The following is a 114,891-nucleotide window of genomic DNA, read 5'->3' on the forward strand; positions in this document are numbered from 1 at the left end:
AACATAACAAACTGTTTAAGAGTGATTCGCAACGCGTGGCATTTTTACTATGCGTTGGTTTTAGTGTTTAAGGTGGTATGCGGCAGCTTTGGTATTGCGTTGCTCACACCTTAACAGGGCGTTATGTGCTTATGAGAAAAATTGACATGGAAGTGATAGAGGCCAACCTTGATTTGGCCCCATTATTAGCGAGTTATGCGAAAGAATGCCTAGAGTCGGGTATTCCAAAATATTCGGGTGTGGAGCAAGATCCGATAGCTTATTTGTCAGGTTTGATCGAACGTTCAAAGGCAATCTCCGAGTTACCCAAAGGATATTTACCTAGCACAACTTACTACTGTGTATCGAACTCCGAAATTTTAGGTGCAATCCGAGTTCGCAAAGGTACTAATGCCAACGTAGAAAATGTCATTGGTCATATTGGCTACGAAACTAGACCGTCAGCTCGTGGTAAGGGTGTAGCCTCATTTCTGCTTGCTTGGGTGCGAGACCATGTTGTCACTGATTCAGTTATTGTTACTTGCTCAATTGACAATCCCGCATCTCAAAAGGTCATCGAAAACTGTGGTGGTGAATACCTCGGTAACTACACAGATGAGAGTGAGGGTACGGTAAGGCGCTACCGTTTAGCACGCACATAACAAAGCATTCAAGAGTGATTCGCAACGCTTGGCAGTTTCGCTTCGCTCAAGTATAGCCAAGCGCCGCTCACACCTTAATGCGGCGTTAGGCGACGGGCAGGAAAGTTCTTTGTTCTCATCTTCTTAGTTCTCTTTGAGCATTCGTTTTTCTAAGCCGGTAATTAAACATTGTCGGCTCAAATTCTTGAATCTCTCTGGCCGTTAAACATGCCAAGGTTCGCGTGTTGCCTCATTGGTTTTCACAGTCGGTTGGTTGCGAATCTCACTTGCTCAAAGTGTGGAAAGGGCAAATTAATCGAGGCTTTCGTTCTTGCTTTAAGTTTGCAGCTTTACGTTTCGCTTCCTCAAAAGCAACTGGAACGCTGAAAGTCTGTATCTCGTGGTTGTCGAAATTTCGGCTGAAACATAGTGGGTTTTATGGTTCTTGAATCACAAAAAGTCAGTGGGTGTTTGGTTGCTTATTTTGTTTCGGGTAATCTGCTTTCAAAGCAACTTAAACACTGGTGGGAAACTTCGCCTAACAAGGCGTTTAAGGCGGATTCACAACGCGTGGCGATTTCAGTTCAAGTTAGCTTAAGTGTTTAACGTACAATGGTTTAGGTTTAGTGGTTGGCGTTGTTCACCACTTAACGCGGCGTTATGTATTTTAATCTGTGGGTTAGTGATAACTGGCTAATTAACGTTGGAGCTACTGTCAATGCAACTAGAAACGAGTAAAAGCATGATTCGTACTGTTAAGAGAATGTGTGGGTCATATTATGCGCCTGGAATTCTCATGGCCATTTTTATTATGTCGATATGTGTTGTAGAAAATAGAGTTATTGAGGGACCATACACTGATAATGATGTGTTATATCATAAAGCTGAGGTAACTGGTAAGCATGGTACAGCTGGTCGTGGATTATCTTATCAAATTCTTTTTGATAAAGAATACAAGCACGATATTAAAGTTCAATGGTATGACTTTAATTCAATAAATCACTACTATTCCCTAGGATATGGTTCGCGTAAAGATACAGAAAATCTAAGTGTTGGGCTAGTTAGAACGCATGTAGATAATATCTATTATACTGTTTATGTTAAGGCTGGAGATGAAGTTCTTCTTTCGAGTTCTGATGGTCTTCATAGGATAAATAAATTTAACGCCGAACAAGTTAGATGGAGCGCTTACTTAAGTCTTATTGCATTTATTTTACTTTCTCTAATCTTTAGGTTTCTAAGAAAGTGGTATTAAATTCTCTATAATAAAGTTTGCCATTAAATTTGTGCACCCAAAATACATAACAAACTGTTTAAGAGTGATTCGCAACGCTTGGCATTTTTGCTATGCGTTGCGTTTTGTGTTTAAGGTGGATTGCGGTAGCTTCGGTATTGCGTTGCTCACCCCTTAACAGGGCGTTAGTACGGGTTTGACATCAAAGGTCACAAGTTCTGGTGTTTATCTGTTTTGGCGCTCGAATTTACACCTTTCAGTTAGTGCCTTTCACGTTCTATCCGGTGGCACTATATGCGGAGTGTTCGCTTTGATTTCACCGTTTACGGTTTCTAACTCTTAACCTATTTCTTTGGTGCTTCTTCATTTTCGTGGTGGCTTTTGAGAGAACCTTGTTTGTAATTGATGCTGTCGTCAGAGTACTAGGACCGAATCCTTTTCTAATTTGAAGCCAGTAAAAGTAGGGCAGTTCAGTGCGTTTTTTTTCAAGCCAGCTCTCGTCCCTCAATGGCGGTAAAGTTTTGTAGCTGCCCGTCTCACTTCAGTGTTCAAAGCCTTTCATATCATGCCACTTTTCAATATCTTGGAGCGCACAAATAGAAGTAGCGCATGTACTAACAAATTGCTTAAGAGTGATTCGTAACGCGTGGCATTTTTACTTTGCGGTGGCTTATGGGATTAAGGCACTGTGCGGTAGCTTTTGTATTGCGTTACTCACACCTTAGCAAGGCGTTAGCTGTTTGAGAAACAAATGAAAATAATCGATAAGCCGTTATTTTGGCTATATGTTAAAACGCGAGACTCAGTCTTTTCATCATTTAAAGGTTTTTTCTCTCTATTCTTAGTCATCATTATTGCGGCTATAGTTTCAGGTAACAAATCTCCCGAAAACACCTTCATGTCTTACATGTTGTATCTGTTGATGCTTAGTGTACCTACCTCAATGGGTCTTATGCTTTTGAAGCTTAAGTTTCGAAAAGTTGCAGGCTCCATTCCTAGGGCAGAGTTAGCGTACTTTTTACAGAATAATAAAGGTATCGAACTGGAAAATGCTGTAAAAGGGATATTTTCGCTTTACCTATCATTGATGATTTATCTTTGGTTTTTGATGATGGTTGTTGCAGTTTTGGGGCCTTTGATTTTAATGCTAGTGTTGTAGTACACAGCTAACAATCTGTTCAAGAGGGATTCCCAACGCTCGGCATTTTCGGTTTGATTCAGCTTAAGTGTTTACGGCACAATGGTTTAAGTAAGGTAGTATGCGTTGCTCACCACTTAACGCGGCGTTATACGCCAGAGTACTCCTCGTGCTAGATAAAATATAAATTGAGTAATAAATGACGACACAACAATACCCGCCAATCAACTACGATGGCGCCCGAAAAGTATACAAAGAGCAACCAGGAAATATTGCAGCTTTAACAGATATCATTACAACTGAGTTGGCAGAAAGTGAGGGGTGGAATTATGTCAATCCAGGAGATTTGGGGTTTGCGATTTACACTAGATCACTATATTTAAAACTTGCGGACATTGACAGTGCATTGCACTCTCTTGTCGCTTGGCAATATTTTGAATCAAAAAGTATTGAATATGCCTTACTGGAGGATGGCGAAAAGATTACCATTTCGTTACCAAATAAAGAGGTGTCATTTGGTTTTCACACTGACAGGGATTATCGGAGGATTCAAGGTGGTGATCTCTATGGTTTAACGTGGTTCTCTCTGTTGTGTGAAGATTTTGATAGCGCAAGACGCTTCGTCAAAACCGTGGATCACCCGCAAATTAAATGGCTAGGTCAATCTGGTAAAGTTTTACTGAGGTTGATCGGGTGCGTTTTCGGTTTGAGTGATGGTGAGCCCATGGATTTGATTCAGGAGTACGTCAACCTTAGTGCTTCTGAGCCGGTGAATCACGGTGAGCCTGATGCTGTCACCTACCTTCATTTACCAATGATCGATGTGATGATGAAAGTATTTGGTGGAGCTGATGAAAAAACCTACCAAAAGGCAATGTTCTCGGCAGTTCAAAATCACCAAGAATATTGGAGCCAGCCACGTTTGAATGATTCAAAACACGGCTATTTCTCCATGCAACTGACCACCCTGGCCAAAGTCGCCTTTGCAAGGTATGGTTACCGCATTGGTTTTGAGACTGACTATGTACCAGAGGCGTTCTATACCCGACCACTACCGACGTTGAGCTATGATTTTTTAAACAAATACACAGCACAAGAACACGACTAAACGGTATTGCCTCTTCTGATTTACGTATAACAAACTGTTTAAGAGTGATTCGCAACGCGTGGCATTTTTACTATGCGTTGGTCTAAGTGATTAAGGTGGTATGCGGCGGCTTTTGTATCGCGTTGCTCACACCTTAACAGGGCGTTAGTCGCCAGAAAAAGCTAGCAATCAAAATCATGTTTCTAAGCTCAATATTTGGCAACTGTTTGTCCGGTTCACAGGTTCATCGACGTTGGTCCAAACTCATTTTCAGCTGTTTTAAGTCCAAGTTTTGCAATTGTCCTAGCGTTTTTTGTTCTTTGGTGCTGACAGAGCAGGGCAATCGAGAGTCTGTTTTTGGTTGCAACTCCGCTCGGTGAGTTTGTTGGGTACAAAAGCCGATTTACTCGCTGAAATGACGTTTTCTCTGGTGTTGTAAGTTCCACGTGGTTTCAGTGACTTTGTTGAAAGTCCGCACTGTGAGATTGGCTTTCCAAAAGCGCTTTTTGGTGTTGTCAGTCCGTTTTCTGCGGCGTTGTTTGTTCCAAGTGGTTTCATTGACTAGCCGCTTTGAGACTACGCCTGACTTAAGTGTATCAAAGCACATAAAGTTTGTTGTTCGCAAAGTTTAGTTCGGCTTAAAACTGTCGCTCGGTGCCTCGCGACTAACAAACTGCTCAAGAGGGATTCGCAACGCGTGGCATTTTTACTGTGCGTTGATTTTAGTGATTAAGGTGGTTTGCAGCGGCTTCGGTATTGCGTTGCTCACCCCTTAGCAGGGCGTTATGTGTTTAGGCAAATTTAGGCAATAATTAACTTTTAAATCCGTATGTTAAAGTGGAGCTCTTTATGGCGCGTAGTAAATCTGACATCTCAAATAGTGCAATTCGCATTTTTCTTCAGGAAGTCGGAAGGTTCTATGATGAAGCTCGAGGTTATGAGCCTTTTGGGCCTAAGGTTGCTCAAAAAGACGAACTCTTAGAGTTTTTCGATTACCAATGTTGTTTTTGCGGTGTTGAAATTAACCGCAAGTCTATGTCACAAGATCACTTAATCCCAATGAACAAGACTGAGTTAGGTTTGCATGCGTGGGGAAATGTAGTGCCATGTTGCTCTCCTTGTAATAATCAAAAGCAGCAAAAACCATGGAAAGAGTTTATGCTCGTTAAGGCAGGCCCAGGTGCCAATGCGAGAATTTCCCAAGTAGAGAGCTTTGTTCAAGCCAAGAAATATGATCCCACGCTAAACCTCCATGAATATGCAGATAACCTTTACGAAGATGTAGGGCAAGTTGCGATGACTTTAATTAACCTAAGGTATAAACAAGCTCAAAACGGCATTAAGAAATTACTTGAATAAACACATAACAAAGCGTTTAAGGCAGATTCGCAACGCGTGGCATTTTTGGTTCTATTCAGCTTAAGTGTTTATGGCACAATAGTTTAGGTTCAGTGGTACCGTTGCTCACTACTTAACGCGGCGTTATGGCTTTTAACACACTCTAAATTCTCGTCAACGACATTTGCGAATTGTGAGCTTGGATGCGTATGGGTTATTGACTGTTTTTGGTGTTTCTATAACCTTATTATCTATATGTAATAATAAGGAAAAACGATGTCAGATCAGCGTAGAAAGTGTTTAGTAAAGTTAAATAGCTATGACCAACCATCTCAAGGATATTTTGAAACGTTTGGAAATCAAGAACGACGAGATGAAGCTAACAATCCATATGTAATAACAGTTGCTATTGTTGAATTAGATGACGGTAGAGTTGTGTCAGTCGAACCTACTAACATTAAATATATCAATGAATAAATAGTTTTCTGGTTTTGGTTCGTACCTGAAAAACAGCCATAACAATCTGTTTAAGAGTGATTCGCAACGCGTGGCATTTTTACTATGCGTAATGCCCGAGGAAGATAGTTGGTATGAAGGACTTTTTGACAATGGTAGAGATGACTGCTGGTTCAATCAAACGAACAGAAAAACACTAATACGTGAAGGGCTTGCAAACATACAACTGCCTAATAGCGATAAGAACCTTATTCTTTTCCATTCAGGGGGGGGGGGAGATGGTTTCTATCCGGTAATTGGCGGCTACGACTCGAATAATAATTTAGTCGCAGTTCATACAGATTTCTTTGTTGTCGACATATCTGAAAATAAAGTTGAATCAGCGTCCATAACTTTGTTGAGATCTTGGTAAAAGTATTACCTAACAAAGCGTTTAAGAGGGACTTGGCACACGTGGCATTTTCAATTTGTTAGGGTGTTATGTGGTCACTTCTGTATCGTGTGCCAGCGTCCCTTAACGCGGCGTTAGCTGTCTACACTAAAGTTGGTGTAAAAAACTTAATGCTCAATTTCATTTAAGTTAGCGATGTCTCTATTAATGATGAAACGGATCTGTTGTAACAATACTCTTCTGTTAATTTCATTGATTTGATAGCTAGGATAAGAGCAATGAAAAAACTAGATGAAGTTAAACTAAATCTAAAGCGAACAAATCAAATGGGAGAGACAACTTTAGGTAAGTTGACGATTGAGGGAGTAAGTAAAAGTTGGTTTGTATTGGAGCCCGCAGGACCAGACTCGATAACTGAAGGATCCGATAAAAGGATCAAGGCAGGGGCTTACAAATTATTGCCTTATAGCTCACCGAAGTATCCTAATGTATATGAATTACAAAATGTTCCAGGGAGAACGTTTATTCTAATCCATGCCGGAAATTATCACAAAGACACTCTTGGGTGTTTGATGCCTGGTAAAACGTGGGGGAGTGTGGCTAAATCTCATTACTATGTAGGTAATAGTAAATCGGCTCTGAAAGAAATTTTTGCTGAAATCGCGAGCTACAAAAAAATTACCATAAATATATCTAATCAGTTGGAGCAGCAATGATGATAAGGAATATGGCAATCTTAATTGTGTCTGTTTTTTGTTCAGGACTACTGTATGCTAAGACGCCAGAAGTAAGTCTCTTACATAACTGGATGATAGAAAACTACAAATCTATTGAATCAAACCTTGAAAAAAAAGGCGGTTCGAAAATAGTTCCTACGCTTTTTTCTTTGGTAGAAATTTGGAAACGTAGAGACGGAGCTATTTCGGGAGAAGTTTCTCCCTTATTGTTGGTTGCACTAAAAGTTGAGCCTCAGAATACTTTACTTTTACTATCTGAAAACCCGGAGTCTTTTGACAAATGGTTAAGTGAGCTAGAAGGGATGGTGTTCACAGACCATACAGGCAATGAGGCGAATCGGTTAGAAAAGTTAAGAGTTGATGTATTAGCAACAATGAAATCCTACTCTATAAAACAGCCGGATAAGTTAAAGTTAATGGCTGACGCACTTGTTGAAAGGTTGGAGGTTATAAAGGTGAGCGTGATAGATTAAGCCAGTGCTAGTAGCCAGCTAACAAAGCATTTTAGAGTGACTCCCAACGCTTGGCATTTTCAGTTCAAGGTTGGGTTTCGTGTTTAAGGCAAAATTGTTTTGTTTAGGTGGTAGCGTAGTTCGAGCCTTAACTGCGCGTTATGTGCTTTACGAATTGAAACATGGAGAGTGTCATGGTTGTATATGGAGATTTGCAGTCAGGTAACTGCTTAAAAGTAAAATTACTATTGTCATTCCTTGGCATTGAGCACCAATGGAAACACGTTAATATCTTAGATAACGAGACTAAAACAACAGAATTTTTAGCCCTAAATCCGAATGGTAAAATTCCGACAGTCGTTTTAGATGACGGTCGAGTACTCTGTGAGTCCAATGCAATATTGGGGTACTTTGCAGAAGATACACCTTATCTACCTAAGGACAGTTATCAAAAAGCAAAAATGTACGAATGGCTTTTCTTTGAGCAATACTCACATGAGCCTTACGTTTTATTCAGAAGTATCAAGGTATGCCGGAGCACCGTCTAGAAGAATATAAATCACTACAATCAGGCGGCCATAAAGCATTACAAATCATGGAACTACAGCTGTCAAAAACTAAGTTCTTAGTTGGTGATAATATTTCTATTGCTGATATCGCACTGTATGCTTATACCCATGTCGCAGATGAGGGTGGTTTTAACCTAGAAACTTACCCAAATATCGAGCGTTGGATTGGGGTAATTCGCAAGTTGGACGGTTATGTAGATATGTATTAACCACGCGCATAACATAGCGTTTAAGATAGGTTCGCTATGCGTGGCATTTTAACTATGCGTTGAGCTCAGTGATTAAGGCGGTATGCGGGAGTTTCGGTATTGTGTTGATCACCCTTTAACAGGTCATTAGCCCTCAAAGGTCAAATATGGATATTTACCCAGAAATCGAGTTATCTAAAGCGCAGCATAATGCAATTGAGGCTCTGAGAAACAAGTCGTTTCCTGAACATCAGGTTGCTCGTTCTTACTATAAGCAACTCCCGCATATGAGAGTTCTGAAGTACGAAGGTGACCAGTTAGTTGGTTATATGGGATTAGACTACAGAGCTGTTCGCGTTGGTGATGAAATTTATAAAGTATTAGGTGTGAGTGACTTTTGTGTCGAGAGCACACTTCAAAGGCAAGGTATTGGCACAACAATGTTGTCTCAACTCAGCGAGTATGCGTCAACTAAAGATGTCGACTTCATCATTTTAGTCTCCGATTTGGATCGTTTTTATGTGGCTAATGGTTATGTGCGCCTTAACTCTCTAAGTTCTTGGTTGCGAGTTCATGAACATAAAAATTACGGTGTTGCTATAGAGCAAGTCGATGATTTATATGTTAAACCTATCAGCGGCAAAACTTGGGCTGTTGGTCATATAGATTGGTTAGGGTATATGTACTAGTCTGTAGTGGGCTACTAAACTGTTTGAAAAGAAACGCCACACGTGGCATTTTTAATTCGCGTAGCTTATACCTTACGAGAGCGCTTTTCCACAAGGAGTAATATGTGATTGTAGTAGCAAGGTTTTCTTTTCCTCATGAAGCTCATATTGCGAGAGCAAGCCTAGATAGTGTCGGAATAGAAAGCCACATTGCTGACGAGCACACGGTGAATACTCAGTGGCTTTATTCAAATGCAATGGGCGGCGTTCGTCTGATGGTGGCCGAAAGTGATGCAGAAGACGCGAAACAAATACTTAGCAGTGATTTCTCAGAATCATTAGAAAGTGAACTTGCCGTTGATGAAGGAAAAGATGTTTGCCCTAACTGTGGTAGTAAAGAGCTATTTGCATTTACAAAAGGTAAGCGTCCAGCTTTCTTAGTCTTTATTTTACTGGGTTTTCCATTGTTCTTTTACAAGCATGGTTACAAGTGTAAGCAGTGTGGGGAATTCAGTGAAAGGCTTTAATTTAAGTCGTTAGATAATAAAGCGTTGAAGAGATAATTTGCACGCGTAGCATTTTTACTTTGCGTTAGGTTGAGTGGCTATGCAGAAGTCAGAGTTCTGCTTACTTCCAAGCAAAGCATTATACGATAGTGAAGGGACAACATTGAATGAGTGAAATTAAAACAATAGAGCAGTTAAAAGAAATTTACGCAGAGCCAAGTGCGAGAGCTAAAAATAAAGCGTTGCCTGCCCTGGATGTTCATGCGATTACATTAATTAATAATTGCCATTTTGCAGTTCTAAGTACCGCCGATACACAAGGCTATACCGATCTCTCTCCGAAAGGAGGGGAGCCTGGCTTCGTAAAAGTTTTAGATGAATCAACATTGTTGCTCCCTGATAGCTCGGGGAATAATCGTATAGATAGTCTAAAAAATATCATTAGTAACCCCAAAGTTGGGTTGTTATTGATGGTAAATGGTATTGATGAAGTACTCCGTATTAAAGGAATTGCAAGTATTCACACAGACTCCAAATTGATATCTGCTTGCCCCGATGGAAGTAAAGATCCTAAGGTTGTTATCAAAATAGTCATCGAGAGTATGTACTTTCATTGTGCGAAAGCTGTGATGAGAGGGAAACTTTGGTCTGATGACTATAAAGTCAATCGCTCAATTCTCCCTTCATTAGCTCAAATCTTTAAAGATCAACAAAAGTTAGAAAATAAAGCGCTTAATCAAGAAGAGATGTTGAAATATTACCAATCCAGCCTTTAGAGCGAGTGTAGTAAAGTATTTAAAAGGGAGAAAAATGCTTGGCTCTTTAGGTTTGACCTGCTTTACGGCACTATGGATTAGGTTTGGTGGGGATGTTATTCAACCCATAACGTTAGTCCACAAATAAACAATTGTTAGTCCAAATTTTAAAATGAAAAATGTAGAAAACTTTACTCTAGAAAATTACGTTTTGGCTAGTCCTGGAATAAGGTGTGTTGGACAAATGGTTGACTTTTTTGTCAGTTTTAGCATTTTTACACTCATTTTGTGGGGCGGCTTAGAAATCGGTATTGAAAAGGAACTTGTTCGCGCTACAGCAGTAACAGCGTCTGTATCGTATTACCTTTTTTCTGATAGTTTCCCAAATGGTCAAAGTGTGGGCAAAAAACTTTTGGGCATTGCAGTTATAAGTGCAAGAACGGGTAAAAGGTGCAATATTTTTCAGTCACTTTTTAGAAATATTATTACTCCATTCTTCGGTTTTATTGACTCAATTTTCATTCTTGGTAAAAAGAGGCAACGGCTCGGTGATAAGTTAGTGAGAACAGTGGTGGTAGTTCACTAGCTTGTTTAAAAATTGGCAGCGCTTGGGGCTTGGGTTCAAGTCGGGCTTTGTTTTCAGGGTGGAACAGCTTCGCTTAGGTGGTGGAGTTGCTCACACCTCTATTCGGTGTTAGGCAATCAGAATCAGTACGTAATTATGAATAAAGAGCATTCCGAAGCTTTCATTTTGGAGATTGATAAGGTTTTAGCCCCGAGCGGTTTCAAGTTTATCAAATCTAGACGAGTATGGGAGCGCTGGGAAGTGAATGGAGTAGTCTCAGATTCCGCAATTTATGGGTTGTTAGCTAAACCCCTGAACTGCGTTTAGTATCCGGCCTTAAAAGCATCTATATCCAGCCTTAAAAGCATCTAATAGATATAGCCTGCCAGCGCTCTATACGTAGCCTTACATTTGACGGTGAGGTTTCTTGAATTGACTTAGTGGTCACTGAATGTACCATCAAGGTTAGGACTTACTGCAAGGATAGCAGCATGAGCGAGAAATTATTTTGGGTTAATCCCTACCAAATAGAACTTAACTCAAGAGTGACCAATGTAGACGGAAATAAAGTTGAATTGGACCAGACTATCTTCTTTGCGGAGTCTGGAGGCCAAGAGAGTGATAAAGGAACGATTAATGGTATTCCGGTTTTGATTGCTCAAAAGTTAGGTGTTCGACTTATTTACACATTGGAATCCTCTCCAAATTTCACTCTTGGTGACACTGTAATCACGTGTGTTGATTGGAAGCGTAGATACGCCTTAATGAAGCTACATTTTGCTGCCGAAGTGGTGCTCGAGATGTTTTATCAGCGTCGGGAAGGCATTGTTAAGATAGGCGCGCATATTTCTGAAAATAAGAGTCGCATAGATTTCGAGTGGCCTGAAAATATTGGTCCGTTATTGAAAGAAATTGAAACTGATGTGCAAGATTTGATTAACTCTGATTCAGTTATTATTAGTGACTTTTCCGATCAAGAGAGTGAAAGAAGGTATTGGAGAGTGGATGGGTTTGCGCAAGTACCTTGCGGTGGCACTCATTTAAAGCGCACATCAGAAGTCGGCCAAATTCAACTAAAACGCAAGAACATCGGTAAAGGCAAAGAAAGGGTTGAGATAACCTTATGCTCGTAAGTCGATAGGGCACTCGAAATAGATTCCTAACACGTGGCATATTAGTTCATGGTGAGATTCACATTTGCGATATGATGATTGAGATTGAGGGCGCGTTGGCTACTTCTTAATGCTACGCTACACGATAGGGGTGGGAGGATGATATGTCGAAGGTAGCATTGAAAGGCTTTATTTTAGTTCCGGAAAAGGATTTAGAATTAGTAAAACATGAGTTAATAACTCACAAAAGGCTCACGCTAGAAGAGCCGGGCTGCCTTACTTTTCTTGTGACTCAAAACTCGACTAACCCTTTTCGTTTTGATGTCTATGAGGAGTTCGTCGACAAAGCCTCTTTTAAACAACATCAGGAAAGAGTTCAAGCCTCACATTGGGGAAAAGTAACAGCCAATGTTAAACGTCAATACCAAATCTTTGAATGTGTGCATGACTAATCGCCTCGGAGTGTTTTAGAGCGTTTACGCTTTGTTTTTCAGGTGCCTCTACGCTCTACTATGTTGCTTTATTCATCTATTAATCTGGCTTAGGGTGTTTGATATTTTGCCGTATTAAATCTAGAAATTTTATTGGAAGTGTTATGTTTAGAGTTGTGTATGAATGGCGTGTGCCAAGTGAAAAAATGGATGAGTTTCAAAATATATGGCGTTCAACGACAGGTTCAATTCATCAGTCAGTAGATGGGGCGTTTGGTAGTTTTATGCTTCGTTCTTATGATGTACCAGAAAAGGTTTTAACTATTGCCAAGTGGCGAACACGTGAAGACTGGGAGCGGTTTTGGGGAACTAGTAACCCAGAAAAAATGAAGAAGATGAGTGAAATTGCAGAGCGTATTTCAGTTGAACCATTTGATGAAATTGAAGATAGAACTAAGTAGGGCAATAGAAACGTTAAAGTGATGCCTAATGCACAGTTTGGCGGATAATATGAAAGACAACCTTAACCAAGGAATAGGGTTATGCAGATTTTAATCGTTGGAGGTAGTAAGGGGCTAGGAAGGTTCTTGGCTACGAACTTACAGGGTACAGAAATTTATACTATTTCTAGATCAAAGCTAGTTGAGGATGGAGTCGCTTCTGTTTGTATTGACGTTGATCCCGATAAAAAAACCAGATTACACGTGCTTCAAAGGTGTAAAGTTTGACATCATAGTTTATTTGGCGTCGATGTGGGGAGAGTCTTCAAAATTGACAACAAACGAACTGATTGAGTTTATGAATGTTGGCCCGATTGGGTATCTTAATTTAGTCAATGAGCTTAACGCTTTAGGTTCACTTAACGATAAATGCAATATTGTATCTATTGGATCTACAGCAGAGCTTTCAGAAAATAGTGAATACCCTGCATTCAGCCTCAGTAAAAGATTACTCAAAGATATTTCTAGCCAGCTTCAAAACGTTTATCGTGATTACCGCTTTACTCACTTTACAATAGGTGGGATCGGGCATGCAGAAGAGGAACGTATTGAGTATTCGAGCGTTTTGGAAATTATAAATACGCTAACTAAGCTAGATCCAAACACATACCTTTCAAATATGCATATAAAGTCCAAGCTAGGAATGTAGCTCTCAAGCTGTATTACGTACCTGCTTCTATGATTTGGCATCATGTGCATTCTTTTTATTGAGCTATGGTTATAACTCCAATGAAAGGAGTTTACTTATGTCATACATTGATGGGTTTGTCGCTGCAGTACCGACAGCGAATAAAGAAAAGTATATCGCACACGCAAAAATAGCAGCAGAAATGTTCAGGGAGTTTGGGGCCTTAAAGGTTATTGAGACGTGGGGAAGTGAAGTTCCAGATGGTGAGATCACATCGTTTCCCATGGCAGTTAAAGCTGAAAGCAACGAAACCGTTGTGTTTTCATGGGTAGTCTGGCCTTCAAAAGAAGTTCGAGACTCAGGGTGGCAGCGGATCATGGGTGATCCTCGAATGAGTCCTGAGAATAACCCAATGCCCTTTGATGGAAAGCGTCTCATTTATGGTGGATTTGATGTTATTTTGGAGCAGTAAAATACCAGAGAACTCAAGCTTGATTCGTGACACTTGGCGTTTTAATCAGGATTACGCTTCTGATGTACATTCAATAGAGTATTCCGCGATAAGCGTTGATAAAACTTCATGTGGAGGCTTAGAGTAAAAATGGAAGAGATAAATTATTCACTGATTGTCGTATCAGCTATCGCAGCCATCGCTAGCCCCGGCCCCGCGACTCTTACGACAGCAGGCACGTCAATGAGCCACGGTCGACGCTTTGGTAATCAAGGGAAACCTGGGCGTTGCATTACTTGTAGTTCGATGAGATGTTATCCCGCAAGAAGTTAATCTGGAGAAAAGAATGGATTCAAATTCACTATTACTATTTGTTGTCGCTTGTCTCGCGATCAACATGATTCCTGGGCCTGATGTAATTTATGTTGTTTCCAATACAATGAAAGGTAAGTTATCTGCTGGGCTGAAAGCGGCTTTGGGGCTTGGTGTTGGTTACTTTTTTCATACATTAGCGGCATGTTTAGGTTTGTCAGCAATAATTCTGAGTTCAGCTTTGGCTTTTAGCGTTGTTAAATGGTTAGGGGCTGCTTACCTGGTTTATTTAGGTGTTCAGTCGTTACTGTCCATGTGGCGTGGAGAAAGTAAAATCGTTGAAAACAAAAACGTTGATAATAATAAAAATGTGTTTGTTCAGGGTGTTATCGTCAGCGTCTTGAATCCAAAAGTAGCGTTATTCTTCCTATCATTTCTGCCTCAATTTATTGATACGTCTGCAAGCTCAACATCAATGCAATTATTAGTACTTGGCTTGCTGTTCAGCGCACTTGCGACGACATGTAACGTTTTGTACGCATCTGTGGGTAATTGGGTATTTAGTCGTCCACACTCTCAACGTTATTCAAGAACTCTTGAAGGTGTTTCAGGTATTCTACTTATCAGTCTAGCGAGTAAAGTGGCATTTAGTGATCGTTAGATACAGGGCATTTTATTCTCGTGATTATTATATGGCTAATGTTTGCTCAATCTATACGTTAAATGAGTGCTATTGCATAGGTTGAATCACAAATTTCAAAAATACCAATAAGTGAATGTATTTGTTTATAGTATGGTTGGCGCGATTTTATCGTAGCTAGGTTAATAACATGAAAAATAAAGTAATTCTTTGTTCCGCATTCCTTTTGGGTTTATCAGGTTGTGCTTCTGTACCTACTGTTGATTCGACAGTATCAAATCAAATGAAATCATTTGAAGCACCTCAAAAGGGGAACGCAGGGATTTACATTTATCGAGAAGATGCTTTTGTCGGAGCAGCGCTTAAAAAGTATGTTTACGTCGATGGGGAATGTATTGGTGAAACAGCTCCTGGTGTATTCTTCTACCATGAGGTCGAAGGCAATAAAGAACATCAAGTAAGTACAGAGTCTGAGTTTTCTGAAAATCACTTAACTATCTTAACGGAAGAGGGCCGTAATTATTTCGTTAATCAATACATTAAAATGGGTGTATTTGTTGGTGGTGCGGGCGTAGAACTCGTGGACGAAAGCAAAGGTAAAGCAGAAGTACTAAAAGTAGACATGGCAGAAAAAGGAAACTGTCCTTCGATCTAGTTTAACTGACTGATTTTACATTTAAAAGTACTTAAAAAAACACAACCCAGCGCTTGACATGAAAAGTTCAACGTTGGGTTGCGTTTTTATGGCCAACAGTTTTTACTTGGTGTTGTTATTGGTAATACATAAGCGTAAATCAGCAACAAGGATGTGTAATGAAAAATAAGATGTGGATCTTCGCAATTATCTTGCTCATTGGTGGGCCTTCACTATTGCCATTTAGTCTGGAAGTTATTTCTATCATCGAGTTATTTGGGCTGTTAGGGTTGTTGACGGTTTATTCATCCTATGCTGAATATTTGATCAAGCATCCTCGGCTCAAAAGAGGCGCATCTTTAGCTACATGTTGGGATCTTCAACCTCAAATATTATTCTCACTTCGTGATATTAAAGTATTCCCACTGCTGATATTTCATATGTTTCCTGTTCAAAGTGTGTTGGTTTGGTCTTTAATTTTTACCTTTTCGGGCAGTGTTATTTGCCATTACGTAATTTGATCTAACCCACTGTTCAAAGCATTTCCTTATTAAGTTTAATTACTTGTTTAAGCGGTTCCGCGGGGATGAAACAGGTCATTAAATAACTTGGCGATCATCAAAATGAGCATGATGTTTACCAGCATGAGTAAAGGTGTTTCGATACGATACTCCGGGGTCAAGTTAAGTGCGCCTGAGGTTAATACCACTAATAAATTGACGCCTAAGACCCTATGGATCATCAGCTGTGGTGTAGAAAATACCTCCCAAATCAAAATAATATTGATGAAATAAAATAACCCTAGTTGCCAGAGCTCAGTCATCATGGGCATCAAGAAGATGTATTGCAGCAGTATCACTGAACCTGTTCCCAAAACGCCAAAGAAGGCATCTTTAACAACGCTAGGAGGCATTGTAGGTACTATTGATGAAAAGACACCGGCCAACATAGGGAAGATAAACCCACCTGGTACAGGGAGATAAATCCAAACCAATAACGAGGTGATAAACATCGATAGGCCTTGCAAAACCTTTCTGCGGTCTTCTTTCAAGTGCTGTATGAAAGTCCGGTGTTCACGATGCCAAGATGTTTTCTGTTTCACTTGTTCTGTCAATAAGGTACGACCAATTAGATGCGTGGTTGGCTGAGCGATATTAAATAGCGTCAGGTTTTGAGCCACAGGTTTCCAGTCAATATCATCACAGTGGGGCTTTTCCACTTGTTCAAGTAATCGTTCTTGAATACGTTTCATCTCTTCGAGGCGCTGATGCCACAGCTTTCGATGTTCTTTGAGGTGGTAACTGCCCGTGAGCGGTAATCCCAGTAGTTGGCACATCTTCTCAATGTTTGCTGTGTTGGTTTCAAGGGCATCAATATCAATGTCATTTGGTTTGTCTATAGCTTTAAGCAACACCTCACGGCTGCTCTCAAAGCGTTGAATGAAATTCTCTTCAGTATTCACTGGCCAAACCAAACGATAAACAACGGAGAAGGTAATGATGCCAAGAATAGTTTCCTGCATTCGAAGTACTGCGAAATGGAACGTCACTTGACTATCAAACCCTCCCATACAAGCGATGATAGAGCACACCGCAAAGCCTATGGAGAACACATAACCGTACTTTTCGTCGCTCGACATGAAAATGCATACACCTAAAAATAGGGTAAAAAAAGTCAGGAACAAGAAGCGATCTTGAGAAAATGCTGTGATGAGGAAAAAGGCATAGCCAATGCCCAGTAGGGTTCCCACTAGGCGGTTATGACCTTTGTTTATCGAGTGAGCGAAGCTTTCATTTAATGCCATTACCGCGACGGCGATCGCTGCCCAATAGGGTTTCTCCCATTGAAACCATAAGGCGAGGCAGATTGCGATAACGATAGACAGCGCAGCTTTAATTGCTTCTTTGGTTGAGGCATTAAACATACATTTCACCGCACTTATTGTTTGATTATTTTGATGGATGCCGTCATACCGACGCGTAGTTGAAAATCTTTTGGTAAGTTGTCTAATTTCACTTTAATTGGAATGCGTTGAGCTAAGCGTATCCACTGAAAATTAGGATTCACATTAGGCAGAAGGTTGTTACCTGTACTACCGTCTTGCTTCGCGATGCCATAACCAATGCTCTTGATTTTACCTTCCAGCACCATTTCGTCGTGCATCATTAAGGTCACGTATGCTTTATCTCGTGGATCAACACCAACTAAATCCGTTTCTTTGAAATAGCCTTCGATCCAAAAGCTGTCTTCATCAATTAATGCTACAACTGGTGAGTTTGCGACAACTTGGGAGCCGGTGCGCAGATTAAAATTAGTGATGTAACCATTTGTTGGAGCGTACACCTTGGTGTAATCAAGGTTCAGTTTTGCTTCTTCGACGTTTGCTTTCGCCAGCTCCACGTTTGCGATTGCTGTCTCTACGGCGTTGTTCAAATTGTTCAACGTCAGCACAGATACCGCGCCAGGTGTACGCTTTTCTAGTTCCAGTGCACGTTGTTCTTCATTTTTGGCTTTCGCTAACAACGCAATGGCTTGCTTTTGAGCCGCCTGGGCTTTGTGGTAAGAGGCTTTATAAATGCTTGGGTCAATCTCAAACAGTAAGTCGCCCGCATTAACTTGGGAGTTGTCTTCAACATATACCTTGATGACTTGCCCGGTTACTCGGGGCGTTATAGACACAATGTACGCGCTGACATGACCATCTCTAGTCCAAGGATTGTTTGAGTATGATTGGTAGTAACTGAAAATCACAGTGCCAGCGGAACACAGTAATAAAAATGTGATTAGATAACGTTTTATCACGGAATTTGCCTCAAAAGATGGTTATGAATCGACCAATAACGCCAGTAAAAATCACAATTAGGCTCAGCTCAGCAAGTGCTGGAAACGCAACGTATTTGTGTACCCCTAATTTTGTTGCAACGGTTCCAACCAAAATGGTGAGAATGTAAGCCAATGCAATAACCAGCAACAAGGGTGGGAAGTAAACTTCACCCCACACAAGCTCATGTGGCATTGAGTTCATAGTGCTTTTCTCTATTTATTTGATGAATGCAAAGATAAGAGAAATCCTACAAATGTAATAATCGCTTTTGTAGGATCAAATCCATCAATGTATTTTTTTAGAGAGTTCGTAATGAGTTACGTCTGATGTCGAACGTGCTTTAAGGAGAGTGTGAGTGCGATAAGTTTTCGCATTTACGTGCGGAATAACTACGTATCTAGTGATGAGGATAAAAGCCTCGGGTCAACAGTCGCTCTTCCGAGCTAGCATTCTCAATAACTTGTGATAGTTTAGCCATGTAGCCCTAAGATATAAGAAAACCTATGAATTTTAGTCTTGAACAACTATTGGCATTCGTTGCTGTTTACGAGGAGCTTTCGTTTAGCAAGGCTGCTGTAAAATTGAATAAGCACAGAACAACCATCGGGCAGGTTATTACGAATTTAGAAGATTTACTTGCTGTGAGCTTGTTTAATCGGGTTGGCCGTTCCGTAGAACCCACTGAAGATGCTCGCCTTCTTTACCACTATGCAAAGCAAACAATTGAACAAGCCCGTACGTTCGACAAAGTTGCATTGAGCCTTGCTCATGGTGGCTTAGAGAGTGTCAGCATTGCCTATTCTAGTGCCATCCCACATCGTTTGCTGGTGTTACTTCGTGTTCAATTAGCGGCAGATTTTCCGATGATGCGAGTTAACTTTTTTGTTCGTAACCGTAACGAGATCAAAGAAGGTTTAGCGACTGGTGAGTACCAGTTCGGTATTGTCAATGTGCATGATAGCCGTGCAATACACAGTCTAGACTCGACGTTTTTAGGTCACTTCGAATTTGTTCCCTTTGTCCAGAAAGGTGGTGAACTGGCTTCTATGGCACCCGACCGAGTGTTAACTGCGTTGAGGAATAGCAAGCAATTTGTGTTGCGATCTTTCATTGAAGAAGGAATGGGTGAAAAAGTTATCGTCAGTTCGAATCATGAAGAAGTCGATCAGTTGGCTCTTGTTGTAAAAATGGTTGAAGCAGGGCTAGGGTGGGCAGTTCTTCCTAGAACGCTGGCTCATTCGGAATTTTCTAATAATGATATAGAGCCCGTTGAAGTCTGTGAATTACTAGAAGGCTTTAAGTTTGGTTTTGGCCTTTGGTGTCAACCCTCTAAGCAAATAGGGGATGTAAAAGACTCTATCATGAGGGTTGTTACGGCGTATCGGGAGAAGCTAATCCGCGATTTTAAAGCGACGCCATAACCGTATTCATCCAGACCACATTTATAAACAAGACTCAATTCGAGTCTTGTTTTTTACTTGAAAAATTCTTCTCTTCTGATTGGACGTTAATGTTTATTGGGAGGGAGTAATCTTCTGTATGTGATTATAAAATCGATGCTTTTTTACTTATTCAAGCTTCGTTCAATGAGAAAGCTCATATCGCTCAGCCGCTTTAGTTTAAGAAAGAGAGGCTGCAGTTATTTCACCTCTTGCTCTGATCTAAATAAATTGAGAACCAGTACCCCTAGAACTATAGCGATAGAAATAGAGACGAATCGAGTCATTTGAGCAGAAAATGATTCGATGCCCGTATTGTTAATAATCTGGTAAGTCAGCACAGTGAAGTTAGTAAAAAGCAATTGATAGATGGTTAAGTGTGTCTGTCGACGTATTGCAAAACACGCTAGTTGCAGGCCACAAAAGATGGTAACGCCAAGTACAACGTAAGTAGGTGCACCTGTGGCTACTGCAAGCATGCATGGAATAGTAAACAAGATCCCTAGGCTTGTAGTGATAATTCGATACCGCCCAAAGGAATGACTGTCTTGATTAACTGGGTGCTTAATCATGCTGCCAAATGTTATTGCGATCAATAGCGTTTGAGAGCTTCCAGATGATATTAGCGCGTACAAAACAACACACAATGCGGTTGCTTTAAAGACGATAAGCCCGATATGTTCGTTTGCGCCATCAAGAGTGGTTTGGTCTGGTTGTATATCTTTTTCGTCCCCAGGGAATAACCAAAAGCTAATATATGTGGCAACCAACGCAACAATGAAGCTAGTAAATAAGACCCATGGCAACCCCTCAAGCGACAACCCCATTTGTTGGCTTGTGACCACGATAATCAATACAACAATCAAAGTGAGTGTCGAAACGATGTCTTTGGGATCGCGATGACTTCGGTAATAACTCCAACAGAGAAGTGACCAAGTAAACAGTAAGAAGCCACTAGGAGAGCTCATGAGCGCTCCTGCTAAAGTTACGATGCCAAAGCTGAGAAGTGAGAGTATTACCAGCAATTTCAACATCATGTTGAACGGGGGCTTAGATGGCATCAGAGTTAGAAAAATCACAACGAATATTGGCGCGATAAAGGGAGTAGGCGCACCTGAATACTGTAAGTAAAACAGTAAAAGAATCGGAGTGAAAACCAATCTAATGATTGGGTTTGCTGAACTATGAAACATAAGTCCAGATACTCAACACTCTCATCCAGAAAGAGGCCAGCCACTCTCCAAAGGTGCTTTGCTCAGTTAAAAAAGCGACCGTTGCTTTCGAACCATAACGTACGTTTTCGGGAATATCTCCGCCTTCAAAAACAATATTTACAGGATAGCGCTGTGCGTTTAAGGAATTATTGTCTGCAACCAAAAAGCCAGTTGTCGGATCGACGTCGTTACTGCCACCAGTACCCCAACCAATGCTTTCTACTCGCCCTTCAAACACTCTGCCAGGTAAAGCATCCAACACAATCTTTGTTTTTTGTCCCGCACGAACATGCTCGAGTGAGTTTTCGCGAACAAGCGCTGATACCCACACGCCTCTCGGATCAATGAAAGTGACAAGAGGTGATCCAGTTGTCGCTTTTTGCCCAACAGTGAGTTGTAAGTTAGAAACGATCCCCTTTGATGGAGCAATCACTTTCGTCCGTTGTAAGTCGAGTTGCGCTTTTTCAAGATTTGCTATAGCTGCGAGAATCTGGGGATTATCTTGCCCTTCGGGGCCAAGATTATGCTTGGCTTGAGCTAAGGACGCTTCTGCTGCCTCTAATGTGGCTTGAGCTCGCGCTTTGGCTTCGATGGCGTTGTCTAGCTCAGATTTACTCAATACCCCTTTTGCGGCGAGCTCGGTTACGCGAGCTGCTTGTTCTCTTGCGTTGTCACGAGCTGCGAGTGATTCAATGACCTTAGCTTGTGCCACTTCAACAGCCGCTGTGTTGGCTCCAATGTTTTGGCCAGCAATGGCTAAGTTTGCTTCGGCTGAACGCAGATTAATTTGATAGTCTCTTGGATCAATTTCGAAGAGCACATCACCAGCATTGACGACTTGATTATTGCGAACATGGATTTCAGTTAGGTTCCCTGAAACCTCTGGAGTAATACGGACAAGATAAGAATGAATCCGAGCGGTGCCAGTGATTGGTGTTACTCGATCTGCCCACAAGCTATATAGCCAAACCACAAAAACGAGGCTAATAATAATAAAGCTTAACTTTCTGGAAGATGATTCCGCTTTAGACATCCAATTCTCTCTTGTTACAATACGTTAGGTAAGCAATGTTACAACATGTGACATAAACAATGCTTCAAAAAAATCAACTATTTGTCGATAAGGTTATAGGATTGTTCCGAAGGTGCCATTTAGAGAGGCTGAAGCATGCTAAACGAACTTTCCAATCACGTTGGCTAACATCGCCAATAAAAAAAAGGGGCGATATTTCGCCCCTCAGATCGTCCATCAGGTTTTTGATTTGTGATTATCTCTTTGAGCTGTAGAGAGAAATCAACTTAGACTTTCTGTTACAACTGGCTTGTTATTGCGCTTAGCAATCCAGTACCCAACGCTACCCCAAAGCACGGTGAGTGCCCAAAGTGCTGTCCAATGTGGAGCGACTTGTTGCCAGGTTGCCCCCATTTGGTTTAGCGCTAAGAAAGCTTTGATCGCCCATGTACTTGGACTTAAATCTGCAATCCATAGTAGGGGAGCAGGAATGGCTTCAATCGGCCAAATAAAACCCGCCAAGAAAATGAGAGGCATAGAGCTCACGAGGACGACTAAGGTGACAAGTTCACGCCGAGGTAATAAGTAACCCAGCCAGAAGCCTAGTCCGCAGCAACCTAAAAAGAACGGGAACAACATGGCCAGTAGTTCGCCCGCGTTGGCGATATGGTTTACGCTTAAACGTTCGAAGCTAAAACCAAAATAATAGGCGCCGAGTAAATAATAAATTGCCACAAATACTAACGTTCTCACAAGCAGTAGCGATCCCGTTGATACTTGAGACCAGTAGCCACGACCATGACGCTGTGTTCCCGTTTGTAATCCAACCGCCATGATCAACGTTTGTTGTAAAATCAGAACAAATACTGCTGGCACTACGTATTCGATGTAACCCATGGTTGGGTTGAACGTCGGTTTCATATTAAGCTTAATAGCAGAGTAATTATGGCTAGCCATACTCATGGGCACACCATCTATCACCATTTTACTGACTTTCACTTGGGCCCCTAATGTGCCTCCCGCTTGGGCCAATCCCTCTACCACGGTTCCGTACACGAGAAAATACGAGGCGTCCGCAGCGTAGGCTAGAGTCGGGCTTTTACCTAACATGAGGTCTTTGTAAAAGTGTTCTGGTATGACTAAAAAACCGGTGATCTCTCGTTGTAAAAATGCTTGTTTTGCATCGGCAATCGTATGAAGTCGAGTAACTACGTTGACTTGTGGAGTGGCATCAACCATACGTTCCAGCTTTAAACTCGTCTGACTACCATCTAAATTAACAATCGCGATTGGTTGTTCACGAGGCGTTTGTTGTGCATAAGGCAAAGGGTATAAAAACGAGTAAAATACGACACCACCAAAAACGGTCAACGTAACGACTGGATTGGTTAGAACGGCCTTAAGTTCCGCTTTAATCAGTTGCCACAATGTCATACCGCCTCCTTCGCTTGGCGTGTTGATGAAGCTGTTCGATGTTTACCCATCAAGGCTGCGGTAATGAGCAAGGGCAAAACGTAGCCAACCATAGGCCATAGCGAGCTTAAAGATTGTGCGGCCGATGCTCCATAGCTTGCTTGACTCACTTGCACTTCAATGTAATGGGTAATCGGCAATAATGAACGCCATGCATAAGCGAGCGTGTTCATGTCAGAAACTGGGAATGTAATTCCCATGAACGCGAAACTTGGAGCCGTAAACGCGCCAGCAAAACTCATCGCACGTGCAGGATCCATCGACAAGAAGAAGAACAACGCCCCCATAATGATACAGGCGATAACCGTCGCCAATTGTGCTAATAGCATAACCAAAAAACTGCCTTCCATTGGCCAATCAAGCACGGAATAAAACCAGTATAAGAACAATGCACCTTGCGCCATAAAGACCGGAATGTACTGACTTAATAGGGAAGTGAGCTTGGCGTATGGCTTTTCGCCCAAAAACGCAAAGCCATTCTTTCCACCATAAATGCGAAAGTGCGCGGTAAGAATCAAAATAGTGCTTACTACAATACATATTTGCCAAATGGCTGGCACGATAGCCGTTACCAAAAATTGTGCGTAGTTATTGTTACGGTTAAATAATGCGGTTATTTGTGTCGACACGGGTACAGCCTGCCCAGCCGCCGCTAGCGTTGTGGTGTTACCCTTAGCCAAGTTGCTCATTACTTCAACCTGAGCATCGAAATAGCCTTGTGCTTGCGCAACGGCAGAGTTGATCAGTTTCGCAACCAAAATGTACTGACTGTTGTAAAAGACAGAGAGTTGAGGTTGGCGGTGTTGGAGAATATCTTGGTCGAACTTAGATGGGATGATCGCGTAAGCGTAGATATCGCCTTCAATCATCGCATTTTTTGCTTCGTTTGCACTGGTGTAGTGATAATTAACAGCCAGACTCGACGACGCATCCAAAGATTGAATGAGCTTTCGAGAAAGTTGGGAATGTTGTAGATCAACCACACCGATTGGCAGATCCCGGGCAATGCCCGCAGAGAACACTCCCCAAATCATCATCGCGAGCAAAATCGGTATCCAAGTAAGGCACGAAAGTAACCACTTGTCTCGTCGTAAGATATGCCGCTGTGAAATCTTAATCGTCATAGCATTAACCTAGTGGTTGTGATTAAAGTTCAACGACAACACTCATTCCCATACGCAGTTCAGGTTCGGGTTGAGCTGGACGAGCTTCTACTTCAAAGGTACGAAGATCAAAACCTTGAGAAGCATCGGTTGCTCTCCACGTTGCAAAGTCACCCATAACGGCAACATGCGTTACTTTGAACTCAACATTTTTATTTAAGGCAGGCAAATAGGCATCAAAGGTTGCTCCTTTTTTAAAGTGTTGAAGGTAATCTTCACGCACATTAAGTGTCGCCCAGGCATCTTCTGTATCTATCACAGTAACAACCGGGAAGCCCTGAGGTGCTAATTCACCACTTTGAAGTAGAACTTGAGAGACTTCGCCGTCAAACCAGCTGTAGATCTGAGTATCTTTCGCATACGCTTCTACTTCGGCTACGGCACCTGATGCCATGCGCGCTTTTTCCGCCGCTGCCACTTTGGTTTCACTTCTCGCGCCTTCTTTTGCCATTTCGTACATTTGAAACGCGGCACTTTCGGTGTATTTCGCTGCTTGCCATTGCGTTAAAGCTTCATCGCGCTTTTGTTCTGCAACCACGCCATCGTTATAAAGGTTATTCACACGATTGTAGGTTTTTTCCATTAAATTCGCAGCGGCTTTGGCTTTCATCCACTGATCTTTTGCTGCTTGGATTTGTTGCTCACGTGCGCCTTTCTCAGCTTCTTGAGCTAAGGCGTCCGCCGCTTTTTCACCTGCTTTTGCTTGTTCTAACTTCGCTTCAATTTCAGGACTATGAAGGGTAAAAATAAGCTGGCCTTTCTCTACATCGTCGCCTTTACGGACCATGACCTCATCAATACGCCCTGGAACTTTTGAGGAAATGCTGTATTGCTGGGCTTCAATTAATCCCTGTAAGCGGATCGGTTCCGGTTGATAGGCTTGGTAAAATTGATAGCCAACCCAAGAGGCAACACCCAAAGCACAAAGTGAGAGTAAAACGGGTTTTAGTGATTTAGCTGCCATGATTTATTTCACCTCTTTGGATGTTGAAGCAGGGATATAAGCGGTATTTTGATATTGTTCGAAGCTGTTCATTTCACTGCTCAATGCGAGTAGCTTGGTTAAAGATATTAAATAGCGGAAACGCGCCGCTGAACGTTGTGTTTCTATACTCGCGACATAAAGTTGTGCATCCACAACATCCAGAGAAGACGACAGACCCTGAGTAAATGCTTTTTCACGCAAGCGCAGATTTTCGTTAGCGAGTTCAATGCTAGATGCGAGCCCTTGTACTTCATCAATGGCTTGCTGAGCCTCCAAGTATGTCTTTTGGACTAACAGCGATAAGTCTTGTTTGGCTTGGGACTTTAATGAGTCGACCTGCGAGACGACGCTTTGAGCGGCTTTGACTTTTTCGCTTCGCCCTGATGATTCAATCAGTGGAATGCTGACACCAACACCAACTAACCAGTCAGGCTTCATTTGGCTTGCGAGAGAATCGTCTTCATACAAGCTGTAGTCGCCGTAAAGGTAAACTTCAGGATAGTATTTCCCTTTTTCTGCTTTGATTAAGCTAGAGGCTTGTTTGTGTTTAGCGCTCAGAAGTTCTAACCCCGGATAGGTAAGCAACGTTTGATCGACAAAAGCGGTAAGAGGAGGAAGACTGTCGTTGATAAACAAAGATTCAGCGGGCTCTACGGCGTCATCTTGTGCGAGTAATTTACCTAATGCGGCCTGAGCGATACTCAAATCGCTAGCGGCTTTACGTGTTTCTACAGATGCTTTATCTAAAGAAGCTTCGGCTTGCAGGCGCTCAACGTGTGCGATTTGTCCTTGCTCTTCAAGCTTAATGGCAAAATCTCTATGCTTTTTTAGTCCAGCTTCAACCGCTTGCCGCGTTGCGAGTACTTCCTTTGCCAGCACGACAGAAAAGTAGTACTTCGACAAATCTTCAAAGCGCGCTTGTTGTTCCATTAGAAGCTGACTTTTCGCCTCATCCGTTTTGCCTTCTGCTGCTGATTGAGCCGCAGAAATACGACCACCAGTAAAAATTGGCCAAATGGCACGAATAGACGAAGAGAAAATATCGCGCTCGGTTATGGTCGAAGTGGTATTAGCTAAGGCACCAAAAATAGGTTGAAAAGCAGGAGGTACGTTAATGTGTGCTCCTGTGCTGTCTAGGATCTGTTTTCCTGACAGCGTGATATCGGTATCTAAACGCGTGTAATTCGCGCCAATGGTAACCTGAGGTAAGTTGAGATTGCTGGTGGCACTCTCTTGGTATTGGTAATTCTCGACGTTTGAGCGTTGAGCTTTAAGAGAATAGTTGTTTTCTAGCAATAGCTGCCATGCGGTATCAAAAGTGATCGGTGCCGCATGACAGGCAAGGGAAATCGAGCTGCTAAGTAAGCCCAGTATCCAAAACTTTCCTGTTTTTTTCATAATGGCTGCTTTGTCGTAGAGTATAAGCTCTAATATAAAGGATTCGTAACTTGGTGTTAAGTAGGAGGGGAAATTGGATAGTAGTATGCGCCCAGTTATGTTTGTGCTGGGCGCGGGAGATGTTACAAGTTTACTTCGTATATGGACAGTGAAACTCTGCTCTCCACTCAAGCTGACGAGAACCTCGCATCGTATTCAATAGGTCTTTTCCACTCATTTGAGGGAACGATAACAGGACCCTGAGATCAGAAGTACCGCCTCCGTTTTTTTCATAAGCCCTGACGTGTGTAAACGTTGAATACATATTCTCTGACAGCATGGCCTTATTCAGGCATATTCCAAAGGTATCGCGTTCCATGTTTGGTGTTCCTTCTAACTATAAATGCACCTCTGTTTATAGTTTTCCAGTTTTCAGATGGTGTCTAAGTGTTTGTCATATAGTCAGTATTTGTGTTTTGTTTTATTTTTTCCAAATCACTGACATCAATGTTGAGCTTTTAATAGACTTCCAGCTTCACTGCTTTCTAACCGAAACTCTCAATGGTTTCGTTGATTAAAAATTATACGTTGGAAAGTCTAAAAACGCCTCAAAAACCGCTAAAATCGATGTGATCACGATCATGTTTTAAAGGGCAATTTATGTATGGAATTGAGTATCAGAGAGGAATGCTGAATTTGGTGAATGGTTGTAATTTTATGTTTCAGCTCGTCGATTAATTAACCGTAAACTCTGCGGTTTGCTTGCCTTCCTCACAGATTTATCACCGCAACAAAGCCATGCTGTTAACTGAGTGTTAACGTAATCGCTTGGGAGTGAATCATAAGGATGTATCAATGAGTTGGAAAACGATCAGCTTTCGTAAGCGAATGCTCATTATTATGACGCTGTCGGGGTTGATAGAGCTTCTATTGCTTGTCGCTGCAGGATTCACTTATCTCAAAATCAATCAAGAGCAAGAAATGGGAGAAAAAGCACTGGGTGTTGCCCGTTTTTTAGCAGACTCCGCCGTTGTTCGCGAAATGGTCGCAGCCCAAAATCCTCAGCCATACCAACTTCGTTTCCGAGAATTAACCGAAGCCATCGGTGCTGCATTCATCGTTATTGGCGACCATAAGGGAGTGCGCTTAATTCACCCCGTTGATGAGCGGTTGGGTAAACCAATGAGAGGTGGTGACAATCGTCGAGCGCTAGAGCAGGGGTTGTCTTATGTCTCGACAGCTCAGGGGTCGTTAGGTTATTCAGTTCGTGGTAAAGCCGCGATTTTTGACGAGCAAGGGAACATCATTGGTGTGGTTTCGGTTGGCTATTTGCTCGACCGGCTGCAAGACCGCATCGAGCCATTTTTGGTTTTTTTGATCTTCATGGTCATCGTAGTTGTTGTCGCTAATGCCATTGTATCCAATTATGCGTCGAGAAAGTTTCAGCGCGCCATTTTGGGGTTCGAGCCTGAAGAGATAGGGCGGTTGTACGGCGAATTAGAAGTGACGATGAGTACCATTAAAGAGGGCGTGTTAAGTATTGATGCCCAAGGGATACTTCGCTCGATCAATCGTAGCGCCTGTCAGATTCTCGGTATTGATAGAGAGGCAGCCCTCAATAAACCGTTGACTGAGACGTTACGCGATAGTGACTTATATACGGTGCTAGAAACCGGACAGGAAGATCATGATATTGAGATATTCCTTAATCATAAACGTCTGATCGCAAACCGTTCGCCAATTTATGTGGATGGAAAAATAGTGGGGGCAGTATCGAGTTTCCGTTTAAGGGATGAAATCAATGACCTAACCGAGCAGTTATCACAAACCAAAGAATATGCAGATTTATTACGTTCGCAAACCCATGAGCATCGAAATAAGCTAAACACCATTAGCGGGTTAGTTCAGATGGGTGAGTTGGATGCCGTACAAAAGTTAATTGGGCAAGAAACCGCACACTATCAAGCGATGATCGAATTTTTAAGAGACACCGTTAAAGACCCGTTAATTGCTGGTATGTTGCTTGGAAAAACAGAACGTGCTCGCGAGTTAGGCTTACAGCTGGTGGTTGAAGAAGGCAGTCGTTTGGAGCCTCTGCCTGAGTGGCTAAATTCGGAAGACCTTGTCACCATTCTGGGCAACTTAATTGATAACGCTTTCGACGCAACGTTAACCTCGATTCGTGATGAATCGAATGTCGCATCGGAGCGCAGAAATATCGATGTGTCAGTGAGCGATTACGGAAATGAAGTGATACTTGAGGTGATAGATCAAGGCTGTGGTTTACCAAGCGATATAGAGCCGCAGGCGCTATTTAAAAAAGGGGTGTCGACGAAATCTCGTCAAAATCGGGGGGTAGGATTGCATCTTGTCAACCAGTTGGCTACTCGATATCACGGCCATGTTGAGATGATGCCCAACACAAATTATGGAACAAGAATAACGGTGTATTTACCCAAGGAAGAACAATTATGAGTATGGCGACTCGCGTAATGATCATTGAAGATGATCTGGCTATTGCTGAGCTGCACCACAAATACTTGAGCCAATTGGCAGGTTTGGAAGTGGTCGGCATTGCGACCACGAGAATAGAAGCGGAAATGCAACTCGATATTCTTAAGCCAGACCTCTTGTTGATGGATGTATATCTTCCTGATGGAACAGGGCTTGAGATACTCAATACATTACGTGCGAACAACCAAACGTGTGATGTCATTTTGATTACCGCGGCAAGGGATGTCGATACGCTACAACAGGCAATGAGAGGTGGCGTTGTCGATTACCTGTTAAAACCAGTGATGTTTCCACGCTTAGATGCCGCACTGAAAAAGTATGTGTCCCAACGCCAACAACTAGACATCGCAGAGAGTTTGGATCAGAACCTCGTTGATAAAATGCTGCAGTCTCACGCCAATCAAGACAACTTGCCGAACCGATTACCGAAAGGAATTGATGGTGTAACCTTAGATAAGATCAGAGAGTTGTTCCCAAATGGTAGTGTGCTGACCGCTGATGAGGCAGGCGAAAAGATTGGTGCGAGCCGAACAACGGCAAGGCGCTATTTGGAGTATCTGATCAGTACTGGCGAACTAGAGGCTGATTTAAACTATGGGTCGGTAGGTAGGCCTGAAAGGTGCTATAAAAAAGTGACGCGGTAGCGTTTATATTGATACTCTATGCAAAATAAAAAGCGATGGCTTATTGTAGAAACCATCGCTTTACAAATTACTGTTGTTCCGCTCTAAGAGGTTAGAAGTTGTATTCTAACTTCGCTTCAATAGAGCGCTCAGCGCCAAACCAACAGTTTTTTTTGTCGTAACAAGAATAGTATTCTTTATCGAATAGATTGCTTGCAGAAAGCGTGACGCTAGCCCCTTTCATTGATTCAGATACCGTTGAGAAATCGTAACTTGCTGCCAAATCAAACAAGGTGTAGTCCGGTACTTTTTGACTATTCTGTGCATCAATTTGTGCTTCTCCGACATAGCGAACGCCAGCACTGGTACGAAGGCCTGAAAGATTTCCTTCAAAGAAGTAATTGGCCCATAAAGAGGCCGTTTGCTCAGGTACCCAAACCGGCGTTTTACCTTCTTGGTTGTAATAACTGTCTTCGGTAATCTCCATATCGGTATACGTGTAGCCTAGAGTGAAATCAGCTTGTGCTGTGGCTTGCCACTTTGCCTCTAGTTCAACACCCTGTGATACCACTTCGCCCGCTTGATAGTTCGGTGCATAAGGATTATTCGGATCGGTCAAGATCGCGTTTTTCTTCGTAATATGGAAGAACGCTAAATTACCCGAAATATCGCCAGACAATGGCGCGTATTTAAAACCGAGTTCCCACTGATGCCCGGTTGATGGTTCAAACGCTTTGCCTGTGGCATCTGCACCCGCAATTGGCTCAAAACTCTCGGAGTAAGTAAGGTATGGGGATAAGCCGAAGTCGATCTCATACAAACCGCCGACTCGGAAAGATACGTTGGTGTCGTCTAACTCTTCCTTGCTGTTGGATATTGTTCCTAGATAATCGCTCACGGCGTCCGTATTTGAATCGTATTTATCCCAACGAAGACCCGCAATCATTATAAGTTGGTCGTAACGAACTTGATCTTGCAAATAAACGCCAATTTGCTTCGTTTTGATATCTAAGTTTTGTTTGTATTGGAAATTCAGTGCATTACGATCAATGCTGTTGTGGTCAGGATTGAAGATGTCCTGAGTTAGCGAATACCCAAGCGTATCTTTGTATTTTACATCCGAATCTAGATACTGATAATCAATTCCGAACAATAAGTTATGTTCAAAGTCTCCTGTTTTAACGTAGCCAGATAGTTGGTTGTCAATCACAAAGGATTTGGACTTTTCATCGGTTAAATAGGCATTTCGACCAACGGTACGGTTATCCGCTTCAAGTGCACCGTTATATGTGTTTTCCTGATAGGCATCGGCGGTCATGTAGCGGGCATTCTGTAGAAATTGCCAATTGTTGTTAAAGTCGTGTTGGACTTTGTAACCCATCATCAGAACTTCGCGTTCGTAAGTGTTCCAGTCCTCATCCCCCAAATAAGTGCTTGGTGACATCGAGCCAAGTGGGTTGTCAATCACTGAGCCAGACGCTGGCACGGTCGTGTAGATACCTGCTGATGGATCATTTTGATAGTAAACATTCACGTTGACTAAGGTGCTTTCTGTGGCTTGCCAATTGAAAGATGGAGCGAGGACATAACGTTCGTCTTCAGACGTGTCGGCTTGACCATCTCGCTGTTTTGCGAGGCCGATAATACGGTAATCAACATTAGAATCACCAATTTGTCCTGTGGTGTCGAACGTCAGTTCTTTTAGGCTGTTAGTCCCAGTACTAATCGAGACAGAGTGCGAAGGTGTTGACTGAGGCGCCTTGGCGATAATATTGACCATACCTCCTGGTGGAATATTGCCGTAAAGAACAGACGTTGGCCCTTTAAAAACCTCGATTTGTTCAAGGGCAACGGAATCGACCTGAGGTTGGAGGTTCCAGCCGTTGTACAGCAAAGGAAGACCATCATAAAAGTTGGTGTAGTTAATAAAACCACGAATATTGAATAGGTCAAGGCGAGAAACGGCACCGCCACGCAGCTCTGTATTTACGCCAGGCGCGTAACGCAATGCTTCGCTCACTGAGTTTACGCCGCGTAGGTCCATGTCATCTTTAGTGATTACCGTGATCGCTTGCGGCGTTTCTTCCGGTTCTAAAACGGTTTTAGTTGCGGTGTTTCGGTATGTTTCGCCAAGTACTGTGATAGTTTCGTGCTGAGAAGTGCTCTCAGTGGCACTGGCGTGACCAGCAATAAGCGCGGATACCACGACTGCAACCGCAGAACGATGAAATCGATTCGGACTTTCCATATTTATTAATTCCACTACTTTTATTTGTTGATAATGATTGTTGTTTGCATTCTATAGCGAAAGAAATAGGAAAAGTTAACAATTTGGTGCAAAGCCAGAACCTAAGTGCTTAGGCTTCTATCTAATGGGCATGGCTTCGTTCGGTTTGACAGGTATCCAGTAATGCATTTGGGCGTTCTCGCTCTCAACATCATAGTCTTCTGGATAAACTTCTAACTCGTAGCCATCAATACCGTGATAATTGGAATAGGGGAGCCAGTGCAAAATGAACCACTCAAGCGTCGCCGCTAGATTTAATGCTTTACCTATGTGCGTAATCACTGCGTAGGTTTGCTTAGGAACAACCAGAAGATCTGGTTCTTGCGTAGAGCCTTTGGATATTGAAGTTCTTGACGCAGAGTTGTACTCATAACCGGCCCAATACTCGAGTTGCTGGTTGCTTGAATACGCTTTTGTTACGTCAATCACACCAAGATATTTTCTTTCCAGATGAGTATGGTTTTCAGATGAATAGAGCTGTGACCACAGAGAGGGCACTTTGGATTGGAAGTTGGGCGTTGCGGAAAACAATCCATAAATAGGTTCATGATAACCAGCAAGCACAAAAGCAGGTTTTGTTTCTATTCGAACTTCGATAAAGCACTTATGTCTATTTTCGTCTTCTGGTGTCTCGCGCAACGTTAAAGGTTGCCTCAAGCCCGTTAGTTGCTGAGCTTTACGATAATCCCGAGGACTCTTTGAAAACATATTTTTGAACGCTCGACTAAATGCATGTTCAGACGCAAACCCCATTTCTATCGCAATATCTAACGAGCGATCTGATGTATGGATTAAGCGTTCAGCCGCAAGGCTTAGTTTTAGCTCTCTAATATAGTGAGCGACGGATACGCCAGTGTGTTGCTGGAAAACGCGTTGCAGTTGCCAACGTGACCAGCAGCTTGCTTTCGAGATTTCATCCACACTAAGTGCGATATCTAGATTGTTGTGAATGTAATCAAGCACAGAGTGTATTCGGTTTATCGGGTGCAGATTCTTTGTGCCTGGTTTCATGGCGTTCTACTTTCGCATTAATAGTATCCTCATTATCTTTAATTGAGTATCATTATCAATAGAGTGAGAGGATAAAATTCAGGCTACATAGATCACAATAAAATTGTAATGGATTGCAAGGGTGGGTAAGAATTGTCCATATTAGAGTTTTTGCTTAATTTTTGTCTTACGTTAGTGCAACTTTTTTTATCCATAAAATACAAATATTTATGATGTTTTGTGTAACTTATTTAAACGTTTGCACTGGCAAGTGTTGATGTAAATCAAATAGTCGTAGACAATACTGCACCGTGTCGGACTCTCCTCCAGCGAGTACAGTGTGTACTTTTGAGACATAAGTGACCTAAATGACCTTAATACGTCGTGTTTCCAACAGATTTGGGAGTGCTACTTCTTGAGGTTCTTTGGGCCTATAGACTTTACCTATCAACGTAATAGGTAAGACCAATTTTCTATTTTGAGGTGCCATTGATAGGGTTGGCTCATCCTTTAGCCGTATCCGGGCACACAATAAGTACCTCGTTTTTAAGGGAAAGATGATGGTAATACCAGAAAACAGCAGCATCGTTATTTTTGGTGCTTCAGGTGACCTTACATACCGTAAGCTCATTCCTGCTTTATACCACCTCTATGCGAACAAGCAGCTTCCAGAAAATTTTGCTATTCTGGGTGTAAGTCGCACTGAATACAGTGATGAGTCTTACCGCGCGAAGCTGAAAAAATCGCTTCAGGAAATGGAAAAGACTGAGCCAGAAACGCTTGATGCATTTATTAACCATCTGCACTACCAAGCTATCAATACTTCTGACACACAAGATTACAGTAAGCTATCTTCTCGTTTAGACCAACTTGCTGACGAATATCGTTTCGATCAGCGCAATACGCTTTTCTACTTAGCAACCCCACCAAGTTTATACAGTGTGATTCCTGCAAGTCTTGCAGCACACGGCCTAAACAAAGAAGAAGATGGTTGGAAACGCCTGATTATTGAGAAACCATTCGGTTATGACCTTGAATCAGCGCGTATTCTGGATAAAGAAATTCACGAGCACTTCCAAGAGCATCAAATCTACCGAATTGACCATTACTTAGGTAAAGAGACGGTACAAAACCTTCTTGTACTTCGTTTCTCAAACGCGATGTTTGAGCCGCTTTGGAACCGTAACTTCATTGATTATGTTGAAATCACGGGCGCAGAATTCCTCGGCGTAGAGGAGCGTGGTGGTTACTACGACAACTCGGGTGCCGTGCGCGATATGTTCCAAAACCACCTGCTACAAGTATTGGCGATGGTGGGTATGGAGCCACCTGCACAGATCAATGCAGATTCGATGCGTGATGAAGTCGTTAAAGTACTCCAGTGTCTAAAACCTTTGGACGAAAACGCTCTGCGTAACGATCTAGTATTAGGTCAATACACCGCTTCTGAAGTTCGTGGACAAAGCCTACGTGGCTATCGTGAAGAGCCGGGGGTTGCAGACGACTCACGTACCGAAACTTACATCGGTTTGAAAGCATACATTAACAACTGGCGTTGGAATGGCGTGCCATTCTACGTGCGTACTGGTAAGCGTCTTCCAACACGCGTGACTGAAGTGGTTATCCACTTTAAACAAACACCGCACCCAGTGTTTGGTCAAAACGCACCAGAAAACAAGCTGATCATTCGCATTCAGCCAGACGAAGGCATTCAAATGAGCTTTGGCTTGAAAGAGCCAGGCGCAGGTTTTGAAGCGAAAGAAGTGAAAATGAACTTCCATTACGCTGACCTACAAGAAACGCAAATGCTAACTGCGTATGAGCGTCTTCTACTTGATGCATTGAATGGTGATGCTACGCTATTTGCACGTAGTGATGCGGTGGAAGCGTGTTGGCAGTACGTACAGCCAATTTTAGACTTTAAACAAGATCCACAATCCCTCTTCGGGTACGCATGCGGCACATGGGGTCCTAAAGAGTCAGACGACCTGCTACAGCGTGATGGTCGCGCTTGGCGCTTCCCATGTAAAAACTTAACAGATACGGATTACTGTGAACTATGATCAACCATAAGATCTACCAAACAGCAGAGCAGGTAGTTGAAAGCCTAGCTAACGACATGAAAGCGTTCAGCGAAATGGGCCGACCTGTTCACATCTCTCTTTCTGGCGGCAGCACTCCTAAAATGCTGTTCAAACTGTTGGCTTCAGAGGCTTACGCAACCTCTATTCAGTGGCAAAATCTCCACTTCTGGTGGGGTGACGAACGTTGTGTCGCACCTGACGATGCGGAAAGCAACTACGGAGAAGCGAACGCGCTACTGTTTAGCCAAGTAAACATTCCAACAGAAAACATCCACCGTATACGCGGTGAAGATGACCCTAAAGTGGAAGCGGAACGCTTTGCGAAAGAGATGTCAGAGGTGATTCCGACTGAAAACGGAACCCCTGTGTTTGACTGGATCTTATTAGGTGTTGGTGCAGATGGTCACACAGCTTCTCTGTTCCCTGGCCAAACGAATTATGATGATGCGAACCTAGCTCTTGTGGCGTCTCACCCTGAGTCGGGCCAGCTTCGTGTGTCAAAAACGGCACGCGTTTTAGAAGCAGCAAAACGCATCAGTTACTTAGTGCTTGGTGCAGGAAAAGCGGACATCGTTGAAGAGATCAACAGTTCACCTGCACACGCACTGCCATACCCAGCGGCTAAGATTCAAGCGAAATCTGGTCTGACGGAATGGTATTTAGATTTGGACGCAGCAGCAAAAATTGCTTAAACGCTGCTCGTCAATGAAACAAAATTGGAGAGAAACAATGAAAGGTGATATCGGTGTAATTGGCCTAGCGGTAATGGGTCAAAACCTTATCCTAAACATGAACGATCACGGCTTCAAAGTGGTAGCTCACAACCGTACTGCTGCTAAAGTAGACGAGTTCCTGGAAGGTCCAGCGAAAGGCACGAACATCATCGGTGCATACTCTCTAGAAGAACTAGTAGAGAAGCTAGAAACGCCACGTAAAGTGATGCTAATGGTTCGCGCAGGTGACGTTGTCGATAAATTCATCGACGCTCTAGTCCCTCTACTAGACAAAGGCGACATCATCATCGACGGTGGTAACACGAACTACCCAGATACAAACCGTCGCGTTGCAGCACTACGCGAAAAAGGCATCCACTTCATCGGTACTGGCGTATCTGGTGGTGAAGAAGGTGCCCGTTTTGGCCCATCTATCATGCCTGGCGGCGCTCCAGAAGCTTGGGAAGCGGTTAAGCCAATCTTCCAAGGTATCTCTGCAAAAACTGATGCAGGTGAGCCTTGTTGTGACTGGGTTGGTAACGACGGTGCGGGCCACTTCGTTAAGATGGTACACAATGGCATCGAATACGGCGACATGCAGCTGATCACAGAAGCTTACCAGTTCATGAAAGACGGTCTTGGTATGTCTGCAGACGAGATGCAAGCGGTATTCGCTGAGTGGAACAACACTGAGCTAAACAGCTACCTTGTTGAAATTACGGCTGACATCCTTGGCTACAAAGACGAAGACGGTGAGCCTCTAGTTGAGAAAATCCTAGACACTGCTGGCCAAAAAGGTACAGGTAAATGGACGGGTATCAACGCTCTAGACCTTGGTATTCCTCTAACGCTAATCTCTGAGTCTGTATTCTCTCGCTGTCTATCTGCACTGAAAGATCAACGTGTTGAAGCTGAGAAACTGTTCGGTAAGACCATCAGGCCAGTAGAAGGTGACAAGCAAGAGTGGGTTAACGCACTACGTCAAGCGCTTCTAGCGTCTAAGATCATCTCTTACGCTCAAGGCTTCATGCTAATGCGCGAAGCGTCGAACGAAAATGGCTGGGATCTAAACTACGGTAACGTTGCTCTTATGTGGCGTGGTGGTTGTATCATCCGCAGCGCGTTCCTAGGCAACATCCGTGATGCATACGAAGCAAACCCAGAACTAGCATTCCTAGGCTCTGATGATTACTTCAAAGGTATCCTACAAAACAGCCTAGTAGCATGGCGCAAAGTTGCAGCTAAGTCTCTAGAAGCGGGCATCCCAATGCCATGTACGACTTCCGCACTAACGTTCCTAGACGGTTACACAACAGCTCGTCTACCTGCGAACCTACTGCAAGCTCAACGTGACTACTTCGGTGCTCACACTTACGAGCGTATCGACCGTGAGCGTGGTGAATTCTTCCACACTAACTGGACTGGTACAGGCGGTGACACAGCGTCTACAACTTACGACGTGTAATCGTTTTAAGTAAATCGACTAAGTATAAAAGGATGCCTAAGCATCCTTTTTTGTGTCTGGCTTTATGAAACTTAAAGAGCGCCTAGGCGCTCTTTTCAGTGGTCGTTTTCTTGTTTTGATAAAACCTGTCTTTGAGGTAGAGAATTGCGCTGACCACAAGAGCCACTACAGAAACAGTAAATAGGGCATACATGCTAAGAATCCATGCGAATGTAGCCGTCAAAAACGCAATGAAGGAAAACATTCTGCTGAAAGACATCACATGGCCAAGTTTGCTACTTTTCATAAACGCCTCCCAAAGCTGAGTGGGGATAGACAAGTGTGGTCATATACCACACTTTGATTGTCTGTTCTTTTTGGGCGTTTCACACAAAAAAGCGGCTAAAGATTTCTCAAAAAAGGTGAAATATTGAACTGGTAGACAAATCCATAAACGGATTTACAAATATATGAATGCATTTGTCTATCACTTCAAAGTTTTTGCTGTGCAGATTAAGACCTTTTAACGCTATTATTGCAGCCTTCGAGTTTACTAGGCGTAATTTCAAGTCAATAATTCCGGGAAGCTCATCCTCATTATCAGTCACGATGAAAATCACTTTTCTTTGCTTAACAATACTTTATTGAATATGTGTAATTGCATCAGTTTTGAGAATGAAACTAAGGTTGCAAGAAAGGCGAAAAAGAGTGCTAGGTAAGCCTTTGAACTACGCCTATAATTAGCGCCCACATGGAGGATGTTTAATAAATGAACATCCTCTATTTTTTGAAACCAGCAACAAGGATCCAGTAAAACGTATTTTTCTGGTGTTGTTTACGTTGACCAAGAAGGTGATTAACACAACAAATTGAGGTTCTAAGATGATTCTTAACAAGTACTTTGTTTTCATTCCGGCAGAATTGGATCAGGAAATACACAAGGACAACCAAGTGATCTCTGAGAAGGAAACTCAACGTCAGGCATTAGTAAAACAGGCGCAACAACAAGGCGGCCTGTAAGCTAGGTTTCAAATAGAAAGAGCACCGCCAAGGTGCTCTTTTTGTATCTGGTGAACGGCAATAGGCTTAACCCAATATGCCAAGGTTTTTCAGCTTTCTATAAATCGTATTTCGACTGACGCCAAGCATACGAGATGTTTTGCTGATGTTCCCCTGATTGGCTTGATATGTTTTGAGCAGTTTGTCTTCGACGGTTGCACGCAGTTCTAACGTGGGTTCGGCGGCGGTTGTTACGTCTTGAGCCTGGCTGAGTTTCTTACTCAAGTGAGTCGGTACGTGAGCGAGCTCCAACGTTTCTTCACCTTGCGCCATTAATGCGGATACTTTGATTAAACTATCGAGTTCACGCAAGTTTCCTGGCCAAGAGTAAGAAAGCAGCAGAGAAAGTAGATGAGGGCAAAGTTGTTGTTCAGATTCAGCATGACGTCGGTGGATATTTGCGATCAGTTGTTGCTTATCATCTCGTTCTTCAAAGCGAGGCAATTCGATGATCAAACCATTGAGGCGATAGTATAAATCTTGACGGAACAATCCTTCGCTAACCAAGTTCTCGAGATCTTTATGCGTGGCCGCGATGATTTGCGTATCGACTTGAACACTTTGGTTTGAACCAACGGGAAGCACGGTTTTATCTTGCAATACATGCAGCAAGCGGCTTTGAGCTTCCAAGGATAAATCTGCGATTTCATCCAGAAACAAAATCCCCTTGTGCGCTTGGCGAATTTTTCCCTGATAGCCTTTGCTGTTTGCGCCAGTAAATGCACCAGCTACGTAGCCAAACAATTCGGACTCAACCAAATCTTTCGGTAGTGCGCCACAGTTGACGGAAACCAACGGCCCCGTTTTTCTCTGGCTGTTTTTATGTAGCGCTTTCACAAACTCATTTTTACCAACCCCAGTTTCTCCGAGAATCAGTAAGCTGATGTCTTTATCGATAACGCGATTGGCTTGTTGCCAGCAATGTTCGACAGTAGAATCGCCGTAATGCAGATCATTGGAAGCGGTAACGGAACGAGACTTCACTTTTTTGTCGGTCAACGGCTTTGTTTTGAACACGAAAGGATGGTCGGCACTTGGGATAGAAAGAATGTCGTCGAGCGATTGCCCGATGACGTTTTGTTGCGCGAGGAGCTGAGAAGCAACTTGGTTGTGCGCGAGAATCTGTCCATCTTCATTAGCGATGATAATGCCTTGCCATCCACTGTTTAGTAAGCCTTTTTCACACGCCAAATCCACACGAATATGCCCTTGTGGAATCAAGTTAAGCAATTGATTTTCAACTTGCTGAACCATGTTCTGTACCAGCACTTGCGTTGAGAAATCATGTTTCTTTTGTTCGCTGGTGATATCTAGCACGCCAATCAAATGACCAAGATGATCGAAAATAGGATTGGCCGAGCAGCTAATAAAACGATGATGTTGGATGAAGTGTTGATCGCCGATGACTGAGACCGGTTTTGCTTCAACTATCGCAGTCCCAATCGCGTTGGTGCCTTTGACCTTTTCTTGCCAGCACGCACCAGAGCTTAGCGCAATTTCGGTCAACTTCTCGCGGAACTTAGGTTGTCCCCAACTGCCGATGATGACGCCGTCGGCATCCGTCAGAATTAAGCGGCTGTCACTATGAGCAAAAAGCTGATTAAACAGCGGGAGAGCAAACTGGGTGACGGTTTCCAATAAGAAGTTGAGTTGGTGACGCCTATCTTGAAGTGTCGCTGGTGTCACTCGAATATCTTCAGGGCGTCGACGCTGTTTTAAACCCGCCTGTTCACTTCGGATCCATGAAGTTGAAAGCCAATTGTTATCGCTAATGTGTTGAAGTTCCATGACTGTACCATTTTGTCACAGTGAGGGTGTGCCATTTTGGAACACTTGAACATTGGTGTTCACACCATACATCCGCTCAAACATCTCTCACTTGGTTTGTTATCGCTTGGTAATCATAGTTTTACATTTAATTAACAACAAGTGTGGTGTAGTTGGCGTGTGACTTGCGTAATGCTCTTTGTGAACAGTGCGATACGACACTGCAATAACACATTGAACGAGAAACAAAAGGAAGAGTTATGATCTATGCACAGCCAGGTAGTGAAAATGCCATTGTTAACTTTAAATCGCATTACGATAACTTTATCGGTGGGGAATGGGTAAAACCAACGGGTGGTGAGTACTTTGACAATATCTCACCAATCAACGGACAAGCGTATTGTAAAGTTGCTCGTTCTGGTGAAGCGGATATCAACTTAGCATTGGATGCGGCACACAACATCAGAACTAAATGGGCAAAAACCAGTGTGACTGAACGCTCGAACATCTTGCTGAAAATTGCTGATCGTATTGAGCAGCATTTAGAAGAGTTGGCAGTTGCCGAAACTTGGGAAAACGGCAAACCAGTTCGCGAAACCTTGGCGGCAGATTTACCTTTAGTGGTAGATCATTTCCGTTACTTTGCTGGCTGTATTCGCGCACAAGAAGGCAGTGCGGCGGAGCTGGATGAGCACACCGCAAGCTACCACTTCCCGGAGCCGATTGGCGTGGTTGGTCAAATTATCCCGTGGAACTTCCCAATGTTGATGGCGGCTTGGAAACTGGCACCGGCACTTGCGGCAGGTTGTTGCGTGGTATTGAAGCCAGCAGAACAAACGCCAACGTCGATTCTGGTTCTTATGGAAAAGATCGGTGATTTACTGCCACCGGGCGTCATCAACGTTGTTAATGGTTTTGGTTCAGAAGCAGGCCAAGCGTTAGCAACCAGCAACCGCATTGCGAAACTCGCATTTACGGGCTCAACACAAGTTGGCAATCACATTCTAAAATGTGCGGCGGACAACTTGATCCCTTCGACTGTTGAGTTGGGTGGTAAATCTCCAAACATCTACTTCTCAGATGTTTTCGATTACGAAGATGAGTACCTCGACAAGTGTATCGAAGGTACGCTACTTGGCTTCTTCAACCAAGGCGAAGTTTGTACCTGTCCATCTCGCGTGCTGGTTCATGAAGCGATTTACGATAAGTTTGTAGAAAAATTGACGGAACGTGCGCAGTTAATCAAGCAAGGTAACCCGCTCGATACCGATACTCAAGTTGGTGCTCAGGCTTCTCAAGAACAGTTTGATAAGATTTTAAGTTACCTCGAAATCGGCCGTGAAGAAGGCGCAAAAGTGGTCTTTGGTGGTGGCGTATCTGAACAGCCAGAGTCAATCAATCAGGGTTACTACATTCAGCCAACGATGTTGGAAGGCCACAATAAGATGCGTATTTTCCAAGAAGAGATCTTTGGCCCAGTGATTGCCATCACTAAGTTTAAAGATGAAGCGGAAGCTCTGGAAATCGCGAACGACACCGAATATGGCTTAGGCGCAGGCGTTTGGACTCGTGATGCGAACGTCGCATATCGTATGGGCCGTAATATCGAAGCTGGTCGAATCTGGATTAACTGTTACCACGCTTACCCTGCACACGCAGCGTTCGGTGGCTATAAAAAGTCAGGTATTGGACGTGAAACACATAAGATGATGCTGGATCACTACCAAAATACGAAAAACCTATTGATTAGCTACAGTGTTGATCCACTAGGCTTCTTCTAAATGAAGTAGTTAACAAAGAAAAAGCAGTACTAACCAAAACCCCGAGCCTTCGGGGTTTTTTATTGCATGGGCTTGCGGGTGGGAGGGTGTGTATACGTGAAATTTATATTTTGAACCCATCTATATTGCGTGTTCAGGAACGTTGAATTACGGCCACTTTTCGTTCAAGTAGTTTTTCGACCGCGGTGTTTTGCTTTTCAAGACTAAACTGCTGATCAAAATCCAAGACGCGATTACAAGACTCAAGACTCGCAAACTGGTTTAAACATTCGCTAAGTTCTCTTTTAGAGCTCATTCGAGCCAAACTGCTTTCTGATGAAGAGAGTAGGGTCACTTTGCGGCCATGAAACGTTCCTTGTGGCAGAGCATCACTTTGCTGCGCTTGCTTTACTTCATGAACCGGTAAGTTAGTGTATTTAGATTGGATGTCGTTGGACATAGAGACACCTAAACTCTTAAGTCTAAAGTTTGTGGCATCGGAGCTACCTCAGCAGTGGCGACATGAGCAGACAATAACGACTCCCACGACTCACTTTGCGTCAACAATTCCGCCAAAGCAGTTTCAAAATACTCATAATCCAGTCGCTTAATGTTAATGAGTCGGTTTAAACAGAGTACATGTCGATGATTATCTAAACTAAAGAATAATTGATGCTCAGGCCAGTGATAATTAAAGGCTAGGAAAGAACGATAGAGATCGGAATTAACGATTTGAAGACCAACAATCTCAGCTTCGAGCTGGAGGGTTGTCGATTCAGGATGAAAGATGATATGCACTCTTAGATTATCATCAAACGCTAAGCTTACTTCATTTTCCGTTAGATGCAGTGCAGGCAAGCCTATTTGATGAGCAAACTTTAGCAAAATCTCATCGATAGTTTGGCGTGCTGACATAGGAATAGTCCCTTTTGAAATTTTATCAAGGAAAATATTAGATGTATCTCTTCGTGTTTATCAATATTGGTCGGTTGTTATTATATTTTGGTTTTTAATTTCGGTGAGCTAAATAGAACAGCGATAACAAATGTGCTCTGATGCATATTGTGGTGCTTCTTAGATATTTAAATATCTTTGTTCTCTAATATACCCGCCTAATTGAAAGTGTATTAAGGTGCAGTCACGATGAGTTAAATTAAATCTAATGTTAAATATGTGTTGTTGAAGAATGCGATTTATTGTCCGCTTGTAGTATAAATATAAGTTGATCTTTTATATTTTTACATAAAGAATTGTGTGAAATTAAAATGAACTAAGTCTATAAAATAAGTTTATGGTGCCATAATGAACAATTCTATGTGGGCTGGTTTTGTCGGACTATTCCTACTAAGTGGGTGTAGTCAGTCTGTGCCGATTGTAAGGGAAGGTAGCTTTGACACAAAGAGTCAGGCGACACTCTATGGTTGGGTTTCTGTCGATGGATACTTTCCACCTTCGATTACATCTCTTGATGTGGAGATATGTAAAGTAATTGAAAATCAGTGCTTTAAGTCTGCATTTCAGCACTACCAAGGCGTTCATTTACCCGTACAGTATTCATTTTTAATTGCACCGATTCAAGCTGGTGACGGAAACATGAAGATAATTGGAAAGCTATACTCGAATGGGGAACTTGTAGCGGAAAAAGAAAAGAACTATTTATTTTCAGTGGAGGGAAAGCAGGAAAATTTGATGCTCGTGCCAAAAAAATAACCAGATGAAAAGTAATCGGTTACATTTAATTAGACCTTACTAAATTATTAAAAATAAAGATTTGCTCTTTCCTGTTGTGAAAGTTTTGTTGTTTTTACAAACATTAATCACATGGTTTAAGTCATCGGGTCAGTTGTTTTTTAGACTTATACTTGTTGCAAAAATAGCATTCTTTATGATTATATCTCGCTCCTTGAACACGTTGGCTTGGCGTTTTAGGCTATAAAATATACAATTTTAAGATTTTGGAAATTTCAGTTTGTTCGATAAACGATACCATAATCTATTTAATTTTATTCTAATGTATAACAAAAATCCTAAACTTTAATAACGAAATGATATTTAAGTTTTGGCTAATAATAAACGCTATCTGATAAAAATAATAAAGACGGACAGCAGAGTTTACTAAGATAAACTTTTACCTTTAGGTAAGGGTAATGCTTAGGATATTCGCTAATTATTCGGGGGGTATGGTAAGTGATATGAACTTCTATGCTCTTTTCTTTGCTTCTTTAATTGATATAGCAGTACTTAGAAATAACAACAATCAAAGTATTGCTTTGAAAGTTTCTCAACACTCGTACTGAGAAACTCAAAATAATGAAGGGTAGAAAATGGATGTGTCAGGCCAACTAAACACAGAAAAGGTCGGCTCGAGCTCGCGAAAAATTCGTAGTTTTTCCCGCTATGAAAAATCTGACGAAGTATTTCACTCAGACCAATCTCACATTGTTGTCGTTCACAATGGTCAGCTTCGAGTTCAAACAGGTGATTGCACAATCGATGTTGCGGCAGAAAACGGGGTGTTTCTATCCCAAGGGGATTACTTATTCGAGTACTCGCCCTTAGACGGGGCATACAAAGCGTCGATTATAACCTACGACAACGAACTCGTTAGCCAGCTATTACAAAAGCACAGTGATCTTTTGATGATGCTGCCCAAGGTAGATAAAGTTTGTTCTGGCTTGTTTACTTTTGGTTTGAACATACTCGTAGAGCAAGTGCTTTCCAGCATGCAGACGCTTGAGCAACAGGCGTATCCAGATGCGATCATGTGCCTAAAATATGAAGAGTTACTCATTCTTTTGCTGCACGGCAAAGGGGGAGAATCACTCTATGCGTTGCTTTCACAACAAACGAACCGAACATCGGAACGGTTACGTCGATTTATGGAACAACACTACCTCAAAGAGTGGAAGTTGACTGACTATGCGCAAGAGTTTGGTGCTAGCTTAACGACTTTTAAAGAGCTATTTAATGAGCACTATGGCATTTCTCCAAGAGCTTGGATCAGTGAGCGCCGATTGTTGCACGCTCATAAACTCCTGTTGACGAGCAAGATGAGCATCGTGGATGTGGCAATGGAGGCTGGGTTTTCTAGTCAGTCTTACTTTACGCAGAGTTACCGCCGTCGTTTTGGAACGACGCCAAGCCGTGTACGTTCGGGAGACGATCAAGTAGCTATCGCGAAATGAAATGACTTGGGACTAAAATTTTCTGACTAATTTTGAAAGTCACTCATCAGCGTAAATTCTATTATGCGTCATGTAACAACGAACGATTAAAAATTATTACACCTCTTTCTTTCTGGATCGTTCGAGAGGGGTGCGGAGACGAACATAAATGAAAAAGCAGCATTGGCGACGCCGTTCGCTTTTTCCAGACAGCATTGTGACACAACGGAAAGTGACTGTTTTGCAGAGAGGAGCTCGATATGAAAGTGCTTCTAGATCAACGCAGGATTTCAATGTTGTGCACGTCAATCACCGACAATTGTTGAGTGAAGGCGTCATTAATTATGAACAGTTATCTTTACTTCAGCGCTTGTTGGATAGAAGCGTCGTCGATAGCCTGTGCGCAAGCCAGTTGGTGAAAACGTATCAAAAGCTCGGTGCGTCGCTTGACCGATTCGCCATGCGTTTATTTTTGGAAATTGGGTCGCAGCTCAGTGATAGCCGCACACTCGTGACCTTTGAACAAAGACTGGAATACATCAACGCGCGTCTTGGTTTTCGCTTCAATTTAGCGGTGCCAAAAACGTTGATGCTTTGTTTTCATTTATCGCTAAACGAGTGGATTAACCGTCAAGTTGATCAAAGCGCTTTGCATGCCTCCATTAAAGTGGAACAGCTTATCAATCAGCTCGATATTCAAAAGGAATATTGGTCGAAACTATCGGGAGAGGACACCAGTGCGGTGTTTGTACAACAGCAACTCGATTTAATTGAGCGCCAACAACACCAGTTGAAAGATCAACTCGGGACGTTGAGTGAACAACAGATGCAAGTGATTGAATGTCATCGTTCGTTAATTGAGAAGTGGCAACCGTCCTTAGACGAGCTTAAAGGGTTCGCAGAGTACACTTCTACGACTGCTCAGTTTATCTCAGAGTGGAAAAAGTGGTGTTCGGAAGTTCGACTTGAAGCTCCTGAGCTGAACGAAGTCTGGGATGCATGCGATGTGGTTTACAACGACCAAAATGCGGTTGCGAAAGTATGGCAGTGGTTCAAGAGCATGCAAATTGTTGGCGACATCGATCACTACTATTTTGACACTCAAAGCGGCCAGTGCGGCCAGGCTTGCAATCACCTCAGCCAGATTTAAATAGGGCGTTAAATGTTAGATAAGATGATGAAATCTTTAGCGGAAACGCTAAAGGTAGGGGATTTTATTGCCTCAGAAAATGGCTCTTACAACATCGAGGTTGATCAATTGTCACTGACCATCAAACAACACGCATCATGGTTTTTATGGGAAGCGGCTTTACCCTTCCAGTTTAAAGAGCATCTAGATTATCAACAAGAACAAGCGTTACAACGTTGCATGCAGCTCTCATTAAAAACCATCCGTGAAGATGGCTGCGTACTAACAGCGAATGATGATCAGCAGCTGATTTTGCAAAGCAAAGTGAGGAGCGAGGACTGTTCGATTGAGCTGTTCTCTTCTTTGCTTTCTAAGCACGTTAATCTATGTGAGCGTTATATGGCATTATTGGAGCACGAGCGCGTGAACCACACGATTAATCATAATGTGTGGTTGCCATGATGCGAAAAGTCTTTCCGAACATCAGACGTGCTGCCACAAAGATACTGTTGTGTGCTGTGAGCTTTGCTCCGTTGGGATTCGCACAAGCAACAGACTTACACTGGCCCGAACAACCATTCCGATACTATGCAGATAACGACTCATTAAAAGAGTTGTTGAATAACTTTGGCGCAAACTATCGCGTTTCGGTTTCTGTGAGTGACAAAGTTAATGATCGAGTGAGTGGACGTTTTACTCCTGATGACCCGGCTGAGTTCCTCGACTACTTATCGCAAGTCTATAACTTGATGTGGTATTTCGATGGTGCCGTCTTACATGTCTATAAGGCGACAGAAACGCGCTCACGTTTACTCCAATTAGAATTATTGACCGCCAGAGAGCTACGAAGCACGTTAATTTCCACTGGAGTGTGGGATTCGCGCTATGGGTGGAGAGCCGCTGAAAGTAAAGGGTTGGTTTATCTTGCAGGTCCTCCACGTTATGTCGACTTAGTTGTACAAACGGCCGAAGCATTAGAAACGCGCCTGCTGCAGAAATCGAATTCAACCGACGAGTTATTCGTTGAAATAATTCCTTTGAAGTACGCTTCTGCAACGGACAGAGAAATTGCATATCGAGATCAGACAATTACGGTTCCTGGTATCGCATCGGTTTTAAAGCGAGTCGTGTCTGGTGTTCAAACTCAAGTGACGAGTGCATCGAACAAAGAAGTTACCAGTTCAGATAAGCCTGTAAAAAGCAATAAAACCGCCTCAGTTCATGGCGGAGCAACGGTTGAAGCAGAGCCGGGCCTTAATGCGATTATTGTTCGTGATACTCAAGCGCGATTACCGCTCTATCGCAAACTGGTCGCTCAATTGGACCAACCGCAATCAAGAATTGAAGTTGCGTTATCGATTGTCGACATCAGTGCCAACGATTTAAGTCAGTTAGGCGTGGATTGGCGAGCGGGAGTGTCTGTCGGAAATAATCGAATTGTTGATATCAAAACAACAGGGGATGTGAGTTCGGGTGATGTGACTCTCGGCAGCGGACAAAATTTTAAGTCTTTGCTTGATTCAACCAATCTGAATTACCTGTTGGCTCAAATCCGATTATTGGAATCTCAAGGCAGTGCTCAAGTGGTTTCAAGACCAACACTGTTAACCCAAGAAAATGTCGAAGCGGTACTGAACAACAGCAGCACGTTTTACGTCAAGCTGGTTGGTAAAGAGACCGCAGCACTGGAAGAGGTCACGTATGGCACGTTACTGAGAATTGTCCCGCGTATCGTTGGTGACAGGTTTGCAGCCCGACCAGAAATCAACCTGAGCCTTCATCTCGAAGACGGGGCAAAGATTACCGATGGTGGTGTCGACGACCTTCCTTCCGTTCGAAAAACTGAAATCAGTACCTTGGCGACAGTGAAGCAAGGACAGAGCTTGCTCATCGGTGGTGTTTATCGAGATGAAGTGAGTCATCAGTTACGTAAAGTACCACTGTTGGGAGACATCCCATATTTAGGTGCGTTGTTTAGAAGTAATACCAACACTAAACGCCGCACGGTGCGCATGTTTATTCTAGAACCGCGAATCGTTGTGGATGGTATTGGCGATAGTGTGTTGATTGGTAATGAGTACGATCTGCGACCAAGCATTGGCAAGCTCAACAACATTTCCAACAACAGTGCTGAATTTAAATCGGTCGTCGAAGTGTATAGCTGCACATCAAAGACTCAAGCGGAGCGCTATCAGCAAGACTTATTGTCACAGCAACAGTCGTCTCAATTGACGCAGTGCCAATTGCCGACAGGGCAAAAGGGTTGGCGTGTAAAAGTATTGGAATGCGATGACTCACAAAGTGAGTGTGTGCGTCCATCAGAGGAGCCTTAACCGCGATGCAGCAATGGAAAATTCGTATTTTATCAGGCGTGCATTCCGGAGTTGAAGTCACCTTACCTGAGGGCGCTCTTGTGCTTGGCAGTGACGACTTTATCGCAGATCTCGTGCTGTCTGATGCTGGGGTCGAAGCTAACCATTTCACGTTGGTTTGCCAGCAAGACTCGGTCATTTTACGAGGCTGCAAAGAGGCAAATATTAACGGTGAAAACATCTCTGTTGAAGATGATGGGATCGAGTTGTCACGCCATGCCGTTGTCTCTGTAGGCGTTGTGAAGTTCGCACTGGGGTACGCAGAAGATGCGTTAATCGTGAGTAACGTCAGCGACGAATCTAGCGAACAGGATACACCTGTTGTTGCTGTACAACGCTCTAGCTGGAAAAAAACAACGCTCATCGCCTTGCTTTGTAGTTTTGTCCCGAGTGTCATTTTTGCTGGTATGTGGTACAGCCAAGCTAACGGAAACAACAACGAGACTGTCACAGAAGCAGAACCCATTGTTTTGGTACGCAACATCTTAGGCGAGCTCAAACTTAGCGACGTTCGTGTGGAATGGAATGCCGCCGCACGCCAAGCGGTTTTGGAAGGCTATGTTGAAGATCGAACTCAGAAACTCGATCTGCTTGGTCGAATTGATGTATTAGGTATCAATTACAAAAGTGACTTAAGAACGATGGAAGAAATCCGTCGCGGGGTTCGATTTATTTTGCGAAACCTCGGCTATCACCAGGTGAAAGTCGAAAATGGGGATGAGACGGGCACACTGTTACTGACGGGTTATATCGATGATGCAAGCCGCTGGAACCAAGTTGAGCAAATTTTAGAGCGAGACGTACCGGGCCTCGTAGCGTGGAAGGTTGAACTGCAAAGAGCGGGTGCCTATATGGATACGCTAAAAGCCTTATTGACGGATGCGGAGCTACTGAAAAAAGTCCAGTTGGTTACCAGCGGTGATCGCATCGAAGTACGCGGGGAACTTGATGATATCGAAACGACTCGATTTTACGGTGTGACTCGAGACTTCCGAGAACAATATGGTGAAAAGCCGTATTTAGTTTTGAAATCCATACCTAAGGTGAGTAAAGGCACCAACATCGATTTCCCGTTTCGTAGCGTTAACTTTGGTCAGGTTCCATATGTGATTCTGACCGATAACGTTCGTTACATGGTTGGTGCAAGAACGCCTCAAGGCTACCGCATATCCAGTGTTACGCCTGCTGGTATTGAGTTGGTTAAAGGCGGGCGGGTGATAACAATAGAACTCGGATACGAGGGCGAGACGAACAATGACAAATCTTGAACAAATTTTAAATAACGACAAAAACGGTGCGGAAGTGCACAAGATTAAGAGCAAGCTCTTAGAAGCACAAGCGGTGGTGAAACGTCAGTTGGATTTAGGGTGCTCACCACAGCAGTACCAATTGCTACTCAAACAGTATGAAGCTTACACCGCCGCACATGCGGTCGTTGAATCATACGAAGCGAACTAAAAATACGAGGAAGTCTTATGTCATTTTACGATGCTAGTAACAGTGTAAACCTTGATGATGTTAAAACTAAGTTAGAAAAACAAGCGAAAGATGCCAACACAGAAGTGACGACAGCCATCAAGAACCTAGAAACAAACGCCGATGATCCATCTAAGCTGGCTGAACTTCAGCACGCGATCAACAAATGGTCTGTTGTTTACAACATCAATGCGACCACCACTCGTGCGATTAAAGATGTGATGCAGTCGATTCTCCAGAAGGTATAAAGCATGGAACGAGAAATGCGCCAATTGCTGGCTGAAATCGCGCTGATGGCAACCGGTATGCATCGTCATCAAGAAGCTAATACGATAGCGGACGGCCTTGAAGCAAGCTCCGGTTCTGAAGAGACCGTGGTGATGATTCGTGCAATGAGCCTCATGAATAAAGGCTTGTACGAAGAGGCTCATCAATTGCTCGAACCACTTTGCAACGCCTATCCAGATCTGATCAGTTTAGCGGCCCTTGCTTCCGCCAAAGCTGGTTTATTGAGCAAAGCGGAAAGTTGGGTAGAACTCGCATCACAGGGAAGCGAAGAAAGCCAAGCATTTGCATCAAGCTTTTCTCAGGACATTAGGAACCTTGGATGATCGTTGATTCAAGTAATCTAACTCTTCAGCCTCAACCTCTGCGCCAATCGGAGTCGCGCCATTATGAGCGGAGCGATGAAGATAAGATGAATATGCTCATGGAGCGTAATGCCAAGCAAGCGGAAGCCTCACACGCCTCTCCAAAAGAGACGTTAGAGAAAACAGAAGCGAAACTGGCGGACATCAAAGCGTGGTATGAATCACTAAAAGAGGCAGATGTTGTCAGTAAACAAAGCGTCTTATCGTCGTTGAATGAAGCGTTCTCCGATCCTCAAGTTAAACGAGAGGCAATGTGGTACGCCTTTTATGAGGCGAAGAGTGCAAAGGGCACCGAACACCCGCAAGCCGATTTATTAAAGGTGTTGAAGCAGGAGTTGCTAGGGGATTTTTCGGGCCAGCTTATTGCCGAGCCACCTGTCGATAAAGCAGCACTTAAAGAAATGTTGGCGCAGCATTTTCCACTTGGTGCCCAGAAAGAACAAGCCTTGTGGCACTGCTGGGCTGAGTTGAAGTCGTTACCTGATATGGCATCAACACTGGACATGGTTCGTGATGAGCTTAGCTTCATGATTCAAAAAAATGCGATGGTGAAAAACATCGTGACTCATAGTCACAAGTTAGATTTGTCTTAGGAGTACATATGATAAACACGCAGTACACCGAGGTGATGCAAACCAACATTGATAAGTTGCAGGATGCACAAGTCGAGGACGGTTTAAGTGAACGTTTCGAACAAGCTATGTCGGTTCCCGAGGCGAATAATGGCTTGGAGGGCGGTTTGCTCGAAAACATCAGCGAGTTAAAAAATACTATCGATAACGCGAAAAGTAACCTGCAAGACAACATGAAGATGGTGGGTGATGATCCGGCGCAATTACTGCAAATGCAGTGGGCACTGACGCGCATTACTTTTCAAGAAGAGCTGATCGCGAAAACCGTGGGTAAAACCACACAAAACGTAGAAACCTTATTGAAGGCACAATAGTGATGATGAATAAAATGAGAGCGGTTTTCATCATGCTCACGTTGTTTCTGGTGGGTTGTCAGACCGAGCTGTACACCAACGTAACTCAGAAAGAGGGGAATGAGATGTTGTCGATCTTATTATCCGAAGGTGTCGTTGCAACAAAAGAACCTGACAAAGACAACACCGTCAAGTTAATGGTAGACAGTTCTCAAATCGCCTTCGCTGTAGACGCGCTGAAGCGAAAAGGGTATCCAAGAGAGCAGTTTTCTACATTGAAAGAGGTGTTTCCCAAAGACGATTTGATCTCGTCGCCATTAGCAGAACGAGCACGTTTGGTGTACGCGAAATCTCAAGAACTTTCTTCAACCTTATCTCAAATTGATGGCGTGCTGGTGGCACGTGTTCATGTTGTTTTGGAAGATCAAGATCTACGTCCAGGAGAGCGTCCAACGCCTGCATCTGCCTCTGTGTTTATTAAACATGCGGCGGATATTGCGCTTGACTCGTATGTTCCGCAGATCAAATTATTGGTGAACAACAGTATTGAGGGGTTGAATTACGATCGAATCAGCGTAGTGATGGTACCCTCATCAGAGGTACGAGTTGCTACTCAAAACAATCAATTTAAAAGCATTTTGTCGGTTCAGGTCACCAAAGAGACGGCGAATAATTTTGTCGCCATCCTGGTGTTCTTGGTAGCTGCGCTTATCGGTTCAAATATCGCTACTTTTACTTGGTGCCGCAGGAACACAAAGCGTGGTTAAACCAGAAACACCACTCGCGCAGGTACAACATCAATTTAACTACGCGCCTTGCCAATACATCCATAAAAGTTGGATAGAACAGAAACAGCCTTGGTTATTAAATATTGAAGGTTGGAGAGATAACCCCATGTTTAACCAATGGTGCATAAATGAGTGGGCGTTATCTCCAGTTCCAGAGACGGCTTTTAACAAACCTTGCCATAGCTTGGCGTTGCTCCCAGCGGATGCGTTGAATCAACTCGTATTGATGGTGGGCGGAGCTTTACATTGTGTGGCAATGCGAGGCGTTGTTTTAAAACATCCGAAACAGGTTCTGAACAACGTCTTTGGATTGGAAGGCGCTCGGTTCTTGATTCAAAACGGGCCGATGTTGTTATCCAGTTGGCCGCAAGGTTGGCAACATCCGTTGCCAGAATCATTGGATGAGCGGTCTGTTGAAGCAAAAATACAAGCGCTTGGGTACTCCTGGATAAGGTTTGTTTTAGTTAACTCGCCAGAAGACATTGTTCTGCGTTGGCAATTCAAACTAGAACAGCAGCTCAGCGAGAGTACGGAAATGGCTAGCTGGTTGGCAAAAGATCAGCGAGATTTGGCGTATCGACTCACAAAAAAAATCGCAAAACAGGTTATTCCCCAATGGTTTCATTTGTTGAAATAAAAACAGACAACTTGCAGCTGGCACCTGGCTTAAAGGTGCTGAAAGCGAAAGATTATGCCAGTTATCTTGATTCGCAACACTTAGTTGAAGCCGCGAACTCCAAAGCTGAAAGCATAATTGCTAATGCCCAACAAGCCTACGAAACTGAAAAACAACGTGGTTATCAAGATGGCCTTGCACAAGCTAAGATTGAAAATGCGCAAACGATGGTTGAAACCTTAGCACGTTGTAATGACTACTATCAGCAAGTCGAAGAAAAAATGACAGGCGTGGTGTTAGAAGCGGTACGTAAGATCATCGATACCTTTGATGATGTCGATACCACGGTGAGCGTCGTGCGAGAAGCGTTGCAATTGGTGAGCAACCAAAAGCAGGTCATTTTACATGTCCATCCAGAGCAGGTTGTTGATGTGAGGGAAAAGGTGGCTGGTGTATTGAGTGATTACCCTGAAGTCGGTTACGTTGACGTGGTAGCAGACGCTCGCTTAAAAAATGGAGGCTGCATTCTGGAAACTGAAGTTGGGATCATCGACGCCAGTATTGATGGACAGTTGCATGCATTAAAGCAAGCGATGGTGAAGCAGCTCAGTGAGCGTAAAATTACGATTCATGAATAAATCTTAAAAACTCAGCACTTGCTGAGTTTTTTCGTTTTAATGCCTTTAAACAAAAAAAATCCGACCATTTCTAAAATATTCACTGCCATAAATCCTTAAGAATACACCTAAGAAAGCTGCTTAGTTGATAAGTGTTGCAACCAAGCAGCGCCTCTAAAACAACAAAAATAGGATTATTTAGTCGAATGGCTAATGGATTTATAACTTCTTTACTGACAGATTTTGCCAGCCGCTGCCAACTGGAGTCGCTGGTTTTTGATGAGGATGATTGTTGTCATCTACTCATTGACCAAAGCACAGCAATCACAATTCGCGCACAAGAAGATCGCCTGACACTTATTGGGCTGATTTCAGGCGATAAGCCGAGTGATGATGCTTTGCATCAACATATGAAAGATGCCTTAACGCAAGGCTCTCCAGCGGTATTCTGGGAGGCAGAAACGGGATACATCGGTTTCATACACCTGCACCAGCAACTGTTAACTGCTTCTTTTCTTGATGAATCATTAGCGAATTTCATCGAATGGCTAAAAAGTGCGAACACGCAAAAAGTAACCAATAAAACAACCGAAGTCCCGGTAACGAGTACTACTCATTTTTCCACATTAAGGGTTTAAAACATGATCAGTTTTGGAAGTGTTAGCGCATTGCAGGCTGCCATGCCGCAAGCTCGCAACGAGATACTAAACGAAGGCAAGCTGAGTATTGGTGGCAAAGAATACCAAATCAACGCAGCGACCCAAGAATTTACTCGTGCCAATCCTACTAATGGTGCGGTAGCACGATTTTTTGAAGCGACAGGAAAACTGTTTCGCGAAGGCAGCCCACAATCGGTTGCGAAAGCCCTTACAAAAGCAGTATTTGATAATGAGCAAGGCCAAGCTCAGCGTTTACGAGCAGCTTCTTCTGTTGAGCATGGACAAATGTTCTTCAAAGATGGAAACATAAAAACCGCATCAGATGTATTAAATGCATTCGCAAAATTGGATAGCAAAACGGTCCAATCGCACTCTGCTGAGCTAAACCAGTTAGCGGAGCGAGCAATGACAGAATCAATGCTAGAAACCGATTCTGGTAAAAACCTCACATCACTGATTGGCGAAAGTGCAGCGAAGTCGCTTGCTGGACGTGTAGTAAAAGACTATGGCGGTGGTGTGTCTGCAGCGCAAAAAAATCCAGCAGGTAGCATCAATCAAATGCAAGCGGTGTTTGATATGGAGGTGATGCATCTTAAATCGGCGCAACGCCATATCGAAGGTCTAGCAAGCACCGATCTAAGCCAAGGTGTATACGCTGAAGGACTGGCAGAGGACGCGTTTAACAAAAGTGGCATCACCGATAATGTCGAACGAGCTGCGGCGTGGATCATTAATGCTTCTAACTCTAAAGGAAACGATGCCGAAAACATTACGTCTTTACTTAAAGAATACGCGTCTAATGGTAAAGACTTATTGAATATAGACAACTTAAAAGAGCTACACGCTCGATTGGTACCTGATGTTGAACGTGACTACCGAGGGCCAAATATTTCGGGTGGTACTTTGCCTTCAAGTATTGGCGGTGAGGGGATGCTAAAGCAGCACATTGAAGGATTTTTGAAAGAAAACCCAGTGGCGGATAAAGATCTGGGTAAACACTTGTTTGCAGGAGTCATTGGGTATCACGGGTTCACCGATGGAAACGGTCGCATGGGACGCATGCTATACGCGATAGCAGAACTTCGTAACGACTCATTCAATCCTTTGGCTATGAGCGCAGAGAACAGCCTTCACGGCATCAAGTGATTTTTCTCTTCTATTCCAATTTTAGAGCGGCGATTGCCGCTCTTTTCTTATTTCTTTATCCAACTTATTCTTCATTTTTCTACCTCGCTAAAACGGCTAATAGCAATAAAATTGAGACGTTTAAATAAAGCTCTTGTGTCTATCACGCCATAAAATCGCTCTTATCCTTATGAGCTTATTTAAATAAGCCGTTATACCCAAGTCGTCTCGCTGCATCAGATATTTCGAGGCTACTTAGGTATATTAAATTAGACAGGACACAACATGGATACAGGAAAGATTAATATGCTTCTCTCTGAACTGGGAGAAGTGCTGAACCTTGAGCGCGTGACAGCGTATGACGACCAAATGTGGTCACTGCATTTTGCTGAAAATAACAGTGTCGATGTTCTGCTCGTGGAAGAAAAAGGCGAGTTGTTGATTTCTAAAAACCTGCACATAGAACAAGAGGATATTACGTTAGACAAACTTCAAGTTTTACTTGAATACAACTTCTTATATCGAGAAACCGGCGGTGTGCAGTTTTGCGTTAATCCAACCACTAAAGATGTGGTTCTTCAGGTTGCCATTGCGGCCGAAAGTGAACTCACCAACATCGCTAATTTGATGATTCAACTGAATGAGCTAGTGGATACTTGGGCTCAGTTATTTCAGAACAATACGGTCGTAGATTTTAGCCAAACAGACGTACACGCATTTATTCAGGTTTAAGGCATCAAACATGGTCAATATTAATACATCACACATGCATTCGTTGAGTCAGTTAACGTCCCATTTGGCGACACAAAATCAATCTGACGATAAAGAGGTTAGAGCGCATAATGGCAAAGATATTTTTGTTAAAGAAGGGGCACCCAAAAACAAAAGCGTCAGCGCGCGTATTAGCCACCAGAATAAAGCGAAAGACATTGTGGTGAATCTGCTCACGAAGCAGGGCATTCCTAAAGACGTTGCGAAGCTGATGCTGCAAAATGTGTTGAACGGTGAAAACAAGTTAACGCTTGGTAGTCTGAAAAATCTTGAGAGATTGTCGTCTGGTCCTAGCTCACATTGGCCAGCCGCACAAACGGCCTCTTCTTCCAAAGCGAATAAAACCTCATCGAGTGTAGCGCTGATCAACGAACATAAAACTAACCTTCAAAAGCTTGGTGATTTTGCCTGTACAGACTTAAATACATTTGGTGTAAAGGGTTCGCAGTTTTATGAAACCAAAGGAAAGCCTAGACTAGAAGCGCTTCACGCGAATCAAGCGCGAATCATGCAAGATCAACGAGCTACTATGTCCGCAAACGGAGTTCAAGCTGCAGCACAAAGAGGAACCGCACCGCAATTAAGCACTCTACAGAACATTGCTAAGGCAGTACAAAACGCGAAAGCCGGCTGCTGTACTACATTTGCCTTTGCTGCCGCTGCGGAGATGATTCAAGGCATGTCAGGCACACCTGAAGGTGAACCTAAAGTAGAAGTGGTTGCGTTTAAAAAGGGTCATTCAGGTACACACCTTTATGTACTGGTTGGTCGACGAGAGGGGAGTGATATTAAAGATCCCTCAACATGGAGTAAGGATGTGAAAATTGTTGATCCTTGGGCAACATCCGCATTCGGTGCACCAATGTTTGGAGATGCGCAACGACCACCTGTTTCGAATATGTTCCCGCCAACAGAAGTCATTTTTGATAGTCATAAACTGGGTTAGTCGCTCTGCAAAAGAAGTAAGCAAATACATAATGCTAGTCATCCAACCTTTATTGAAAGAGCAGCCCTGAGCTGCTCTTTTTGATTACTCTGGCAACTCGTTTTTAGAGCGAGATTTCTGCGAAAAACCTCACAATGAAGGCGAAAAAGTGACAAAAATAAAGCCATTACCGACATCGTTCAATCTGCAATCGTTGTTCAATAGAGTTATTGAAACAAAAGGAAAAAGTTATGAACACGATTCAACAACTGCTCTTGGAGTTTTGCCAACTCAATGAGTTGCCCGAACTGAATTTTGAAGACAATGAACGTTGTCAGCTACTGGTCGATGATCGCTACATGCTGTATTTCATCGCGACAGATACGGATGATTTAATGTTGTCCGTGACGTTCGGAGGATTAGAAAAGTCGGGCGAACAAAGACTCAAAGGTTTAGAGCTTCTTGCTCATGCTAATTATCAGGGCATCGGTAGTGGCAGCCTTGCACTTGCTTTAGCCCCAAATGGTCGACAGCTTGTCTTAGCGGGACGTAAACCCGTTGAGCACCTAAACACGACGAATCTTACTGCTTGGTTTCATGAGGTTATTGAACAGACTGAATTGTGGCAAGCGCGTTTTGCAATGTTGGATCAAGCGATTCCAACCACCCCTAATCATGAACAAGCTCATGTTCAATCACTTCGTGTGTAGGAGAGAAAAATGGTCAATACAACGCAAAAAATCAGCCAAAGCCCAGTACCTGATCTAGAACAGTTTCGTGCAGTCGCTGCGCAAAAAGATGACCGAGTGATCAGTAAAAGAGGTGAGGTAAAAGAACCTTCAACGTTCCACAAAGGTCACAAGTTTGCTTCTATCCACGAAGGCGTGTTGAGAAGCAAATACACTAAGTTTTTCCAAGAAAACATCAAAACTCACCTTGATTTGAAACAGGCACTACTTAAACAAGAAAAGCCTGAGGTTGCCTTGCTAGCTTACTCATTGGTTAGCCCTTCTGGTTATCGCGGTGAGCCGCTTACTGAGCGCAAAATCCTAGAAGTTGTCAGCTTGTTGGATGAAGTCAAGGTGAGCAGCGATACGTACCAGCAGCTTAAAAATACGTTTGATGCGATCAGCAAAGATCCGCGTATGCAGGTGAGTTTAGAGGCTCAGTACCCGGGGAAAATGGATGGTTTTGGTGCCGAACTGTTACAGATGGGCAAAGAAAAACTGAAAGGTTCTGGCGTTAATGCAGTCATCAACCTAGCTTTGCCTGGCGTAGGGCTATTAATTTCAACAGGACGCGAGCTGCACAAAGCGGCAGTCAATGGCGATGCTGAAGCTTACCACCATCAGCTGGAGCAAATTTCGCAGCTTCCAGGGCGAGACCAACGTCTCTCTATGCCGATGCAACAAACATTGGCTCAAGGTCATGCAATGTTATCAGCTGAAGGTGCAGTTGGGGCAACATTGGGCATGGCGACAGGGAGCTTGGGTACTTTTGGTGTGAGCTCCGTAGCGACAGCGGGTGTTACGCCGATAGCAAAAGAAGCCATTGGTTCGGCTGCCACGACTGGCATTATCAGTGGTGGTGGTTTTGTTGCGAACCAAGCTGGAGCATACGGATTAAATACGGAAGTAAAAGAACAACTCATGCAAGGTGAGATGTCTGGTGTTTTACCAAGGCTTGAAGTTTCTAATGCCAAAGGAGACTTTACCTTCAGCATGCAAGATCCAGCTTCTGTACGCGCATTGATGGCGTACCTTGGCCCTAAAGAGAACACGGCGATGACATCACCTCAAGCGCCTAAAGAAGCACAAGAGATGGAAGCTGCTCGCTTAACGTTGAAAAAGATGTTGGGATCAGAGCCAGGTGAACACTTAGTCCCTGACGTTGATTCTATCTTGAAGTTAAGCCCAGAAGATGCGCCAAGTGAGACTGAGGCAACTGCTCATAGTGCGTTTAAAAAGCTATTGGGCGAAGATTGGGATTGGCTAATGCCTGCAGTTCGAGCGATCGATAAAGGTGAGGTGAGTCAAATCAATGAAAAGCTGACTTACAAAGTGCCACTTGATGCCGAAAATGGACGAGTATACCTTGATAAATGCCCAAACCTGAGTGACGCTCAGTTGGATGCATTAGATAAACTGGGCTCACCAAGTCAATTGCGACTGATGTACTTAGCGGAAGGTTGGGTTTAATTGAAAGTAAGGGAGCAGATGCTCCCTTACCGTATATGGTGTTTTTTTGGATGTTTATCTAGGCGTTAAATTGGCCTACTGATTTCGCTTAAAAAAGCGCTCGGCATTAGCAAATAGAGATTCACAGTGCTTTTTCTGCTTGTCGTAGTCAGCCGAACCTTCTGGCATTGCGTCTAATACTTCTTTTGCGCTGTGGTATTCTTTTACCATCAACTCAAATTTATCTTCATAATTGCTTTTTTTATTCTTTTTTTGAAAGCTATCTCGTTTTTTTCTCATTTTTATTCCTCTAGAGCGTGTTTATTAAAGGTTAATCTAATTAACCTCTATTTTTATAGGAATAACGAAGTCAAAATGGTTTAAATTAAGTCTAAATATTCCATTGTCATCGCGCTGATTAATATATTTCACCGCTAATGACTATTCCTAAATAGTGATTATATATACACGAAGTGGCTATGCAGCGTTATGTCTTATTTTGACGCTTAATGATTGTTTTTATAAGGTTAAATTCCTTATAAACCTATCGATGTAAAGACAGCGCGTTGTGATAACCATGCTAAGAGAGCTAACTCTCGTTCGTATTTAAATCAAAACTGAGGCTATTTAATGGAAGATAAAGAATAAGTTGCTACAGGAGTTGAGTAACGAAATGACTCGAAAGAAAACTAAGAAGAGACTCGAACTAAATATTTCATCAATAGCTCACGGTTAGGAGCTGAGCTCACTATACACCGATTATAAGAAATAGATAGGACTTTCTATTTTTCTTCAGACAAAACTGCCCATGAAGGAAGCTTGCGCGTTGCAAAGCAATACCTAAAGCTACAAAGGCATGCGTACATGCCTTTGTATGTGTGCGAGGCACAAATGGCGCTATGGTAGGTAGGCGCCGCCACATACTGGATTGTATGTGCCCGTGATATGTCCGCTTTTTTCACTTGCCAAGTAGCTCACGGTGTTTGCTACGTCTTCAGGTGTGGCAATTTTCTGCGTTGGTGTGAACATTCGAATGGTTTCTTTAAACTCTTCAGGAGCACCTTTTGTTGCGTCTGTTTCTACAAGGCCAGGAGCAACGACATTAGACGTAATCCCGAAAGGACCAAGTTCTTGAGCGAGGTATTTACTAAAGCTATCAAGTGCACCTTTTGCACTACCATGAGCAATAAAGCTTGGTGCAGGGGCTTCTGATAAGGTGCTAGAGATAAAAATTAAGCGACCAAACTGGTTGGCTTTCATGTTTTCTACCGCCAATTTTGCCGTTTGATATGCAGCGTGCATTTCGTCATTGAGCTTTTGTGCAAACTCTTCCCACGACTGCTCAGTGAAAGGTTTAGCGGTAAAGCTCATGTTTGCGTTTGAGACAAGAACATCAACGCCACCATGTTCATTTGCGATGCTGTCGAACATTCCTTGTATTTGTGCGTCATCTCGAACGTCAGCTTTTAAAGTGTACGCCTCACCACCGGCGTTTTGAATTTCTTGAGCTAACGCTTCCGCGACCGCAGTACTATTTACGTAGTTGATAAAAACTCGGTAACCATCTGCAGCGAGTGCTTTTGCTGTTGCTGCACCAATTCCACGAGCGCCACCTGTAATTAAAGCATTGCGTTTTGTCATCGTATTTCTCCAAGGTTGAGCCTGACTGTTAAACCAGCTTCTGTCGCAACGTACGCTGATAAGTTAAATTTGTCCGTTAAGCTTGCGTAAGTTCGCTACCACGCTAGAAAGTTGCTGTTTGCTGTTGTCTAGGTCGGCCTCAGCAAGGTTCTGTTGGGCTTCTTGCAGTACTAGCGAAGCGATATTTGCACATGTATCAACGGTGTCTAAAGATTTTTCTGTTAGCACGACTAACTTACTTCGACTATCCGTTGGCGAAGGTTTCCTCTCTGTCCAACCGCGCTTTTCAAGCCCATCAATTGATCGACTGACGCTCGATTTTTCTAAGTACAACAGTTCACAAATCTGACTTTGAGAAAGAGCACCGTTGTTTCGTAACAGCAACACGACACCCCATTGTTCTGCTGTCATATCAATACCAGCATCTTTGAAACGGGTAGTGAGTAATCGGTTAAACAGGCGACTAGCAAGCCCCGTAAGGTGACCGAGAGACTGATGATGGTTGTATTGGGACATGGAAAATTTCACCAAATAACATGAACGAACAATATGGTTGTATACACAACTATATTGGGCGATGTCAAATTCGTTTGAAGAAAATGCTACTAGCTTGTGCTTATCGTTGGGTTGATGTGTCAGATTGAGGTGCTAATGAAAATTGGTGAGGTAGCTTCGAAAACTTCGGCCAGTCAAATGTTTGCGCCTGATGCACCGAGTTGGGGAGCAAGCTTCATTAAAGGTAGGGGAGTTGCAGTCCTCTCTTTACTTATTCAGTTTAAATGTGTTTTTTGTTTACATTACAAATGGTTAGATTTTAATTCTTTTCATTCGAAACACTTTTCTCAAGAAGTTCATGATAAATCAATGAGATTGATCTTTTTGATTGGCAATGATCAAATGTATCTTTACTAAAACTGTACGGTACAGTACAGTTTGTGAAAGTCATAAAATGGGTTTCAAACATGAAGAAGAAAGTTATCGCCTTGTCGCTTGTTGTTGGTTCGTTATTTGCTGCTGGCTGTGCCTTATACCAGCCGAATACTGTAATGACGGATAACGCATATGTTCATTCAGACGTTACGGCCATTTCACCTGAGGTTGGGGGGCAAGTAAGCGAAATCTTTGTCAAAGATAACCAGTGGGTAAGAGAAGGAACTCCTTTGTTTGTCATTGATGATGAAGACTTTATTGCCAACCAAGAAATTGCTCGAGCAGCACTAGATGTTGCGAAATCTGAGCTTACTGCAAATCAAATCAAAACGGATATGCAGTTAATGAAAATTGAGCAGGCGAAGCAAGGTATTCGCCGCGCGAGTGCAAATGCCGAACACCAAGCGGCGGAGTTTCAACGTCTTTCTCGTTTGGTACAAAAGCAATCTGTGAGCAAAAATCAGTTTGAAGCACAAAAAACGCGATCTATTGAAGCAAGCAGTAATCTTGAAACCGCTAAATTGGGCTTAGCTGCTGAGCAAAAACAGCTCGACACATTGATGACCGAGAAGTTGCAACTGACAGCACAGCGTAAAAAAGCAGAAGCAAACTTACGACTGGCTAATATTTCACTGGAAAGAACCACGGTGCGTGCGCCATTCGATGGCTATGTGGCAGATAGGCAAGTGCAAGTCGGCAAGTTTGTACAACCAGGAATGGGGCTCATCGTGATGGTGCCAGATTATGTTTGGATAGAGGCAAACTTTAAAGAAACACAACTTGAGAACGTTGTGCCTGGGCAAGAGGTTGAAGTGGTATTGGATATGTTTCCAAACCATCCATTGCATGGCCGTGTTTCTTCGATAACCCCGGCGACTGGTGCACAGTTTAGTTTATTGCCACCTCAAAATGCGACAGGCAATTTCGTAAAAGTAGTACAACGTGTACCAGTACGTATTGAGCTAGAGATCCCTCAAGAGTTGAGTCAACGAGTCTATCCGGGGTTGTCTGCAGAAGTATCGATCGAGACCGCGGCACAAGGTTAACTGCAATGGAAAAACGTTCACCGCTGCTGATTTTGACGCTTTTTGCGATTGCTGCTTTTGGTATTAACTCCGTGATGTTTACCGAGTTATCGTATGAGATGGCGGCAACGTCAGGCTTATCTGTCGATGAAGTCGCTCTGGTTAAAGTCGGCTTTATGATTACCCAGGTATTAGGTTTTATATTCACACCAATATTGGTGCGTAGATTGGGTACGTTAATTCTCTTACATGCCATTTTATTGGTAGGTCTAGCGAGCAATCTTGTACTTTACTGGGGCGGACAGCAAGAACTGGTGTTCACTCTGACTTGGCTCTCGAGTGGCTTTTTTATGAGCATGTTAATGGTGGTATTAAACCTTTACTTGCTCCACTTCTTTGAACAGCGTTGGCTACCAGCCATTATTGCTTTAACGCTAGTATTCTCAACCTTGCTACCGATCGGCGCTTACCCTTGGGTAGTGGCCAATATTGTCGAAATCTTTGATTGGTCACTGTTGTGTGTCGTGTCGGCTTGGCTGTACTTCTCTGCCTTGATAATTGCATGCATATACAATCCTAAGTCGATTCAAATCGAGGCCGGACCCAAATCTGGCTGCTGGTTTTATTTAGTTTTTGCCCTGACAATAAGCCTCGTTGTATTTCTATTGATGAGAGGCAGTTATTACAACTGGTTTGACTCGGAATGGTTTGTTAAAGCCTCTTCGATAGCCGCGGCTCTGACTTTATTAATGGTGTATTACTTTGTGAAAACCAGTCCTTTAAATACAGCATCAATACAGCTGCATAGTAAGTTGAAAACTAATGTTTTTATGTACAACGCTTTTTTGGCAGGTTTTGCTGTTATGGCGAGCAATGTGTTGTTTACTAGCTTTTTGAAAATGGCGTTGCAGTACAACAACCTTAATGCTGGATATGCCCAATTGCCGGCATTTTATTCCATGCTAGGTGGTATGCTAGTCAGTGTGCTGGTGTATTACTTCCGCCGGCCATTAGCGGATGCAGTCGTCCCGTTTGGTGTGGTGATGATTATACTTTCGGTACATAAGTTTAGTCAGTTACCTAGCTTTGCTGGTACGGAATCTTTGTCCGTTCCGATGATGTTGCGTGGGTTTGGTGTCGGCTTATTGAATGTGTCTGTGACCATTGCAGTATTGATGTACTTCAATGTCGGGCAGCGCTTAGAAGGTATTGCCAATTTCTACCTCTTTCGTACCATTGGCGGTGTGATCGCTGGTGCTGTGTTCTCACGGGTAATGCAAAGCCATAGTGCACAAGCCGCTGGAGAGATTGGCCGAACGCTAGATGATGTGAATCATGCTTTTGGTGCTTATAAAAATGCGTTGAGCAGTACGATTCTGACTCATGGGCACTTGCCAAATTCGGCATTAGGAATGAGCCAAATTAGTTCTGTTGTCAAAGAGCAGGCGACCACTCTCGCACTGAGTAATTCATTATTGATGTTTATTATCTCGGTCTTTGCTCTCGCGCCAATCTTAATAATCGGTAAAAAACTGGCGGCGAAGCGAGAGATTCACTAAGCCATAGAAACAAGAAGGGAGCGATGATGCTCCCTTTTATATTCAGTGAGTTTACCTTTGGTATAGATTTAGGAAGGCGGTGACCGCTTTTTTCGTATGTGCATCTAACTCTTCATCTGTCGGAAAATCGAAGCCAATTAGTGCCATGTTCTGGTAATCAAGTTTAATTAATGCAAGTAGTTGCTCACAAGCGAGGTCGGCATTTTCAACATCGAGTTGTGAGCTGACAGTTTTACTCTTTAAAAAGTCGATGAGGTATTGATGAATGCGATGCGGCCCTGTCTGCCAGAATTGATTTGGTACGGAATCATGTTTGTTGAAGTCAGCCGAAACGATCCGATAAAGTGATAGCATAGGATTGGAGCATACACCTTTTAGGTACTTCTTGGCGAAGTCATTCAATGTTTCTTGTAAAGGCTCCGATTGCTTGTCGGCAAGCTGGAAGACGGACTCTAAGCTGGTTTTGGTATTGTATGCTAAAACTTCAACAAATAACCCTTCTTTGTTCGAAAAATAGCGATATAACGTCTGCTTTGAGCCTCCACAAATCGCGACGATTTGATCGAGTGATGTGTCTTTGTAACCTTGCTTTATAAAAAGGTCAGTGGCAACTTTGATGATTCGAGTTCGTTTCTTTTCGGTAGATATGCGCATAAATAAATCAACCCAAGCAAAAATCCACCTTTGTTGTGGCTGGTGTGGTTTCTTACCGAGCTCTAGGTGGTTTAGAGATGAAAGTAAAACTGTCCAGTACAGTACCACTATTGACGTTAGTAAACACGACTTTTCATGAACCAAGTGCTTCATTGAGACAAGCAAAAGTAGGCAAATTCGATATGCGTAAACCTATAGCGAAGGATGACACATTTAAAAATATCATTATGTATAGAAAAGTGGTAACCGTTCTTCGTACGATAGCCTTTACTCTCGAAATCATGTTAGTTCAGCGTCTTATCCGACTCCAATGATGCCAGCCAACGAAGCACTTCGGCGGTTGCCTCAATAAGATCGCTTGGGATGTACTGGTCGACGTTGCCGTCCGCGTATAGTGCGCGAGCAAGAGGGACTTTTTGCATCACAGGCACACCTTCCTCTTTGGCGATTGCGATCATACGTTTGGCTACCGCATCGGTTTCCATCAAGGTGATGACGGGCAGGGGCGTTTCGCCTTTTTTGTAGTACAGACCAACCGCAATATGCGTTGGGTTTGTTACCAACACATTGGAGCGTTTAACATTTTCACGTTGATTGGAGGCCTGTAGCTCTTGGTGTAGCTGACGACGTTTACTTTTGATTTCTGGGCTGCCTTCCATCTCTTTGTATTCGCGCTTCACTTCGTCCTTGCTCATTTTGAGCTTCTTCGTGTGATCAAACTTTTGGTACGCAAAATCTGCGGCAGCGATGACGATGAAACCTACCGAAGAGATAATCATTAATTGTTTAATCATGACGCCAGTAATGGTCGGGACACATTCTAACCCACAAGTTGGAATTTGCATTAAAGCGTTGATGTTACCGCGTAATGTCACCCAGATAATGCAGGAAAGAAGAGAGACTTTAAGTATCGACTTGATAAACTCAATCACACTCTTGAGGGAAAAAATGCGTTTGGCACCTTCGACGGGATTGATCTTTTTGATGTCGGGTTTAACGGATTCACCACTAAATAGGAAGCCGAACTGCCCCATATTGGAAAAGATGGCGACGAGTGCAGCAACCAGAATAATCGGGGCGAGTAGATAGGCAATTTCTTTTGCGATGGCAATAGCGACATCGACTAGCGCATCTTGGAAGCCCTGATAAGCAAGCTTACTTGGTAGGAGAATAAGCGCTGAGATGTGCGACATGTAATAATCGGCGAACGCAAACAGTACAATTATGAGCGCCAAAATTAATGCAGACGATACGATTTCTTGGCTTTTGGCTACCTGACCTTTCTGCCTGGCATCGCGTAACTTTTTTGCGGTGGGTTGCTCTGTTTTTTCTGCGCTCATAAAGAATCCTAAGCGTTATTGCCAAATGGTATTGAGTTGTTCTGCGAATCGGGTAATGCCATAAAATTGCACTTCAAAGTGATCCATCATTAGCCCGAGATACACGATCAGTAAAACACTCGCGATGGCACTTTTTATTGGCATGGCAAGGAAAAAAACATTCAATTGCGGTGCAAAACGACTGATAAGCGCCAGACCAAACTCAGCAAGAAACATTGCCAACACTAATGGAGCGGACATCAACACACCAAGCCACATAAGCTGTTCAAATTGCGCGTAGAAGAAGCTCACCCATGCGTCGCTAACGGTTGGGAAAAAGTCCACGATCGGCCAAGATGTGTAGCTTTTGAATAACGCGTAGATAAAAGTGACAAAGCCCCCGCCAGAGAAGAACAGGGTAATCAACGTTTGGGTCAGCAACACTGCAGTTGGCGTCGATTGCGAGCCTAGCGTTGGGTTAAACATACTTGCCATGGCAGCACCACGTTGGTTATCGACCAGAAATCCGGCCGCTTCTATTGCCCAAAAGGGAATAGCTGCAACAAACCCGATCAATAGCCCAATTAATACCTCTTTACCCAAAATCACTATCAGCCAAATACCGTCGGTTTCTGCGGGCAAGCTTTGCTGATTAATCATCGGAAATATAAACAGTGCGAGTGAGCAAAGCACACCATTTCTCACCATGGTGCCGCCTAGCATTTGCTTGCTCAAAATAGGCAAAAAGATGAAGCATGCCATTAACCGAGGCAACGTCAGGCTGTACAAAAATAAGGCCTGGTGTAAGTCGTGATAGCTCATCGTATTTGAGGGATTTTATCCATGGCAAGCGAGGCGAAGGCGTGGAGCTCTGCCCCTAGCCACTGCGTTGTGACGAACAGCGTAATAATGACCGCGATAAGCTTGACCACAAAGCCTAACGTTTGTTCTTGGACCTGAGTTAACGCCTGAATAAGCGACACCAATGTACCAACCAACGCTGCGACTAAAATCGGCGGTAACGACAAGTACAAAACTAGGGTTAATGCTTGAGTCGTGAAATGAATGATTTCTGCAGAATGCATACTTTCTCCGTGATTAACCGTAACTCAGCACTAAGCCGTGAGTGAGTTTCGTCCAGCCGTCAAGCAAGACAAAGAGTAACAATTTGAAGGGGAGGGAAATCGTCATTGGCGATACCATCATCATGCCCATGGCGAGCAAGATATTCGATACAATTAGGTCGATAGCGATGAACGGTAAGTACAATAGAAAGCCAATTTCAAAAGCACGGGTAAGCTCACTGACCGTAAACGCTGGCAGCAACAGCAACAAGCTATCTGACTCTAAACGGTCCACGTACTTTTGAGGCCATAATGTGCGCGCAGCATCGGTAAAGAATATGGCTTCGGTTTCCCGAATATGTTTTTTCAAAAACTCTCGATAAGGCTGTAAACCGCTTTCAATGAGGCCTTCTACACTTGCAGAATCTTCGAGGGAGATATCATGCTGCTTTACGTAGTCGTAGGTTTCAAAACCGACGGGAGCCATGATGAATATAGACAAAATGATCGCCAATCCGTACAGCGCCATGTTCGGTGGAATTTGCTGTACACCGAGAGCGTTACGCAGCAGTGAGAATACAACGGCGAGTTTTACAAACGACGTCGCCATCATCGCGATAAATGGGATCAGTGCCAGCAGTGCTAAGCTGACAATGAGATTGAGCTCGTCAGGTAACTGGATCATGCTGGCTCCTGCGTGCCACCAAACAGTTCCAGTACGCGCACACCTAAATGCTCATTAACATTAACCAGTTCACACTCACCGACGATTTTGCCGTTGGCACGCAATGTTACCGGCTTAGATACAGGTTGGTTTAGCTCGAATACGTACCCAGGCTGAAGCTGGTTAAGCTGTTCTAGAGTGATGGTTTGATGGCCGATATCAAACGTAAGTTCCACGGGCAGTTGCTGGTGGTCGGTTAACATTTCTGAAGTGTTTACGTCATTCATATTGGTTTCTTTTTCAATAATGTGAAGAATTTGGTCATCCAGTTGGCAGCGCCAGAGATTCTGGTTAGATACTTGAAAAATGGCTTGTTGTTGGGCGATATAACAATCGTCAAAAAAGATCACATCTCCCAGTTCGAGCGAATTAAATTCGCTTAACATTAAATGGGTCTTTCCAAGGCTTAACCACACAGGTAAAGCGAGATGTCGCGCCTGAAGAGCAGCGCTGTTTGGTAGTGCATCCAACAGCACGTTTGCTCCTTCGCTAACCCACAAACAAAGAGAGCCGTTAGGTTTATTGAGGGTTAACATCAAGGTATGCTCTTGAACTTGGCTCGACTCTAACGGTTGTAACTGGCTAAGAATGGGCAACTGACCAAATAGTGCTTTGAATGCCTCACTATGCGGTTCAATCTGAGAACTCAAAAGTGCTAACTGGAGCGAGTTGGGCAGTGACTCGAATGCAGTGGCATTCAGAGTAGACTCAAGCCATTTCTGGAGTTGCGCACGACAAAAATCCACTTGGATCGTTTGCCCTCCAATCAACGTGGTTAAACGGAATCCTTCAAATGAAGGGATTTGAGAAACAGTAATCGATACGCTCTGACCATCAGCCCCTTGGAAATGGCATTGCTTTGCACAAAGTTGATTACTGAGCGCAATACTGTCTGAATCGACTTTGGGTATCGTTAACGGCGTCATAGGTCATTCTCCGCTTGCCATTCTTCATACACGCTACGTTTCTGGCGTGAGTGTTGTTGTTCATGCTGTTGTTGATCGAACTGCTGAGTCTGTTCGCTGATCGCTAGACGAAGTGGCTGCTCACCGCCAAATCGGTTTAGGCGTTCGGCAAGATCTTGTCTAGCTTGCTGGCTAATAATGGAAAGGGCATGCTCTTGTCGAATCGTCACGCTATAACCTTGCGCGTCCAACTTGATGTGGATTTCGCCACCTTTTAATTGTCCTTCACTCAGAAACAGCCGAACCTCTTTGTTGTCCGATGCGGTTGGCAGAGAAACATAGATTTTGTCCACCAATTGTTGGAGTAACGTGTTTACTTCTCGAGCTGGGGCCGGCTGAGCCTGTGAAGCGACACTCTTTAAAATGACATCGCCTTGTGTTGCCGCGCTCGCAAGGTGTTGAGGTTCTGCTTTTTCTTCATCCGCTTTAACGGCCACTAGTGCGCTTTTCGTCTCGACTTTCTCAAGCGATTTAGTTTCAGAACGACTATCGGTTTTATCTGTTAGTTTGCCTGTGTCTTGTAGTCGCTGCGTTGCACGCTTATTGTGTGTCGTTTCGGTTTGTTTCGTCGTGAAGTTGGCATTGTTAATTGCATCTTGAGCGAGCGATTTCCCTACGGCCTTTTTAGGGAGAGAACCGTCGAGAGAAGCTTGTGCTTGAGAATGGGGGCCTGCGCGCTCAAGCGAGGATGAGCTTGGAGCCTGAACGCTCTCAAGTGTCTTATCTTTCTCATGCAATTTACTGTTTTCAATCAGGCTTTTTTCGCGATTTGTTGCGTCGTCTTGTGGTTTCCCTACGTCCTTCTTGGTGACAACGTCGCTTTTGCCTTTTAATGTAACGGTATTTCTATTAGTGCTGGCTTCTTGGTTAGAAAGTTTCGATTGTTTGTCTAGGCTTTGAGATGCTTCATGTCTTAACGGAAGGCTCTCGTCTCTGCTCAGAGTGTCTTTTTTGCTCGCAACGGTAGATTCTTCTTCCTTGCGAGGTTTCTCCGTCATTGCACACTCGAACTGTGACTGAAGCTCAGCCTCTCGCTCCAGGGGCTTTTTTTCTGGCGTTGATTTGTACAGCGTATTCGGTGTTTCTTCTGTTGGAGTAATGCGCATAATGAACCTTTAGATAATATCGACAGTGCGAAACTCTTCTTGTTCGAGTTCTTCTTGGTATTGTCTTTCTCGCGACTGTTCCGCGAGTTCTTGTTGTTGCAACTGAACGAATTTTTCTTTGGTTTTATGGGCTTGCCGTGCCTCTTTTTGTTTTTCTTTAAGTACCGAACGTTCGTACTCAAGCGCTTTTTTTGCTTCGGCAACGCGCTGTTTAAGCTCGGCTTCTCGCTCTCTCAACAACGCGATTTCTTGTCTCAATGTTTCCAACTCTTTGAGAACGAGTGTGTGTTGCTTTGCTTTGGCAAAACGTCGCTCTTCTTCTTCCTGGCGCCAAACGTGATAGTCCGTTACGGAACGTTCGGCCTTTTGAACCTGTGCTGCCGAATTTGATACTCGGTATTCTTGGCGCTTAACGGCTTTATCCGCACGCTCAGCTCGAATTTGTTTGATTTCTAATAACCGTTCGATCATCGGTTCGCCATCCCTTTTAGTTGAGCGATAGCACCATCAAGATCACTTGGTTCATGCGTTCCTTGACGTAAAAAGGCCCGTATATCATCACTTTGTGCAATCGCCATATCCGCTCGGCTATCCGCCCCATGCTGGTACTCGCCAATTTTGATCAGTAGCTCAACTTCTTCGTACTTGGCTAACATTTCGCGAAGGTGAGCAGCAGACGCCTGATGATCAGGTTCAACGATTTGATTCATCACGCGGCTTGCTGACCGGAGTACATCAATGGCAGGATAATGGTTCATTGCCGCAAGTTTGCGCGAGAGAATGATGTGCCCATCTAAAATGGAGCGAGTTTCATCGGCGACAGGTTCTGTCATGTCGTCGCCTTCAACCAACACGGTGTACAGCGCTGTAATTGACCCTTTGTCAGATTGACCGGCTCGTTCCATCAGCTTTGGCAAAGCGGCAAAGACGGAAGGCGGATAACCACGTCGTGTTGGTGGCTCACCTGCGGCTAGGCCAATTTCTCTCTGTGCGCGGGCGAAACGCGTTACAGAGTCCATCAGCAGTAACACGCGTTTACCTTGGTCACGAAAATATTCAGCAATAGAAGTGGCAACAAAAGCGGCTTTGGCACGTTCCATGGCTGGACGATCGGATGTCGCGACCACTAAAACCGATTTGGCCATTCCTTCTTCGCCCAAGTCATGCTCAATAAACTCGCGCACTTCGCGTCCGCGTTCACCAATCAAGGCGAGAACGGTCACGTCGACGTCTGCGGAGCGAATCAGTTTTGCCAGTAGGGTACTTTTACCACCGCCCGCCGCTGCAAAAATGCCCATGCGCTGACCTTCACCACAGGTCAGTAGTCCATCAATGGATCGAACCCCAAGAGAGATTGGCTTTTTAATCAGTTTACGTTGCATTGGTGGCGGTGCATCGCGATAAACCGGATACCAAGCACTTGGTTCCTGACTTTGCGTACCATCGAAAGGACGCCCAAGCCCGTCAAGCGTTGTACCTAATAGGTGATCGCCAACGCCGACCTCATGCATTTTTCCCATTGGGCTAACTTCTGTATTTGAGGAAATCCCAAACATATTTCCTAACGGTGTGAGCAGAGCGTGATGCTGTTGAAAGCCAACGACTTCCGCTAATAAAGACAGAGTTTGATCAGGATTACGCAACTCACACAGCTCACCAACACGAACGCCGGGGACAACGGCCTTGATGATGGTGCCGGTTACTTGCGTAACGCGCCCGCGAATTTGGATCAGACGAGTTTGCCTGATCGCAGATTGTTGGATATCAGTGATGTATGAGAAATCGTTCAAGGTAAAAATATGCGCAATGATTGATGTTGGGAGGATAGAAAGGATGAGGGGGTATTTATAGTGAATATCAGTCGGGAGTTTTTAGAAAACTGAAAACGCACTAAAAAAACACGTCTGATTTTGACAGCTTCGAGAAAGCGCACTTCCTATAATTCGCCTGTATTGTACGGAAGGAGTGCAAGTGAATGAGTATTATCAACAATCATATCGCAACAAACCCAAAGTTTGATGCGTCTATCCAAAACGGGTTGGAATCGTCTCGTACCGACGCTTCACGAAAAGGCAATTACCGCGGTGAAACGGTCCGTGTTCACAATGCCACACAATCACTTTTTGATGCGATGGAAGAGCTCACTTCACTCGGTTCCGAAAAAGCAGAAAAAGATTTGACCAAGCGTAAAGTAAAAGACAGTGGAGTTCGAGTTAATGAAGCGCACGAACTCGTTTCTGACTATCTGCGAAAAGTCCCTGATCTTGAAAAGAACCAAAAGATCAAAGATCTGGCTGCAAAAATGGCGGGAGGAAATATCTCGACCATCGCTCAATTGCAAGCTTATTTGAATGGATTTTCAGAGGAGAAAAGCCATCAATACCTTGCGTTAAAAGCCGTTAAAAAGTTTTTGAGTGCGAGCCCAGAAAGTAAACATCTACTAGCGCTGATTAACCAAGCGATTCTGAGAATCGAGCAAAACCCAGATTCTTGGGCTCAAATTGATACGGAAATTCGCGTCTCAAACTTTGCTGATGAGTACAGCCAAGAGCAAGAGTTTAGCTCATTACATCAGCTGCGCGGTTTCTATCGCGATACCGTTCATAGCTATCAAGGGCTCGGAGCCGCTTATCAAGACGTAGTGGCGCGCTTTGGTGAACAGGAGGTATCGACCGCTGTTGAGTTTATGCTGCAAGGCATGAGTGCAGATCTTAGTGTTCAAGGCAGCAGTATCGACTCGGTTAAGTTGCAGTGGTTGATGTCCGATATGCAAAAACTCAAAACTCTGAATACGTTGCAAGATCGCGTGAGTCAGTTGTTCCGAATGTTTAAACCGGAAAGGACGAGTTATGGCTTATCAAGTTTCTAATTTGATGGCTGATGTGATTGCGTTGGTAGAGCAGCGATGGGTAAGCAGTGATGAGATTTGGAAAGTCGCCAACGCAATGGAATTGACGGCGGTACAACAAAAAATCGATTTTTTTCGAGAGTTCCACAAGTTAGTTCGCGCGATCCCTATTGATGTATTCGCCGATGAAGAACAACGGCAGAATTTAATACAAGCGGTACAAAAGGCGCTAGACGAAGCCATTGATATAGAAGAAGAGGAAGCGTGGGAAGATGAGTTGGATTGATGCATCTGTCAATGAATTTTGCCGAGGAATGGGGCTCGATGCCGTCGATTTCTCATCAGCTGGACGGGTGCAGCTGGATTTTGAGCAAAGCGGTACACTACATATTGAGCGACACGGAGAACAGCTATTCTTGATGTTGTCTCAAGCGTTATCTTGGCATCAAACCAGTGACATCATTCAAAGCGCCCTCAGTTTGTGTCATGCCGATCAAGGCTGGCCTTTCGAAATTAAAACTGGTTTGTTAGATGAGCAAACTTTGGTTTTTTCCGCGAGGTTAAACGGAGAAGAGGTCACGCTTCCGACTTTAGAACAAGCGTTTACGCTTTTGGTTCGTCTACATAACGATGTGGCAACCTCATGACTCGAGTAAGCACTTTAAACGTAGGCATAGAAGCCTTCACGCATGTTACGCATAGTGAGGTTAAGGCCGATTTCCCTGAGCGGTTTCAATTACTTCCTGATGGGCAGGCGGTCGCTACGCATTTAGAGAAGCTCTATGACCTCAGGCCTTCAGACCAATACCTAATCGCGTTAACTAAGCCAAAATTGTTGCACTCAGAATTGTTGCGTCCAGAAAAGTACCGCCAACAGTTCGATGAAACGTTGGCTCAGTTGCAAGTTCTTGCACAGGATTCAGGCTCCGCTTCTTTTATCAAAGCATCCGAAACGCTACAAAGTACGCAACTTGATCAGCGTTACCTCACTATGGCGCTCAATCTCCTTATCCAGGTCTAACCAACATGTTGAGATCCAAAGACATTGAACTGTTGCTTGTTCACGCTGCACTACAAGTTCAATACCAAAAGCCAGAGCATGCCATCTCTATTCTCGACGCGGTTTTAGAGATAGACCCGCAACACAAAGAGGCGATGCAAACGCTCGCAGTGGCGTGTTTACAAAGTGGTCGATATGCCCGTGCTGTTGAGGTATGTGAGCACTTATTAAAATCCGACCTTAAACCTGATTCGGCAGGACTCTGGTTTTGCTTAAGCCAAGCTCGTTGGAAACAAAATGACGTCGATGGGGCACGCCAAGCGCACCGACGCTATCTGCAATCTTTAAATAGTGAATCACATGAATAAGTTGATCGATATTTTAAACAAGGTAGGGCAACGTAAAGACATTATGCTTGCTGTGATGTTGCTCGCGATCGTCTTTATGATGATATTGCCACTGCCTACCGCGCTGGTGGATGTGCTGATTGGCACCAACATGAGTATTGCGGTGGTGCTGCTTATGTTAGCGATTTACATCACTACGCCGCTTGAGTTCTCTGCGTTTCCCGCAGTGCTACTGATCACGACATTGTTTCGTTTGTCTTTATCCATCACGACAACCCGGTTGATCTTGCTGCAAGGCGATGCTGGTCAAATCGTTTATACCTTCGGTAACTTTGTCGTGGGCGGTAACTTGGTGGTCGGTATTGTTGTTTTCCTGATCATTACTATTGTCCAGTTTATGGTGATCACCAAAGGCTCGGAGCGGGTTGCAGAAGTTAGTGCGCGATTCTCACTTGATGCGATGCCTGGTAAGCAGATGAGTATTGACGGTGACATGCGCGCTGGGGTGATTGACGTACACGAAGCACGGCACCGACGATCACTGATTGAAAAAGAAAGCCAAATGTATGGCTCGATGGATGGCGCGATGAAGTTCGTTAAAGGCGACTCCATTGCTGGTTTGGTCATCATTGTGGTCAACATCTTAGGTGGCGTCACGATCGGGGTAACGCAAAAAGGCATGAGTGCTTCTGAAGCACTTGAGTTGTTTGCTATTTTGACCGTTGGTGATGGTTTGGTGTCGCAAATTCCGGCGCTGTTTATCGCGATTACGGCCGGTATTATCGTGACGCGTGTTTCTCATGAAGACTCTTCTGATCTTGGTTCGGACATTGGTGGGCAGGTCATTGCTCAGCCACGTGCGCTTCTTATTGGCGGTGTGCTTTTGGTGCTCTTCGCACTGATTCCTGGTTTTCCAAAAATTACTTTTCTGGTCTTGGCCACAGTGGTTGGTGGTGGTGGTTTCTTCCTTTTCTATCAACAGAAAAAACGGGCTGAATCAGATACTACCGACTTATCAAGCTTTGTTTCGCAAGGGGCGGGTTCACCAGCAGCGAAGCCAAGCAAACCAACCCCATCTAGAAACAGTAAAGGAAAATTAGGTGAGCAAGAAGAGTTCGCCATGACGGTCCCACTCTTGATTGATCTTGACGCGAGCCTTCAGGAAAGCTTGGAAGCGGTCGCATTGAATGAAGAGCTAGCAAGGGTTAGGCGCGCACTATATCTCGATCTCGGCGTGCCTTTCCCGGGTATCCACCTGCGTTTTAACGAGGGGATGCAAAATGGCGAATATTTAATTCAGTTACAAGAAGTTCCGGTTGCACGAGGACGAATTGTAAAAGACCAACTCTTGGTGACAGAAGGGAATGAGCAGATCGACTTATTAGGCGTGCCTTATGAGCAAGATGAAGATTTTCTACCCGGTATTTCTAGCATTTGGGTGGCACAAAGTTACGAGCAAAAACTCACGACCAGCCATGTCGGCTTTCTCACACCCGACAGAATTTTAACGTACCACTTGTCTCATGTTCTCAAGGAGTACGCACAAGACTTTATTGGTATTCAGGAGACGCGTTATCTATTGGAGCAGATGGAAGGCAGTTATTCGGAGCTTGTTAAAGAGGCTCAACGCATTGTCCCGTTACAAAAAATGACGGAAATCTTGCAACGCTTGGTTTCTGAAGACATTTCCATCCGAAACCTTCGCGTGATCTTGGAAGCCATGGTTGAGTGGGGCCAAAAAGAGAAAGATGTTGTACAGCTGACGGAGTACATTCGTTCCAGCTTAAAACGTTACATTTGCTACAAATACGCGAGTGGACAAAACATGTTGCCCGCTTACTTATTGGATCAAAGTCTCGAAGACACAATACGCAGCGGTATTCGTCAAACCTCAGCAGGGAGCTACTTGGCGTTAGACCCGTCTGTAACTCAACAATTTGTGAGTGATGTGAAACAGACCATTGGTGATTTAAGCCGCATGCCGAATAAGCCAGTGTTAGTTGTGTCTATGGATGTACGCCGATATGTGCGAAAGCTTATTGAATCGGAATACTACGATCTGCCCGTTTTGTCATTTCAAGAATTAACTCAGCAAATCAATATTCAGCCACTTGGAAGGGTGGGGATGTAATGAAAACAAAACTAATGCTCTCGCTTGCGCAAGCGGGGATCGAAGTGACGCCATACTTTTGGCAAAAAAGTGAAATTCAACTTGGTTATCGAATTGAAGTTGAGGGTTTAGAGCTCGTTTTTCGTGTGGAGGACGGTGAAATCATCATCGTTCTTTTGAAACGTGTGCATCCAAACCTAGGGTTGAGTAACCCTTTTGCAGGCTTATTTCTCTTAGCTGAGCATGCTGTTCAACTTTATCCCTCCGATTGGGTCATTCGCGGAAACGTCGATGTGTTACGTGGCAGCAATATGAGCAGTCAGCGATTAGCCCAGTTCTATCTAAAAGCATGCGGTGCAAGCCATGATGAGCTAGACGACTGGTACTGTTTACGCCTAGCAGATTATAGACCTTTGAAAAAGTTGAAAAAGTAAAAACTCACGACTGTTACTGACAGCACCGATGAGATGACCCGCTTTAAGATAGGAATCAAGATGAAGCAACCGTTTACCGATGCGATTGAGAACGCTGAGCTTGCCATTAGAAAAGCTGAAGACAGAACCGATATTTTTAACGAGCTATTGGAAGGCTTAGGTGTTGGTCCTGTTGCGGGTGATGTTTTACTTGGCGGCATAAAAGCGCCAGTAGATACCATGAAACGTGCAGAGCAAGAGCTAATAGACGAAGTCCAGCGCCGCCGGCAACAACAAAATCAGCTACAAGGTACGTCAGGTAAACGCAGAAAGCGTCCTACAGTGATGCGCGGCATGATGATTTAGAGGTTTGGAAATGACGAATATGAAAACGACTGGCTCTACGACAGGAGCAACAGACACAGCTGCGAGTAGTGCACCATTACCCACTTTCCAACAAAACTTGATAGAGGCATTTACCCCTGTACTGGGTGAAGCAGAGACTCAGCAACTTGCCTCTCTAATTTCTTCATTGCCAACTATCTCGGGACAAACGGAATCACAAAGCATCGCGCTTTATGTTGATACACTTGAAAACCTAAAAGCGAAAAATAATGCGTTTGCTGGTATATCATTGACCGACACCGCATCTGTTTGGATAAAGTCGCTACAAAGTGCTAACTCAGATGGCGAATTAACCGCAGCCGAGTTCAATGCTCAAACAAACCAAACACTATCAAATCAGTTTCAGGCTTGGTTTAGTAAGTTACTCACGGAAAACGTAGATAGCTCGTTATCTACTGAGTTTGTTAGTCAATTTAATCTGGGGACTCAGAGTAACCAAGCGGAGCAGATCGCCAACCTATCCGAGACAAAACTGGCTAATGCCACCAAAGAAATTTCTCTTTTTGTTGCAGAGCTTGCTAATCAAATGGGCTCCCGTGAAGTGAGAGATGCTTCTATTTCTTTTCTTCGCAATGCCTTTAGTAGCTTAGGTTCCGTGAATCTCGCGCAACTGAAGAGCTCGGATTTCCTGTTGACTAAAGAGAGTTTCGCTCTTCAAGTCTCAGCTCAATTAAAAAGTAGTTTTCAAGGCATCGGTATTACTTTAAGCACCGATGACGCAAGTGCGCTAGCTAACAGAATTACATGGACTCCTGGTATTTCTAAACAGCAGCTTAAAGAAGCGTTAGATGAAATGGCCGCTCAAGTGAAAGGCCAATATAGCGCAGCTTATGGGGATGCGGCTGGAACAAAAAACCTAAAAGCAGCACTTAACACTGTCATTGGTGGAACTGAGCCTTTGACCCTTTCTAGTCTGTTCGCCAACTTCGCGGTGAGTTTAACAAATATAGAAATCGACGACTTTTACCAGGACGGCGCGATAGCCGATGTCCAAAAGACACAAATAACGGCAGCTCAAGTTAATTTGATCAAAGAAAACACCGAACGAGATATCCGATTACAGTTTGAAAAAATAGTAAAAGGTGAATCTACCGGGGCTTCATTTACTGAGCGATACGAGGCATTGCGCAAGAACTTAGGGGCATTGAAAGAGCGTCTACTCAATATCACCGACAAAGAGAAAGCGGATCGCGAGGTGAGAGCAGAGCACTCTCTAACGGCTCGTGATTTGCTGGCTGTAGTTGAGTCTAGCATTGGTGATCGTTTTGATGAGCAAGTGCTGCTTGCACTAAATGAGCGTCGTGTTAACCGTTTAGAGAAACGTAATGACCAGAAAGAGGCATTAGAGGATCTCACAGTACAGCTTAAAGTTTTTGGTGTTGTGCAATCAAAAATTCACTCTACGCAAAGTGTTGATGGGGTTTATAAACCGGGATATCCAGAAAGTAACTTCAAAGCGAGTGACTTTAACTACAGTAATCAAACGGATTTTGAAGCTTCACCTGAGTACAAGTATTTGACGGATAATAAGATAACAAACCATCGAGACTTTCTTCAAAAACAAGGTATTACTATCGGTGATGGTGCGTCGTACCAAGACGAAGAGAAGTCGAAAAAACTGTCTAATTTTTCTAGTTCTGTCAGTGCTAAATCCAAGTTGCTTAACGATGAAGTGCAAATCAAAACCACTGAGCTGAACGACACCAGTTCCCAATACAACTCGACCGTTGAAGCAATGAACAAATTTGTTCAGAAGTACCACAGTATTTTACAAGAAATCCTACGAGCCATTTAAGGATAACAACCATGACTAAACAAAACGCGACCGATCCATCTCAAATGCAAGCAGAAGAACTGCTGTCTTTTTTGGAAGAGGGAGGCACGCTAAAAATGTTGCACGATGTGTCTCAGGACACCATCGAACACATTTATGCAGTAGGTTACAACTTTTTCCAGTCGGGAAAGATTGAGCAAGCAGCAAAAGTATTTCAATTACTCAGCATGCTTGATCATTATCAGGCGCGATTTTTCATTGGCCTTGGCGCGGCTCGTCAGGAGTTGGGTGAGTATCTGCAGGCAATAGACGCCTACAGCTACGCAGCGCTAGTGGACGTAAATGATCCACGCCCACCTTTTCACTCTGCTGAATGTCACCTGAAACTGGAACAACTGACAGAAGCAGAGAGTGGGTTTTACAGCGCGAAGGAGATGTCTGCCGGAAAATCACAATATGCAGATTTGCATGAGCGTGCAGGCATCATGTTAGAAGCGGTGAGAAATAAAAAGGAGTAATTAGACTATGAGTTCTATTGCACTTGACCGCATCCAGACGCAGGTTTATAGCCCTGAATCTGGCCAAACCACGTTAGATAACGTGCAGAAAACGGCGTCTACAGCGACGCCTTCTGTGACGGTAGAAAACGTGAAGAGTAAAGATGCAGATGTACTGAACACTGGAAAAGTGAAAGTTCAGTTAGATGCACCTAACGCAGCTGTTAGCGACAAAGTGAATGATTTGACGCTAAAAGCCATGGCACAGCTGCAAAAGATCGTCGATACCATTGCAAAATCTCTCCATGCAGTTGCAGATCAAACAGGTTCGATTGCAGTCAAAATCATCGCAGGTTCTGCTGATGATTTTGAAGTAGAGCTTGCTGCTATCACGGATAAACTGAAAAGTGCTCAAAACGAGCTGAAAATTCAGGAAGTGAAGGTCGCAAAAGCTAAGCACGAAAAAGAGATGGTTGAAAACCAAGACAAAATCAAAGAATCGGAAGCCGCTGCAAAAGAAGCCCAAAAATCAGGCTTAGCAGCGAAGATCTTTGGTTGGATCAGTGCGGTGGTTTCTATTGTTGTTGGTGCCGTGATGGTGGCAACGGGTGTTGGTGCAGCAGCCGGTGCGCTTATGATTGCTGGTGGCGTCATGGGAGCAGTGAGTATGGCGCTGCAAGAGCCAGCCGTTCAAGATGCTCTAAAAGAAGCGGGCGTAAATGTTGATGTGCTAAACAAAGTCGTAATGGCATTAGAAATTGCAGTCGCGGTTATCGGAGCTGTTGTGACGTTCGGTGGTGCAGCTGCTGGCGGTATCGCGAAACTTGCAGCAAAAGGTGCTGGCAAGATAGCTCAAAAGGTCACAGAAATCGCTACGAAAACAGCTGCAAATATGGCGAAAGTGGCGGACATGGGCTCAAAAGCCGCGACAACGACCGCAAAAGCGATTCGTTACGGAGCAGAAACTGTCGATATTGCCGTCAACGTAGGTAAAGGCGCTACGGACAGTGTTCATGCTGCTAACAATGCTCACGTGACAGAGATTCAGGCAGATATCACGGACCTTCGCGCCAAAATGACCTTAAGCCAGGCCGTCATCGACAAGCTTAAAGAAGAAATTGGCAAGTTGATGGAAGATTTCCAAGAGCTGATGAGCGTCATCATGCAAATGATCCAAGCGAAAAGTGAAACCATGCAAACGGTGTTAAGCCGTCCTGCAACGGTATAAGGAGTTTATTATGCTAGATAAAGTAGGCGGAACGGGACGCGGCGAACTGTATGGTTTAGGCGATACCATTAAAACCAACAAAGCAGAAAAAGCGCCGGAAACAAAGCTTGAAGCAGGCGCCGTTAAAAGCCAAAGTGAGTCAGGTGTTTCTGGTGCAGCACGCTACCAGTTAGAGACGCCTAAAGCTCCTATAGTGAGTAACCAAGCTCAAGTTGTTGCAAACCTAATGAGCGCTCTTGCACCGACGGTGAGCTCATTAATGAGCACAACGATGAAAGCGCTTAACGGTGAGGAGGTGATCAAGTCACCATCAGATGCGGTATCACAATCGTTGACGCTATTAACATTGTTGTATCAAGTATCAAAGCTGAGCCGTGAGCAGCAAGTGCTACAACGTGAAATTGCTGTTGAAGCAAACATCGCGAGTTTAGAAAGCCAAGCGGCAGAACTAAACAACTCGGCAAGTGCGATGATCGCGATGGCAGTCGTTTCGGGTGTATTAGCGGGTGCTACTGCAATTATTGGTGCCCTTGGTTCTTTCAAAGCAGGGAAAGAAATCAAGAATGAAATGGCGAGCAATAATGTACTGAAAACGCAAAAAGCTGGCTTCGATCAAGCAGAAGAGTTATTGAATAACAATAGCTTGTCTAAAACTCAGCAAGATCAGGTTAAGCGTGCGCACTCACTAGCGAAAGACAATATCGCAGACACGACAGCGCAGCTGACAAGTGGTGGCCGTAAGTTCGATAAGTTGATGAGCTCAAACCAAGCGAAGAACGCTATTCTTCAAGCTTTGGGCCAGATGGCAAACTCTGCATCGAATGTAGAGCAAACCAAAGCGCAAGCGCGCAGCAAAGATGATGAAGTACAAGCGACTCGCGCACAAGCAGCCAAACAGAAAGCCGATGAAAACATTGGTTTCCAAGAAGGTCTGTTGAAAGAGCTACGTGAATTGTTCCGTTCTATCTCAGATAGTCAGAACCAAGCGTGGCGAGCGTCAGTCCCAACGGTGTAACCGTCCATCTCACTAACTACAAAGCGTTGTTTATACAACGCTTTTTTTGTGCAATTCAAGTATAGATATTATTTATCAGTAGGTTACGTTGGTAAAAAAGTACATATCTATAATTCAACCTTCAAAGATGAGAACTCAAACGTTATCAAATTGTTAACGGTTGCTATACTTAAACGGTCATCAACACAGGTAAAAAGGATGTTCAATGTTTAAGTTTAAGCAAATCGCACTTGCTGCTTCTTTAGCGGCACTCACAACAGGCTTTTCTGCATCTGCGGAAGAAACGTTTGTCACGATTGGTACTGGTGGTGTAACAGGGGTTTATTATCCGACTGGTGGCGCTATTTGTCGCTTGGTTAACAAATCGCGAGAAGATCACGGTATCCGTTGTTCGGTAGAAAGTACTGGGGGGTCGATTTATAACATCAACACTATTCGTGCTGGTGAATTGGATCTCGGTATCGCTCAATCAGACTGGCAGTATCATGCTTACAAAGGAACCAGTAAGTTTAAAGAAAGCGGGCCTTTTAAAGAACTACGCGCCGTATTCTCCGTTCATCCAGAACCGTTCACTGTCGTTGCACGTAAAGACGCGAACATCAAAACTTTTGATGATTTGAAAGGTAAGCGCGTCAACATTGGTAACCCTGGCTCAGGTCAACGAGGCACCATGGAAGTGTTAATGAGCCAGTATGGCTGGAGTAACGATGACTTTAAGCTTGTGTCTGAGTTAAAAGCAGCAGAGCAATCAAAAGCACTTTGTGATAACAAAATTGATGCGATGATTTATACCGTTGGTCACCCAAGTGGAGCGATTAAAGAAGCCACTACGTCGTGTGATAGTAATATCGTAACGGTAGCTGGACCTAATGTAGAAAAATTGGTTGCAGACAATAGCTTCTACCGTGTCGCAAATGTACCGGGTGGTATGTATCGTGGCACAGATAGTGATGTTCAAACCTTTGGTGTGGGTGCGACGTTTGTTTCCTCTACTGCTGTACCAGAAGATGTGGTTTATAACGTGGTTAAAGCGGTATTTGAAAACTTCGATGATTTCCGCCGTCTCCACCCAGCGTTTGCGAACTTGAAGAAAGAGGAAATGGTAAAAGACGGTTTATCTGCGCCTCTTCACCCAGGTGCGCTCAAATACTACAAAGAAGTAGGGCTGATTAAGTAACCGTTACTTTCTCTTCTTATTGATGTAAAACGCCATCTTTCGCGACTAATGCCACTCGTTTAACAGCGAGTGGCATATTTCTATCTCTCGTCATCCTGTACAGCGACGGAGGAGCGTGATATAGGATCTTCTATCCGAGCCCTTTATGGTCAAAATTGTTTCATTAGCCGCTCAGCGTACTGCTATTAGATCCCTAGTCACGCCAAGGCTCGCTGACATGACAAAAAACATCGTTAAGCTATCTGCATTAATCTTTCGCGATGGCGTTTTTTATAGGAGTGTTATCTACTTGTGCAAGCTCTACTTAAGCATAAACATCAATGAAAAAGTAGATAGTGATCAGAATAGAAGAAAGAGCAACAAACCTTTTAACATGATTGGGATTAAGTTGACGAGATACACGAGCTGCAAGATAACCACCCACCAACGTACCGACCAAAACAACGCTACCTGTGCGCCAGTCAATGGAACCATTCGCAACAAAAATCACGATAGCAATGAGTGAAACACACGTAGATACCAGCAATTTCAAACCGTTCATTAAATTAATGTCTTGGTGACCCGCTACTACCAGATAACTCAGAACAATAACCCCTAAACCTGCGTTGAAAAAACCACCGTAAGCAGAGACACCAACAAGTAATAGACCCAAAGCGATTGCTCCGAGTATTCCTGCGTGTTTGTGCTCTTTCGCGACAGTTTTGATAAGCATTGTTAAACGAGAACCAGTCAGGAAAAGCACGGTGGCAAACAAGAGTAGCCAAGGAATGGCTTCCAAAAATAGCGATTCTGGTGTGTTGAGCAGCAGATATGCTCCGACAGCGCCACCTACTAAACTGAATGAGACTGTGAACAACAGTTCTTGCTTGTTCTTCATGATCTCTTCTCTGAAGCCAACGGCTCCGCTAATGTACCCTGCACATGAAGCATAAGTATTTGTTGCGTTGGCCATAATTGGAGGCACACCAACCGCCAATAGGGCCGGAAAAGTAATAAAGCTTCCGCCTCCCGCAATGGAGTTAATGATCCCACCAACTACGCCGGCAACGAATAAAAGCGCTAGTTCTAAAAGCATAAACAATCCTTGTTATGTTCTTTTTCATTGTTAGAGCTTTAGATGGCCCATCCCACATGCTCTAGTGTTCTGATATGAAGTTTACTTTACCCGCTCTAAAACAAAATTGTTCAGTTCTGTGACGTTTTTGATGACATGAACGGTTTTACTTTGAGAGTACCCTTCGAGACGAGACATAAAGTCATCATTCCAGAATGCTGGGCATTGCTGAAGAACTTTGTAGCTTTGTAATGTCCCTTTCAATACCGAACTGCCATCAGGCCAACCTTCGGGTTTAATGAATAGTCCTTTAAGGAGACGTTTCGTCACAAACCAATAGCTTACGGAGTATGGTAGATCAATATAAACGAGAGTATCGGCTGCATCTAAACGAGCATTAAAGGAGCTGATAGGCCCCAGACCATCTATGATCCAACGATCTGAGTGAAGTATATTGCTATGTGCTTCATCAAAAACGTTACGCTCAACGGGCTCACCGTTTGGTTTATAGACTATGGAATCTAATTGATGAAGAGGGAGATCGGTAGCAGACGCGATTGCTTTACTTATCGTCGATTTTCCGCTGCCGGGCTTACCAAAAACCGCTACTTTTTGCATGTGACCGCCTCCAAGAGAGTATTTCCCATACGGTAGAGACAGAAAACCCACCGCTATGGGTGGGTTCGATAAATATTGAGCGCATCAAATATCCCACCATTCCTATGGAATGATGATAATTCGTTGGTTAAGTTGCGCTAAGTGTGTATTCATGCAACTACTCTTATATATAGGCGATGACTTGTCAATATTGTTTTGCTTAATAAGTGAACGATTTGATAGGAGAAAGAAAAGCCATCGCGATGGATGGCTTTATCTAGGTTGTAAGAGACAGTTATTACTGCTCAACGCTCACTGGTTGTGCTTTAAACTTTTGAATCAGCTTTACGATTAGTGGACTTGCCAGTACCAATACGGCCAAAACAGTAAAGGTAAGGGTAATAGGGCGCTCCCATAGGAAACTCAATTCGCCGTCTGAAATCATTAATGCGCGGCGTAAGTTCTCTTCCATTAATCCCCCAAGGATGAAACCCAGCAATAAAGGCGCAAGTGGGAAGTTAGCGAGTCGAAGTGCAATGGCAGCCATAGCGACAATCAGCATCACGAACACATCCATGGTATTGAATGAGACCAAATAAACTCCGGTGATTGAGAAGAATAAAATCATCGGTAGAAGCACCGTTCTAGGCACCGCCAAAAGCTTTGAGATGTACGGAATCAACGGTAAGTTCAGGATCACGAGTACGATGTTGCCGAAGTACATGGAAATGATCACCGACCAGAACACGTCTGGGTGCTCAACAAACAGGCGAGGACCAGGTTGAATACCATAAGCGATCAGCGCACCGAGCATTATTGCTGTTGTACCAGAACCCGGAATGCCAAGCGTTAGCAGCGGTACAAATGAACCACTAGAGGCTGCATTGTTCGCTGATTCTGGCGCGACCAAACCACGGATACTGCCTTTACCGAACTCTTCCTTTTTCTCTTTAGGTGCGAGGTTGCGCTCCATGCCATAGCTTAAAAAAGCAGCAATGGTTGCTCCTGCGCCAGGAAGAACGCCAGTGAAGAAACCTAATATTGAAGAGCGAATTGAAACAGGCGCAACATCTTTGATTTCGTCCTTGGTCACTTTCATTGAGCCAATGTTACTCAGCTTTTCCTGTTCTTCATCGCTGGTGTCTTTTGATGGTTTAAGAATGCCCATCAGCGTCTCACCCAGTGCGAATGTCGCCATTGCAAGCAACAAGAAGCTAAAGCCATCCATTAAATCCGTTAAACCGAAGGTAAAGCGTTCAACGCCTACGCCTTTATCGATACCAACTGTAGATAGCATCAAACCAAGAATGGTCATCATCCACGCTTTGATGACCTGACCTTTCCCCGCAAAAGCCGCGACTGCTGATAACCCAAGTAGCATCAACGCAAAATAGTCTGACGATTGGAAGCTAAGTGAAACGCTAGCCAATGCTGGTGCTGCGACAAGCAACATAATGGCAGATAGCGTACCGCCAGTGAAAGAAGAATAAGCTGCCAAAGCTAATGCTTTACCTGCTTGGCCTTTTTGAGCCATCGGGTAGCCGTCGAATGCTGTCACCACGGTTGAAGAACAACCCGGCGCGTTAATTAAAATCGACGATGTAGAACCACCAAATACCGCACCGTAATAAACACCCGCCATCAAAATAAGGCCAGAAGAGGGCTCTAGGCCATAAGTAATTGGGATCATCAAAGCAATGGCTGAGATCGGCCCAAGCCCAGGTAACATGCCGATAAATGTACCGACGAAACAACCAACGATCACCATCATGATGTTCATTGGCATTACTGCAGTGGATAAACCTTGTAGAATTCCATCTAACATAATTCAGTCCTTTCTTTGACTACCAGATGGTGAAAATCAAACCCGGTTCGAGATAGATGTCCAAACCTTGAGTGAGTAATAAATAGAACGCGATCACGAATGGAAACGACGCGCCGAACAGAACGGGTTTACGTCTTTCCCCCAGCAGATAAAAGCCAGCCAATAAAAAGAAGCCAGTAGCTATAACAAAGCCTAGGTAAGTCAGGCCTACGCCGTAAAGCGCCATCAAAACCAAGAAAGCGATCAGTAACTTCCAATTAAAGTTCAGCACCGCGCCACTTTGTTTATCTGGTTGTCCTGTTACCAGCAATAACAAAGAAAGGCCTGCACCAACGTAAGTCAGGATGGTTGGCAAGGTGCGAGCAGTAAACGGTTCATACTCATCGCCCGGAAACAGTGCGATTTGAGACGTTTGATAACCGTAGCAAAGACAGAAGAGTAGAAAGATCATTGCGCCGACACGGTCACGACAGAGCAAATATTCTTTGGTGAAAAAGTTGGTTGAACGAGACATATTCAACTCCTAACAAAAATAAAAAAGACCGCATATGGACGTTAATGAATAAACTAAACCATTAACAATTAAGCATTTCGCTGCTAGTCGAGCTGCTTTGGGTATATAAACAAAGGAGTGTGCATGCCGATTGTCGACAATATCCATATACGGTGAAACTTAGAGTGCAAATACAGTTGGGGAAATACCAACCCCACGTTATTGGGTGAGGTTGGAATCTGAGGGACCCAGTTCGACTGTTACTTTAGGAAGCCTAACTCGCGCATTAAGTCACCCATTTGCTGCTCTTGCTCTTCAAGGAACGCGAAGAACGCTTTGTCCGCCTTGTAGTTGTCTATCCAACCATTGCGGTCACGGACGACTTGCCATTCGTCAGTGTTGTACATTTTGGTAAATGCTGCATTCCATTCATCCAGCTTTTCTTGGCTAGTACCTGGTGCAGCAAAGAATCCACGCCAGTTAGCGAAGACAGTTTCGTTACCATATTCTGTTAGCGTAGGGATGTTTGGTGCGGCTTCTAGGCGTTTTGGTGCAGTTACCGCTAGCACTTTGACTTGACCAGATTTTGACATCTCCAGTACTTCACCTAGGCCCGTAGAGAGCAGTTGAGTTTCGCCTGAAAGAAGGGCTGCCATGGCTTTACCGCCCGCATCGTAAGCGATGTAACGAACTTTACGCGCATCAAATCCTTCGCCTTTAAATGCGGCGGCAACGACGAGGTGGTCCATAGAACCACGAGCTGAGCCACCCGCAATTTTCACTTTGCGAGGGTTAGATTCAAATGCTTTTACTACGTCTTCCCAAGAATTGTATGGCGAATCAACAGAGGCTACGATGGCACCGTAATCCGCAATGGTGGCTGCAACTGGAGTGAGATCTCTAAAGGATTGAGGGAAAATACCTGTTAGAGAGCGAACGACGATCGGTGTTGAATTCACCATCAGCGTATCTTCTTGGCGATCTGCCGTTTCAATCAAGTGCGCAATGGCTTTACCGCCGCCGCCACCAGAAAGGTTTTGGAAAGATACCGTCTCAACGATGTCTGATTTAAGTAGCACATCACCTGTACCTCGTGCGGTCATGTCCCAGCCGCCACCGGCACCTCCAGGGATCAAGAAATGCATTTTTTCTACATCAGCAGCAAAAGCGTTAAATGAAAATGAAGCTGCGATGATCGATGCGGCGAGCGTTGGTTTGATTACCTTTAACATGTTCACGTTCCTTATGTTGGTGACTCTATTTTTTGATGAGTCTTATTTTTGTTTCAGCTTTTAACTCGAACTGGATGCTGATGTGTCAAAGGTTAATCAAGTGTTAAATTGATGTCTTTAAAACGTCGATAAAGAGAATATTGAGCATAACGGATATTTTGTTCATAAAGTTCACGCTGAAAAATTGGTTGCACATCACGCGTGCGTGCTAACAATTACGTCATAATGGAATGACATCAAACGAATAAGGAAACAGAGAATGAAAGGGACATGTTTGTGCGGCGCTATTGAAGTGACCGCAGATGCTAAGAATGAAGTGAGTCTATGCCACTGCTCGATGTGTCGAAAATGGTCGAGTGGAGCACTCCATGCTGTGCATTGTGGTCCTAACGTAACGTTTAAGGGGGCCGAGCCAAAGCGTTATCAATCGTCTGACTGGGCGGTGAGAGGTTTTTGTGGCGAATGCGGTACAAACCTTTTCTATCATTTGTTACCGACAGGCGAGTACATTCTCTCCGCTGGTTTGTTCGACAATCCAGATTTCAAACTCACATTAGAGATCTTTACCGATGAAAAGCCCGCGTATTATGACCTCAATCCCACCTCACAAAAGATGACATCGCAGCAAGTTTTTGAGCAATTTTCATCTAAAGAATAACCTTTTGTATCCTTAATTGTTCGACAGCTTAATTGTTTTTCTTTTATATCATAATGTTAAGATGCGTTTAGTTGTCGACAATTTGGTTTTTCCTTCGCAATCACCCCTCCATTTAGCTCGTAATAGATGATTTTCATCGATTTAAATTACGACCTTAGTCTAAATTGTCGACAATTTACTTGATTGTCGACACTTTGATCGACTACTTTATATTCAGGTTAAGAAATTGTAGACATTTTGATGTCGGTAACGTGAGTATCTGAGTATGAACTCTGAGTTGAAAACTCGTTATAAAGTACTGGGTTCTGAGAAAGAACACACCAAGTCAGAAACACTGACAGAAACACTGATTGAAGTCATTGTGAATGGCGATGTTAAGCCTGGTCATAAAATCTCGGAGCCTGAACTGGCGAAGAAATATCAAGTCAGCCGCGGCCCTTTGCGTGAAGCATTAATGCGTTTAGAGGGGCTAGGGCTCATTGAACGTATTCCTCATGTCGGGGCTAGAGTGACCACTTTTTCTCCAGAAAAGCTGATAGAACTCTATGCGGTTCGCGAAGCGCTAGAAGGTATGGCGGCAAGGTTAGCAGCGCGACATATTACGCAAGAAGAGCTCTTGAGCTTGGAAATGCTATTGTCGACACATTCTAAGCACATTGATCAAGTGGAAGGAGCCTCTTACTTCCATCAGCATGGAGATTTTGATTTTCACTATCGCATCATCCAAGCAAGCCGAAACAGCAAGCTGATTTCTCTGCTGTGCGACGAGCTTTACCACTTGTTACGCATGTACCGCTATCAGTCACCGCGCGCGCAATCTCGTCCAAATGAAGCGCTGACTGAACACAAATTTATTCTGGAAGCCATCCGTAATCGCGATGAAGAGCTTGCAGAAATGTTGATGAGACGACACATCTCAGGAAGTCGAAAGCTCATCCAATCGCAAATTATACATACAGAAAGTTTAGACAAAGACTAGAAGGAATTCGTCATGAGCTTAACACCGGGAGCGAAGTTCAGACTCGCTATTGAACAAAACAATCCGCTACAAATTGTTGGCACCATTAATCCTTACTGCGCCATGATGGCGAAAAATTTGGGGCATCAAGCGATTTATTTGTCTGGCGGCGGTATTGCAAACGCGTCATACGGATTGCCGGATCTCGGTATTACAACATTGAACGACGTACTGGTCGATGTTGACCGCATCACTAACGCGTGTGATTTACCGCTATTGGTCGACATCGACACCGGTTTTGGAGGCGCATTTAATATTGCCCGCACGATCAAAGCAATGGAAAAGGCGGGTGCTGCTGCGGTTCATATGGAAGACCAAGTCGCACAGAAACGTTGTGGGCATCGTCCGAACAAAGCAATTGTGAGCCAGCAAGAGATGGTTGATCGCGTAAAAGCCGCGGTTGACGCACGCAATGATGAAAGCTTTGTGATTATGGCTCGTACTGACGCGCTAGCTGTTGAAGGTATGGACAGTGCAATTGAGCGTGCTATTGCCTGTGTGGAAGCAGGCGCAGATATGATCTTCCCAGAAGCAATGACCAAGCTGGATCAGTACCTTCAGTTCTCAAACGCACTTGAGCAAGCAACTGGAAAGCACGTTCCTATTCTGGCGAACATTACCGAGTTCGGCGCAACGCCACTGTACGGCTGCGACGAGCTTGCAAAAGCGAAAGTCGATATGGTGCTTTACCCATTAAGTGCGTTCCGTGCGATGAACAAAGCCGCTGAAACGGTTTACAAGCATTTGCTAGAAGTGGGCAATCAGGAAGCTTTGGTTGATTCAATGCAAACACGCAAAGAGTTGTATCAGCACCTGAACTACCACGATTACGAAGACAAACTTGACCAGCTATTCTCTGAAGGAAAATAGCTGGAAAAGAAAAGATAGACGGAAGCCCAAGAAAAGATAATCGGAATTTATCTAATTCAATAACGTGAAATTCGTCTGGCTAAAAAACGCTCCAAAGAGGGCAAAGCCAGACAGAAAAGGAGTTCAAACAATGTCTCAAACTGCAGAAAAAAAAGCAGAGTTAGGTGGTGCAGGCCTACGCGGTCAAAGCGCTGGAAGCACAGCTTTATGTACTGTCGGAAAAACGGGGACCGGTCTGACTTATCGCGGTTACGATATTACTGACCTTGCCAATAATGCTCAATTTGAAGAAGTTGCACATCTTCTGTTACGCGGTCACTTACCAATTCAGAAAGAACTGGATGCGTACAAGACACATCTCTTAAACCTTCGCGGCTTACCAACTGAGCTTAAGCAAGCGTTAGAGCTTATTCCTGCTACTGCTCATCCAATGGATGTGATGCGCACTGGTTGTTCTGTGTTAGGAAACCTAGAGCAGGAAATGAGCTTCGATGAGCAATTGCATTCGACGGAACGTATGCTGGCGCTTTTCCCAGCTATCATCTGCTACTGGTATCGTTTTAGTCACGATGGCGTTCGTATCGATACAGAAGATCAAACCGAAGACTGCATCGGCGGTTACTTTTTGCGATTGCTTACAGATAAAGAGCCATCAGCGCTACACAAGCAAGTGATGCACTGTTCCTTAATCCTTTACGCTGAACATGAATTCAACGCATCAACTTTTGCAGCGCGTGTTTGTGCGTCAACGTTGTCAGACATTCATTCTTGTATCACGGCAGCAATCGGTACGCTTCGCGGGCCACTTCATGGCGGCGCAAACGAAGCAGCGATGGAAATGATTGAAGATTGGCAAACGCCAGACGAGGCGGAAGCGAACATCATGAAAATGCTGGCCAACAAAGACAAGATCATGGGCTTTGGTCATGCCATCTATCGCGAAAGTGATCCTCGTAACGCGTTGATTAAGCGCTGGTCTAGAGAGCTGTCACAGCAAGTCGGTGATACACATCTATATGCTGTTTCTGAGCGTGTGGAATCAGTGATGAAGCGAGAGAAAGGTCTGTTCTGTAATGCGGACTTCTTCCATGCATCGGCTTACCACTTCATGGACATTCCAACCAAGCTGTTCACACCAATTTTTGTGATGAGTCGTTTAACGGGCTGGGCGGCACACGTTTATGAGCAACGTGCCAATAACCGCATCATTCGCCCAAGTGCTGATTACACGGGCCCAGATCATCAAGAATGGGTACCTATCGAGAATCGCTAGCGCGAAGGTCAATTAGGGCACATACGCTTTGATTGACCACCTCCTTCCTTTGTACCTCTCTCTGACAGAGGAAGGAGTCCCTCTCATCACGATGTTTCTGGAGCAATGGAAAAACGTTGATGAAGGCAAGATGTACAGACTGAATGGAAGCAAACCATGAACACAAATATTAATACCCAATATCGTAAGCCGCTTCCGGGAACTCAACTGGATTACTTTGATGCACGCGAAGCCGTCAATGCCATTTCTCCTGGAGCCTATGAAAAACTCCCTTATACCTCCCGCGTGCTAGCTGAGCAACTGGTCCGTCGCTGTGATCCGAACACATTGACGGATAGCCTGAAACAGTTAATTGAACGTAAACGTGATCTTGATTTTCCTTGGTATCCAGCACGCGTTGTTTGTCATGACATTCTTGGTCAGACCGCTCTAGTCGATTTAGCGGGTCTGCGCGATGCTATTTCGGATCAGGGTGGCGATCCTGCAAAAGTGAACCCTGTGGTTGAGACTCAATTGATCGTTGACCACTCTTTAGCGGTTGAGCATGCAGGCTTTGAACCTGATGCTTTCGATAAAAACCGCGCGATTGAAGAACGCCGTAATGAAGACCGATTTCACTTTATCGAGTGGTGTAAAACAGCGTTTGAAAACGTCAGTGTGATTCCTGCGGGTAACGGCATCATGCACCAAATCAACTTGGAGAAAATGTCTCCTGTGGTGCAAGCGAAGCAGGGTATTGCCTACCCAGATACCTGTGTGGGTACGGACAGTCACACGCCTCACGTAGACGCCCTCGGTGTTATCGCGATTGGTGTTGGTGGTCTGGAAGCTGAAACCGTAATGCTTGGCCGACCATCAATGATGCGTCTACCTGATATTGTTGGTGTAAAACTAACGGGTAAACGTCAACCGGGCATTACCGCAACGGATATTGTCCTCGCGATTACTGAATTCCTACGCAACGAGCGTGTCGTCTCCTCATATCTTGAATTCTTTGGTGAAGGTGCACGCGATCTAACGATCGGAGACCGCGCAACTATTTCAAATATGACACCAGAATACGGCGCGACAGCTGGCATGTTTTATATTGATGAGCAGACCATCAATTACTTGAAACTAACTGGCCGAGATGAAGAGCAAGTTGCTCTAGTAGAAAAATACGCAAAACAAACCGGTCTTTGGGCTGACGATCTAGATACTGCCGTTTATGAGCGAGTACTTGAGTTCGATTTATCATCAGTAAGTCGTAACATGGCCGGCCCGTCAAACCCTCACCGCCGTTTACCAACATCGGAGTTGGCGCAGCGTGGCATTTCTGGTGCGTGGGAAGAGAAAGAAGGTGAGTTGCCAGATGGCGCAGTGATCATCGCTGCTATCACATCGTGTACTAATACCAGCAACCCAAGAAACGTCGTCGCTGCTGGCCTTGTCGCGAAGAAAGCCAATGAGCTCGGCCTTGTACGTAAACCTTGGGTGAAATCGTCTTTTGCTCCGGGTTCTAAAGTTGCACGCCTGTACTTGGAAGAAGCGGGCTTATTACCTGAGTTAGAGAAGCTTGGCTTTGGTATCGTCGGTTACGCATGTACCACTTGTAACGGTATGAGTGGTGCGTTGGATCCAAAAATCCAACAAGAGATCATCGACCGTGATTTATATGCGACAGCCGTTCTGTCTGGTAACCGTAACTTCGATGGCCGAATTCACCCTTATGCGAAACAAGCCTTCTTAGCATCTCCACCGTTAGTTGTCGCTTATGCGCTAGCAGGAACCATTCGTTTTGATATCGAGCGCGATGCTCTGGGTATTGACCAAAGCGGTAAACCAATTTACTTAAATGATTTGTGGCCAAGTGACGAAGAGATCGATGCTGTTGTCGGTAATCATGTTAAACCTGAGCAGTTTAAGCAAGTTTACATTCAGATGTTTAAGCTGGATGACGCAGAGAAAAGCTCTAGTCCGCTTTACGACTGGCGTCCGATGAGTACCTACATTCGCCGTCCACCTTACTGGGAAGGTGCGCTGGCGGGTGAAAGAACACTGTCTGGCATGCGTCCATTAGCGATTCTGGGCGACAACATCACGACTGACCACCTGTCACCATCCAACGCGATCATGGCGAGCAGTGCTGCGGGTGAATACCTTGCCAAAATGGGCGTTCCGGAAGAGGACTTCAACTCTTATGCGACTCACCGTGGCGATCACTTAACGGCGCAACGTGCGACCTTTGCTAACCCGAAACTATTTAACGAAATGGTGAAAGAGAACGGTGAAGTCGTTCAGGGTTCTCTGGCGCGAATCGAACCAGAAGGCCAGGTTGTACGCATGTGGGAAGCGATTGAAACCTACATGAATCGTAAACAACCACTGATCGTGGTGGCTGGTGCGGATTACGGTCAAGGCTCATCTCGTGACTGGGCAGCAAAAGGCGTTCGACTGGCGGGCGTAGAAGCCATCGTTGCTGAGGGCTTTGAGCGTATTCACCGCACTAACTTGGTTGGCATGGGCGTGCTGCCATTGCAATTCAAGCCAGGTGTAAACCGCAATACGCTAGAACTGGACGGGACGGAACTTTACGACGTAGTTGGTGAGATTAAACCGGGCGCTGATCTAGCCTTGGTTATTACGCGTAGCAACGGCGACAAAGTCGATGTTCAGGTTACCTGCCGCCTAGACACCGCTGACGAAGTTCACGTGTACAACGCAGGCGGTGTTTTGCAGCGTTTCGCGCAAGATTTCTTGGCGCAATAAGGAGCGGTTATGGAAAGCAAAACTCCGAATCAAATGAGCCAAATCAAAGTGCCGGCGACGTACATGCGTGGCGGCACGAGTAAAGGTGTCTTTTTCAACCTTGAAGATTTGCCACCAGAGGCGCAAGTGGCGGGGGAAGCGCGTGACAAACTTTTGTTGCGTGTTATTGGCAGTCCGGATCCTTACGCTAAACAAATCGACGGCATGGGCGGCGCGACGTCAAGTACCAGTAAAACGGTGATTGTTTCGCGCAGCAGCCGTAACGACCACGATGTTGACTACTTGTTCGGACAAGTATCCATTGATAAGCCATTTGTGGATTGGAGTGGGAACTGCGGTAACTTGTCTGCCGCTATCGGGCCTTTTGCTATCCATGCTGGCCTGATCCCGCAAGATCGTATTCCAGAAAATGGCATTGTGACTGTGCGTGTCTGGCAGGTGAACATCAGCAAAACTATCTTGGTGCATGTGCCGATTGTGAACGGATTCGTGCAAGAAACCGGAGAGTTTGAGCTCGACGGTGTGACGTTCCCAGCAGCAGAGATTCAGGTGGACTTTGTTGACCCGGCAGATGGGGAAGGCAGCATGTTCCCAACAGGCAACTTAGTCGATGGTTTAGTGGTGCCGGATGTGGGTACGTTCAACGCGACCTTTATTAACGCGGGCATACCAACCATTTTTATTGATGCTGAATCGATTGGATATCAGGGCACCGAGCTGCAAGACGATATCAACAACGATGACACAGCATTAGCGATGTTCGAATCCATCCGTGCACATGGCGCATTAAAAATGGGGCTGATCTCTGAACTTGAAGAAGCTCAAACACGCCAGCACACACCAAAAATCGCGTTTGTATCCAAGCCGAAAAGTTACCAGTCCTCAAGCGGTAAAGCGGTAAATGAGTCGGAAATTGATGTGTTGGTTCGTGCGTTGTCGATGGGCAAACTTCACCATGCAATGATGGGAACAGCAGCTGTTTCTATCGCTTCAGCGGCGTGTGTACCGGGTACGTTGGTTAACTTGGCTGCTGGTGGCGGTGAAAAAGAGTCAGTGACTTTTGGCCATCCGTCAGGAACGTTAAAAGTTGGAGCACAAGCGAAGCAAGCTGAACAGGGCTGGGTGGTACACAAAGCCATCATGAGCCGAAGTGCGAGAATACTAATGGAGGGATTTGTGCGTGTACCCTCTGATGTCTTTGAGTGAAAAGAACGGTCTTTGAATAGAACGAGAGCAATGTCAGGACATACTGGAGGAAGCAATATGTCTTCATACGAAAAAGAATATTTATTGGCGAAAAACGAACCGGAGAGTTTTTGGCGCGCTCAAGCGGAGAATATCGATTGGTTCGAATCTCCTAAAACCATCTTGAAATCTGATGAAAACGGCATAGAACGTTGGTTTCCAGATGGTGTAATGAATACGTGCTGGTTAGCATTGGATTACCATTGCGAGCAAGGACGCGGTGATAATACGGCACTCATTTATGACTCGCCAGTAACCGGCAATAAAACAACGTATACCTATAGTGACCTGCGTGACCAAGTGGCAAAAATTGCCGGCATGCTGTCTGCCCAAGGCGTTGAAAAAGGCGATCGAGTTGTTATTTACATGCCGATGATTCCAGAAGCCGCAATGGCGATGCTAGCCTGTGCGCGTTTGGGGGCGATTCACTCCGTTGTATTCGGTGGTTTTGCACCTAATGAACTTGCTGTACGAATTGAAGATGCAGAGCCGAAAGTCATCATGACGGCGTCGTGTGGGATTGAGATCAACAAAGTTATTCCATATAAGCCAATGGTAGACAAGGCCATTATGGACAGCCGATGGAAGCCTGAAAAAGTATTTATATTCCAGCGTCCTGAGTGCGAAGCCGATCTAAACCAAGAAAGAGATCTGGATTGGCAGCAAGAGTACAACCAAGCGTTGCCACACGGTTGTGTTCCGGTGTTGGCAACCGATCCACTCTACATTCTTTATACTTCGGGTACGACAGGTAAGCCAAAAGGCGTTGTGCGTGACAACGGTGGCCATGCCGTCGCGATGAAGTACTCTATGAGCGCAATCTACAACATTCCTCAAGATGGCGTATTTTGGGCGGCATCTGATGTTGGCTGGGTAGTAGGGCACTCTTACATTGTTTACGCGCCACTGATTCACGGTTGCACAACAATCCTATTCGAAGGCAAGCCCGTCCGAACACCGGATCCTGGTGCATTTTGGCGAGTGTGTGACGAATACAAAGTAGATGCGTTGTTCTCTGCCCCGACAGCGTTCCGTGCGATCAAGAAAGAAGACCCAGAAGGTGAGTTTTTAATACAGTATGATCTCTCTAAATTGAAAACCATCTTTATGGCAGGAGAACGCCTTGACCCTCCAACACTGGAATGGGTTCAGAGCAAAGCAGACAAACCCGTTATTGACCACTGGTGGCAAACGGAAACGGGTTGGGCTATCGCGGGCAACCCAACAGGTGTTGAAATGATGCCAGTTAAAGCGGGTTCTTCGACGAAGCCAATTCCGGGTTATCAGGTCGAGATTCTGAATGAACTTGGAGAGTCGGTCGGGCCTAACCAACAAGGCTTTGTCGCATTAAAACGTCCGCTGCCACCGAGTTGTCTGCCAACGGTTTGGCGTAACCATGACCGTTTTGAAACCGGTTACCTCAGCCAATTCCCTGGCTACTATGTGTCAGGTGATGGGGGCTATCTGGATGAAGACGGTTACCTGTTCATTATGGGACGTATTGATGACGTGATTAATGTCGCGGGGCATCGTTTATCGACAGGCGAAATGGAAGAAATTGTCGGTGGCCACCCAGCGATTGCGGAATGTGCAGTCGTGGGTATCCACGATGAGTTAAAAGGGCAGTTACCACTTGGTTTTGTTGTGCTTAAAGATGGTGTCAAAGTGGACGAGCTTGATCTTGAAGGTGAGCTTGTTGGCAAGGTACGTAGTGAGATCGGTGCGGTTGCCTGCTTTAAGCATGCACTGGTTGTGGATCGCTTACCGAAAACACGTTCGGGTAAAATTCTGCGCCGAACCATACGTCAAATAGCCGATGGTGAAAAATACACCGTTCCGTCAACGATTGATGACCCAAGTAGTTTGAACGAAATTGAACGAGTGTTAAGACGCTAATTAAAACTCAATTCTAACTAACCCCTGATCCTCGAACTCTGTAGGTTGGTTCTGCCTCTGTACGCTTATTAAGTGCAGGGGCTTTTTTGTTTGTAGATCGCGTAAACGTCTCGTGCAGGTAATTTTGTGACTTGCCAATACAGCATTTTCCTCACAAACTACAGCCATTCAATTTTTAGTGACCCTTTGTATGACCACGTTTGTAATTAAATCTGCGTGTTTTAGCGACCTTGAGTCGCTCAACGACCTTATGTTTGAGCTGCATGATGAGCATCATCTTCAATCTCCTGAGCTGTTCAAAACTGCAGAGGAGATAGAGCAAGAAAAAAGTATTGCTCGATACATTGATGATCCTGAATGTCTTGTTTATGTAGCAAAACAAGGAGATGAAATGATTGGTTTTATCTCGGGTCATTTCTGTGAACTTGTTTCTACCGTCAGTCAGCCGGTTATGATGGGAAGTGTGGATGAGCTCTATGTGTTACCTGAGTTTCGGAAACAAGGCACGGCTCAGGCATTGATTAACAAAATTGAGTCAACGTTCTCTGATTACGGTGCAAAACAGATGTTTGTTGAAGTATGGCACTTTAACCAGGGGGCAGTCTCTTTGTATGAAAAACAAGGGTTTGCACACCATATTCACTATCTAAGAAAGCCGTTGAGCTAATGACTATGCTTAATTTTAATATTGTGATACACATTCTAGCGAATTGAAATCATTCAGTTCGTCAATAGACTTTTCTCTATAAGTTGCTCGCAATGTTAGTAAATTAATATGCGCCCACATTGGTATTGGCGTTTTTGTCTGCTTGTTTATTAGTAGCACGAGGATCGTGCTTACAAAAACAAGAGGACAATATTTTGAAACTAACAAAATCGTTACTTGCGTTGGCTGTTTTGCCAATGTTCGCAAGTGCTGATGATTTGTCACAGACACAAAATCACACTATACAACCCCAGATCGTAGGCGGCATCACTGCTGATCCTAGTGAGTGGAGATTCTACACCCAAATTGTTAGCCGTTATGGTAACCGATCATATTGTGGTGCCAGTTATATTGGGAATGGCTACGTCCTTACTGCGGCACACTGTGTCGAGGGTGATTCACCGAATCAGATTGCGGTTAAAATTGGTGGCGTCGTTTACAATGGCACTGACGGTGTTCGAGCTAACGTGAGTGAAATCCACATGCACCCGGCATATCGCCGAGCAACGCTTTCTCACGATCTCGCAGTCTTAAAGTTAGACTATGTACCTCAAGGTGTTGCTGCGGTTGAAATTGCCGATGGCAGTCTAACGCAATACGCCAGCATCGGAGATTGGCTTACAGTCGCAGGTTTAGGGAGAACCTCTGAAGGAGGAAGCTCTCCATCTCGATTGCAAGAGGTTGACGTTCCGCTCGTGTCGGACTCGACTTGTCGTCAAGCCGGTGGTAATTACACAACCGTTGGAGAGGTGTCTTTCTGCGCGGGAATTCCTCAAGGCGGGATAGATTCCTGTCAGGGAGATAGCGGTGGTCCAATCGTTATTAATCGTGGTGGCGTAATTACTCAACTTGGTGTGGTCAGTTGGGGAATAGGTTGTGCTCGTCCGGGTATGTATGGTGTTTATAGCGATATCGCCGCCATGCGTAATTTTGTTAATGGTGTCATTGGCAAGACTACACCTCCGAAAGAGAATGTTTCTGTTGGGTATACCACCGAACAGACATTGGCATCATTTAATGTTGGCGAGTTGCAGCAACATAGTTTTGTTATCAAAAATTCAGGTAACACGACGTTCACTGTAGAAAACGTTCGCGCGTTTGCTTCTGGCGTTGCTGATGCTGCCGTTATTGCAAATGATCAGTGTTCTCAGGCGACGTTAGCAATGAATGCAAGTTGTCGTGTCGATGTCGAATTTGGAGCAGCTCAGGCGGGAGAAGCAAGAGTTGCTTTGAACTTCAACGTTGATAAGACCAGTACACAATATCAGGCGCTAGTGTCGGCTCAAGCGAAAACAGTGACAACGCCTCCAACAGATAACTGCGCAGCAGAATGGCAAGCGAGTACGGTGTATCTCAAAGGGGATAACGTTACTTGGAATGGCAAAGTGTGGCAGGCGCAGTGGTGGACTCAAGGCGATAACCCAGCAGACTCTGGACCTTGGGGTGTTTGGCAAGAAGTTCGCGACGCACATTGCAAGTCTAACTAACCATCAAGCATTCAAAAGCTGATTCGTTGGTGACTTGAGGTAGAATTCATTCTTGGTTTCAACGAACAGCGCATAGTTATCATAAGCAGGGTTTATTGTTTTCGAATAATAAGCCCTTTTTTATTGTTCCAACTTTGAGAACCCATAAAATGTGTATGACTTTATCCTGACGCTACCTTCATATAACTGGCAGAATTGCGATCAACATTTCATGTTTTGTCTGATTTTTGTCAGGTTTGCATTAAATTACTCTCCAATGAGCTTCAAGATCATGCTTTATTCGATCAACGTTGTTTGGCATAACTCGTTACTTAATTTTTATCGAAAAAGATAAGATTAACTGCCATTATTCATTGGTTATCATAATGTTTACTTAAGGTCATATTTTGTGTTGAGACAGCTGTTATTACTCATCCTTTGTTTTATTTTGTTACCTGTTTCACCAATCTCTACGGCTAAAGCTGCCGCGAGCGAAGTAAAAGGGGCACTCTGCGTTGTTCGTGCTGACGACAAGTTAGTGCTAGTTCATGAAATATTGACGGATAAGATTTCTCTACCTGGTGGGACAATTATTGATGGAGAATCCCCCAAAGTTGCTGCGCAAAGAGAAACGTGGGAAGAAACGGGTTTAGTGGTCACTGTTGGGGAGGAACTTGGCAGAACAGACACCGCGGTTTATTACGATTGCATATCAGATTCTGAGATTATTGCTTTTTCGATGAACAATTCCTTAGGTGGGAATGAGTTACCTATTTGGTTTGCTCCTCACTACGGGGTAGAAATCGCATCTGCAATGTTACTTGGACCATCCGAGCTGCCATCATTTTTGTACCGCTATCCCGCTCAATGGCCACAAGCCATTCAGTTTTTTGAACAAGCTACTCAGCAGTCCGCATCTTATGTGACTCAGCTGATCGAATCCGCGCCTTCATTTCGTCAGATTGAATTGAGGTGGATGAAAGACTTACAAAGTTGGGTAGGGGCTTTATCCGAAACGAGTTTCGAGGTAGCGAATCAGATCTCAAATCTTGTTATAGAACTGACAGAACCTACGATACTGCTTTTTCTATTTCCGTTAGTAATGATGCGTTTTGGCAGTCGATTTGTATTCCGACTCTTTTTCGCTATTAGCGCGACGTCCCTGATGGTACTTGTAGCTCAACAGGGCTTTGCGCTTCCTCGCCCGCATGTCTATATACCAATGATGGAGTTAACACACAGCTTTGGATTTAGTTTTCCAAGTTTGCCTATTGCCGTTTGGTTTTGTGTTTTAACCTTTTTATTTCAGAGAACACATTATTTCGGTTTGAATGGTACGACCGCTGTTATGATGCTCATCACGCTTACTATTATGTTATGTAAGTTTTTCCTTGGTAGCGCCTTTTTCTTAGATATGTTGTTTGGTGCGCTGTTAGGAAGCTTGGTAGCCTGGCATGTTCTGCGATTGGAAACAAATCAAGACGTGAATGTTGATCAAGTGCTGAGCTCAAAAGGCGTCTGGTTCATTATGACTGCGGTAACGGCGGTCATCTCTGTTATCTGGCCATTACCTGTGTTTGGCCGCTGGTTAGCTATTTTAATTACGGCATCAGCGTTGGTTATGACGTTTAGAGAGTCAAAAGTGCATTTGGATTCTCGTCAGATGATTTTTGTAACGCTTGCGTTGGTATTCGTTGAGCAACTTTATTTATACTCAAGCTCTGTTGTCTCGTTTAGTGGTTTGTGGTCATTGGTATTGTCGACGTTGCATTATCCATTGTTGATGTTGCTGTTTATCTTGCTTGCAAGAAAGCTGATTCATGAAAAACAACAGAGAGAAACAGTGCTAGATTGATGGTTGTATGCTTTCTTTCTCAGGCATACGAGTAAAAAGAAAGCCTTGCTTTACAGCAAGGCTTTTTTGTACGTTGAGTAGCTCAACAATGTGGCTTTGCGTATATCTGACGCCATGGCTGAGTTAAAGGTAATAACGTTGACGCAATAGCGGCGGAGAGAATTAAGCGTTAAGGACGAATTTTTCAATCGCTTTAGCGACACCGTGTTCATCATTACTTACCGTAATGTAATCAGCGATTTGTTTGGTCTCTTCCATCGCATTTCCCATCGCGATACCAAGGCCAGCGTACTTCAGCATGTGGTGGTCATTTTCAGCATCACCCATACAGATCACTTCTTCCGGTTGAATACCTAGATACTCAGCAATTGCAGCAACACCAATACCTTTGTTGCTCGCTGGGTTAAGAAATTCCAGGAAGAACGGAGCGCTTTGAACCACCGTAAACTCTTCACGCATTTCAGACGGAAGCGCTGCGATGACCTCAGTTAACTTACTTGGCTCGGCAACCATCATTGCTTTGATGATTGGATGATCATCTTCTAGCGATTCAAAATTAATCTCTGTTACATTTAAGCCATTAATGTTGGCTTCGATGTCAGTGTATGGGTTTTTCTCATTGGTGATCAAGCCATGTGCTTGGCTGAATGCGTGCACATAAGCGCCTAATTCTTTCGCTTTGCGAGCGACTAATTTTGCTGCCTTACCATCAATGATTTGCTGGTGGATGATTTCATTTGTTCCTACGTTCTTAACCATAGAGCCATTGTAGAAAAGGACAAAATCTTTATCGGAATGGATATTCAGTTCGTCGAGCTTGCCTTGCATTCCTTCTAATGGGCGACCAGAAGCGAGAACGACAGTAACGCCTGCTTCTCGAGCCTTTGCGATCGCTTGTTTGTTTTCTTCAGAGATTGCTTTATCACTATTGAGCAGTGTGCCATCCATATCTAATGCGATCAGTTTATACATCATTTCTTACCTTAAAGTTTTTGGGAACTGTAAGTGAATAAGGTTTGGTATAACGCGAACCAGAAACCTACGCTCACCGCGACTATGAAACTACAAAATGGTCTATTTTAACAATTAATTTTTGGTTTAAATTGACCTAGACACGTGTGTCCATTAAGGTCTTCGCCTCGAAGTATTATGAGTTGAGTGAGTTCTACGTTGTATAAGCTAAATGAGATGTTTGAAACCATCCAAGGGGAAGGGGTTTTCACTGGAGTACCTGCTGTTTTTGTTCGCCTCCAAGAGTGTCCGGTTGGTTGCTCATGGTGCGATACCAAACAAACGTGGTATGCAGATGAAAATGACCAACGTCAAATTGGTGATATTTTGGTGAAGACGGAAGATTCTCCGACATGGTGCGTCGCATCTGCCGAGAACATCGTAGAGCAATATCAACTGCAAGGCTTTAATGCTAAACATATCGTGATTACTGGTGGTGAGCCTTGTATTTATGATCTACGCCCTTTAACAAAGGCGTTTGAGGATATGGGTTGCCAATGCCAGATTGAAACCAGTGGCACATCAGAAGTCATCACGTCAAAAAATACATGGGTGACCGTGTCACCAAAAGTGGCGATGAAGGGTAAACTTCCAGTTCTCAATAGCGCGTTAGAGCGTGCGAATGAGATTAAGCACCCAGTTGGTACGCAAAAAGACATCGACCATCTTGATGAGCTATTGGCAAATGCGAATGTCACGGTTGAGACTGTCATTGCATTGCAGCCTATTAGCCAAAAGCCTCGTGCAACGCAATTGTGTATTGAAACGTGCATCGCTCGCAATTGGCGTTTGTCTGTTCAAACTCATAAATACCTAAGTATTGCTTAAGAGCGGAGAGAGAAATGAAAAAAGCCGTTGTTGTTTTTAGTGGTGGTCAGGATTCCACGACTTGTCTGGTTCAAGCACTTAAAGAGTTTGATGAAGTTCATGCCATTACTTTTGATTATGGTCAGCGCCACAAGTTAGAGATAGAAGTGGCACAAAAGATCGCAAAGGATCTTGGCGTCAAAGCGCATAAAGTGATGGATGTTGGCCTTTTAAACGAACTTGCGATTAGCTCTCTCACGCGTGATGACATCCCTGTCTCACACGAATTGCAAGAAAACGGCCTACCAAACTCTTTTGTTCCTGGCCGGAACATCCTATTTTTAACGCTCGCAGGAATCTACGCCTACCAAATTGGGGCTGAAACCGTAATTACTGGCGTGTGTGAAACCGACTTTAGTGGTTATCCAGATTGTCGTGACGATTTTGTGAAAGCAATGAACACGGCTTTGGTGCAAGGGATGGACCGTAACCTGACGATCAAAACACCGTTAATGTGGCTAAATAAAGCAGAAACGTGGGCGTTAGCTGATCAATATGACGCGTTGCAACTGGTTCGTGAAAATACGTTGACCTGCTACAACGGGGTCATTGGTGATGGTTGCGGTGATTGCCCATCGTGCGATTTGCGCAAAGCTGGCTTAGATGATTACCTAAACAATAAAGAGACCGTAATGCAGTCTCTTGTGAACAAGCAGGCTGCTGACGTTTAGTCGTGCCTTGCTTTACTGGCTAACATAGTCAGAACCTAGGCTAATTGGCTCATCGTATGCGTCTATAATGATGTTTTTTCCCTGCTTTTTAGCCTGGTATAAAGCTTGGTCTAGTATCGAATAAAGTTCATCAAAGTTGGTAAGCGGCATTGATGTTGATAGATAGGCCAAGCTAGCGGTTACACTCAGATCACTATTATTTACCGTGCGTACGCGCTTCTCTGAAATCGTTTTGTGTAGGCTTTGTACGCGGAAAGGAACGTCAATTTCATCGACGTTTTTCAATAGTAAGATAAACTCTTCTCCACCCAAACGGCCGATATACTCTCCCTTATTGAGCTTAGCTTTAAGCACTTGGCAAACTTGCTGTAACACCAAGTCGCCAGTCGGATGACCGTATTGATCATTTATCGTCTTAAAGTCATCAAGGTCGATTAATGCTAAAACATAGCGGAAGTTTTCGTCCGCTTTGGAGGTTTGACCTTTGATGGTCTCTATAATTGCCGCTCTATTCAACGCACATGTTAGACTATCTATTTTGGCTTTTTGTCGTGTTTGTCGCTGAAGTATCAATGCCAGAATGAGCAAGACCAACAAACAGGAAACCACAAAATTATAAGTGCGCTTTTGATCGGTAAGCTTCTCAAATTGATGCTGATTTAAGCTTTTTTCATTATTCAACCGAGCGACTTGAAGATCATATTCGTACTCTTTCTTTGTGAGGTCTAATGCCTCTAATGCTTTAATATTGCTAGCGTCTCGGTTGGCCAATTCAATGTTTGAATAGGCTTCGTGGTGCTCTAATGCCAGTTTATAATCACCTTGGGCTTGGTACGCTTTGGAAAGGAGTAATTGAGCTTGTGCCTGTAATAATGGCCTAGAGTTATTGATCGCTAGTGTTAACGCGACTTTGCCATGTGCAATCGATTTTTCAGTAGCATGGTTTTTCAAATACGCGAACCCAGCAGCTAAATGTCCTTCCGTTTCGAGGTGCGTATTTTCATACGTTTCAGCAATGTCTAAAGCTTTTCCAATGTAATCTACTGCGGTATCCAGTTGCCCACTTTCGGCTAAAACCGCAGACAGCCCTAAGTAGCTTAACCCTTGACCATATGGGTATTGGAGCTGGTTGAGTATTGTTAATGCATTTTGATAATGATTGATGGCTTTATCGAATTCTTTGGATTTCTTATACATTGCCCCAAGGCTATGTTCGACCTGGGCGACTTTGAGTGGTGTCCCTTCATCTTGACGAGCGAGTAGGGCTTGGATGAGATATTGTTCTGATTGTTCAAACTGCCCAAGCTCTGCTAGCAAATTTCCGACGTCATTGTAAATGCCAGAAGGGTCGCTTTGAGCAGACATATTGGCCAGCAGCTTTCGATAAAGACTCAGCGCTTTTTCATAGTCGCCACGATAGTTATAATTGTTCGCTACCACACGTAACGCGAGATCAATAGGGAAGTTTTCTTGGTGTTGTTGACTTAGATGGCTTTCTAACGACGAGCAATAAAAGTTTGCTTTGTGATAACGACCTTGTTGATTCAAGGTATAACAGAGCTGATAGTTCATCAAAGCTTTGCCTTCAGAATCTGAAGTCTGCTTCATTTTTTGTCGCAACGAAGAAAAGCTATTTACTGAGGCGTCATAACTACCATGCTTACGTTCATTTAAGGCAAGAATGTACTCTGACTCTAACTGAGCAAAGTTATTGTTGAGAACTTGGCTGCTACCATAGTACGGCTGTTTTATGTTCGACATGTATTCATAAATCAGCCCGCTGACGTAGAGTTTTTCGCTGTGCGATTTCGCTGTGTGGTATCGATCTTGAAGCATGCTTAATGCTGAGTCAGGATTACTTCTCAATGTGGTTTGATAAACGGCGTGCCACTGCGTGATATTTTGTTCTGGCTCAATATCTTGAGTGTCACTAGCATATACCGGGGCGAGTAAGAGTGACGCAAGCAAAGGATAGAGCGTGCGCATATTTAAACGTGCCTTATGTTCTTTTGTTGCTTTGGAATTAGAGAATCATAACGCTATTAATTGATCAGCGTTGTGATTGAGTTGGGTGTACGAAGAAAAAGAATAGGAAAACTATGCACTTGGTCGACATATCAAAAAAAGAGCATAAAAAGAAAGACCCCAACATAAAGTTGAGGTCTAGAAGTCGTTATGCAATGTAAAGCTTAGCTAGATCTTGAGGCTCCATTTCTTTGCCTTCTAGCTGATCGTTCCAGTTAGTACCAACAAGAACACCATCTTCTGCAAGAGTTAAAAGCCAATCTTCAACAAAGATATCTAGTGGGATTTCTATTACAGTGAAGTCAGCCCATTCTTCAACATTGTGCGCTTCTGCATCTTCTTTAGAAGACCAGAAAGGCATGACTTCACTGTTTTCGAATTCAGTTGAATCGCAAGATAGCCAACCTTCTTCATTGCGTAAACCCCAAACCAGTTGGTTTTCTTTTGTTTCTGCAACAAAAAGGTCAAGGTTTGCTTGGATATCTGATGTAAGTTTGCTCATTTCAAAACTCTCGTTGTTATGACGCCGCTAGGGTAACACTAAAGTGCCGATTCCTAAAGCATAATACGGTTATTGAAATGAGTAAAAATAAAGGAGCCGAAGCTCCTTTTCTTATGTCGTTCTAGGTTTATTAATGCTTGTTTGAACAAACATTAATACAGATATTTTTACCTTTCAGGGAGGGTAGTGAATATTGTCCACTCTTTTTTAATCTCGCCTTTATAACCAACGACAGAAGCAGTTACTCGGCGGTTTAAAGCGTGGCTGACTTCATCGGTACCTTGTTGCGCTAGGTGAGTATCACCAAAGCCAACAATACGAACTCTGCTCGGTTCGATGTTGTAGCTCAATAGCGCCTCACGGACATTGCGTGCTCGTCTCTCTGATAGATCTTGGTTGTGCTGAGAGCCACCAACTTTACTCGCGTAGCCGTGCAGTTCGATCGACGTAGTAGGGTATTCTTTTAAAAAATCGGACAGTTCACGTACTTGTCTTCTGAACACGGGATTGATTTCATCAGAATCATTGGCAAAAAGTATTCTCACTTGCATGTTATCTGATGCTTTAATGTATTCGCCGCAACCGTCATTGTCGACTTCTGAGCCTTCAGGTGTGCCAGGGCACATATCTCGAGCGTTGATGACGCCATCGTTATCTTCATCTTGAAGGTCAGCAATTTGTTCTGCACTTGGTACAGGTCGATAGTCATACTCGTCTTCAGCAACAACCTGTTGAGTAACGGCGAGAAGGCTTAATGCAAATAGAATTTTCATTGGTTTCATGATCAGTACTCCACCTTTTCATTCCATTCCGTAGGCACATCGACTCGCAAGGCATTTAACAATTGGCCGGTCGCATTCATTACACGGTATTTCGCGTATTGCTCTGAATATCGAGCATCCAAGTAGTTTTTTCTCGCTTCAAATAACTCGTTTTCAGTATTTAACAAATCCAAAAGGGTTCGTTTACCGATGCGATACTGTTTCTCGTAGGCGATAACAGTTTCAGATGCCGAATCTACGTGATCCGCTAGAAACTCTTTTTGCTGAAGCGTTAAATCTAACGCGCTCCATGATAGACGAAGTCCTTCTTCAACGCTGCGGTATGCGCGTTCTCGTAAATCTTTGGCTTTGTTTAGTTGATAGGCAAAGTTTTCAGCATTGGCGACATCACTACCACCATTAAAGAGGTTGTAACGCATACGCAGCATCGCTGTCGTTTCATCACTGCTTCCTTCGATACCGCTTGCATCATCACGCCACGTTTGAGCCGCTTCTACAGATATCGTTGGATAGTAAGTTCCCTTAGATTGCTTATATTGGAACTTAGCTGAGTCTACATCTGCCATCGAAATTTTGATTACTGGATGCGATTCAAATGCCAAGTCAATTGCTTCATCTATGGTGTAGGGAATAAAGTTCTGGTCCGCTCGCGGAAAAATCAATCCTTGTGGGGACTGTCCGACAAGGCGTGTAAACGTGGTGTGGCTGTCATATAAGTTGTTCTGAGCCGCCACCAAGTTACCGTGAGCTTTTGCTAAACGAGCTTCTACTTGAGTTAGGTCAGCGGTAGACCCAAGTCCTGAGTTAACTCGCTTTTTAATGTCTTCGTAGATCTTCTTATGAACCTTCAAGTTGTTTTCTGAAAGTGTAAGAATTTCATAAGCTTTTACTGAATCTAAGTAAACCTTTGCCACTTCGAGTGCCGTGTCTTGAGCATCAGCGAGCAGTTGATAACGAACTGATTCTGCGTCAGCTGCTGTTCGATCCATATCGTTAAGTGTCGCAGAACCGTCCCATATCAACTGGGTTAGTGTCACGGTCGCTTCTTTTCTTGTCAGATCCGTTGAATCTCGCCCTGCTTCTGCTGGGTTAATGCCTTCATAACCGATACCGGCGTCTAAATCTACGGATGGGAGGTAAGCACCGCCAGATGCTTCATTCACATACTGCTTGCTAACGAATTCATTGAACGCACTTTTGATGTCAGGATTGGTTTTTAATGTGTTTTCAACCGCTTGCTCTAGTGTTTGCCCAAAAGCATGACTAGCTGCGAACACACCAATGCAAAAGGCGTTGGCACGAGTCCACTTCACTGTGATTCTCCTAGATAATAATAAAATTTCTCGAGGTGAGAGGGCTTATAAGTGGGATACCTATAAGGGCGTCAATAATTTAGCGCACAATAACATTAATACACGATGAAGTAACCTGTTGATTCATTGTTCATTTGTTTCATTCTTGATAAATCAATTCATTTGGTGGGTCTAAATTTTGAATAAGGATCCCGATTTTAAAGTGAAATTGATGTTTAACAAGAGTTGAGTGGCTTTTATTAAAACAAGACAAATATGCGCATAGATTCCTATTGATGTATGACACATAATTACTTAATTGAGCATCAAATTGCTGTTATTGCACTATATAATCAGGCAATATATAGCAAATTAGTATTGTTAGTCAAAAACTTGACAGTTATTTAGGGTTAAGATTTATATGGATCGTACAGCGTTAGTGTCACTCGGTAATCAAGTCGTCGTAATAGGTTTAGATGGGGAACTGAGAGTCCTAACAGAAGGACAACAGCCCCTACCAGGTGAAGTGGTAGTGGCAACGACAGATGCTGCACCTCTAAATTTGAACATTCAACTAACTGAAGAGCAAAGCTCAAAAGATATTTCTGATGATGTGGCACGAATTATTGGTGCTATTGAGCAAGGTCAAGACCCTTCTATAGTTGATGAAGAACTCGCGCCAGCTGCGGGTGAAAACAGTGGTTCAAGTTTACAAAATAGTGCCACGATTGCACGGGATGGCACTGAAGTGCTGGCCTCAACAAATTTTGAAACTATTGGCTTGGAATCCCTCGGTTTATCTGAAACACAAGCGTTGACCTTAAATGACTTTTTCGCAACAAATATAGAAACCAGTGGAGATGGCTCAAATAAACCACTTACTAATTCTCCAGTGACATTAAGCGCTATCGAAGAAGATAGCGATCCCATCACGATAACTACCGAAGAATTACTATCGAATGTCGATATTGACGATGCTGATACTCTTATCGTTACAAACGTCACTATTGAGAGTGGGAATGGAACTTTAATTGATAACAACGATGGATCTTGGACTTATATCCCAGAAGCTGATGATGATACTGAAGTGTCATTCTCCTATGACATCATTGATGACGATGGGGGTGTTATTAATGGCAATGCTAATTTAGATATTAAGCCTGTTAATGACGCGCCAATAGCGACTAACGATGCGATTCAAACTGACGAAGATTCCCAGGTTGTAATTGATGTGCTTGCTAACGACAGTGACATTGAAGGTGACGATTTATCCATTACTTCTGCTTCTGTATCAGAAAAGCAAGGTATCGTTGAGATTGTCGATGGTAAGCTTGTTTTCACTCCGGCTGAAAACTTCAATGGTAATGCAACTATTAGCTACACCATCTCAGATGGTGAGCTAGAGGATGAAGCTCAAGTCTCGGTAACAGTAAACTCAGTTAACGATGCGCCTATTGCCCTTAATGACGCAACAATTACAGAGGAAGATACCTCAGTAACGATTGATGTGTTGCCAAACGACACTGACATCGATGGTGATACGTTAAGCATTGAATCGGCGTCTGTGCCGAGTGACCAAGGTCAAGTCGAGATTATTGACGGCAAGCTTGTATTTACGCCAACTGAGAACTTCAATGGCGACGCTGAGATCACTTACACCGTCACCGATGGTTCGCTGACTGACCAAGCGACGGTCACCGTCACCGTGAATGCGGTGAACGACACACCTGTGGTTGAAAGCAACATCGCAGACCAAACCTTGGCGGAAGATTTCACGCCATACACCATCGATCTAAATACCGCTTTCAGCGATGTGGATAACGCCGATGGCGAGTTAACGTTTAGCGTCTCTGGCAACAGCAATATTCAAGTGGCGATCGTCAATGGCATTGCTACGTTCACTCCAACCGCGGACTGGAACGGCTCAGAAATCCTAACGTTTACTGCCACTGATCCAAGCGGTGAAAGCGTTAGCCAAACGGTGAACTTCACGGTTGCGCCTGTGGCGGACATCGTGGCAGACAAAGCGACGGTTGTGGAAGACACGGCGACCATCATCAAGGTCTTAGATAACGACACGTTCGAAGGCGACGACAAAGTGGTGTCGCTTGATACCAATAACGGTCCAGCTAACGGCACGGTCTCGGTCAATCCTGATGGCAGCGTAACTTACACGCCAAACGACAACTACCACGGTACAGACAGCTTCACCTACATCGTTACATCGGGCGGGGTATCGGAGTCCACCACAGTGAACGTCGATGTGACGCCAGTCAACGGTGCGCCAGTGGCGACCAATGACAATGCCGTTACTGACGAAGATACACCAGTGACGATTGATGTCCTGCCAAACGACACCGATGTGGATGGCGACAAGCTGAGTATTGAATCAGCCTCTGTACCTAAAGAGCAGGGTACGGTTGAAGTGGTGAATGGCAAACTGGTGTTCACTCCGGCAGAAAACTTCAATGGTGATGCTGAGATCACTTACACCATCACCGACGGTGTGCTGACTGACCAAGCGAAGGTGACCGTTACCGTTAACCCAGTGAACGATGCGCCAACCATCAAGGTTGATGCCGTGGATAGCATCACTGAAGACGCAGTGAGCACGGATACGGTAGTGGCGACGTTGGAAGTCGCTGATTCTGATACGCCAGAAGACCAATTGACCATTTCTTTAGAAAACAACTCAAACGGTTACTTTGTGTTAGTTGGCGATGAAGTCAAGCTGACTCAAGCGGGTGTTGACGCGGTTAACAACGATGAACTCAACCTTAAAGACCTGACTATCAGCGCGTCAGTGTCGGATGGTGTTAATCCAACGGTTAGCGACAGTGACAGTTTGATTGTGAATCGTGTTAATGATGCACCGATTGTTGAAAATGCCATTGCAGATCAAGTGTTATCGGAAGATTTCGCGACCTACACGATTGATTTAAACGACGCATTTAAAGACAGCGACTCCGTGCTTAGCTTCTCAGTAGCCGGTAACAGCAACGTGTTGGTGTCGATTGAAAATGGCATCGCGACCATTAGCCCAACGGCAGACTGGAACGGCTCAGAAGCGTTAACCTTTACGGCGACCGATCCAAGCGGTGAAAGCGTCAGCCAAACGGTGAACTTCACGGTTACCCCTGTGGCGGACATCGTGGCAGACAAAGCGACGGTAGTGGAAGACACGGCGACCGTCATCAAGGTTTTAGGTAACGACACGTTCGAAGGCGACGATAAAGTGGTGTCGCTGGATACCAACAATGGTCCAGCTAACGGCACGGTCTCGGTCAACCCTGACGGCAGCGTGACTTACACGCCAAATGACAACTACCACGGGGCAGACAGCTTTACCTACATCGTTACGTCCGGCGGGGTATCGGAGTCCACCACGGTGAACGTCGATGTGACAACAGTGAATGATGCACCAGTTGCAAAAGATGACACGGCGATTACTGACGAAGACACACCAGTGACGATTCATGTTCTGCCAAACGACACTGATGTGGATGACGATAAGCTAAGTATTGAATCAGCTTCTGTACCTAAAGAGCAGGGTACGGTTGAAGTGGTGGATGGAAAACTCGTTTTCACTCCTGCAGAAAACTTCAATGGCGACGCTGAAATTACCTACACCGTAACGGACGGTCAATTGACCGACGAAGCGACGGTGACCGTTACCGTTAACCCAGTAAACGATGCACCGACTATCAAGGTTGATGCCTTGGAAAGCATCACTGAAGACGCAGTGAGCACTGATACGGTAGTCGCAACCTTGACTGTTCGCGATACTGACACGCCGGAAGATGAGCTTACGGTGTTGCTAGAAAACAACTCAAACGGTTACTTTGTGTTAGTTGGCGATGAAGTCAAGCTGACTCAAGCGGGTGTTGACGCGGTTAACAACGACGAACTCAACCTTAAAGATCTGACTATCAGCGCGTCAGTATCTGATGGTGTTAACCCAACGGCTAACGACAGTGATAGTTTGATTGTGAATCGTGTTAACGATGCACCGACTGTTGAAAATGCGATTGCAGACCAAGTTTTATCGGAAGATTTCGATGCATACACGATCGACTTGAATGAAGTATTTAAAGATTCCGATTCCTCGCTAGAATTCTCCGTCTCTGGCAATAACAACATCCAAGTCTCTATTGTGAATGGCGTTGCCAATATCACTCCGACTGCAGACTGGAACGGCTCAGAAATCCTAACCTTTACTGCCACCGATCCAAGCGGCGAGAGTATTAGCCAAACGGTGAACTTTACGGTTGCGCCTGTGGCGGACATCGTGGCAGACAAAGCGACGGTTGTGGAAGACACGGCGACCGTCATCAAGGTCTTAGGTAACGACACGTTCGAAGGCGACGACAAAGTGGTGTCGCTTGATACCAACAATGGTCCAGCTAACGGCACGGTCTCGGTCAATCCTGATGGCAGCGTAACTTACACGCCAAACGACAACTACCACGGTACAGACAGCTTCACCTACATTGTCACGTCAGGCGGGGTATCGGAATCCACCACGGTGAGCGTTGATGTGACGCCAGTGAATGATGCACCAGTGGCAAAAGATGACACGGCGATTACTGACGAAGACACGCCAGTGACGATTGATGTCCTGCCAAACGACACCGATATTGATGGCGAGAAGCTGAGTATTGAATCAGCCTCTGTACCTAAAGAGCAGGGCACGGTTGAAGTGGTGGATGGAAAACTCGTCTTCACTCCGGCAGAAAACTTCAATGGTGACGCTGAAATCACCTATATCGTAACGGACGGTCAATTGACCGATGAAGCGAAGGTGACCGTTACCGTTAATCCAGTGAACGATGCGCCAACTATCAAGGTTGATGCCGTAGAAAGCATCACTGAAGACGCAGTGAGCACTGATACGGTAGTCGCAACCTTAACGGTTCGTGATACTGATACGCCAGAAGACCAATTAACCGTTTCTTTAGAAAACAACTCAAACGGTTACTTTGTGTTAGTTGGCGATGAAGTCAAGCTGACTCAAGCAGGCGTCGATGCGGTTAACAACGATGAACTTAACCTAAAAGACCTGACTATCAGCGCGTCAGTATCGGATGGTGTTAATCCAACGGCTAACGACAGTGATAGTTTTATTGTGAATCGTGTTAACGATGCGCCGACTGTTGATAATGTCATCTCAGATCAAGTGCTATCGGAAGACTTCGCGACCTACACGATTGATTTAAACAACGCATTTAAAGACAGTGACTCCACACTTAACTTCTCAGTGTCCGGTAACAGCAACGTGTTGGTTTCGATTGAAAACGGCATCGCGACCATTTCACCAACAGCAGACTGGAACGGTTCAGAAACCCTAACCTTTACTGCCACCGATCCAAGCGGTGAAAGCGTCAGCCAAACGGTGAACTTCACAGTAGCGCCTGTGGCGGACATTGAGGCTGATAAAGCGACGGTTGTGGAAGACACGCCAACCATCATT

Annotated in this window: 115 protein-coding genes and 2 pseudogenes; 78 read left to right on the forward strand and 39 right to left on the reverse strand. The window is 44.1% G+C overall.

Annotation, left to right across the window (positions count from 1 at the left end; genetic code table 11):
- The first annotated feature begins 146 nt into the window (after positions 1-146).
- The 4 genes from CBX98_RS21040 to CBX98_RS21065 all read left to right on the forward strand — a co-directional run bounded on the left by CBX98_RS21040 (position 147) and on the right by CBX98_RS21065 (position 4,100).
- Positions 147-641: a GNAT family N-acetyltransferase gene (locus tag CBX98_RS21040; protein ID WP_109170193.1), complete on the forward strand. Its 495-nt coding sequence runs from the start codon at positions 147-149 to the stop codon at positions 639-641.
- 697 nt (positions 642-1,338) lie between these two features.
- Entirely contained in the window at positions 1,339-1,875 is a 537-nt protein-coding gene (locus tag CBX98_RS21045) for a hypothetical protein (protein WP_029793274.1), read from the forward strand.
- A 730-nt stretch (positions 1,876-2,605) separates the two neighbouring features.
- On the forward strand, positions 2,606-3,013 hold the full coding sequence (locus tag CBX98_RS21060; RefSeq protein ID WP_109170195.1) for a hypothetical protein: 408 nt from the start codon (positions 2,606-2,608) through the stop codon (positions 3,011-3,013).
- Positions 3,014-3,191: 178 nt separating this feature from the next.
- Positions 3,192-4,100: an Imm49 family immunity protein gene (locus CBX98_RS21065; RefSeq protein ID WP_109170196.1), complete on the forward strand. Its 909-nt coding sequence runs from the start codon at positions 3,192-3,194 to the stop codon at positions 4,098-4,100.
- Positions 4,101-4,315: 215 nt separating this feature from the next.
- On the opposite strand, the pseudogene CBX98_RS26825 reads toward CBX98_RS21065, so the two are convergent.
- Positions 4,316-4,637 (reverse strand): annotated as a pseudogene (locus CBX98_RS26825) (hypothetical protein).
- A gap of 291 nt (positions 4,638-4,928) precedes the next feature.
- Here CBX98_RS26825 and CBX98_RS21080 point away from each other — a divergent pair.
- The 17 genes and pseudogenes from CBX98_RS21080 to CBX98_RS21180 all read left to right on the forward strand — a co-directional run bounded on the left by CBX98_RS21080 (position 4,929) and on the right by CBX98_RS21180 (position 15,933).
- Positions 4,929-5,438 carry an HNH endonuclease gene (locus CBX98_RS21080; RefSeq protein ID WP_109170197.1) on the forward strand — a complete coding sequence of 170 codons (510 nt, stop codon included), beginning with the start codon at positions 4,929-4,931 and terminating at the stop codon, positions 5,436-5,438.
- A 255-nt stretch (positions 5,439-5,693) separates the two neighbouring features.
- A complete protein-coding gene (locus tag CBX98_RS21085) occupies positions 5,694-5,894 on the forward strand; it encodes a hypothetical protein (protein ID WP_109170198.1) in 201 nt (66 codons plus the stop codon).
- Between the two features lie 648 nt (positions 5,895-6,542).
- Positions 6,543-6,980: a DUF5675 family protein gene (locus CBX98_RS21095; RefSeq protein ID WP_041852942.1), complete on the forward strand. Its 438-nt coding sequence runs from the start codon at positions 6,543-6,545 to the stop codon at positions 6,978-6,980.
- Between the two features lie 11 nt (positions 6,981-6,991).
- Positions 6,992-7,474 (forward strand): hypothetical protein, encoded by a 483-nt coding sequence (locus CBX98_RS21100; protein WP_146192903.1) that lies wholly within the window; start codon positions 6,992-6,994, stop codon positions 7,472-7,474.
- Between the two features lie 173 nt (positions 7,475-7,647).
- Positions 7,648-8,231: pseudogene (locus CBX98_RS26830) on the forward strand (glutathione S-transferase family protein).
- Between the two features lie 146 nt (positions 8,232-8,377).
- Positions 8,378-8,899 (forward strand): GNAT family N-acetyltransferase, encoded by a 522-nt coding sequence (locus tag CBX98_RS21115; protein WP_104971818.1) that lies wholly within the window; start codon positions 8,378-8,380, stop codon positions 8,897-8,899.
- 104 nt (positions 8,900-9,003) lie between these two features.
- Entirely contained in the window at positions 9,004-9,405 is a 402-nt protein-coding gene (locus tag CBX98_RS21120) for a DUF2007 domain-containing protein (RefSeq protein WP_104971817.1), read from the forward strand.
- A gap of 146 nt (positions 9,406-9,551) precedes the next feature.
- Positions 9,552-10,160, forward strand: coding sequence for a pyridoxamine 5'-phosphate oxidase family protein (locus CBX98_RS21125; RefSeq protein WP_012841745.1), 609 nt, complete (start codon positions 9,552-9,554; stop codon positions 10,158-10,160).
- A gap of 151 nt (positions 10,161-10,311) precedes the next feature.
- Complete coding sequence (locus CBX98_RS21130; RefSeq protein WP_347338219.1) at positions 10,312-10,725, forward strand: RDD family protein; 414 nt, start codon at positions 10,312-10,314, stop codon at positions 10,723-10,725.
- Between the two features lie 470 nt (positions 10,726-11,195).
- Positions 11,196-11,837 (forward strand): alanyl-tRNA editing protein, encoded by a 642-nt coding sequence (locus CBX98_RS21140; protein WP_109170202.1) that lies wholly within the window; start codon positions 11,196-11,198, stop codon positions 11,835-11,837.
- A gap of 143 nt (positions 11,838-11,980) precedes the next feature.
- Positions 11,981-12,268 (forward strand): antibiotic biosynthesis monooxygenase, encoded by a 288-nt coding sequence (locus tag CBX98_RS21145; RefSeq protein ID WP_109170203.1) that lies wholly within the window; start codon positions 11,981-11,983, stop codon positions 12,266-12,268.
- A 143-nt stretch (positions 12,269-12,411) separates the two neighbouring features.
- Positions 12,412-12,708: an antibiotic biosynthesis monooxygenase gene (locus CBX98_RS21150; protein ID WP_109170204.1), complete on the forward strand. Its 297-nt coding sequence runs from the start codon at positions 12,412-12,414 to the stop codon at positions 12,706-12,708.
- A gap of 310 nt (positions 12,709-13,018) precedes the next feature.
- Entirely contained in the window at positions 13,019-13,396 is a 378-nt protein-coding gene (locus tag CBX98_RS26640; RefSeq protein ID WP_242446605.1) for a hypothetical protein, read from the forward strand.
- A 97-nt stretch (positions 13,397-13,493) separates the two neighbouring features.
- Positions 13,494-13,847, forward strand: a complete 354-nt coding sequence (locus CBX98_RS21160; RefSeq protein ID WP_012841750.1) for a DUF1428 domain-containing protein — start codon at positions 13,494-13,496, stop codon at positions 13,845-13,847.
- Between the two features lie 325 nt (positions 13,848-14,172).
- Complete coding sequence (locus CBX98_RS21170; protein ID WP_109170205.1) at positions 14,173-14,799, forward strand: LysE family translocator; 627 nt, start codon at positions 14,173-14,175, stop codon at positions 14,797-14,799.
- 169 nt (positions 14,800-14,968) lie between these two features.
- Positions 14,969-15,433: a DUF2846 domain-containing protein gene (locus CBX98_RS21175; protein WP_005397344.1), complete on the forward strand. Its 465-nt coding sequence runs from the start codon at positions 14,969-14,971 to the stop codon at positions 15,431-15,433.
- A gap of 158 nt (positions 15,434-15,591) precedes the next feature.
- Positions 15,592-15,933: a hypothetical protein gene (locus tag CBX98_RS21180; protein WP_109170206.1), complete on the forward strand. Its 342-nt coding sequence runs from the start codon at positions 15,592-15,594 to the stop codon at positions 15,931-15,933.
- 47 nt (positions 15,934-15,980) lie between these two features.
- Here CBX98_RS21180 and CBX98_RS21185 read toward each other — a convergent pair whose 3' ends face one another.
- The 3 genes from CBX98_RS21185 to CBX98_RS21195 are packed head-to-tail and all read right to left on the reverse strand — an operon-like array spanning position 15,981 to position 18,437.
- A complete protein-coding gene (locus tag CBX98_RS21185; protein WP_109170207.1) occupies positions 15,981-17,336 on the reverse strand; it encodes an FUSC family protein in 1,356 nt (451 codons plus the stop codon).
- A 14-nt stretch (positions 17,337-17,350) separates the two neighbouring features.
- Positions 17,351-18,214, reverse strand: a complete 864-nt coding sequence (locus CBX98_RS21190) for an HlyD family secretion protein (protein WP_109170208.1) — start codon at positions 18,212-18,214, stop codon at positions 17,351-17,353.
- Between the two features lie 10 nt (positions 18,215-18,224).
- Positions 18,225-18,437 (reverse strand): DUF1656 domain-containing protein, encoded by a 213-nt coding sequence (locus tag CBX98_RS21195; RefSeq protein ID WP_012841753.1) that lies wholly within the window; start codon positions 18,435-18,437, stop codon positions 18,225-18,227.
- A gap of 302 nt (positions 18,438-18,739) precedes the next feature.
- Between CBX98_RS21195 and CBX98_RS21200 the strand changes: the two genes are divergently transcribed.
- Positions 18,740-19,657 carry a LysR family transcriptional regulator gene (locus tag CBX98_RS21200; RefSeq protein WP_109170209.1) on the forward strand — a complete coding sequence of 306 codons (918 nt, stop codon included), beginning with the start codon at positions 18,740-18,742 and terminating at the stop codon, positions 19,655-19,657.
- 218 nt (positions 19,658-19,875) lie between these two features.
- Here CBX98_RS21200 and CBX98_RS21205 read toward each other — a convergent pair whose 3' ends face one another.
- The 7 genes from CBX98_RS21205 to CBX98_RS21235 all read right to left on the reverse strand — a co-directional run bounded on the left by CBX98_RS21205 (position 19,876) and on the right by CBX98_RS21235 (position 27,278).
- Positions 19,876-20,868, reverse strand: a complete 993-nt coding sequence (locus tag CBX98_RS21205; protein ID WP_005397349.1) for a DUF2955 domain-containing protein — start codon at positions 20,866-20,868, stop codon at positions 19,876-19,878.
- Positions 20,858-21,922: an HlyD family secretion protein gene (locus CBX98_RS21210; RefSeq protein ID WP_109170210.1), complete on the reverse strand. Its 1,065-nt coding sequence runs from the start codon at positions 21,920-21,922 to the stop codon at positions 20,858-20,860. The genes CBX98_RS21205 and CBX98_RS21210 overlap by 11 nt, the downstream gene beginning before the upstream one ends.
- Positions 21,923-22,183: 261 nt before the next feature.
- On the reverse strand, positions 22,184-23,335 hold the full coding sequence (locus tag CBX98_RS21215; RefSeq protein ID WP_109170211.1) for an ABC transporter permease: 1,152 nt from the start codon (positions 23,333-23,335) through the stop codon (positions 22,184-22,186).
- Positions 23,332-24,498 (reverse strand): ABC transporter permease, encoded by a 1,167-nt coding sequence (locus tag CBX98_RS21220; RefSeq protein ID WP_109170212.1) that lies wholly within the window; start codon positions 24,496-24,498, stop codon positions 23,332-23,334. Before CBX98_RS21220 ends, CBX98_RS21215 begins: the two co-directional genes overlap by 4 nt.
- 22 nt (positions 24,499-24,520) lie before the next feature.
- On the reverse strand, positions 24,521-25,501 hold the full coding sequence (locus tag CBX98_RS21225; protein ID WP_005377122.1) for an HlyD family efflux transporter periplasmic adaptor subunit: 981 nt from the start codon (positions 25,499-25,501) through the stop codon (positions 24,521-24,523).
- A 3-nt stretch (positions 25,502-25,504) separates the two neighbouring features.
- Positions 25,505-26,920, reverse strand: a complete 1,416-nt coding sequence (locus CBX98_RS21230) for a TolC family protein (protein ID WP_005387166.1) — start codon at positions 26,918-26,920, stop codon at positions 25,505-25,507.
- A gap of 130 nt (positions 26,921-27,050) precedes the next feature.
- Positions 27,051-27,278, reverse strand: a complete 228-nt coding sequence (locus CBX98_RS21235) for a hypothetical protein (RefSeq protein ID WP_109170213.1) — start codon at positions 27,276-27,278, stop codon at positions 27,051-27,053.
- A gap of 476 nt (positions 27,279-27,754) precedes the next feature.
- Here CBX98_RS21235 and CBX98_RS21240 point away from each other — a divergent pair, with 476 nt between their 5' ends.
- Positions 27,755-29,374 (forward strand): sensor histidine kinase, encoded by a 1,620-nt coding sequence (locus CBX98_RS21240; RefSeq protein WP_109170214.1) that lies wholly within the window; start codon positions 27,755-27,757, stop codon positions 29,372-29,374.
- Positions 29,371-30,057, forward strand: a complete 687-nt coding sequence (locus tag CBX98_RS21245) for a response regulator (RefSeq protein WP_109170215.1) — start codon at positions 29,371-29,373, stop codon at positions 30,055-30,057. The genes CBX98_RS21240 and CBX98_RS21245 overlap by 4 nt, the downstream gene beginning before the upstream one ends.
- A gap of 91 nt (positions 30,058-30,148) precedes the next feature.
- Here CBX98_RS21245 and CBX98_RS21250 read toward each other — a convergent pair whose 3' ends face one another.
- Together CBX98_RS21250 and CBX98_RS21255 are read right to left on the reverse strand one after the other, a co-directional pair.
- Positions 30,149-32,284, reverse strand: a complete 2,136-nt coding sequence (locus CBX98_RS21250) for a TonB-dependent siderophore receptor (RefSeq protein WP_109170216.1) — start codon at positions 32,282-32,284, stop codon at positions 30,149-30,151.
- Positions 32,285-32,401: 117 nt separating this feature from the next.
- Positions 32,402-33,334 carry an AraC family transcriptional regulator gene (locus CBX98_RS21255; protein ID WP_109170217.1) on the reverse strand — a complete coding sequence of 311 codons (933 nt, stop codon included), beginning with the start codon at positions 33,332-33,334 and terminating at the stop codon, positions 32,402-32,404.
- Between the two features lie 539 nt (positions 33,335-33,873).
- On the opposite strand from CBX98_RS21255, the gene zwf reads away from it, so the two are divergent.
- Genes zwf through gnd form a run of 3 tightly spaced genes read left to right on the forward strand, consistent with a single transcriptional unit; the run spans position 33,874 to position 37,575 of the window.
- A complete protein-coding gene (zwf, locus tag CBX98_RS21260; protein WP_005397367.1) occupies positions 33,874-35,376 on the forward strand; it encodes a glucose-6-phosphate dehydrogenase in 1,503 nt (500 codons plus the stop codon).
- Positions 35,373-36,089 carry a 6-phosphogluconolactonase gene (gene pgl, locus CBX98_RS21265; RefSeq protein ID WP_085344566.1) on the forward strand — a complete coding sequence of 239 codons (717 nt, stop codon included), beginning with the start codon at positions 35,373-35,375 and terminating at the stop codon, positions 36,087-36,089. Before zwf ends, pgl begins: the two co-directional genes overlap by 4 nt.
- Before the next feature lie 37 nt (positions 36,090-36,126).
- Entirely contained in the window at positions 36,127-37,575 is a 1,449-nt protein-coding gene (gene gnd / locus CBX98_RS21270) for a decarboxylating NADP(+)-dependent phosphogluconate dehydrogenase (protein WP_109170218.1), read from the forward strand.
- Between the two features lie 82 nt (positions 37,576-37,657).
- Here gnd and CBX98_RS21275 read toward each other — a convergent pair whose 3' ends face one another.
- Positions 37,658-37,861 (reverse strand): hypothetical protein, encoded by a 204-nt coding sequence (locus CBX98_RS21275; RefSeq protein ID WP_005397371.1) that lies wholly within the window; start codon positions 37,859-37,861, stop codon positions 37,658-37,660.
- Between the two features lie 575 nt (positions 37,862-38,436).
- Between CBX98_RS21275 and CBX98_RS26305 the strand changes: the two genes are divergently transcribed.
- A complete protein-coding gene (locus CBX98_RS26305; protein ID WP_012841759.1) occupies positions 38,437-38,574 on the forward strand; it encodes a hypothetical protein in 138 nt (45 codons plus the stop codon).
- Positions 38,575-38,640: 66 nt separating this feature from the next.
- Here CBX98_RS26305 and CBX98_RS21290 read toward each other — a convergent pair whose 3' ends face one another.
- Positions 38,641-40,401, reverse strand: a complete 1,761-nt coding sequence (locus CBX98_RS21290) for a sigma-54-dependent Fis family transcriptional regulator (RefSeq protein WP_109170219.1) — start codon at positions 40,399-40,401, stop codon at positions 38,641-38,643.
- Positions 40,402-40,640: 239 nt separating this feature from the next.
- Between CBX98_RS21290 and CBX98_RS21295 the strand changes: the two genes are divergently transcribed.
- A complete protein-coding gene (locus tag CBX98_RS21295; RefSeq protein WP_012841760.1) occupies positions 40,641-42,161 on the forward strand; it encodes an aldehyde dehydrogenase family protein in 1,521 nt (506 codons plus the stop codon).
- 133 nt (positions 42,162-42,294) lie between these two features.
- Here CBX98_RS21295 and exsE2 read toward each other — a convergent pair whose 3' ends face one another.
- Positions 42,295-42,600 (reverse strand): T3SS regulon translocated regulator ExsE2, encoded by a 306-nt coding sequence (exsE2, locus tag CBX98_RS21300; RefSeq protein WP_074191265.1) that lies wholly within the window; start codon positions 42,598-42,600, stop codon positions 42,295-42,297.
- A gap of 8 nt (positions 42,601-42,608) precedes the next feature.
- On the reverse strand, positions 42,609-43,055 hold the full coding sequence (gene exsC / locus CBX98_RS21305) for a type III secretion system regulatory chaperone ExsC (RefSeq protein ID WP_005397386.1): 447 nt from the start codon (positions 43,053-43,055) through the stop codon (positions 42,609-42,611).
- Positions 43,056-43,442: 387 nt separating this feature from the next.
- Between exsC and CBX98_RS21310 the strand changes: the two genes are divergently transcribed.
- The 20 genes from CBX98_RS21310 (at position 43,443) to CBX98_RS21405 (ending at position 59,555) form a co-directional block, all read left to right on the forward strand.
- On the forward strand, positions 43,443-43,850 hold the full coding sequence (locus CBX98_RS21310) for a YscW family type III secretion system pilotin (RefSeq protein ID WP_109170220.1): 408 nt from the start codon (positions 43,443-43,445) through the stop codon (positions 43,848-43,850).
- A gap of 614 nt (positions 43,851-44,464) precedes the next feature.
- Complete coding sequence (locus tag CBX98_RS21315) at positions 44,465-45,325, forward strand: AraC family transcriptional regulator (RefSeq protein ID WP_006741517.1); 861 nt, start codon at positions 44,465-44,467, stop codon at positions 45,323-45,325.
- 148 nt (positions 45,326-45,473) lie between these two features.
- Entirely contained in the window at positions 45,474-46,454 is a 981-nt protein-coding gene (locus CBX98_RS21320) for a T3SS regulon anti-activator ExsD domain-containing protein (protein ID WP_006741518.1), read from the forward strand.
- Positions 46,455-46,466: 12 nt separating this feature from the next.
- Entirely contained in the window at positions 46,467-46,895 is a 429-nt protein-coding gene (locus tag CBX98_RS21325) for a YscB family type III secretion system chaperone (RefSeq protein WP_109170221.1), read from the forward strand.
- A complete protein-coding gene (gene sctC, locus CBX98_RS21330; protein WP_101911949.1) occupies positions 46,883-48,766 on the forward strand; it encodes a type III secretion system outer membrane ring subunit SctC in 1,884 nt (627 codons plus the stop codon). Before CBX98_RS21325 ends, sctC begins: the two co-directional genes overlap by 13 nt.
- A gap of 5 nt (positions 48,767-48,771) precedes the next feature.
- A complete protein-coding gene (sctD, locus tag CBX98_RS21335) occupies positions 48,772-50,073 on the forward strand; it encodes a type III secretion system inner membrane ring subunit SctD (RefSeq protein ID WP_012841765.1) in 1,302 nt (433 codons plus the stop codon).
- Complete coding sequence (locus CBX98_RS21340; protein ID WP_012841766.1) at positions 50,060-50,263, forward strand: EscE/YscE/SsaE family type III secretion system needle protein co-chaperone; 204 nt, start codon at positions 50,060-50,062, stop codon at positions 50,261-50,263. Before sctD ends, CBX98_RS21340 begins: the two co-directional genes overlap by 14 nt.
- A 17-nt stretch (positions 50,264-50,280) precedes the next feature.
- On the forward strand, positions 50,281-50,529 hold the full coding sequence (sctF, locus tag CBX98_RS21345; protein ID WP_047009831.1) for a type III secretion system needle filament subunit SctF: 249 nt from the start codon (positions 50,281-50,283) through the stop codon (positions 50,527-50,529).
- A gap of 3 nt (positions 50,530-50,532) precedes the next feature.
- Positions 50,533-50,892, forward strand: coding sequence for a YscG family type III secretion system chaperone (locus tag CBX98_RS21350; RefSeq protein ID WP_109170222.1), 360 nt, complete (start codon positions 50,533-50,535; stop codon positions 50,890-50,892).
- Positions 50,889-51,524 (forward strand): YopR family T3SS polymerization control protein, encoded by a 636-nt coding sequence (locus CBX98_RS21355; protein WP_053807487.1) that lies wholly within the window; start codon positions 50,889-50,891, stop codon positions 51,522-51,524. The genes CBX98_RS21350 and CBX98_RS21355 overlap by 4 nt, the downstream gene beginning before the upstream one ends.
- 8 nt (positions 51,525-51,532) lie before the next feature.
- The gene (gene vscI, locus CBX98_RS21360; RefSeq protein ID WP_005377202.1) at positions 51,533-51,877 is read left to right on the forward strand and encodes a SctI family type III secretion system inner rod subunit VscI; all 345 of its coding nucleotides are present in this window, start codon (positions 51,533-51,535) and stop codon (positions 51,875-51,877) included.
- Entirely contained in the window at positions 51,877-52,623 is a 747-nt protein-coding gene (sctJ, locus tag CBX98_RS21365) for a type III secretion inner membrane ring lipoprotein SctJ (RefSeq protein WP_086015689.1), read from the forward strand. The genes vscI and sctJ overlap by 1 nt, the downstream gene beginning before the upstream one ends.
- The gene (gene vscK / locus CBX98_RS21370) at positions 52,616-53,281 is read left to right on the forward strand and encodes a SctK family type III secretion system sorting platform protein VscK (RefSeq protein WP_109170223.1); all 666 of its coding nucleotides are present in this window, start codon (positions 52,616-52,618) and stop codon (positions 53,279-53,281) included. The genes sctJ and vscK overlap by 8 nt, the downstream gene beginning before the upstream one ends.
- Positions 53,260-53,898: an HrpE/YscL family type III secretion apparatus protein gene (locus tag CBX98_RS21375; protein ID WP_006741524.1), complete on the forward strand. Its 639-nt coding sequence runs from the start codon at positions 53,260-53,262 to the stop codon at positions 53,896-53,898. The genes vscK and CBX98_RS21375 overlap by 22 nt, the downstream gene beginning before the upstream one ends.
- Positions 53,899-54,083: 185 nt before the next feature.
- A complete protein-coding gene (locus tag CBX98_RS21380) occupies positions 54,084-54,515 on the forward strand; it encodes a CesT family type III secretion system chaperone (protein WP_109170224.1) in 432 nt (143 codons plus the stop codon).
- 3 nt (positions 54,516-54,518) lie between these two features.
- A complete protein-coding gene (locus tag CBX98_RS21385) occupies positions 54,519-55,682 on the forward strand; it encodes a VopS family T3SS effector adenosine monophosphate-protein transferase (RefSeq protein ID WP_109170225.1) in 1,164 nt (387 codons plus the stop codon).
- Between the two features lie 264 nt (positions 55,683-55,946).
- Positions 55,947-56,393 (forward strand): type III secretion system chaperone, encoded by a 447-nt coding sequence (locus CBX98_RS21390; protein WP_031780449.1) that lies wholly within the window; start codon positions 55,947-55,949, stop codon positions 56,391-56,393.
- 10 nt (positions 56,394-56,403) lie between these two features.
- Entirely contained in the window at positions 56,404-57,378 is a 975-nt protein-coding gene (gene vopR, locus CBX98_RS21395) for a type III secretion system effector VopR (RefSeq protein WP_109170226.1), read from the forward strand.
- A 230-nt stretch (positions 57,379-57,608) separates the two neighbouring features.
- The gene (locus CBX98_RS21400; RefSeq protein WP_005395137.1) at positions 57,609-58,067 is read left to right on the forward strand and encodes a CesT family type III secretion system chaperone; all 459 of its coding nucleotides are present in this window, start codon (positions 57,609-57,611) and stop codon (positions 58,065-58,067) included.
- A gap of 9 nt (positions 58,068-58,076) precedes the next feature.
- A complete protein-coding gene (locus CBX98_RS21405) occupies positions 58,077-59,555 on the forward strand; it encodes a cation transporter (RefSeq protein ID WP_109170227.1) in 1,479 nt (492 codons plus the stop codon).
- A 75-nt stretch (positions 59,556-59,630) separates the two neighbouring features.
- Here CBX98_RS21405 and CBX98_RS21410 read toward each other — a convergent pair whose 3' ends face one another.
- The 3 genes from CBX98_RS21410 to CBX98_RS21420 form a co-directional block, all read right to left on the reverse strand.
- Positions 59,631-59,834 carry a hypothetical protein gene (locus CBX98_RS21410; RefSeq protein ID WP_005395134.1) on the reverse strand — a complete coding sequence of 68 codons (204 nt, stop codon included), beginning with the start codon at positions 59,832-59,834 and terminating at the stop codon, positions 59,631-59,633.
- 597 nt (positions 59,835-60,431) lie between these two features.
- Entirely contained in the window at positions 60,432-61,175 is a 744-nt protein-coding gene (locus CBX98_RS21415) for an SDR family oxidoreductase (protein ID WP_109170228.1), read from the reverse strand.
- A 63-nt stretch (positions 61,176-61,238) separates the two neighbouring features.
- Positions 61,239-61,691 (reverse strand): MarR family transcriptional regulator, encoded by a 453-nt coding sequence (locus tag CBX98_RS21420; RefSeq protein WP_053807481.1) that lies wholly within the window; start codon positions 61,689-61,691, stop codon positions 61,239-61,241.
- Between the two features lie 135 nt (positions 61,692-61,826).
- Here CBX98_RS21420 and CBX98_RS21425 point away from each other — a divergent pair, with 135 nt between their 5' ends.
- The 3 genes from CBX98_RS21425 to CBX98_RS21435 are packed head-to-tail and all read left to right on the forward strand — an operon-like array spanning position 61,827 to position 64,689.
- A complete protein-coding gene (locus CBX98_RS21425; protein WP_109170229.1) occupies positions 61,827-62,087 on the forward strand; it encodes a hypothetical protein in 261 nt (86 codons plus the stop codon).
- 50 nt (positions 62,088-62,137) lie between these two features.
- A complete protein-coding gene (locus CBX98_RS21430) occupies positions 62,138-63,151 on the forward strand; it encodes an HlyD family secretion protein (protein WP_005395128.1) in 1,014 nt (337 codons plus the stop codon).
- Positions 63,152-63,156: 5 nt separating this feature from the next.
- Positions 63,157-64,689 (forward strand): MFS transporter, encoded by a 1,533-nt coding sequence (locus CBX98_RS21435; protein ID WP_109170230.1) that lies wholly within the window; start codon positions 63,157-63,159, stop codon positions 64,687-64,689.
- A 51-nt stretch (positions 64,690-64,740) separates the two neighbouring features.
- Here CBX98_RS21435 and CBX98_RS21440 read toward each other — a convergent pair whose 3' ends face one another.
- The 9 genes from CBX98_RS21440 to vscN all read right to left on the reverse strand — a co-directional run bounded on the left by CBX98_RS21440 (position 64,741) and on the right by vscN (position 72,311).
- Entirely contained in the window at positions 64,741-65,343 is a 603-nt protein-coding gene (locus tag CBX98_RS21440) for a TetR/AcrR family transcriptional regulator (protein ID WP_109170231.1), read from the reverse strand.
- Between the two features lie 284 nt (positions 65,344-65,627).
- Positions 65,628-66,683 carry a SctU family type III secretion system export apparatus subunit VscU gene (gene vscU, locus CBX98_RS21450; RefSeq protein ID WP_048626449.1) on the reverse strand — a complete coding sequence of 352 codons (1,056 nt, stop codon included), beginning with the start codon at positions 66,681-66,683 and terminating at the stop codon, positions 65,628-65,630.
- A gap of 15 nt (positions 66,684-66,698) precedes the next feature.
- Positions 66,699-67,484, reverse strand: coding sequence for a type III secretion system export apparatus subunit SctT (gene sctT / locus CBX98_RS21455; RefSeq protein ID WP_031780447.1), 786 nt, complete (start codon positions 67,482-67,484; stop codon positions 66,699-66,701).
- Positions 67,481-67,747: a SctS family type III secretion system export apparatus subunit VscS gene (gene vscS / locus CBX98_RS21460; protein WP_005377227.1), complete on the reverse strand. Its 267-nt coding sequence runs from the start codon at positions 67,745-67,747 to the stop codon at positions 67,481-67,483. Before vscS ends, sctT begins: the two co-directional genes overlap by 4 nt.
- A gap of 13 nt (positions 67,748-67,760) precedes the next feature.
- On the reverse strand, positions 67,761-68,411 hold the full coding sequence (gene vscR / locus CBX98_RS21465) for a SctR family type III secretion system export apparatus subunit VscR (protein ID WP_005377232.1): 651 nt from the start codon (positions 68,409-68,411) through the stop codon (positions 67,761-67,763).
- Positions 68,408-69,376, reverse strand: a complete 969-nt coding sequence (gene sctQ / locus CBX98_RS21470; protein ID WP_046874924.1) for a type III secretion system cytoplasmic ring protein SctQ — start codon at positions 69,374-69,376, stop codon at positions 68,408-68,410. Before sctQ ends, vscR begins: the two co-directional genes overlap by 4 nt.
- Positions 69,373-70,521, reverse strand: a complete 1,149-nt coding sequence (locus CBX98_RS21475) for a type III secretion system needle length determinant (RefSeq protein ID WP_109170232.1) — start codon at positions 70,519-70,521, stop codon at positions 69,373-69,375. Before CBX98_RS21475 ends, sctQ begins: the two co-directional genes overlap by 4 nt.
- 9 nt (positions 70,522-70,530) lie before the next feature.
- Positions 70,531-70,992, reverse strand: coding sequence for a type III secretion protein (locus CBX98_RS21480; RefSeq protein ID WP_104971769.1), 462 nt, complete (start codon positions 70,990-70,992; stop codon positions 70,531-70,533).
- Entirely contained in the window at positions 70,989-72,311 is a 1,323-nt protein-coding gene (vscN, locus tag CBX98_RS21485) for a SctN family type III secretion system ATPase VscN (RefSeq protein WP_109170233.1), read from the reverse strand. The genes CBX98_RS21480 and vscN overlap by 4 nt, the downstream gene beginning before the upstream one ends.
- A gap of 185 nt (positions 72,312-72,496) precedes the next feature.
- Here vscN and sctW point away from each other — a divergent pair, with 185 nt between their 5' ends.
- The 13 genes from sctW to CBX98_RS21550 all read left to right on the forward strand — a co-directional run bounded on the left by sctW (position 72,497) and on the right by CBX98_RS21550 (position 83,335).
- Entirely contained in the window at positions 72,497-73,390 is an 894-nt protein-coding gene (gene sctW, locus CBX98_RS21490; RefSeq protein WP_109170234.1) for a type III secretion system gatekeeper subunit SctW, read from the forward strand.
- Positions 73,371-73,655, forward strand: a complete 285-nt coding sequence (locus tag CBX98_RS21495) for a TyeA family type III secretion system gatekeeper subunit (RefSeq protein ID WP_012841775.1) — start codon at positions 73,371-73,373, stop codon at positions 73,653-73,655. Before sctW ends, CBX98_RS21495 begins: the two co-directional genes overlap by 20 nt.
- A complete protein-coding gene (sycN, locus tag CBX98_RS21500; RefSeq protein ID WP_012841776.1) occupies positions 73,642-74,016 on the forward strand; it encodes a type III secretion chaperone SycN in 375 nt (124 codons plus the stop codon). The genes CBX98_RS21495 and sycN overlap by 14 nt, the downstream gene beginning before the upstream one ends.
- On the forward strand, positions 74,013-74,390 hold the full coding sequence (gene vscX / locus CBX98_RS21505) for a type III secretion system protein VscX (RefSeq protein ID WP_005377246.1): 378 nt from the start codon (positions 74,013-74,015) through the stop codon (positions 74,388-74,390). The genes sycN and vscX overlap by 4 nt, the downstream gene beginning before the upstream one ends.
- A gap of 5 nt (positions 74,391-74,395) precedes the next feature.
- Complete coding sequence (vscY, locus tag CBX98_RS21510; protein ID WP_005395110.1) at positions 74,396-74,737, forward strand: type III secretion system chaperone VscY; 342 nt, start codon at positions 74,396-74,398, stop codon at positions 74,735-74,737.
- Entirely contained in the window at positions 74,721-76,847 is a 2,127-nt protein-coding gene (gene vcrD / locus CBX98_RS21515) for a SctV family type III secretion system export apparatus subunit VcrD (protein WP_109170235.1), read from the forward strand. Before vscY ends, vcrD begins: the two co-directional genes overlap by 17 nt.
- Entirely contained in the window at positions 76,847-77,260 is a 414-nt protein-coding gene (locus tag CBX98_RS21520) for an LcrR family type III secretion system chaperone (RefSeq protein WP_109170236.1), read from the forward strand. Before vcrD ends, CBX98_RS21520 begins: the two co-directional genes overlap by 1 nt.
- A gap of 60 nt (positions 77,261-77,320) precedes the next feature.
- Positions 77,321-77,605: an LcrG family type III secretion system chaperone gene (locus CBX98_RS21525; RefSeq protein WP_005395092.1), complete on the forward strand. Its 285-nt coding sequence runs from the start codon at positions 77,321-77,323 to the stop codon at positions 77,603-77,605.
- Between the two features lie 10 nt (positions 77,606-77,615).
- Positions 77,616-79,439 (forward strand): virulence-associated V antigen, encoded by a 1,824-nt coding sequence (locus CBX98_RS21530; protein ID WP_109170237.1) that lies wholly within the window; start codon positions 77,616-77,618, stop codon positions 79,437-79,439.
- 11 nt (positions 79,440-79,450) lie between these two features.
- Complete coding sequence (gene vcrH, locus CBX98_RS21535) at positions 79,451-79,936, forward strand: SycD/LcrH family type III secretion system chaperone VcrH (protein ID WP_005395089.1); 486 nt, start codon at positions 79,451-79,453, stop codon at positions 79,934-79,936.
- Between the two features lie 7 nt (positions 79,937-79,943).
- On the forward strand, positions 79,944-81,143 hold the full coding sequence (gene vopB / locus CBX98_RS21540) for a type III secretion system translocon subunit VopB (protein WP_006741541.1): 1,200 nt from the start codon (positions 79,944-79,946) through the stop codon (positions 81,141-81,143).
- A gap of 10 nt (positions 81,144-81,153) precedes the next feature.
- Complete coding sequence (vopD, locus tag CBX98_RS21545) at positions 81,154-82,158, forward strand: type III secretion system translocon subunit VopD (RefSeq protein ID WP_109170238.1); 1,005 nt, start codon at positions 81,154-81,156, stop codon at positions 82,156-82,158.
- Positions 82,159-82,363: 205 nt separating this feature from the next.
- Entirely contained in the window at positions 82,364-83,335 is a 972-nt protein-coding gene (locus tag CBX98_RS21550; protein WP_006741544.1) for a TAXI family TRAP transporter solute-binding subunit, read from the forward strand.
- 304 nt (positions 83,336-83,639) lie between these two features.
- On the opposite strand, the gene CBX98_RS21555 is transcribed toward CBX98_RS21550, so the two are convergent.
- From CBX98_RS21555 to CBX98_RS21575, 5 genes are all read right to left on the reverse strand, one after another.
- Positions 83,640-84,410, reverse strand: a complete 771-nt coding sequence (locus CBX98_RS21555; RefSeq protein WP_172606009.1) for a sulfite exporter TauE/SafE family protein — start codon at positions 84,408-84,410, stop codon at positions 83,640-83,642.
- Positions 84,411-84,491: 81 nt separating this feature from the next.
- Positions 84,492-85,007, reverse strand: a complete 516-nt coding sequence (locus CBX98_RS21560) for an adenylate kinase (protein ID WP_104971761.1) — start codon at positions 85,005-85,007, stop codon at positions 84,492-84,494.
- A gap of 277 nt (positions 85,008-85,284) precedes the next feature.
- Positions 85,285-86,811: a tripartite tricarboxylate transporter permease gene (locus CBX98_RS21565; RefSeq protein ID WP_005395074.1), complete on the reverse strand. Its 1,527-nt coding sequence runs from the start codon at positions 86,809-86,811 to the stop codon at positions 85,285-85,287.
- A 19-nt stretch (positions 86,812-86,830) separates the two neighbouring features.
- Entirely contained in the window at positions 86,831-87,325 is a 495-nt protein-coding gene (locus tag CBX98_RS21570; RefSeq protein WP_172606010.1) for a tripartite tricarboxylate transporter TctB family protein, read from the reverse strand.
- Positions 87,326-87,564: 239 nt separating this feature from the next.
- Positions 87,565-88,536, reverse strand: a complete 972-nt coding sequence (locus CBX98_RS21575) for a tripartite tricarboxylate transporter substrate binding protein (protein ID WP_005395072.1) — start codon at positions 88,534-88,536, stop codon at positions 87,565-87,567.
- A 259-nt stretch (positions 88,537-88,795) separates the two neighbouring features.
- On the opposite strand from CBX98_RS21575, the gene CBX98_RS21580 reads away from it, so the two are divergent.
- The 10 genes from CBX98_RS21580 to CBX98_RS21625 all read left to right on the forward strand — a co-directional run bounded on the left by CBX98_RS21580 (position 88,796) and on the right by CBX98_RS21625 (position 102,271).
- Positions 88,796-89,194, forward strand: a complete 399-nt coding sequence (locus CBX98_RS21580; RefSeq protein WP_168187801.1) for a GFA family protein — start codon at positions 88,796-88,798, stop codon at positions 89,192-89,194.
- A 265-nt stretch (positions 89,195-89,459) separates the two neighbouring features.
- Entirely contained in the window at positions 89,460-90,173 is a 714-nt protein-coding gene (locus CBX98_RS21585) for a GntR family transcriptional regulator (RefSeq protein WP_005395069.1), read from the forward strand.
- A 12-nt stretch (positions 90,174-90,185) separates the two neighbouring features.
- Positions 90,186-91,082: a methylisocitrate lyase gene (gene prpB / locus CBX98_RS21590; RefSeq protein WP_005395068.1), complete on the forward strand. Its 897-nt coding sequence runs from the start codon at positions 90,186-90,188 to the stop codon at positions 91,080-91,082.
- Between the two features lie 130 nt (positions 91,083-91,212).
- A complete protein-coding gene (gene prpC, locus CBX98_RS21595; RefSeq protein WP_109170241.1) occupies positions 91,213-92,355 on the forward strand; it encodes a 2-methylcitrate synthase in 1,143 nt (380 codons plus the stop codon).
- A 156-nt stretch (positions 92,356-92,511) separates the two neighbouring features.
- Complete coding sequence (gene acnD, locus CBX98_RS21600) at positions 92,512-95,103, forward strand: Fe/S-dependent 2-methylisocitrate dehydratase AcnD (RefSeq protein ID WP_109170242.1); 2,592 nt, start codon at positions 92,512-92,514, stop codon at positions 95,101-95,103.
- A gap of 9 nt (positions 95,104-95,112) precedes the next feature.
- Positions 95,113-96,309 carry a 2-methylaconitate cis-trans isomerase PrpF gene (gene prpF, locus CBX98_RS21605; RefSeq protein ID WP_109170243.1) on the forward strand — a complete coding sequence of 399 codons (1,197 nt, stop codon included), beginning with the start codon at positions 95,113-95,115 and terminating at the stop codon, positions 96,307-96,309.
- Positions 96,310-96,366: 57 nt separating this feature from the next.
- Positions 96,367-98,244: a propionyl-CoA synthetase gene (locus CBX98_RS21610; protein WP_172606011.1), complete on the forward strand. Its 1,878-nt coding sequence runs from the start codon at positions 96,367-96,369 to the stop codon at positions 98,242-98,244.
- Between the two features lie 190 nt (positions 98,245-98,434).
- Positions 98,435-98,911: a GNAT family N-acetyltransferase gene (locus tag CBX98_RS21615; RefSeq protein ID WP_047009793.1), complete on the forward strand. Its 477-nt coding sequence runs from the start codon at positions 98,435-98,437 to the stop codon at positions 98,909-98,911.
- A gap of 194 nt (positions 98,912-99,105) precedes the next feature.
- Entirely contained in the window at positions 99,106-100,437 is a 1,332-nt protein-coding gene (locus tag CBX98_RS21620) for a trypsin-like serine protease (protein ID WP_109170245.1), read from the forward strand.
- A 388-nt stretch (positions 100,438-100,825) separates the two neighbouring features.
- A complete protein-coding gene (locus CBX98_RS21625; RefSeq protein WP_006741551.1) occupies positions 100,826-102,271 on the forward strand; it encodes a bifunctional NUDIX hydrolase/phosphatase PAP2 family protein in 1,446 nt (481 codons plus the stop codon).
- 162 nt (positions 102,272-102,433) lie between these two features.
- Here the strand turns inward: CBX98_RS21625 and CBX98_RS21630 are convergent, their stop codons facing one another.
- Complete coding sequence (locus tag CBX98_RS21630; protein ID WP_109170246.1) at positions 102,434-103,243, reverse strand: Cof-type HAD-IIB family hydrolase; 810 nt, start codon at positions 103,241-103,243, stop codon at positions 102,434-102,436.
- Between the two features lie 216 nt (positions 103,244-103,459).
- Between CBX98_RS21630 and queE the strand changes: the two genes are divergently transcribed.
- Positions 103,460-104,110, forward strand: a complete 651-nt coding sequence (gene queE, locus CBX98_RS21635) for a 7-carboxy-7-deazaguanine synthase QueE (RefSeq protein WP_172606012.1) — start codon at positions 103,460-103,462, stop codon at positions 104,108-104,110.
- A gap of 14 nt (positions 104,111-104,124) precedes the next feature.
- Positions 104,125-104,820 carry a 7-cyano-7-deazaguanine synthase QueC gene (queC, locus tag CBX98_RS21640; protein WP_104969424.1) on the forward strand — a complete coding sequence of 232 codons (696 nt, stop codon included), beginning with the start codon at positions 104,125-104,127 and terminating at the stop codon, positions 104,818-104,820.
- 12 nt (positions 104,821-104,832) lie between these two features.
- Here the strand turns inward: queC and CBX98_RS21645 are convergent, their stop codons facing one another.
- The 4 genes from CBX98_RS21645 to CBX98_RS21660 all read right to left on the reverse strand — a co-directional run bounded on the left by CBX98_RS21645 (position 104,833) and on the right by CBX98_RS21660 (position 109,442).
- Positions 104,833-106,806, reverse strand: coding sequence for a diguanylate cyclase (locus CBX98_RS21645; RefSeq protein ID WP_109170247.1), 1,974 nt, complete (start codon positions 106,804-106,806; stop codon positions 104,833-104,835).
- Positions 106,807-106,993: 187 nt separating this feature from the next.
- Complete coding sequence (locus CBX98_RS21650) at positions 106,994-107,347, reverse strand: DUF2750 domain-containing protein (protein WP_109170248.1); 354 nt, start codon at positions 107,345-107,347, stop codon at positions 106,994-106,996.
- Between the two features lie 167 nt (positions 107,348-107,514).
- On the reverse strand, positions 107,515-108,129 hold the full coding sequence (locus CBX98_RS21655; RefSeq protein WP_046874949.1) for an OmpA family protein: 615 nt from the start codon (positions 108,127-108,129) through the stop codon (positions 107,515-107,517).
- A 2-nt stretch (positions 108,130-108,131) separates the two neighbouring features.
- Positions 108,132-109,442 (reverse strand): TolC family outer membrane protein, encoded by a 1,311-nt coding sequence (locus CBX98_RS21660; protein WP_005395046.1) that lies wholly within the window; start codon positions 109,440-109,442, stop codon positions 108,132-108,134.
- A 400-nt stretch (positions 109,443-109,842) separates the two neighbouring features.
- Here CBX98_RS21660 and CBX98_RS21665 point away from each other — a divergent pair.
- Positions 109,843-114,891 (forward strand): tandem-95 repeat protein (locus CBX98_RS21665; protein ID WP_146192904.1); only part of this gene is annotated, 5,049 nt, incomplete at its 3' end.

This window comes from Vibrio sp. T9, assembly GCF_003123985.1.
In the GTDB taxonomy this organism is placed as follows: Bacteria; Pseudomonadota; Gammaproteobacteria; order Enterobacterales; family Vibrionaceae; genus Vibrio; species Vibrio diabolicus.

What these genes read in the sequence shown, in the direction of transcription:
- CBX98_RS21310 (WP_109170220.1), top strand. Translation starts at nt 43,443, where the DNA reads ATGAACAATTCTATGTGGGCTGGTTTTGTCGGACTATTCCTACTAAGT.
- CBX98_RS21250 (WP_109170216.1), bottom strand. Translation starts at nt 32,284, where the DNA reads ATGGAAAGTCCGAATCGATTTCATCGTTCTGCGGTTGCAGTCGTGGTA.
- CBX98_RS21210 (WP_109170210.1), bottom strand. Translation starts at nt 21,922, where the DNA reads ATGTCTAAAGCGGAATCATCTTCCAGAAAGTTAAGCTTTATTATTATT.
- CBX98_RS21220 (WP_109170212.1), bottom strand. Translation starts at nt 24,498, where the DNA reads ATGACGATTAAGATTTCACAGCGGCATATCTTACGACGAGACAAGTGG.
- CBX98_RS21630 (WP_109170246.1), bottom strand. Translation starts at nt 103,243, where the DNA reads ATGTATAAACTGATCGCATTAGATATGGATGGCACACTGCTCAATAGT.
- CBX98_RS21160 (WP_012841750.1), top strand. Translation starts at nt 13,494, where the DNA reads ATGTCATACATTGATGGGTTTGTCGCTGCAGTACCGACAGCGAATAAA.
- CBX98_RS21375 (WP_006741524.1), top strand. Translation starts at nt 53,260, where the DNA reads ATGGTTTCATTTGTTGAAATAAAAACAGACAACTTGCAGCTGGCACCT.
- CBX98_RS21080 (WP_109170197.1), top strand. Translation starts at nt 4,929, where the DNA reads ATGGCGCGTAGTAAATCTGACATCTCAAATAGTGCAATTCGCATTTTT.
- exsC (WP_005397386.1), bottom strand. Translation starts at nt 43,055, where the DNA reads ATGTCAGCACGCCAAACTATCGATGAGATTTTGCTAAAGTTTGCTCAT.
- CBX98_RS21235 (WP_109170213.1), bottom strand. Translation starts at nt 27,278, where the DNA reads ATGGAACGCGATACCTTTGGAATATGCCTGAATAAGGCCATGCTGTCA.
- CBX98_RS21560 (WP_104971761.1), bottom strand. Translation starts at nt 85,007, where the DNA reads ATGCAAAAAGTAGCGGTTTTTGGTAAGCCCGGCAGCGGAAAATCGACG.
- CBX98_RS21215 (WP_109170211.1), bottom strand. Translation starts at nt 23,335, where the DNA reads ATGACATTGTGGCAACTGATTAAAGCGGAACTTAAGGCCGTTCTAACC.
- CBX98_RS21380 (WP_109170224.1), top strand. Translation starts at nt 54,084, where the DNA reads ATGGCTAATGGATTTATAACTTCTTTACTGACAGATTTTGCCAGCCGC.
- sctW (WP_109170234.1), top strand. Translation starts at nt 72,497, where the DNA reads ATGAGTATTATCAACAATCATATCGCAACAAACCCAAAGTTTGATGCG.
- sctD (WP_012841765.1), top strand. Translation starts at nt 48,772, where the DNA reads ATGCAGCAATGGAAAATTCGTATTTTATCAGGCGTGCATTCCGGAGTT.
- prpF (WP_109170243.1), top strand. Translation starts at nt 95,113, where the DNA reads ATGGAAAGCAAAACTCCGAATCAAATGAGCCAAATCAAAGTGCCGGCG.
- CBX98_RS21615 (WP_047009793.1), top strand. Translation starts at nt 98,435, where the DNA reads ATGACCACGTTTGTAATTAAATCTGCGTGTTTTAGCGACCTTGAGTCG.
- vscR (WP_005377232.1), bottom strand. Translation starts at nt 68,411, where the DNA reads ATGATCCAGTTACCTGACGAGCTCAATCTCATTGTCAGCTTAGCACTG.
- CBX98_RS21125 (WP_012841745.1), top strand. Translation starts at nt 9,552, where the DNA reads ATGAGTGAAATTAAAACAATAGAGCAGTTAAAAGAAATTTACGCAGAG.
- CBX98_RS21405 (WP_109170227.1), top strand. Translation starts at nt 58,077, where the DNA reads ATGGTCAATACAACGCAAAAAATCAGCCAAAGCCCAGTACCTGATCTA.
- vcrH (WP_005395089.1), top strand. Translation starts at nt 79,451, where the DNA reads ATGACTAAACAAAACGCGACCGATCCATCTCAAATGCAAGCAGAAGAA.
- CBX98_RS21170 (WP_109170205.1), top strand. Translation starts at nt 14,173, where the DNA reads ATGGATTCAAATTCACTATTACTATTTGTTGTCGCTTGTCTCGCGATC.
- CBX98_RS21255 (WP_109170217.1), bottom strand. Translation starts at nt 33,334, where the DNA reads ATGAAACCAGGCACAAAGAATCTGCACCCGATAAACCGAATACACTCT.
- CBX98_RS21525 (WP_005395092.1), top strand. Translation starts at nt 77,321, where the DNA reads ATGAAGCAACCGTTTACCGATGCGATTGAGAACGCTGAGCTTGCCATT.
- CBX98_RS21425 (WP_109170229.1), top strand. Translation starts at nt 61,827, where the DNA reads ATGAAAATTGGTGAGGTAGCTTCGAAAACTTCGGCCAGTCAAATGTTT.
- CBX98_RS21085 (WP_109170198.1), top strand. Translation starts at nt 5,694, where the DNA reads ATGTCAGATCAGCGTAGAAAGTGTTTAGTAAAGTTAAATAGCTATGAC.
- sctT (WP_031780447.1), bottom strand. Translation starts at nt 67,484, where the DNA reads ATGAGCTATCACGACTTACACCAGGCCTTATTTTTGTACAGCCTGACG.
- gnd (WP_109170218.1), top strand. Translation starts at nt 36,127, where the DNA reads ATGAAAGGTGATATCGGTGTAATTGGCCTAGCGGTAATGGGTCAAAAC.
- CBX98_RS21195 (WP_012841753.1), bottom strand. Translation starts at nt 18,437, where the DNA reads ATGAACTCAATGCCACATGAGCTTGTGTGGGGTGAAGTTTACTTCCCA.
- CBX98_RS21130 (WP_347338219.1), top strand. Translation starts at nt 10,312, where the DNA reads ATGAAAAATGTAGAAAACTTTACTCTAGAAAATTACGTTTTGGCTAGT.
- CBX98_RS21065 (WP_109170196.1), top strand. Translation starts at nt 3,192, where the DNA reads ATGACGACACAACAATACCCGCCAATCAACTACGATGGCGCCCGAAAA.
- CBX98_RS21185 (WP_109170207.1), bottom strand. Translation starts at nt 17,336, where the DNA reads ATGTTTAATGCCTCAACCAAAGAAGCAATTAAAGCTGCGCTGTCTATC.
- CBX98_RS21340 (WP_012841766.1), top strand. Translation starts at nt 50,060, where the DNA reads ATGACAAATCTTGAACAAATTTTAAATAACGACAAAAACGGTGCGGAA.
- prpC (WP_109170241.1), top strand. Translation starts at nt 91,213, where the DNA reads ATGTCTCAAACTGCAGAAAAAAAAGCAGAGTTAGGTGGTGCAGGCCTA.
- CBX98_RS21045 (WP_029793274.1), top strand. Translation starts at nt 1,339, where the DNA reads ATGCAACTAGAAACGAGTAAAAGCATGATTCGTACTGTTAAGAGAATG.
- CBX98_RS21040 (WP_109170193.1), top strand. Translation starts at nt 147, where the DNA reads ATGGAAGTGATAGAGGCCAACCTTGATTTGGCCCCATTATTAGCGAGT.
- CBX98_RS21180 (WP_109170206.1), top strand. Translation starts at nt 15,592, where the DNA reads ATGAAAAATAAGATGTGGATCTTCGCAATTATCTTGCTCATTGGTGGG.
- CBX98_RS21200 (WP_109170209.1), top strand. Translation starts at nt 18,740, where the DNA reads ATGAATTTTAGTCTTGAACAACTATTGGCATTCGTTGCTGTTTACGAG.
- acnD (WP_109170242.1), top strand. Translation starts at nt 92,512, where the DNA reads ATGAACACAAATATTAATACCCAATATCGTAAGCCGCTTCCGGGAACT.
- pgl (WP_085344566.1), top strand. Translation starts at nt 35,373, where the DNA reads ATGATCAACCATAAGATCTACCAAACAGCAGAGCAGGTAGTTGAAAGC.
- vscS (WP_005377227.1), bottom strand. Translation starts at nt 67,747, where the DNA reads ATGCATTCTGCAGAAATCATTCATTTCACGACTCAAGCATTAACCCTA.
- CBX98_RS21315 (WP_006741517.1), top strand. Translation starts at nt 44,465, where the DNA reads ATGGATGTGTCAGGCCAACTAAACACAGAAAAGGTCGGCTCGAGCTCG.
- CBX98_RS26305 (WP_012841759.1), top strand. Translation starts at nt 38,437, where the DNA reads ATGATTCTTAACAAGTACTTTGTTTTCATTCCGGCAGAATTGGATCAG.
- CBX98_RS21550 (WP_006741544.1), top strand. Translation starts at nt 82,364, where the DNA reads ATGTTTAAGTTTAAGCAAATCGCACTTGCTGCTTCTTTAGCGGCACTC.
- CBX98_RS21295 (WP_012841760.1), top strand. Translation starts at nt 40,641, where the DNA reads ATGATCTATGCACAGCCAGGTAGTGAAAATGCCATTGTTAACTTTAAA.
- CBX98_RS21410 (WP_005395134.1), bottom strand. Translation starts at nt 59,834, where the DNA reads ATGAGAAAAAAACGAGATAGCTTTCAAAAAAAGAATAAAAAAAGCAAT.
- queE (WP_172606012.1), top strand. Translation starts at nt 103,460, where the DNA reads ATGTTTGAAACCATCCAAGGGGAAGGGGTTTTCACTGGAGTACCTGCT.
- CBX98_RS21140 (WP_109170202.1), top strand. Translation starts at nt 11,196, where the DNA reads ATGAGCGAGAAATTATTTTGGGTTAATCCCTACCAAATAGAACTTAAC.
- CBX98_RS21420 (WP_053807481.1), bottom strand. Translation starts at nt 61,691, where the DNA reads ATGTCCCAATACAACCATCATCAGTCTCTCGGTCACCTTACGGGGCTT.
- CBX98_RS21565 (WP_005395074.1), bottom strand. Translation starts at nt 86,811, where the DNA reads ATGTTAGATGGAATTCTACAAGGTTTATCCACTGCAGTAATGCCAATG.
- sycN (WP_012841776.1), top strand. Translation starts at nt 73,642, where the DNA reads ATGAGTTGGATTGATGCATCTGTCAATGAATTTTGCCGAGGAATGGGG.
- CBX98_RS21475 (WP_109170232.1), bottom strand. Translation starts at nt 70,521, where the DNA reads ATGCGCATTACTCCAACAGAAGAAACACCGAATACGCTGTACAAATCA.
- CBX98_RS21150 (WP_109170204.1), top strand. Translation starts at nt 12,412, where the DNA reads ATGTTTAGAGTTGTGTATGAATGGCGTGTGCCAAGTGAAAAAATGGAT.
- prpB (WP_005395068.1), top strand. Translation starts at nt 90,186, where the DNA reads ATGAGCTTAACACCGGGAGCGAAGTTCAGACTCGCTATTGAACAAAAC.
- CBX98_RS21585 (WP_005395069.1), top strand. Translation starts at nt 89,460, where the DNA reads ATGAACTCTGAGTTGAAAACTCGTTATAAAGTACTGGGTTCTGAGAAA.
- CBX98_RS21570 (WP_172606010.1), bottom strand. Translation starts at nt 87,325, where the DNA reads ATGTCTCGTTCAACCAACTTTTTCACCAAAGAATATTTGCTCTGTCGT.
- CBX98_RS21095 (WP_041852942.1), top strand. Translation starts at nt 6,543, where the DNA reads ATGAAAAAACTAGATGAAGTTAAACTAAATCTAAAGCGAACAAATCAA.
- CBX98_RS21225 (WP_005377122.1), bottom strand. Translation starts at nt 25,501, where the DNA reads ATGGCAGCTAAATCACTAAAACCCGTTTTACTCTCACTTTGTGCTTTG.
- vscX (WP_005377246.1), top strand. Translation starts at nt 74,013, where the DNA reads ATGACTCGAGTAAGCACTTTAAACGTAGGCATAGAAGCCTTCACGCAT.
- CBX98_RS21385 (WP_109170225.1), top strand. Translation starts at nt 54,519, where the DNA reads ATGATCAGTTTTGGAAGTGTTAGCGCATTGCAGGCTGCCATGCCGCAA.
- CBX98_RS21100 (WP_146192903.1), top strand. Translation starts at nt 6,992, where the DNA reads ATGGCAATCTTAATTGTGTCTGTTTTTTGTTCAGGACTACTGTATGCT.
- CBX98_RS21650 (WP_109170248.1), bottom strand. Translation starts at nt 107,347, where the DNA reads ATGAGCAAACTTACATCAGATATCCAAGCAAACCTTGACCTTTTTGTT.
- queC (WP_104969424.1), top strand. Translation starts at nt 104,125, where the DNA reads ATGAAAAAAGCCGTTGTTGTTTTTAGTGGTGGTCAGGATTCCACGACT.
- CBX98_RS21530 (WP_109170237.1), top strand. Translation starts at nt 77,616, where the DNA reads ATGACGAATATGAAAACGACTGGCTCTACGACAGGAGCAACAGACACA.
- sctQ (WP_046874924.1), bottom strand. Translation starts at nt 69,376, where the DNA reads ATGACGCCGTTAACGATACCCAAAGTCGATTCAGACAGTATTGCGCTC.
- CBX98_RS21645 (WP_109170247.1), bottom strand. Translation starts at nt 106,806, where the DNA reads ATGCGCACGCTCTATCCTTTGCTTGCGTCACTCTTACTCGCCCCGGTA.
- CBX98_RS21245 (WP_109170215.1), top strand. Translation starts at nt 29,371, where the DNA reads ATGAGTATGGCGACTCGCGTAATGATCATTGAAGATGATCTGGCTATT.
- CBX98_RS21610 (WP_172606011.1), top strand. Translation starts at nt 96,367, where the DNA reads ATGTCTTCATACGAAAAAGAATATTTATTGGCGAAAAACGAACCGGAG.
- vscY (WP_005395110.1), top strand. Translation starts at nt 74,396, where the DNA reads ATGTTGAGATCCAAAGACATTGAACTGTTGCTTGTTCACGCTGCACTA.
- CBX98_RS21555 (WP_172606009.1), bottom strand. Translation starts at nt 84,410, where the DNA reads ATGCTTTTAGAACTAGCGCTTTTATTCGTTGCCGGCGTAGTTGGTGGG.
- CBX98_RS21290 (WP_109170219.1), bottom strand. Translation starts at nt 40,401, where the DNA reads ATGGAACTTCAACACATTAGCGATAACAATTGGCTTTCAACTTCATGG.
- CBX98_RS21400 (WP_005395137.1), top strand. Translation starts at nt 57,609, where the DNA reads ATGAACACGATTCAACAACTGCTCTTGGAGTTTTGCCAACTCAATGAG.
- vopR (WP_109170226.1), top strand. Translation starts at nt 56,404, where the DNA reads ATGGTCAATATTAATACATCACACATGCATTCGTTGAGTCAGTTAACG.
- CBX98_RS21205 (WP_005397349.1), bottom strand. Translation starts at nt 20,868, where the DNA reads ATGTTTCATAGTTCAGCAAACCCAATCATTAGATTGGTTTTCACTCCG.
- CBX98_RS21060 (WP_109170195.1), top strand. Translation starts at nt 2,606, where the DNA reads ATGAAAATAATCGATAAGCCGTTATTTTGGCTATATGTTAAAACGCGA.
- CBX98_RS21415 (WP_109170228.1), bottom strand. Translation starts at nt 61,175, where the DNA reads ATGACAAAACGCAATGCTTTAATTACAGGTGGCGCTCGTGGAATTGGT.
- CBX98_RS21580 (WP_168187801.1), top strand. Translation starts at nt 88,796, where the DNA reads ATGAAAGGGACATGTTTGTGCGGCGCTATTGAAGTGACCGCAGATGCT.
- CBX98_RS21435 (WP_109170230.1), top strand. Translation starts at nt 63,157, where the DNA reads ATGGAAAAACGTTCACCGCTGCTGATTTTGACGCTTTTTGCGATTGCT.
- CBX98_RS21230 (WP_005387166.1), bottom strand. Translation starts at nt 26,920, where the DNA reads ATGAAAAAAACAGGAAAGTTTTGGATACTGGGCTTACTTAGCAGCTCG.
- vscI (WP_005377202.1), top strand. Translation starts at nt 51,533, where the DNA reads ATGATAAACACGCAGTACACCGAGGTGATGCAAACCAACATTGATAAG.
- CBX98_RS21275 (WP_005397371.1), bottom strand. Translation starts at nt 37,861, where the DNA reads ATGAAAAGTAGCAAACTTGGCCATGTGATGTCTTTCAGCAGAATGTTT.
- CBX98_RS21320 (WP_006741518.1), top strand. Translation starts at nt 45,474, where the DNA reads ATGAAAAAGCAGCATTGGCGACGCCGTTCGCTTTTTCCAGACAGCATT.
- CBX98_RS21495 (WP_012841775.1), top strand. Translation starts at nt 73,371, where the DNA reads ATGGCTTATCAAGTTTCTAATTTGATGGCTGATGTGATTGCGTTGGTA.
- zwf (WP_005397367.1), top strand. Translation starts at nt 33,874, where the DNA reads ATGGTAATACCAGAAAACAGCAGCATCGTTATTTTTGGTGCTTCAGGT.
- vopD (WP_109170238.1), top strand. Translation starts at nt 81,154, where the DNA reads ATGCTAGATAAAGTAGGCGGAACGGGACGCGGCGAACTGTATGGTTTA.
- CBX98_RS21520 (WP_109170236.1), top strand. Translation starts at nt 76,847, where the DNA reads ATGAAAACAAAACTAATGCTCTCGCTTGCGCAAGCGGGGATCGAAGTG.
- CBX98_RS21575 (WP_005395072.1), bottom strand. Translation starts at nt 88,536, where the DNA reads ATGTTAAAGGTAATCAAACCAACGCTCGCCGCATCGATCATCGCAGCT.
- CBX98_RS21480 (WP_104971769.1), bottom strand. Translation starts at nt 70,992, where the DNA reads ATGATCGAACGGTTATTAGAAATCAAACAAATTCGAGCTGAGCGTGCG.
- CBX98_RS21655 (WP_046874949.1), bottom strand. Translation starts at nt 108,129, where the DNA reads ATGAAACCAATGAAAATTCTATTTGCATTAAGCCTTCTCGCCGTTACT.
- CBX98_RS21115 (WP_104971818.1), top strand. Translation starts at nt 8,378, where the DNA reads ATGGATATTTACCCAGAAATCGAGTTATCTAAAGCGCAGCATAATGCA.
- CBX98_RS21240 (WP_109170214.1), top strand. Translation starts at nt 27,755, where the DNA reads ATGAGTTGGAAAACGATCAGCTTTCGTAAGCGAATGCTCATTATTATG.
- sctF (WP_047009831.1), top strand. Translation starts at nt 50,281, where the DNA reads ATGTCATTTTACGATGCTAGTAACAGTGTAAACCTTGATGATGTTAAA.
- vopB (WP_006741541.1), top strand. Translation starts at nt 79,944, where the DNA reads ATGAGTTCTATTGCACTTGACCGCATCCAGACGCAGGTTTATAGCCCT.
- CBX98_RS21440 (WP_109170231.1), bottom strand. Translation starts at nt 65,343, where the DNA reads ATGCGCATATCTACCGAAAAGAAACGAACTCGAATCATCAAAGTTGCC.
- CBX98_RS21355 (WP_053807487.1), top strand. Translation starts at nt 50,889, where the DNA reads ATGATCGTTGATTCAAGTAATCTAACTCTTCAGCCTCAACCTCTGCGC.
- CBX98_RS21430 (WP_005395128.1), top strand. Translation starts at nt 62,138, where the DNA reads ATGAAGAAGAAAGTTATCGCCTTGTCGCTTGTTGTTGGTTCGTTATTT.
- vscU (WP_048626449.1), bottom strand. Translation starts at nt 66,683, where the DNA reads ATGAGCGCAGAAAAAACAGAGCAACCCACCGCAAAAAAGTTACGCGAT.
- CBX98_RS21145 (WP_109170203.1), top strand. Translation starts at nt 11,981, where the DNA reads ATGTCGAAGGTAGCATTGAAAGGCTTTATTTTAGTTCCGGAAAAGGAT.
- CBX98_RS21325 (WP_109170221.1), top strand. Translation starts at nt 46,467, where the DNA reads ATGTTAGATAAGATGATGAAATCTTTAGCGGAAACGCTAAAGGTAGGG.
- exsE2 (WP_074191265.1), bottom strand. Translation starts at nt 42,600, where the DNA reads ATGTCCAACGACATCCAATCTAAATACACTAACTTACCGGTTCATGAA.
- CBX98_RS21175 (WP_005397344.1), top strand. Translation starts at nt 14,969, where the DNA reads ATGAAAAATAAAGTAATTCTTTGTTCCGCATTCCTTTTGGGTTTATCA.
- CBX98_RS21390 (WP_031780449.1), top strand. Translation starts at nt 55,947, where the DNA reads ATGGATACAGGAAAGATTAATATGCTTCTCTCTGAACTGGGAGAAGTG.
- CBX98_RS21350 (WP_109170222.1), top strand. Translation starts at nt 50,533, where the DNA reads ATGGAACGAGAAATGCGCCAATTGCTGGCTGAAATCGCGCTGATGGCA.